Origin of the sequence: Methylovorus menthalis (genome assembly GCF_020523625.1) — a bacterium.
Lineage (GTDB): Bacteria > Pseudomonadota > Gammaproteobacteria > Burkholderiales > Methylophilaceae > Methylovorus > Methylovorus menthalis.
Map to the genome: position 1 here is coordinate 226075 of NZ_JAJAQH010000003.1, position 112470 is coordinate 338544.

113 protein-coding genes (2 of these 113 cut by a window edge) are annotated in these 112470 nt (G+C 56.0%); 54 read left to right on the plus strand and 59 right to left on the minus strand.

Annotation, left to right across the window (positions count from 1 at the left end):
- Nucleotides 1-230: the 3' portion of a peptide-methionine (R)-S-oxide reductase MsrB gene (gene msrB / locus LG204_RS03680; RefSeq protein WP_230335991.1), read on the plus strand. 256 nt of this gene lie to the left of the window's left edge; the window shows 230 of its 486 coding nt (coding positions 257-486); the start codon falls outside the window, past its left edge; it ends in the stop codon at nucleotides 228-230.
- Nucleotides 231-278: 48 nt separating this feature from the next.
- On the opposite strand, the gene LG204_RS03685 is transcribed toward msrB, so the two are convergent.
- Entirely contained in the window at nucleotides 279-1214 is a 936-nt protein-coding gene (locus tag LG204_RS03685; RefSeq protein WP_230335992.1) for a DUF808 domain-containing protein, read from the minus strand.
- 110 nt (nucleotides 1215-1324) lie between these two features.
- On the minus strand, nucleotides 1325-2383 hold the full coding sequence (locus LG204_RS03690; protein ID WP_230335993.1) for an NAD(P)-dependent alcohol dehydrogenase: 1059 nt from the start codon (nucleotides 2381-2383) through the stop codon (nucleotides 1325-1327).
- 173 nt (nucleotides 2384-2556) lie between these two features.
- Here LG204_RS03690 and LG204_RS03695 point away from each other — a divergent pair, with 173 nt between their 5' ends.
- Entirely contained in the window at nucleotides 2557-2850 is a 294-nt protein-coding gene (locus LG204_RS03695) for a hypothetical protein (RefSeq protein WP_230335994.1), read from the plus strand.
- 20 nt (nucleotides 2851-2870) lie between these two features.
- Entirely contained in the window at nucleotides 2871-3509 is a 639-nt protein-coding gene (locus tag LG204_RS03700) for a hypothetical protein (RefSeq protein ID WP_230335995.1), read from the plus strand.
- 91 nt (nucleotides 3510-3600) lie between these two features.
- Here the strand turns inward: LG204_RS03700 and LG204_RS03705 are convergent, their stop codons facing one another.
- The 7 genes from LG204_RS03705 to LG204_RS03735 all read right to left on the minus strand — a co-directional run bounded on the left by LG204_RS03705 (nucleotide 3601) and on the right by LG204_RS03735 (nucleotide 10524).
- Nucleotides 3601-5067, minus strand: a complete 1467-nt coding sequence (locus tag LG204_RS03705; protein ID WP_230335996.1) for a catalase — start codon at nucleotides 5065-5067, stop codon at nucleotides 3601-3603.
- 232 nt (nucleotides 5068-5299) lie between these two features.
- The gene (cydX, locus tag LG204_RS03710; protein WP_015829420.1) at nucleotides 5300-5410 is read right to left on the minus strand and encodes a cytochrome bd-I oxidase subunit CydX; all 111 of its coding nucleotides are present in this window, start codon (nucleotides 5408-5410) and stop codon (nucleotides 5300-5302) included.
- An 11-nt stretch (nucleotides 5411-5421) separates the two neighbouring features.
- Nucleotides 5422-6570: a cytochrome d ubiquinol oxidase subunit II gene (gene cydB, locus LG204_RS03715; RefSeq protein WP_230335997.1), complete on the minus strand. Its 1149-nt coding sequence runs from the start codon at nucleotides 6568-6570 to the stop codon at nucleotides 5422-5424.
- Nucleotides 6571-6579: 9 nt separating this feature from the next.
- Nucleotides 6580-8148, minus strand: coding sequence for a cytochrome ubiquinol oxidase subunit I (locus LG204_RS03720; RefSeq protein ID WP_230335998.1), 1569 nt, complete (start codon nucleotides 8146-8148; stop codon nucleotides 6580-6582).
- Nucleotides 8149-8158: 10 nt separating this feature from the next.
- On the minus strand, nucleotides 8159-8362 hold the full coding sequence (gene cydP / locus LG204_RS03725) for a cytochrome oxidase putative small subunit CydP (RefSeq protein ID WP_230335999.1): 204 nt from the start codon (nucleotides 8360-8362) through the stop codon (nucleotides 8159-8161).
- 138 nt (nucleotides 8363-8500) lie between these two features.
- Nucleotides 8501-9046 carry a response regulator transcription factor gene (locus tag LG204_RS03730; RefSeq protein WP_230336000.1) on the minus strand — a complete coding sequence of 182 codons (546 nt, stop codon included), beginning with the start codon at nucleotides 9044-9046 and terminating at the stop codon, nucleotides 8501-8503.
- Nucleotides 9043-10524: an ATP-binding protein gene (locus tag LG204_RS03735; RefSeq protein ID WP_230336001.1), complete on the minus strand. Its 1482-nt coding sequence runs from the start codon at nucleotides 10522-10524 to the stop codon at nucleotides 9043-9045. Before LG204_RS03735 ends, LG204_RS03730 begins: the two co-directional genes overlap by 4 nt.
- Before the next feature lie 35 nt (nucleotides 10525-10559).
- Here LG204_RS03735 and LG204_RS03740 point away from each other — a divergent pair, with 35 nt between their 5' ends.
- The 6 genes from LG204_RS03740 (at nucleotide 10560) to LG204_RS03765 (ending at nucleotide 17729) form a co-directional block, all read left to right on the plus strand.
- Nucleotides 10560-12842, plus strand: a complete 2283-nt coding sequence (locus LG204_RS03740; RefSeq protein WP_230336002.1) for a TonB-dependent receptor — start codon at nucleotides 10560-10562, stop codon at nucleotides 12840-12842.
- A gap of 12 nt (nucleotides 12843-12854) precedes the next feature.
- Nucleotides 12855-14117, plus strand: coding sequence for an exo-alpha-sialidase (locus LG204_RS03745; protein ID WP_407664163.1), 1263 nt, complete (start codon nucleotides 12855-12857; stop codon nucleotides 14115-14117).
- A gap of 2 nt (nucleotides 14118-14119) precedes the next feature.
- Nucleotides 14120-14644 (plus strand): thioredoxin domain-containing protein, encoded by a 525-nt coding sequence (locus LG204_RS03750; protein WP_230336112.1) that lies wholly within the window; start codon nucleotides 14120-14122, stop codon nucleotides 14642-14644.
- A 195-nt stretch (nucleotides 14645-14839) separates the two neighbouring features.
- A complete protein-coding gene (locus tag LG204_RS03755) occupies nucleotides 14840-15235 on the plus strand; it encodes a hypothetical protein (RefSeq protein ID WP_230336004.1) in 396 nt (131 codons plus the stop codon).
- Nucleotides 15236-15251: 16 nt separating this feature from the next.
- The gene (locus LG204_RS03760) at nucleotides 15252-15578 is read left to right on the plus strand and encodes a c-type cytochrome (protein ID WP_407664164.1); all 327 of its coding nucleotides are present in this window, start codon (nucleotides 15252-15254) and stop codon (nucleotides 15576-15578) included.
- 33 nt (nucleotides 15579-15611) lie between these two features.
- A complete protein-coding gene (locus LG204_RS03765) occupies nucleotides 15612-17729 on the plus strand; it encodes a TonB-dependent receptor (protein ID WP_230336005.1) in 2118 nt (705 codons plus the stop codon).
- A gap of 106 nt (nucleotides 17730-17835) precedes the next feature.
- On the opposite strand, the gene LG204_RS03770 is transcribed toward LG204_RS03765, so the two are convergent.
- Nucleotides 17836-19122, minus strand: coding sequence for an HD-GYP domain-containing protein (locus LG204_RS03770; protein ID WP_230336006.1), 1287 nt, complete (start codon nucleotides 19120-19122; stop codon nucleotides 17836-17838).
- On the minus strand, nucleotides 19119-22019 hold the full coding sequence (locus tag LG204_RS03775) for an EAL domain-containing protein (protein WP_230336007.1): 2901 nt from the start codon (nucleotides 22017-22019) through the stop codon (nucleotides 19119-19121). The genes LG204_RS03770 and LG204_RS03775 overlap by 4 nt, the downstream gene beginning before the upstream one ends.
- 353 nt (nucleotides 22020-22372) lie before the next feature.
- On the opposite strand from LG204_RS03775, the gene clpB reads away from it, so the two are divergent.
- Nucleotides 22373-24958, plus strand: coding sequence for an ATP-dependent chaperone ClpB (clpB, locus tag LG204_RS03780; RefSeq protein ID WP_230336008.1), 2586 nt, complete (start codon nucleotides 22373-22375; stop codon nucleotides 24956-24958).
- Nucleotides 24959-25084: 126 nt separating this feature from the next.
- Here the strand turns inward: clpB and LG204_RS03785 are convergent, their stop codons facing one another.
- A complete protein-coding gene (locus tag LG204_RS03785; RefSeq protein WP_230336009.1) occupies nucleotides 25085-25933 on the minus strand; it encodes an SDR family oxidoreductase in 849 nt (282 codons plus the stop codon).
- Nucleotides 25934-26025: 92 nt separating this feature from the next.
- On the opposite strand from LG204_RS03785, the gene LG204_RS03790 reads away from it, so the two are divergent.
- The 6 genes from LG204_RS03790 (at nucleotide 26026) to LG204_RS03815 (ending at nucleotide 31131) form a co-directional block, all read left to right on the plus strand.
- Nucleotides 26026-26421 (plus strand): winged helix-turn-helix transcriptional regulator, encoded by a 396-nt coding sequence (locus LG204_RS03790; protein WP_230336010.1) that lies wholly within the window; start codon nucleotides 26026-26028, stop codon nucleotides 26419-26421.
- Nucleotides 26422-26578: 157 nt separating this feature from the next.
- Nucleotides 26579-27541: a transglycosylase SLT domain-containing protein gene (locus LG204_RS03795; RefSeq protein ID WP_230336011.1), complete on the plus strand. Its 963-nt coding sequence runs from the start codon at nucleotides 26579-26581 to the stop codon at nucleotides 27539-27541.
- A gap of 95 nt (nucleotides 27542-27636) precedes the next feature.
- Nucleotides 27637-28155 (plus strand): hypothetical protein, encoded by a 519-nt coding sequence (locus tag LG204_RS03800; RefSeq protein WP_230336012.1) that lies wholly within the window; start codon nucleotides 27637-27639, stop codon nucleotides 28153-28155.
- Nucleotides 28156-28253: 98 nt separating this feature from the next.
- Nucleotides 28254-28673 (plus strand): secondary thiamine-phosphate synthase enzyme YjbQ, encoded by a 420-nt coding sequence (locus tag LG204_RS03805; RefSeq protein WP_230336013.1) that lies wholly within the window; start codon nucleotides 28254-28256, stop codon nucleotides 28671-28673.
- Nucleotides 28673-29863: an iron-containing alcohol dehydrogenase gene (locus LG204_RS03810; RefSeq protein WP_230336014.1), complete on the plus strand. Its 1191-nt coding sequence runs from the start codon at nucleotides 28673-28675 to the stop codon at nucleotides 29861-29863. The genes LG204_RS03805 and LG204_RS03810 overlap by 1 nt, the downstream gene beginning before the upstream one ends.
- 56 nt (nucleotides 29864-29919) lie before the next feature.
- Nucleotides 29920-31131: a glycosyltransferase family 4 protein gene (locus LG204_RS03815; protein ID WP_230336015.1), complete on the plus strand. Its 1212-nt coding sequence runs from the start codon at nucleotides 29920-29922 to the stop codon at nucleotides 31129-31131.
- A 90-nt stretch (nucleotides 31132-31221) separates the two neighbouring features.
- Here the strand turns inward: LG204_RS03815 and LG204_RS03820 are convergent, their stop codons facing one another.
- Entirely contained in the window at nucleotides 31222-32484 is a 1263-nt protein-coding gene (locus tag LG204_RS03820; RefSeq protein ID WP_230336016.1) for a murein hydrolase activator EnvC family protein, read from the minus strand.
- Nucleotides 32477-34033 carry a 2,3-bisphosphoglycerate-independent phosphoglycerate mutase gene (gene gpmI, locus LG204_RS03825; protein ID WP_230336017.1) on the minus strand — a complete coding sequence of 519 codons (1557 nt, stop codon included), beginning with the start codon at nucleotides 34031-34033 and terminating at the stop codon, nucleotides 32477-32479. Before gpmI ends, LG204_RS03820 begins: the two co-directional genes overlap by 8 nt.
- A 218-nt stretch (nucleotides 34034-34251) precedes the next feature.
- On the opposite strand from gpmI, the gene LG204_RS03830 reads away from it, so the two are divergent.
- From LG204_RS03830 to LG204_RS03850, 5 genes are all read left to right on the plus strand, one after another.
- The gene (locus LG204_RS03830) at nucleotides 34252-34656 is read left to right on the plus strand and encodes a rhodanese-like domain-containing protein (RefSeq protein ID WP_230336018.1); all 405 of its coding nucleotides are present in this window, start codon (nucleotides 34252-34254) and stop codon (nucleotides 34654-34656) included.
- 3 nt (nucleotides 34657-34659) lie between these two features.
- Nucleotides 34660-34923, plus strand: a complete 264-nt coding sequence (gene grxC, locus LG204_RS03835; protein ID WP_230336019.1) for a glutaredoxin 3 — start codon at nucleotides 34660-34662, stop codon at nucleotides 34921-34923.
- Nucleotides 34924-35022: 99 nt separating this feature from the next.
- Nucleotides 35023-35505, plus strand: a complete 483-nt coding sequence (gene secB, locus LG204_RS03840) for a protein-export chaperone SecB (protein WP_230336020.1) — start codon at nucleotides 35023-35025, stop codon at nucleotides 35503-35505.
- Complete coding sequence (locus LG204_RS03845; protein WP_230336021.1) at nucleotides 35486-35941, plus strand: SH3 domain-containing protein; 456 nt, start codon at nucleotides 35486-35488, stop codon at nucleotides 35939-35941. Before secB ends, LG204_RS03845 begins: the two co-directional genes overlap by 20 nt.
- Nucleotides 35941-36930, plus strand: a complete 990-nt coding sequence (locus LG204_RS03850; protein WP_230336022.1) for an NAD(P)H-dependent glycerol-3-phosphate dehydrogenase — start codon at nucleotides 35941-35943, stop codon at nucleotides 36928-36930. The genes LG204_RS03845 and LG204_RS03850 overlap by 1 nt, the downstream gene beginning before the upstream one ends.
- Before the next feature lie 95 nt (nucleotides 36931-37025).
- On the opposite strand, the gene trmL is transcribed toward LG204_RS03850, so the two are convergent.
- The 4 genes from trmL to LG204_RS03870 form a co-directional block, all read right to left on the minus strand.
- Nucleotides 37026-37490 carry a tRNA (uridine(34)/cytosine(34)/5-carboxymethylaminomethyluridine(34)-2'-O)-methyltransferase TrmL gene (trmL, locus tag LG204_RS03855; RefSeq protein ID WP_230336023.1) on the minus strand — a complete coding sequence of 155 codons (465 nt, stop codon included), beginning with the start codon at nucleotides 37488-37490 and terminating at the stop codon, nucleotides 37026-37028.
- 458 nt (nucleotides 37491-37948) lie between these two features.
- Nucleotides 37949-38344 (minus strand): nuclear transport factor 2 family protein, encoded by a 396-nt coding sequence (locus LG204_RS03860; protein ID WP_230336024.1) that lies wholly within the window; start codon nucleotides 38342-38344, stop codon nucleotides 37949-37951.
- A gap of 4 nt (nucleotides 38345-38348) precedes the next feature.
- The gene (locus tag LG204_RS03865) at nucleotides 38349-39248 is read right to left on the minus strand and encodes an MBL fold metallo-hydrolase (RefSeq protein WP_230336025.1); all 900 of its coding nucleotides are present in this window, start codon (nucleotides 39246-39248) and stop codon (nucleotides 38349-38351) included.
- An 87-nt stretch (nucleotides 39249-39335) separates the two neighbouring features.
- Complete coding sequence (locus LG204_RS03870; protein WP_230336026.1) at nucleotides 39336-39959, minus strand: DsbA family protein; 624 nt, start codon at nucleotides 39957-39959, stop codon at nucleotides 39336-39338.
- A gap of 76 nt (nucleotides 39960-40035) precedes the next feature.
- On the opposite strand from LG204_RS03870, the gene LG204_RS03875 reads away from it, so the two are divergent.
- Both LG204_RS03875 and LG204_RS03880 read left to right on the plus strand, forming a co-directional pair.
- A complete protein-coding gene (locus LG204_RS03875) occupies nucleotides 40036-40971 on the plus strand; it encodes a LysR family transcriptional regulator (RefSeq protein WP_230336027.1) in 936 nt (311 codons plus the stop codon).
- 469 nt (nucleotides 40972-41440) lie between these two features.
- On the plus strand, nucleotides 41441-41626 hold the full coding sequence (locus LG204_RS03880; protein WP_230336028.1) for a hypothetical protein: 186 nt from the start codon (nucleotides 41441-41443) through the stop codon (nucleotides 41624-41626).
- A gap of 71 nt (nucleotides 41627-41697) precedes the next feature.
- Here the strand turns inward: LG204_RS03880 and LG204_RS03885 are convergent, their stop codons facing one another.
- The gene (locus tag LG204_RS03885; protein ID WP_268867989.1) at nucleotides 41698-42381 is read right to left on the minus strand and encodes a ComF family protein; all 684 of its coding nucleotides are present in this window, start codon (nucleotides 42379-42381) and stop codon (nucleotides 41698-41700) included.
- Between the two features lie 66 nt (nucleotides 42382-42447).
- On the opposite strand from LG204_RS03885, the gene LG204_RS03890 reads away from it, so the two are divergent.
- The 6 genes from LG204_RS03890 to bioD are packed head-to-tail and all read left to right on the plus strand — an operon-like array spanning nucleotide 42448 to nucleotide 47466.
- Nucleotides 42448-42849 carry a hypothetical protein gene (locus tag LG204_RS03890; RefSeq protein ID WP_230336030.1) on the plus strand — a complete coding sequence of 134 codons (402 nt, stop codon included), beginning with the start codon at nucleotides 42448-42450 and terminating at the stop codon, nucleotides 42847-42849.
- The gene (bioB, locus tag LG204_RS03895; RefSeq protein ID WP_230336031.1) at nucleotides 42842-43834 is read left to right on the plus strand and encodes a biotin synthase BioB; all 993 of its coding nucleotides are present in this window, start codon (nucleotides 42842-42844) and stop codon (nucleotides 43832-43834) included. Before LG204_RS03890 ends, bioB begins: the two co-directional genes overlap by 8 nt.
- 2 nt (nucleotides 43835-43836) lie before the next feature.
- Nucleotides 43837-45009: an 8-amino-7-oxononanoate synthase gene (bioF, locus tag LG204_RS03900; protein WP_230336032.1), complete on the plus strand. Its 1173-nt coding sequence runs from the start codon at nucleotides 43837-43839 to the stop codon at nucleotides 45007-45009.
- Nucleotides 45006-45821, plus strand: coding sequence for a pimeloyl-ACP methyl ester esterase BioH (gene bioH, locus LG204_RS03905; RefSeq protein ID WP_230336033.1), 816 nt, complete (start codon nucleotides 45006-45008; stop codon nucleotides 45819-45821). Before bioF ends, bioH begins: the two co-directional genes overlap by 4 nt.
- The gene (gene bioC / locus LG204_RS03910) at nucleotides 45818-46708 is read left to right on the plus strand and encodes a malonyl-ACP O-methyltransferase BioC (RefSeq protein ID WP_230336034.1); all 891 of its coding nucleotides are present in this window, start codon (nucleotides 45818-45820) and stop codon (nucleotides 46706-46708) included. The genes bioH and bioC overlap by 4 nt, the downstream gene beginning before the upstream one ends.
- A gap of 17 nt (nucleotides 46709-46725) precedes the next feature.
- Nucleotides 46726-47466 carry a dethiobiotin synthase gene (bioD, locus tag LG204_RS03915; RefSeq protein WP_230336035.1) on the plus strand — a complete coding sequence of 247 codons (741 nt, stop codon included), beginning with the start codon at nucleotides 46726-46728 and terminating at the stop codon, nucleotides 47464-47466.
- Nucleotides 47467-47515: 49 nt separating this feature from the next.
- On the opposite strand, the gene nadD is transcribed toward bioD, so the two are convergent.
- The 10 genes from nadD to LG204_RS03965 form a co-directional block, all read right to left on the minus strand.
- Nucleotides 47516-48178, minus strand: coding sequence for a nicotinate-nucleotide adenylyltransferase (gene nadD, locus LG204_RS03920; RefSeq protein ID WP_230336036.1), 663 nt, complete (start codon nucleotides 48176-48178; stop codon nucleotides 47516-47518).
- A 27-nt stretch (nucleotides 48179-48205) separates the two neighbouring features.
- Nucleotides 48206-49462 carry a glutamate-5-semialdehyde dehydrogenase gene (locus LG204_RS03925; protein WP_230336037.1) on the minus strand — a complete coding sequence of 419 codons (1257 nt, stop codon included), beginning with the start codon at nucleotides 49460-49462 and terminating at the stop codon, nucleotides 48206-48208.
- A gap of 33 nt (nucleotides 49463-49495) precedes the next feature.
- On the minus strand, nucleotides 49496-50524 hold the full coding sequence (holA, locus tag LG204_RS03930; RefSeq protein WP_230336038.1) for a DNA polymerase III subunit delta: 1029 nt from the start codon (nucleotides 50522-50524) through the stop codon (nucleotides 49496-49498).
- Nucleotides 50524-51072 carry an LPS-assembly lipoprotein LptE gene (locus LG204_RS03935; protein ID WP_328441060.1) on the minus strand — a complete coding sequence of 183 codons (549 nt, stop codon included), beginning with the start codon at nucleotides 51070-51072 and terminating at the stop codon, nucleotides 50524-50526. Before LG204_RS03935 ends, holA begins: the two co-directional genes overlap by 1 nt.
- Before the next feature lie 3 nt (nucleotides 51073-51075).
- Entirely contained in the window at nucleotides 51076-53556 is a 2481-nt protein-coding gene (leuS, locus tag LG204_RS03940; protein ID WP_230336039.1) for a leucine--tRNA ligase, read from the minus strand.
- A gap of 157 nt (nucleotides 53557-53713) precedes the next feature.
- Nucleotides 53714-54367 (minus strand): adenylate kinase, encoded by a 654-nt coding sequence (gene adk / locus LG204_RS03945; protein WP_230336040.1) that lies wholly within the window; start codon nucleotides 54365-54367, stop codon nucleotides 53714-53716.
- 48 nt (nucleotides 54368-54415) lie between these two features.
- Entirely contained in the window at nucleotides 54416-55180 is a 765-nt protein-coding gene (rsmA, locus tag LG204_RS03950) for a 16S rRNA (adenine(1518)-N(6)/adenine(1519)-N(6))-dimethyltransferase RsmA (RefSeq protein ID WP_230336041.1), read from the minus strand.
- A complete protein-coding gene (gene pdxA / locus LG204_RS03955) occupies nucleotides 55177-56175 on the minus strand; it encodes a 4-hydroxythreonine-4-phosphate dehydrogenase PdxA (protein WP_230336042.1) in 999 nt (332 codons plus the stop codon). The genes rsmA and pdxA overlap by 4 nt, the downstream gene beginning before the upstream one ends.
- A gap of 3 nt (nucleotides 56176-56178) precedes the next feature.
- Entirely contained in the window at nucleotides 56179-57495 is a 1317-nt protein-coding gene (locus LG204_RS03960; protein WP_230336043.1) for a peptidylprolyl isomerase, read from the minus strand.
- Nucleotide 57496: 1 nt separating this feature from the next.
- Nucleotides 57497-59869 (minus strand): LPS-assembly protein LptD, encoded by a 2373-nt coding sequence (locus LG204_RS03965; RefSeq protein ID WP_230336044.1) that lies wholly within the window; start codon nucleotides 59867-59869, stop codon nucleotides 57497-57499.
- 264 nt (nucleotides 59870-60133) lie between these two features.
- Here LG204_RS03965 and LG204_RS03970 point away from each other — a divergent pair, with 264 nt between their 5' ends.
- Genes LG204_RS03970 through LG204_RS03995 form a run of 6 tightly spaced genes read left to right on the plus strand, consistent with a single transcriptional unit; the run spans nucleotide 60134 to nucleotide 66194 of the window.
- Entirely contained in the window at nucleotides 60134-61123 is a 990-nt protein-coding gene (locus LG204_RS03970) for an aminoglycoside phosphotransferase family protein (protein WP_230336045.1), read from the plus strand.
- Nucleotides 61123-61809, plus strand: coding sequence for an N-acetylmuramate alpha-1-phosphate uridylyltransferase MurU (murU, locus tag LG204_RS03975; protein WP_230336046.1), 687 nt, complete (start codon nucleotides 61123-61125; stop codon nucleotides 61807-61809). Before LG204_RS03970 ends, murU begins: the two co-directional genes overlap by 1 nt.
- Before the next feature lie 9 nt (nucleotides 61810-61818).
- Nucleotides 61819-63123, plus strand: coding sequence for a Xaa-Pro aminopeptidase (gene pepP / locus LG204_RS03980; RefSeq protein ID WP_230336047.1), 1305 nt, complete (start codon nucleotides 61819-61821; stop codon nucleotides 63121-63123).
- Nucleotides 63120-64292, plus strand: coding sequence for an FAD-dependent oxidoreductase (locus tag LG204_RS03985; RefSeq protein ID WP_230336048.1), 1173 nt, complete (start codon nucleotides 63120-63122; stop codon nucleotides 64290-64292). The genes pepP and LG204_RS03985 overlap by 4 nt, the downstream gene beginning before the upstream one ends.
- Entirely contained in the window at nucleotides 64289-65449 is a 1161-nt protein-coding gene (locus LG204_RS03990) for an FAD-dependent monooxygenase (protein WP_230336049.1), read from the plus strand. Before LG204_RS03985 ends, LG204_RS03990 begins: the two co-directional genes overlap by 4 nt.
- A gap of 22 nt (nucleotides 65450-65471) precedes the next feature.
- Nucleotides 65472-66194, plus strand: coding sequence for a DsbC family protein (locus LG204_RS03995; protein WP_230336050.1), 723 nt, complete (start codon nucleotides 65472-65474; stop codon nucleotides 66192-66194).
- Between the two features lie 105 nt (nucleotides 66195-66299).
- On the opposite strand, the gene LG204_RS04000 is transcribed toward LG204_RS03995, so the two are convergent.
- Together LG204_RS04000 and pilB are read right to left on the minus strand one after the other, a co-directional pair.
- Nucleotides 66300-67511, minus strand: coding sequence for a type II secretion system F family protein (locus LG204_RS04000; RefSeq protein WP_230336051.1), 1212 nt, complete (start codon nucleotides 67509-67511; stop codon nucleotides 66300-66302).
- Between the two features lie 32 nt (nucleotides 67512-67543).
- Nucleotides 67544-69265: a type IV-A pilus assembly ATPase PilB gene (gene pilB, locus LG204_RS04005; protein WP_328441069.1), complete on the minus strand. Its 1722-nt coding sequence runs from the start codon at nucleotides 69263-69265 to the stop codon at nucleotides 67544-67546.
- Between the two features lie 417 nt (nucleotides 69266-69682).
- On the opposite strand from pilB, the gene LG204_RS04010 reads away from it, so the two are divergent.
- Nucleotides 69683-69886, plus strand: coding sequence for a cold-shock protein (locus tag LG204_RS04010; RefSeq protein ID WP_013441419.1), 204 nt, complete (start codon nucleotides 69683-69685; stop codon nucleotides 69884-69886).
- A gap of 117 nt (nucleotides 69887-70003) precedes the next feature.
- Here the strand turns inward: LG204_RS04010 and icd are convergent, their stop codons facing one another.
- Nucleotides 70004-71242 (minus strand): NADP-dependent isocitrate dehydrogenase, encoded by a 1239-nt coding sequence (icd, locus tag LG204_RS04015; RefSeq protein ID WP_230336052.1) that lies wholly within the window; start codon nucleotides 71240-71242, stop codon nucleotides 70004-70006.
- 23 nt (nucleotides 71243-71265) lie between these two features.
- On the opposite strand from icd, the gene LG204_RS04020 reads away from it, so the two are divergent.
- From LG204_RS04020 to LG204_RS04040, 5 genes are all read left to right on the plus strand, one after another.
- On the plus strand, nucleotides 71266-71802 hold the full coding sequence (locus LG204_RS04020; RefSeq protein ID WP_230336053.1) for a pseudouridine synthase: 537 nt from the start codon (nucleotides 71266-71268) through the stop codon (nucleotides 71800-71802).
- Between the two features lie 99 nt (nucleotides 71803-71901).
- Nucleotides 71902-72609, plus strand: a complete 708-nt coding sequence (locus LG204_RS04025) for a type 1 glutamine amidotransferase (protein WP_230336054.1) — start codon at nucleotides 71902-71904, stop codon at nucleotides 72607-72609.
- Nucleotides 72610-72678: 69 nt separating this feature from the next.
- On the plus strand, nucleotides 72679-73764 hold the full coding sequence (aroC, locus tag LG204_RS04030; RefSeq protein ID WP_230336055.1) for a chorismate synthase: 1086 nt from the start codon (nucleotides 72679-72681) through the stop codon (nucleotides 73762-73764).
- A gap of 30 nt (nucleotides 73765-73794) precedes the next feature.
- A complete protein-coding gene (locus LG204_RS04035; protein WP_230336056.1) occupies nucleotides 73795-74940 on the plus strand; it encodes an MFS transporter in 1146 nt (381 codons plus the stop codon).
- Nucleotides 74941-74962: 22 nt separating this feature from the next.
- Nucleotides 74963-75607 (plus strand): retropepsin-like aspartic protease family protein, encoded by a 645-nt coding sequence (locus tag LG204_RS04040; RefSeq protein ID WP_230336057.1) that lies wholly within the window; start codon nucleotides 74963-74965, stop codon nucleotides 75605-75607.
- A gap of 90 nt (nucleotides 75608-75697) precedes the next feature.
- Here LG204_RS04040 and folE2 read toward each other — a convergent pair whose 3' ends face one another.
- From folE2 to LG204_RS04060, 4 genes are read right to left on the minus strand one after another with little or no spacing between them, the layout of a single operon-like run.
- A complete protein-coding gene (gene folE2 / locus LG204_RS04045) occupies nucleotides 75698-76504 on the minus strand; it encodes a GTP cyclohydrolase FolE2 (protein ID WP_013441426.1) in 807 nt (268 codons plus the stop codon).
- A 51-nt stretch (nucleotides 76505-76555) separates the two neighbouring features.
- A complete protein-coding gene (gene dxs, locus LG204_RS04050) occupies nucleotides 76556-78397 on the minus strand; it encodes a 1-deoxy-D-xylulose-5-phosphate synthase (protein WP_230336058.1) in 1842 nt (613 codons plus the stop codon).
- 1 nt (nucleotide 78398) lies between these two features.
- Nucleotides 78399-79286, minus strand: a complete 888-nt coding sequence (locus LG204_RS04055) for a polyprenyl synthetase family protein (protein ID WP_230336059.1) — start codon at nucleotides 79284-79286, stop codon at nucleotides 78399-78401.
- Entirely contained in the window at nucleotides 79286-79519 is a 234-nt protein-coding gene (locus tag LG204_RS04060) for an exodeoxyribonuclease VII small subunit (RefSeq protein ID WP_013441429.1), read from the minus strand. Before LG204_RS04060 ends, LG204_RS04055 begins: the two co-directional genes overlap by 1 nt.
- A gap of 166 nt (nucleotides 79520-79685) precedes the next feature.
- On the opposite strand from LG204_RS04060, the gene LG204_RS04065 reads away from it, so the two are divergent.
- Complete coding sequence (locus LG204_RS04065; protein WP_230336060.1) at nucleotides 79686-81089, plus strand: hypothetical protein; 1404 nt, start codon at nucleotides 79686-79688, stop codon at nucleotides 81087-81089.
- A gap of 66 nt (nucleotides 81090-81155) precedes the next feature.
- On the opposite strand, the gene LG204_RS04070 is transcribed toward LG204_RS04065, so the two are convergent.
- On the minus strand, nucleotides 81156-81806 hold the full coding sequence (locus tag LG204_RS04070; RefSeq protein WP_230336061.1) for an alpha/beta hydrolase: 651 nt from the start codon (nucleotides 81804-81806) through the stop codon (nucleotides 81156-81158).
- 148 nt (nucleotides 81807-81954) lie between these two features.
- On the opposite strand from LG204_RS04070, the gene LG204_RS04075 reads away from it, so the two are divergent.
- Complete coding sequence (locus LG204_RS04075; protein ID WP_230336062.1) at nucleotides 81955-82719, plus strand: 3',5'-cyclic-nucleotide phosphodiesterase; 765 nt, start codon at nucleotides 81955-81957, stop codon at nucleotides 82717-82719.
- 53 nt (nucleotides 82720-82772) lie between these two features.
- Here the strand turns inward: LG204_RS04075 and LG204_RS04080 are convergent, their stop codons facing one another.
- The 3 genes from LG204_RS04080 to LG204_RS04095 form a co-directional block, all read right to left on the minus strand.
- Nucleotides 82773-83192 (minus strand): pilin, encoded by a 420-nt coding sequence (locus tag LG204_RS04080; RefSeq protein ID WP_328441089.1) that lies wholly within the window; start codon nucleotides 83190-83192, stop codon nucleotides 82773-82775.
- A 196-nt stretch (nucleotides 83193-83388) separates the two neighbouring features.
- The gene (locus LG204_RS04090; RefSeq protein WP_230336063.1) at nucleotides 83389-83910 is read right to left on the minus strand and encodes an SRPBCC family protein; all 522 of its coding nucleotides are present in this window, start codon (nucleotides 83908-83910) and stop codon (nucleotides 83389-83391) included.
- Nucleotides 83911-83972: 62 nt separating this feature from the next.
- Nucleotides 83973-84929 carry a YVTN family beta-propeller repeat protein gene (locus LG204_RS04095; RefSeq protein WP_230336064.1) on the minus strand — a complete coding sequence of 319 codons (957 nt, stop codon included), beginning with the start codon at nucleotides 84927-84929 and terminating at the stop codon, nucleotides 83973-83975.
- Nucleotides 84930-85170: 241 nt separating this feature from the next.
- On the opposite strand from LG204_RS04095, the gene LG204_RS04100 reads away from it, so the two are divergent.
- Entirely contained in the window at nucleotides 85171-85692 is a 522-nt protein-coding gene (locus LG204_RS04100) for an RNA pyrophosphohydrolase (RefSeq protein WP_230336065.1), read from the plus strand.
- Nucleotides 85693-85719: 27 nt separating this feature from the next.
- Here LG204_RS04100 and asd read toward each other — a convergent pair whose 3' ends face one another.
- The 6 genes from asd to nadC form a co-directional block, all read right to left on the minus strand.
- Nucleotides 85720-86565: an archaetidylserine decarboxylase gene (asd, locus tag LG204_RS04105; protein ID WP_230336066.1), complete on the minus strand. Its 846-nt coding sequence runs from the start codon at nucleotides 86563-86565 to the stop codon at nucleotides 85720-85722.
- A 157-nt stretch (nucleotides 86566-86722) separates the two neighbouring features.
- Nucleotides 86723-87739, minus strand: coding sequence for a ketol-acid reductoisomerase (ilvC, locus tag LG204_RS04110; RefSeq protein ID WP_230336067.1), 1017 nt, complete (start codon nucleotides 87737-87739; stop codon nucleotides 86723-86725).
- Between the two features lie 107 nt (nucleotides 87740-87846).
- Nucleotides 87847-88338, minus strand: coding sequence for an acetolactate synthase small subunit (gene ilvN / locus LG204_RS04115; RefSeq protein WP_230336068.1), 492 nt, complete (start codon nucleotides 88336-88338; stop codon nucleotides 87847-87849).
- A 13-nt stretch (nucleotides 88339-88351) separates the two neighbouring features.
- Entirely contained in the window at nucleotides 88352-90151 is a 1800-nt protein-coding gene (locus LG204_RS04120; protein ID WP_268868001.1) for an acetolactate synthase 3 catalytic subunit, read from the minus strand.
- Nucleotides 90152-90247: 96 nt separating this feature from the next.
- Entirely contained in the window at nucleotides 90248-92029 is a 1782-nt protein-coding gene (locus LG204_RS04125; RefSeq protein WP_230336070.1) for a GspE/PulE family protein, read from the minus strand.
- 103 nt (nucleotides 92030-92132) lie between these two features.
- Nucleotides 92133-92996: a carboxylating nicotinate-nucleotide diphosphorylase gene (nadC, locus tag LG204_RS04130; protein WP_230336071.1), complete on the minus strand. Its 864-nt coding sequence runs from the start codon at nucleotides 92994-92996 to the stop codon at nucleotides 92133-92135.
- 53 nt (nucleotides 92997-93049) lie between these two features.
- Between nadC and LG204_RS04135 the strand changes: the two genes are divergently transcribed.
- Nucleotides 93050-93661 carry a glutathione S-transferase family protein gene (locus tag LG204_RS04135; RefSeq protein WP_230336072.1) on the plus strand — a complete coding sequence of 204 codons (612 nt, stop codon included), beginning with the start codon at nucleotides 93050-93052 and terminating at the stop codon, nucleotides 93659-93661.
- Between the two features lie 127 nt (nucleotides 93662-93788).
- Here LG204_RS04135 and mnmA read toward each other — a convergent pair whose 3' ends face one another.
- The 3 genes from mnmA to LG204_RS04150 are packed head-to-tail and all read right to left on the minus strand — an operon-like array spanning nucleotide 93789 to nucleotide 96009.
- Complete coding sequence (mnmA, locus tag LG204_RS04140; RefSeq protein ID WP_230336073.1) at nucleotides 93789-94874, minus strand: tRNA 2-thiouridine(34) synthase MnmA; 1086 nt, start codon at nucleotides 94872-94874, stop codon at nucleotides 93789-93791.
- Nucleotides 94871-95329 (minus strand): NUDIX hydrolase, encoded by a 459-nt coding sequence (locus LG204_RS04145; protein WP_230336074.1) that lies wholly within the window; start codon nucleotides 95327-95329, stop codon nucleotides 94871-94873. Before LG204_RS04145 ends, mnmA begins: the two co-directional genes overlap by 4 nt.
- A 44-nt stretch (nucleotides 95330-95373) precedes the next feature.
- Entirely contained in the window at nucleotides 95374-96009 is a 636-nt protein-coding gene (locus LG204_RS04150; RefSeq protein ID WP_013441447.1) for a YchE family NAAT transporter, read from the minus strand.
- 96 nt (nucleotides 96010-96105) lie between these two features.
- Here LG204_RS04150 and LG204_RS04155 point away from each other — a divergent pair, with 96 nt between their 5' ends.
- Genes LG204_RS04155 through rng form a run of 3 tightly spaced genes read left to right on the plus strand, consistent with a single transcriptional unit; the run spans nucleotide 96106 to nucleotide 98730 of the window.
- On the plus strand, nucleotides 96106-96654 hold the full coding sequence (locus tag LG204_RS04155) for a DJ-1 family glyoxalase III (RefSeq protein WP_230336075.1): 549 nt from the start codon (nucleotides 96106-96108) through the stop codon (nucleotides 96652-96654).
- Nucleotides 96651-97241: a Maf family protein gene (locus LG204_RS04160; RefSeq protein ID WP_230336076.1), complete on the plus strand. Its 591-nt coding sequence runs from the start codon at nucleotides 96651-96653 to the stop codon at nucleotides 97239-97241. Before LG204_RS04155 ends, LG204_RS04160 begins: the two co-directional genes overlap by 4 nt.
- Before the next feature lie 31 nt (nucleotides 97242-97272).
- Nucleotides 97273-98730, plus strand: a complete 1458-nt coding sequence (gene rng, locus LG204_RS04165) for a ribonuclease G (protein WP_230336077.1) — start codon at nucleotides 97273-97275, stop codon at nucleotides 98728-98730.
- An 82-nt stretch (nucleotides 98731-98812) separates the two neighbouring features.
- On the opposite strand, the gene LG204_RS04170 is transcribed toward rng, so the two are convergent.
- The 3 genes from LG204_RS04170 to LG204_RS04180 form a co-directional block, all read right to left on the minus strand.
- A complete protein-coding gene (locus LG204_RS04170; RefSeq protein ID WP_230336078.1) occupies nucleotides 98813-99388 on the minus strand; it encodes a YggT family protein in 576 nt (191 codons plus the stop codon).
- A gap of 1 nt (nucleotide 99389) precedes the next feature.
- A complete protein-coding gene (gene proC / locus LG204_RS04175) occupies nucleotides 99390-100202 on the minus strand; it encodes a pyrroline-5-carboxylate reductase (RefSeq protein WP_230336079.1) in 813 nt (270 codons plus the stop codon).
- Nucleotides 100203-100313: 111 nt separating this feature from the next.
- Entirely contained in the window at nucleotides 100314-101018 is a 705-nt protein-coding gene (locus LG204_RS04180; protein ID WP_230336080.1) for a YggS family pyridoxal phosphate-dependent enzyme, read from the minus strand.
- 42 nt (nucleotides 101019-101060) lie between these two features.
- Between LG204_RS04180 and LG204_RS04185 the strand changes: the two genes are divergently transcribed.
- The 3 genes from LG204_RS04185 (at nucleotide 101061) to LG204_RS04195 (ending at nucleotide 104331) form a co-directional block, all read left to right on the plus strand.
- Nucleotides 101061-102104 (plus strand): type IV pilus twitching motility protein PilT, encoded by a 1044-nt coding sequence (locus tag LG204_RS04185; RefSeq protein ID WP_230336081.1) that lies wholly within the window; start codon nucleotides 101061-101063, stop codon nucleotides 102102-102104.
- A 47-nt stretch (nucleotides 102105-102151) separates the two neighbouring features.
- Nucleotides 102152-103288 (plus strand): PilT/PilU family type 4a pilus ATPase, encoded by a 1137-nt coding sequence (locus LG204_RS04190; RefSeq protein WP_230336082.1) that lies wholly within the window; start codon nucleotides 102152-102154, stop codon nucleotides 103286-103288.
- A gap of 74 nt (nucleotides 103289-103362) precedes the next feature.
- A complete protein-coding gene (locus LG204_RS04195; protein ID WP_230336083.1) occupies nucleotides 103363-104331 on the plus strand; it encodes a DUF72 domain-containing protein in 969 nt (322 codons plus the stop codon).
- A gap of 66 nt (nucleotides 104332-104397) precedes the next feature.
- Here the strand turns inward: LG204_RS04195 and LG204_RS04200 are convergent, their stop codons facing one another.
- The 7 genes from LG204_RS04200 to LG204_RS04230 are packed head-to-tail and all read right to left on the minus strand — an operon-like array spanning nucleotide 104398 to nucleotide 109973.
- Nucleotides 104398-105675: a dihydroorotase gene (locus LG204_RS04200; protein ID WP_230336084.1), complete on the minus strand. Its 1278-nt coding sequence runs from the start codon at nucleotides 105673-105675 to the stop codon at nucleotides 104398-104400.
- Nucleotides 105672-106625, minus strand: a complete 954-nt coding sequence (locus LG204_RS04205; RefSeq protein WP_230336085.1) for an aspartate carbamoyltransferase catalytic subunit — start codon at nucleotides 106623-106625, stop codon at nucleotides 105672-105674. Before LG204_RS04205 ends, LG204_RS04200 begins: the two co-directional genes overlap by 4 nt.
- Complete coding sequence (gene pyrR, locus LG204_RS04210; protein WP_230336086.1) at nucleotides 106625-107122, minus strand: bifunctional pyr operon transcriptional regulator/uracil phosphoribosyltransferase PyrR; 498 nt, start codon at nucleotides 107120-107122, stop codon at nucleotides 106625-106627. Before pyrR ends, LG204_RS04205 begins: the two co-directional genes overlap by 1 nt.
- A 23-nt stretch (nucleotides 107123-107145) precedes the next feature.
- Nucleotides 107146-107664, minus strand: coding sequence for a Holliday junction resolvase RuvX (gene ruvX, locus LG204_RS04215; protein WP_230336087.1), 519 nt, complete (start codon nucleotides 107662-107664; stop codon nucleotides 107146-107148).
- A gap of 32 nt (nucleotides 107665-107696) precedes the next feature.
- Nucleotides 107697-108257 carry a YqgE/AlgH family protein gene (locus tag LG204_RS04220; RefSeq protein WP_230336088.1) on the minus strand — a complete coding sequence of 187 codons (561 nt, stop codon included), beginning with the start codon at nucleotides 108255-108257 and terminating at the stop codon, nucleotides 107697-107699.
- Nucleotides 108258-108279: 22 nt separating this feature from the next.
- Entirely contained in the window at nucleotides 108280-109371 is a 1092-nt protein-coding gene (gene ribBA, locus LG204_RS04225) for a bifunctional 3,4-dihydroxy-2-butanone-4-phosphate synthase/GTP cyclohydrolase II (protein WP_230336089.1), read from the minus strand.
- Complete coding sequence (locus LG204_RS04230) at nucleotides 109368-109973, minus strand: riboflavin synthase (protein ID WP_230336090.1); 606 nt, start codon at nucleotides 109971-109973, stop codon at nucleotides 109368-109370. Before LG204_RS04230 ends, ribBA begins: the two co-directional genes overlap by 4 nt.
- 144 nt (nucleotides 109974-110117) lie before the next feature.
- Here LG204_RS04230 and LG204_RS04235 point away from each other — a divergent pair, with 144 nt between their 5' ends.
- The 3 genes in view from LG204_RS04235 to LG204_RS04245 are tightly spaced (at most 11 nt apart) and all read left to right on the plus strand, a layout consistent with a single transcriptional unit that may run on beyond the window.
- Nucleotides 110118-111386, plus strand: a complete 1269-nt coding sequence (locus tag LG204_RS04235; protein ID WP_230336091.1) for a lipoprotein-releasing ABC transporter permease subunit — start codon at nucleotides 110118-110120, stop codon at nucleotides 111384-111386.
- Complete coding sequence (lolD, locus tag LG204_RS04240) at nucleotides 111379-112083, plus strand: lipoprotein-releasing ABC transporter ATP-binding protein LolD (RefSeq protein WP_230336092.1); 705 nt, start codon at nucleotides 111379-111381, stop codon at nucleotides 112081-112083. The genes LG204_RS04235 and lolD overlap by 8 nt, the downstream gene beginning before the upstream one ends.
- Nucleotides 112084-112094: 11 nt before the next feature.
- A protein-coding gene (locus LG204_RS04245) for a DNA internalization-related competence protein ComEC/Rec2 (RefSeq protein WP_230336093.1) crosses the window boundary here: on the plus strand, nucleotides 112095-112470 show its 5' end (the start). 2006 nt of this gene lie beyond the right edge of the window; only the first 376 of its 2382 coding nucleotides appear in the window; the start codon lies at nucleotides 112095-112097; its stop codon lies off the right edge, out of view.

The window sequence follows — 112470 nt, forward strand, 5'->3', positions numbered from 1 at the left end:
AGTTTGATGCAGGCTGTGGCTGGCCCAGCTATTTTGAGCCACTGGACCCGGCCAATGTGCGTGAGAAGCGCGACATCAGCCATGGCATGATACGCACCGAGGTGATTTGCAATGTTTGTGATGCGCATCTCGGGCATGTGTTTCCCGATGGCCCCAAGCCTACCGGGCTGCGGTATTGCATCAACTCTGCTTCGCTAAGCTTCGAGCCTTTGCAACCCGTTCAGGGCTAGGTGTAATTCAAGTCCATCTTTCTTGAGTCGCCTCAAGTGCGGCTGTAGTTACTTGCGGCGGATCAGCCGCTGAATAATGGTGACTGCCAGCACGATCAATCCACCTGCCACGATACCGATCAGGGCATCCAGGGCAATGGTCGCCAGCAAGGCAACCGCGCTGCCTGCACTGGCACTCACCGTGCTTTGCACGTCCGCTGCGAGATGATGCAGCCAGGGCAAGCCATGCGCCAATATGCCGCCGCCCACCATGAACATTGCCGCGGTACCCACCACGGAAAGCGTACGCATCAGCCAGGGTGCGCCTGCCAGTAGCAAGCGGCCCAAGCCACGGCTTAACGCGGCTAATAATGTTTTTCCGCGACGCTTTGCCAGATAGAGGCCACCGTCATCCAGTTTGACGATGCCCGCCACCAGGCCATATACCCCGACCGTCATGATGATGGCGATGCCCGTCAGTACCGAGATTTGCTTGGCAAGCGTGGCGCCCGCCACCGTGCCCAGGGTGATGACAATAATTTCTGCGGACAGGATAAAGTCGGTACGCACGGCGCCTTTGATCTTGTCGCGCTCAAAACTCACCATGTCCACCGCCGGGTCACTCAGCGCCTGTACTTGCGCGGCGTGTCTTGTGTCTTCTTCAGCGCCATGCAGGTATTTGTGCGCGATTTTTTCAAAGCCTTCAAAACACAAAAATGCCCCACCCAGCATCAGCAAGGGCGTGATCGCCCAAGGCAAAAAAGCGCTGATCAACAGCGCGGTAGGCACCAGTATCAGCTTGTTGATAAAAGAGCCCTTGGCCACGGCCCACACCACCGGCAGTTCGCGGTCGGCTTTTACTCCCGCCACTTGCTGGGCATTAAGTGCCAGATCATCGCCCAGTACTCCGGCGGTTTTCTTGGCGGCCACCTTGGTCATGACGGAAACGTCATCCAGTATGGTGGCAATGTCGTCGATCAGGGTGAGCAAGCTGCTACCGGCCATGGTGTTGTCCTGTGTATCAAATGATCCGCCAGTGTACCTGAATGTGTTGCGGATAATAAAAGGCCCCCGGCACACATGGCGGCGGGGGCGGGTAACGCATGGATCTTTTATCAGGCTGCCTGTTTCAGGCTGGCAAGATCAATCACAAAGCGGTATTTCACGTCACTCTTCAACATTCGTTCAAACGCATTGTTGATGTCCTGCATATTGATCAGCTCAATGTCCGAGGTGATGTTGTGCTCGGCGCAAAAGTCCAGCATCTCCTGGGTTTCGCGCAAACCGCCGATCAAGGAGCCCGCCAGTGAGCGGCGCTTGAAGATCAGGTTGCCAATATTCGGCGTCGGGTGAGGGCTGTCCGGCACGCCGACCAGGCAATGCGTGCCATCACGCTTGAGCAGGGAGGTGTACTGATCCAGATCATGAGGTGCGGCGACGGTATTCAGGATGAAATCAAAACTCTGTGCGTGCTTGGCCATTTCTTCCGGGTTTTTGGAGATCACGACTTCATCCGCGCCCAGGCGCTTGGCATCTTCTACCTTGCTGGCTGAGGTAGTGAACAGCACGGTGTGAGCGCCGAAGGCATGCGCAAACTTCACGGCCATGTGACCAAGACCGCCGAGGCCAACCACGCCGACCTTTTGACCAGGGCCCACCTTCCAGTTGCGCAGCGGAGAATAAGTTGTAATGCCAGCGCATAGCAATGGCGCGACTGCGGCCAGGTCCAGTTTCTCTGATACCTTCAGCACAAAGCGCTGTTCCACCACGATCAGGTTGGAATAACCGCCATAGGTAGATTGCCCGGGCATTTGCTTGTCCGGCGAGTTGTAGGTAAACACCGCGTGGTTACAGTATTGCTCCAGGCTGTCTTCGCAATCCGGGCAGCTGCGGCATGAATCCACCAGGCAACCAACACCTGCCAGATCGCCCGCCTTGAACTTGGTAACGGCGCTACCGACCTTGGTCACGCGGCCAACAATCTCATGCCCTGGCACCATGGGGAAAGTCGAGTTACCCCATTCATCGCGTACCTGGTGCAGGTCCGAGTGGCAAACGCCGCAAAAAAGAATCTCGATTTCGACGTCATTGGCACCTACTTCGCGACGCTCAAAGCTGAAAGGGGCCAATGGTTTCTTGGGATCATACGCGGCATAACCAATTGCTTTTGCCATGGGGGAACCTCCGCAGAATTATTAGAAAACAGAAGAGACTGTGCCGAACGGCACAACGTCATATAGGACAGTATGCAATAGTCTGGTGTTCCAATAAATGATGCAGTCTTGAAATCAGAATTCCGAAAAATGAAACAATCTTTTATGGCTTGGAGTGGAACTTGATATCTCCTGTGAAGCCCGGACTTGGATTTTATTTTTATATCGCCATGCTTTTTTTGCAAACCTCTTGTGGTATCGCGCCTTACATAAACTGTACTGAGGGTAAAAAAGTGCATGTGGGAATGACACAGGCCGAAGTGATAAAGCTGATGGGCGATCCTTACTTTGTCAGCCTTAGCAAAGGCTCCTTCGTCTTTGGTTGGCAGGATAAAGAGGATGTGAGGCAAGTGAAAAATAACCTTCAGGTCACCATTAACCCGCAAACCAGGCTTATCAACAAGGTGGAAGGAACTTGCTTTCAATGACCAGGATAGTTGTTCTCTTGATGTTGGTTTTTCTCATCAATCTTCCGATGGCCGTACCTGCTCTCGCGGATACCGTGGTTGGCATGCCATTTAATGTAAAAGGCGAGCGCCTGGATGTGACAATGCCTCCAGGCTGGAAGATCGTCTGGATGGAAGGTGACCCCAGGGGGGAATACTTTGTGGAGTATGCGCCGCCAGGGGAGGATGTGGAGACATGGAAAACGGGGCATCTTTCCATCATCAGAAAACCGTATCCCTCTGCCCAAACCATGAAGGAAATTAGCGATGCCAAGCTCAAGGTTGCGGATGTCGCGTTGATTGGTATGGTCAAGCGCTTGTCTTCCGCGTGTGCCGCATATGAGGAAATCACCATGCGCACGACGACGGCCAACGGGCTTTATTTAGCACTTGGTGGAGGATTTTGTGGCAAGCCATCCGAAAATGCCCCTTTGGGCGAAGGTGCGTTCGTCGCTTTTTATGAAAGCAAGAATTTTATATACAAGGTGCAGTACAGCTGGCGCCCACAATCCGAAGCCGAAAAACAAAGTTCGCCATGGGGTATCGATGCTGCTCACGCCAAGCTTTATCGCGAATCCATCAAGTCAGCCACGCTTTGCGATGAAAGCAAGAAAACCTGTAAAACGCGTTATCTGCCTTGAGTAAGCTTTTTGCCTCGGCATGTATCCATTGTCGAGGCAAAAAAAAGCCCCTCATTCCAAAAGGATGAGGGGCTTTTTTCATGGCGGAAAATTACGAAATAGCAGCAATTGCCTTTTTCACGCCAGCAGCATAAGCCGGGTCGGCCTTTTCAAACTGGGCCAGCACGCGTGCCTGGATGTCTGCATTGGCTTGCGACAAACCACCGGCGATGTTGTTGAACAGCTGTTGCTTCTGGTCATCATTCATCAAGCGGAAGAGATCACCGGCCTGCGTGAAATAGTCTTCCTCGCTTTGGTCGTGGTAGCCAATCCAGGCTTGTTCCAATACTGGCATTGGCGGTGGTGCAAATTCCGCTGCGGGTACTGGCGCACCTTCTGCTGCCCGATCATTCGGGTAGAAGTTCGGCGAGCCGAGGAAGGCATTTTCATGACCATGTGCCGGGCAACCCATGCCTGCCATGGCGCCATCGCGCTGGTAATGGTTCACCGGGCAGCGCGGGGCGTTGACAGGCAACTGGTTGGCGTTAACACCCACGCGATAGCGATGCGCATCCTGATAAGCCAGCAAGCGGGCTTGTAACATCTTGTCCGGTGAAGCGCCTACACCAGGCACCAGATTGCTGGGCGCAAAGGCGGCTTGCTCGGTTTCGGCAAAGTAGTTGCGCACATTGCGGTTCAACTCCAATTGGCCAACTTCGATCAAGGGGAAATCCTTGTGCGGCCAGATCTTGGTCAAGTCGAACGGATTGATGTGATAACCCTTTGCTTCAGCTTCCGACATGATCTGCAACTTCACCGTCCAGCTGGGGAAATCACCGCGATCAATCGCATCTACCAGATCCTGCTGGGCACCAAACGCTGGCATCTTGGCGGCTTCTTCATTGGTCAGGGTTTTAATGCCCTGATTGGTCTTGAAGTGCCATTTGATCCAGTAACGCTGGCCATCCTTTTTCCAGAAGCTCAGCGTGTGCGAGCTGAAGCCGTGCACGTGGCGATACGAGGCTGGGATACCGCGGTCCGACATCAGGATCGTCATCTGGTGTAAGGATTGCGGGTGGTTGGCCCAGAACTCGAACGCATTGGCCGGATTGGGCAAGTTGGTACGCGGGTCTTTTTTCTGACTGTGAATAAAGTCCGGAAACTTGATCGGGTCATTCAAAAAGAACACGGGTGTATTGTTACCCACAATATCCAGGTTGCCTTGCGGTGTGTAGAACTTGACGGCAAAGCCACGTGGATCGCGCGCATAGTCGCTGGAGTCCTGGCCGCCACCTACGGTAGAGAAGCGCAAGAACACGTCGGTCTTTTGCCCCACATCCTGCAAGAAGCTGGCGATGGTGTAATCCTTGAGGCTCTTGCTCAAGGTGAAGGTGCCGTAAGCACCGGTGCCGCGAGCATGCACCACACGCTCGGGAATGCGTTCGCGATTGAAGTGGGCCAGCTTTTCAAAAAGGTAGTGATTGTCAAAGGTCAGTGGGCCACGTGCTCCAACACTAATGCTGTTATTGTCATCGGGCACGGGGGCGCCGGCAGAAGTGGTTAAGATGTCTTTGCTCATTACGATTCTCCTTATCTCGGTTGATAACCTGGCGGTGGCGCCGTGGTATGGGTGCCATAGTAATGAAAGTTTATTGATATCTGAAGTTGATTGTTTTGATGTTATCAATAAGTAAAACTGATCAAAAAATTCCTACCCTGCTGACTATAAAAAAAGAAGGCGGTTTCTACTAGAGAAACCGCCCACAGCGGAGATGAAACCAGTGATGAATTGAAACGGCAGACCTGATTAACTATTCAGTGTCCTGCTCTTCAAATGGCAGCTCGGATTCGAGCCACATGACATTGATGATGCCAAATGCCAGCGCCAGTCCGACGCCCAGTATCCAGGTGAAATACCACATGTGCGTGCTCCTTAGTAGGCTGTATGCGAGTTGTCGCGGATATGCTGTACCGTGATCTTGCCGCGCAGCACGCGGAATACCCAGGAGGTATAGATCAGGATCAGCGGCAGGAAGATCAGGGTCACGATGAACATGATGCCCAGCGTTTTCTTGCTGGAGACCGCATCCCACAAGGTCAGGCTGCTCACCGGGTCGGTGCTGGAAGGCATGATGAACGGAAACATGGAAAACCCGGCCGTGAGGATGATCCCAGCCAGCGCCAGGCTGCTGAAGACAAAGGCACAGCGCTCCCATTTTTTTGCCGCACTCAGCAAGGCCAAGGCAATGCCGGCAAAGCCGAAGGCGGGTGCCAGCATCATCCAGGGGTAGGTGCTGTAATTGCTGAGCCAGGCTCCAGCCACTTTTTCCACGGTTTTATGGAGTGGGTTGATGGCGCTATTCACGTCTGGAATCTGCAGCAGTCTGTAACCCTCAATGCCGGCTGCCAGCCACAGGCCTGCCAGCGCAAACAGGATGGCGCAGGCAATGCCACTGATGCGGGCCGCGCGGGCAGCGCGCTTTTGCACGGCACCCTCGGTGCGCAATTGCAGGTAGATGGCACCGTGCATCAGCAGCATGGTCAGGCTGACCAGGCCACAGAGCAGGGCAAACGGATTGAGCAAGGCCCAGAAGCTGCCAGTGTAAAACGAGCGCAGCGTGTCGTCGTAATGGAAGGGCAGGCCCAGCAGTAAATTGCCAAAGGCCACGCCAAATACCAGCGATGGCACAAAGCCGCCGACAAACAGCGCCCAGTCCCAGCCATTGCGCCAGGCCGGACTTTCCATCTTGCTACGGTAATCAAAGCCCACTGGGCGGAAAAACAGGGCAAACAGCACCAGCAGCAAGGCCACATACAGGCCGGAGAAGGCTGCCGCATACACCAGCGGCCACGCCGCAAAAATGGCGCCACCTGCGGTAATCAGCCATGTCTGGTTACCCTCCCATACCGGGCCCACCGAGTTGATGATGACACGACGCTCGTCGTCGGTTTTGCCCAAAAAAGGCAGCAAGGTGGTCACGCCCATGTCAAAGCCATCCATGATGGCAAAGCCAATCAGCAGTACCCCTACAAATAGCCACCAGATAAGCTTGAGGGTTTGATAGTCGATGATCTCGCTCATGATTTTTCCTTAAGCAGTAGCACGCGATGAAACTTCAAAGTGATAGCGACCGGTATGCAGGCTGGAAGGCCCGAGGCGCGCGTACTTGAACATCAGGAACAACTCGATCAGCAGCAGCAGGGTGTAGAAGCCGAGAAAGCCGGCAATGCTGAAATAGAGTTCACCGGTGTTGAGCGATGAGGTGGACAGATGCGTCGGCAGGATGCCGGAAATGGTCCATGGCTGGCGTCCCATCTCGGCGACCACCCAGCCCATTTCGGCGGCAATCCATGGCACAGGGATCGCGACCACGGCCAGGCGCAGCAGCCAGGTTTGGCTGGCAATAGTGCGTTGAGCAGAGTAGTAAAACGCGGCGCCCAGCATGAACAGCATCAGCACGCCCAAGCCGACCATGACACGGAAACTCCAGAACAGCACGAATACATTGGGGATGGTATCGGCGGCCGCGAGTTTCACTTGCTCATCCGTCGCATCCACCACATTCGGCGTGTATTTTTTCAGCAGCAGGCCATGGCCCAGATCATCCTTGACCGCATTGAAGGCCGCTACGGCTTCGGCGCTGGTGTCGCCACTTTTTAGCTTCTGCAGGGCAGCATAGGCCACCATGCCATTGCGGATGCGGTCTTCGTTTTCTCGCTTGATGTCTACCAGGCCTGTTACCGGCTCGTCCAGCGAACGGGTAGCGATGATGCCCATCACGTAGGGAATCTTGACGGCATAATCGGTGCGTTCTTCTTTCTGGTTGGGCAGGCCAAACAGGGTAAAGGCGGCCGGTGGCGGCTCAGTATGCCACTCGGCTTCCACGGCGGCCAGTTTTACCTTTTGCACTTCGCCCGTGGCATAGCCTGACTCATCGCCCAGAATAATTACCGACAGGATGGAGGCGAGGCCAAAGCCGGAAGCAACCGCAATCGAGCGCAAGGCAAATGCCGTATCGCGCTTTTTCAGCAGATACCACGACGAGATGCCGAGGACGAACATGGCGGCGGTGGTGTAGCCAGCTGCCACGGTATGCACGAACTTGACCTGGGCGACAGGGTTGAACAGCAGATGAGCGAAGTTCGTCATTTCCATGCGCATGGTTTCAAAGTTGAATTCAGCGCCCACCGGATTCTGCATCCAGCCATTGGCAATCAGGATCCACAGGGCCGAGAGATTGGAACCCAGCGCCACCAGGAAAGTAACGCCCAGATGCTGTTTCTTGCTCAGGCGATCCCAGCCAAAGAAAAACAGGCCGACAAAAGTAGACTCCAGGAAGAAGGCCATCAGGCCTTCAATGGCGAGCGGCGCGCCGAAAATATCACCGACGTAATGCGAGTAGTACGCCCAGTTGGTGCCAAATTGGAATTCCATGGTGATGCCGGTGGTGACCCCCATGGCAAAGTTGATGCCGAACAGCTTGCCCCAGAATTTCGTCATGTCGCGGTAGACCTGCTTGCCGGTCATGACATATACGGATTCCATGATGACCAGCATCCACGACAGGCCGAGCGTGAGAGGGACAAACAGGAAATGGTAGAGTGCGGTTGCGCCAAACTGCAGCCTGGAAAGGTCGACGACTTCAGCCGAGGGTAGCATCACATGACTCCTATTGTGAGGTATTCATTATTATGCGGGTGACGGCCGCCTGCCTGTCCTGCTTAGCGATGGGGTGGGAAAAGCAGGCCCACCACAGCAGATACAGCAGGAAGACTTTGGCGACCAGGATCACCGTAATTTCTATGGCCAGACGACTATATTGGCGATTAACCTTGAGTGACGACAGATGCGATATCCAGCGATTTTTCATCATTCAGCATAGTAGTTTGGCTGGCCTCATTATAATAGGCCTTTTTTAAATATGGTTATTAATCTGGGCTTATTTTGCGATGTATAAATTAAATATATCAATGATTTATTATTGATATATTTACTAGTGATGTGAGTCGGCTTATTGCCTGGTCGGGTGCTTGTTCAACTTGCGCTGCAAGGTGCGCCTGTGCATGTTGAGGCTGCGGGCCGTGGCCGAGATATTGCCGTCATGTTCTTTCAACACGCGCTGTATGTGCTCCCACTCCATGCGGTCTACCGATAATGGATTGGTCGCTAGCGGGATATGTTCGTCTGCTTCCTTGCGTTCCAGCGCCTGCATGATTTCATCGGCATCGGCAGGTTTCGCCAGATAGTAGGTCGCGCCCAGCTTCACCGCTTCAACCGCTGTCGCAATGCTGGCGTACCCTGTCAGCACGACGATACGGGTTTCTTCATCTAGCGCTTTCAGGTGGCGTATCAGCGTCAGGCCAGAATCACCCGGCATCTTGAGGTCCAGCACGGCATATTCAGGAGGGTTTTCGGCTGCCATGGCAATGGCCTGCGCGGCATCGTGCGCCACGCTCACGGCAAAGCCGCGCCGCGTCATGGCGCGCGCCAGCACATGGGTAAAGGTCTCGTCATCATCCACCAGCAGCAGGCTGGGGAGTTCGTCCATCTCACTCATGCGAAGAGTCTCTTCAATGGCAGGCTGACGCTTGTGAGCGTGCCGCCTTGTTCACGATTGCTGAATTGCAGGTTGCCGCCCAGGCGCTCAATCACGGATTTAGCCAGAAACACGCCCAGCCCTAGACCGCCAACGCTGTCCTTGTCTGTGGGGGGGGGCAGGGTGGATTCCAGATTCACTGAGGCCTTGGTGGTGAATCCCGGCTCCCCCAGTCGTGCCTGTGTCAGGCTATTGAGGCCGGGGCCATTATCTACAATCTGCAGTTCCAGCCAGTCAGCCCGCCAGCTGGCGTGCACGCTGATGCCATTGGGGGAAGCATCCCCGGCATTATCCAGCAGGTTGCAGATGGCCTGGCCCAAGGCCCGATCAGCCACAATCTGCGGCGCGGGGCTGCTGCCTTGCTGATCCAGCGCCAGAGGAATGGCGGGGCGCATATCCTGCCAGCGGCTGAAGGTATCCTGTAAAAATGCATCCAGCGGGCGACTAAGCCCCGCCTCGGCGCGCAACTCACCAGCGGAACCCGAGAGCGAGGACAGGATGCCTTTGCAGCGGGTGATCTCCTTGCGCAGCAGGTTGAGCGAGTCCGTCAAATCGCGATTGTCCGTGTGGATTTGTCTGAGCTCTTCGGTGACAACTGCCATGGTGGCAAGTGGTGTCCCGAGCTCGTGCGCAGCCCCAGCGGCCAAGGCACCAAGTGCGAGCATGCGCTCACTTTCCAGCGCCTGTTCGCGGGCTTCTGCCATCAGCCGGTCATACTCGCGCAGGCTGCGCCCCATGCGCTCAACAAAAATGGCGATCACACCGGCTGACACTACAAAGCCTGCCCACATGCCCAAGAGATGCACGCTGAAACCGCTCTGATTGGCGTGCATATGCATCATGTGCATGTCCATATTCTGCATGTCCATGCCACCGTCCATCATGTGGGGCATGGCCGTGGGTAGCGGCTGATACCAGAACATCAGGCCGCTGTAGCAGGCAATCGCCAGAGTGGCGACCAGCCAGACAAAGCGCGAGGGCAGGGCGACAGCCGCGACAGTGAGCGGCAACAGATACATCCAGACAAAAGGGTTGGTGTAGCCGCCCGCCTTGTAAAACAGCACGCTGAGCACGCCCATATCCAATAGCAGTTGCACTAAAAGTTCGATATCGGAGACTGGCATGGGATGGCGCAACCGCCACCAGGTCATGCCATTCAGTAACAGCATCAGCAGCATGGCCCCCACCACCGTATGCATGGGCAGGGCCACATCGTAATACAGCATGGCAATGGCGGCTGCCGCACCCAGAACCACGGTCATGACCAGCCGCAGCCTGAGCAGGCGCCTTAGATTAGTCAGCGTGGCAAGCGGGGAGGAGGTGGATGAGAACATGCCGGGAATTCTAACCCAAGTTGCCAGCGCATCGCTGCGGCAAATTGCCACAGCGGTCTTGCTACACAAAGGCCGTACGGGCAAGGGTGCGACAACATGTCGCATGGTGGCGCCATGGGGTAGCCCCTACAATTTCGAGCATGAAAACTTATGCTCCTGTCCTCCCCTCGCTGGCTTACGGGGCCATCATTGCTGCGGTGGCGCTGCCTGCGCATGCCGACCATAACGAAACCGTGGTGCTTGATCCGCTGGAGGTGACTGCAACGCGCAGTGCGACTGACAGCAACCAGCGCGCGCCCGCGGTCATCGAAAGCGTGACGGCACAACAGATTGCCGAGACCATCAACGCCGCCACTGCGGCCGAAACCATCAAATACCTGCCCAGCCTGCAGGTGCGTGAGCGCTATATTGGTGACCGCAACGGCATTATTGCCAGCCGCACTGCCGGTACCTTGTCCAGTGCGCAGACGCTGCTGTATGCCGATGGCATTCTACTGTCCAATCTTCTCGGCAACTCCTTTGCCTATCCGCCGCGCTGGGGCATGGTATCGCCGGAAGAAATTCAGCAGGTGGATGTCATGTACGGGCCTTATTCCTCGCTCTATGCGGGCAATTCCATGGGCGGCGTGGTGAATATCCAGACGCGCATGCCGCAGAAATTTGAAGCGCATGCCAATATGCAATGGTTCATGCAGCGCTTTGATCTCTATGGCACCCAGCAAAACAACGAGGGCAAGCATGCTAGCGCTTCCGTTGGTAATCGCATCAATGATCTCTCTTTTTGGCTGGGCGTGGATCATCTGGATACCTGGGGCCAGCCCATGCAGTTTGCCGTCGCGACCGCCACCACAGGTGGTGCGGGTACGGCAGTGACCGGAGCGTATCGCGATGTCAGTGAAAAAGGTGCATCCCGACTGGTGTTTGGCGCCTATGGCATAGACCACTCGGTGCAGGACAATCTGAAGCTGAAGCTGGCCTATGACATCAGCCCCAGCCTGCAGGCACGTTATACGGTGGGTCTGTGGCAGCTGGATTCCGATACCCGGGTGGACAGTTATCTGCGCACCGCCAGCGGCGCAGCGTTTTACAACGGTAACGTCAGTATTGGTGGCAATACCTACAGTGTACGTGGCCTCAATCCTGCGGCTGCCAACAGTATGCATCTGATGCAGGCGCTACAGCTGCAATCAAAGGCGGATGGCGGGTGGCAATGGCAACTCGGATTGTCGGATTACCGCTACAACCGCGATGAAAGCCGTACCTCGACCGCTGCCAACCCCACCTTGAGCAGCGTGGGGACAGTACAGGATATGCAGGGGACTGGCTGGACAGCCGCTGATGCCCAGGGCACGTTGAGCAAAGGCGCCCATCAGCTGGATGTGGGGTATCACATTGATCACTATGCCCTGCGTAGCGTGACCGATAATGCCAGCGACTGGAGCAGCGCCACCACCACGACGCGCAACAGTGCTTCACGCGGCGATACCATGACCCAGGCGCTGTATGTGCAGGATGCCTGGCGGTTTAATCCGGGCTGGAAGCTCACTACTGGTGGGCGCTATGAATACTGGCGGGCATGGAATGGGCAGAATCAGGCAACCGTGGGCGGCAGCCTTCAAACCAGCGATTATGCAGATATGCAGGAGCACGCGTTTTCGCCCAAGATTGCATTGAGCTTTGAGCCAACGCCCGCCTGGGGATTCAACGCCGCGCTTGGGCGAGCCTATCGCTTTCCTACCGTGAGCGAGCTGTTCCAGAGCATTACCAGTGGCAGCAATCTGGTGCAGGGCAATCCCGACTTGCAGCCGGAGCGGGTGCTGTCCGCCGAGCTTTCTGCCGAGCGGCGTTTTGCCAAGGGCTATCTGCGTGCCACCCTGTTTCAGGAAAACAAGCACGATGCCTTGATCTCGCAAACCGTCACCAATGGCGTCAGCGCCTGTGGCAGCGCCACCTGCAGCTTTATCCAGAATGTGGACCTGGTGCGTACCCGCGGCATTGAGCTCGCAACGCAATGGCAGGATGTGTTTGTGCACGGGCTGGACCTGGGGGGCAGCCTGACCCTGACCGAGGCTGAAATCCTGCGCAATAGCGCCAACCCCGCCACCGAAGGCAATCGTCCTCCGCGCATCCCCAATGCCGTGGCAAAAGCAGTGGCGACCTATCACCAGGGGCAGGCGCTCACTTACAGCTTGGCTTTGCGTTACAGCGGGCGCCAGTATACCTACCTGGATAACAGCGACAGCAACCCGGATACCTATGGCGGCGCCAGTCATTTCTTTTTTGTGGATGTACGCGTGGCCTACAAATTGGCTGACCGCTGGACAGCGGCGCTGGGCATCGATAATCTCAACAACGACAAAGCCTATGTGTTTCATCCCTACCCGCAACGCACGGCCTTTGCTCAACTCAAGTTTGATTACTGATAACGGATTTGCATGCGCATGCTGATGGCTTTACCGGCAATCTGCCGGGCGATAGTGTTGTTCTTGCTGGGCTTGCCAGCACTGCTGGGGGCTAGTCTTGCCCTCGCCCATGAGGGGCATGATCACGGCGCTGCGGCATCGCCCCTTGCCATCTCCCTGGTCTTCGATGCGCAAGGGACGTTGTGGCGTGCCTCGGTAAAAGATGGCCATGTGCTGGTGGATAGTTCCCGCGACAACGGCCGTCATTTTGACGCGCCGCGCGTGGTGAATCCTGACGTGCAGAAAATCGGCGTGGATGGCGATGCCAAACCCAAGCTCGCCATCGGTAGCGCCGGCCAGCTCTATGTCACCTGGACGCAGGCCCTGCAAAAACCTTACACCGGTTATATCTGGTTTGCCCGCTCGGTGGATGGCGGCAAGCACTTCGAGCCGCCGTTTATCGTGCATCAGGACCGTGCCGAGATTACCCATCGTTTTGATGCGCTGGCCGTCACCCGTGTGCCGGGACAAACGCAGGATCGCCTCTACGTCGCCTGGGTGGACAAGCGTGATCTGCTGGCGGCGCAAGCCGCAGGTCAACCCTATGCGGGCGCCGCGATCTATTACGCGGTATCTGACGATGGCGGCGCCAGTTTTGCTGCCGAGCACAAGCTGGCCGATAGCAGTTGCGAGTGTTGCCGTATTGCGCTGGTGACCCCGGATGACGGTTCGGGCGATGCCGTGGCGCTATGGCGGCATGTGTTCGAGGGCGGCGTGCGCGACCATGCCATAGCGCGGTTCTACACCAAGCCCGTCGCTCTCGATGCCATCAAACGCGCCAGCTTTGGCAACTGGCAGATAGATGCCTGCCCACACCATGGCCCGGCGCTGGCCCAAGGCGGCGACTGGGGCTGGCACATGGCCTGGTTTGATGGTGGCACGCATAATCGCGAAAAAATGCCCGGCCTGTTTTACGCCCGCATGGACGGCGAAGCCTGGGTGTCTTCTCCCGCCAAACGCATAGGGGATGGCAGCAAGCAGGCGGGGCATCCTGCGCTCATTAGCCGTGGTGATGCAGTATGGCTGGCCTGGCGCGAGATGGAAGCCGAAGGCAGCCGCCTTTATCTGATGCGCTCGGACGATGGTGGCCGCAGCTGGGGTCAGGCCGAGCCTATGCTGAGCACCGCAGGCAGCGCCGATTACCCCATGCTGCTCATGCACGGCAATCAGGTGTATCTGGCGTGGAATACGGCACGTGATGGTTTGCTGCTGAAGTCGCTGGAGACGGCGCCGTGAGCATGCGTGACCTGGCCGCTATCTGTGGCCGTGCTGCTGCTGGCATGGCGCGGGAGATTGCCCTGGTTGGCTTGCTGATGTTGGTATCCGTGGTCGGCAGCCGCTGGGCCATGGCCGCCGACCTCCAGCCCTGGCAAGGGGACAGTCGTCGCGCACTCGAACAGCAATACGCCCGCAAACCTTTCATCCTGGCGTTGTGGTCACTTGATTGCACCTATTGTGCCGAGGACTTGCGCACGCTGGGCGCCTGGGTGAAGCAGCATCCGCAAGTCACCCTGGTTACGGTGAATACCGATATCGGGCAGGCGACAGAAGCTGCAACATTCATGGATGCGCTGGCTTTGCCAGCCCATGCCCGCTGGCAATTTGCCGGGAATGATGCCGATCGCCTGCGCTACCAACTTGACCCGGCCTGGTATGGCGAGCTGCCACGCACCTATTTTTATGATGCCCGGCACAGCGTGCAGGCCATCAGCGGCAGACCCGCCAAAGACTGGCTGGATAACTGGGGCCGCAGTCTGCCTTAGCGTATCCATGGCTACCCGGATATTCATGCGTGGCGCACTTCTTATCCTGAGTTTCCTGATTTCCCCTTTGTCTCCCATCTGAATCACTGGCGTGTCTGACAGGCCCGCCCCGTCTGCGCCTGCGACATCATGTCGCATTTTCAATTTCCCCCGCTTCGCTAGAATGCCTGCGCAACAGCCACCCCGGGAGCATGCATGACAAGTCAGGTATTGAGTCCGCAGTCACAGCGGCGCGCAGCCCGACTGTTTACCCGGCTATGCATTGTGTCGGTGCTGTTGCTGCCAGCGTTCCCCCTGTTTTTTCTTGGGATCGCCGGTTCCATTTTTATCTATGCCGCTGCTGTGGGGCACCCCAACCCACGGGTAGGTGAGTATGTACGCCATAGCGGTTATCGCCTTTATGGCTTGATCGGCGTGCTGGCAATTGTGCTCAATGTTGGCCATGAAGCCGCTGACCTGCTGGGCGGTGGCTGGACTTTGTTCCTGGCGGTCTGGCTTCTGGCCGTGGTTGTTGTGGTGCCTCTGGGTGTGCGTGATATTGCACGTGCAGGCCGCGAAGCATGGTTGCCGTTTCGGCATGACATGAAATAGAAAAGGAAATAAGTGCATGAAAGCCGCGTTGCAGATCGTTGGATTCTCCGTGTTGTTGATGGCAGGTACTCAGGCTCAGGCAGTCGATGCCAAGGCGGCTGAGGCGCTTGCCCAGAAGAGCAATTGCCTGGCTTGCCATGGCATTGCCAACAAGATCATCGGCCCGGCCTACAAGGATGTTGCCAGCAAGTACAAAGGCGACAAGACCGCCGAGGCAAAGCTGATTCAGAAGGTGAAAGCAGGCGGCAGTGGCGTTTGGGGCACCATGCCCATGCCACCCAATAGCCCGCAGGTAAAGGATGAGGATATTCAGACACTGGTGAAGTGGATACTCAGTCTGTAAGAAGTGGAAGAAAAAGCAAGGAATAGGGAGCATATGAAACAATCGGTCCGGATGAAACATCTGCCATACGCGGTGGCCGTCGCCCTAGGCGCGATGAGCTGTAACAGCCTGCACGCGGAAGAGGCGACGGTGAAACTGCCCGAAGTGGTCGTGGATGCCAAAAAGGACAGCGAGCCGGTGCGTGCCCGGCCGCTCAACAGCGCGGATATGGCCGAAGTGCTGGCGGCTGAAGGCAGCCTGCAGTTTTACCAGTCGGGCGGAGTGTCAGCTCTGCCGGTGATACGCGGACTCAATGATGACCGCATCAAAATTCTGGTGGATGGCGCCGAGGTGACTGCTGCCTGTGGCAATCACATGAACTCCCCCTTGTCGTATGTTTCTTCCGCTACCGTGGCAAACGCCAGCGTGCTGGCGGGTATCACCCCCGTCAGCCAGGGTGGCGACAGCATCGCCGGGACCATCTTGCTGACGTCGCCCGCTCCAGTGTTTGCCGAGAATGGCGAGACGCTGGTGACCCAGAGCCGTTTCTCCAGCCTCTATCGCAGCAATAACAATGCCTTCAGCACCGCCCTCAGCGCCTCTGTTGCCAATGACAGTATGAGCCTGGGCTTTACCGGTACCATAGACCGCGCGGGCAGTTACGAAGATGGCCGCGGCAATAAGGTACGTTCCACCCAGTTTGACCGGCGTACGCAAACGGTTAACTTTGCGGCGCGCGGCGAAGACCAGCTGCTGACCGTCAAGCTCACCCATCAGGATGTGCCGTTCCAGGGCTATGTGAATCAATACATGGACCTGATCAATAACCAGTCTGACGCCATCAATATCGGCTACAGCCGCCAGTTTGCCTGGGGCGATCTGGATACCCGGATCTACTGGCAGAATGTGAATCACGAGATGGGCTTCTTCTCGACCGAGAAGACCGGCACAATGCCCATGAAAACCAAAGGCGAGGACATGGGCTATAGCGTCAAGGCCACCGTGCCGCTGGATGCCATTCATACCCTGCGCATTGGCAACGAAGCTCACCGCCAGAAGCTGGATGATTTCTGGCCTGCCGTGCCTGGCAGCATGATGATGGGCCCGCAGACGTATGTGAATATCAACAACGGACGCCGCGATCGCGTGGCCGTGTATGCCGAGGTGGCCTCCAACTGGAGCAAGCAGTGGAGCACGCTCTTGGGCTTGCGTGAGGATGTGGTACACACCAGTACGGGCGAGGTGCAATCCTACGGCGGCATGATGAATGCCACCGACAATGCGGCTGCCCAGGCTTTCAATGCGGGTGACCGTTCGCGTACCGACCAGAATATTGACGTCACGGCCATGGCGACCTATATCGCCAGCAACACCACCAGTGTGGATTTCGGCTATGCCCGCAAAAACCGCGCGCCCAGCCTGTATGAACGCTACTCTTGGGGCCGTGGCACCATGGCCATGACCATGATAGGCTGGTTTGGTGATGCCAATGGCTATGTGGGAGACCCCGACCTCAAACCGGAAACGGCCAATACCATCAGTGCCACGCTGAATCTGCACGATGCTGCCCAGGCGCAATGGGAAGTCAAGCTCACGCCGTATTACACCTACGTGCAGGATTACATCGGCGTGAATCGCATAGGCACCTTCAACCTGGCCAGCGGCGTGCCGCGTGCATTGCTGCAATTCCAGAATCAGGATGCCCAGTTTTATGGAGTGGAGGCCGCCTTCAAGCGCAGCCTGTGGGATAACGCACGCTTTGGCCAAGGCCGTGTCAGCGGTTCCCTGGGATGGACCCGCGGCGAGCGCGTCAGCAATGGCGACGATCTCTATCACATCATGCCGCTGCAGTTCAAAGCGTCGCTGGAGCAGCGCTCCGGTGCCTGGAGCAATGCCATTGATCTGCAACTGGTGGACAGCAAAACTGAGGTGGATAGCGTGCGTTTTGAATCCAGGACAGCAGGCTACACGCTGGTGAGCCTGCGTACTGGCTATCAATGGAAAAAGGCGCGGCTGGATCTGGGTGTCACCAATCTGTTTGACAGGTTCTACTACCTGCCATTGGGCGGGGCAGATTATGCCAACTGGAATGCCAAAGGCGGGCAGGGTGCGATTGGCCCTGTGGCCGGGATGGGGCGCTCCATCAATGTGGGTTTGAGCGTGGATTTCTAGCCAGACCTTGGCGGCTGAGAGGTCTCAAGCCTGACGAAAAAACGGCGGCCGGTGCACATGCACTCGCCGCCGTTTTTTACACCTGCAGACCTGCCTTGAGCGCGGCTTATCCCGCGATCTGGTTATCCTTGCTGATGAAATAGCTCAGGCGCTTGCGCGGCTTGAGAAACTCCATCGCATCGTCTGGCAACTGCGATGGTTTGAGGCAGAGGCTGATATTGAGGCTGGGGTCATCGCGCAGGTCGATCAGCTGGCTTTCCTCGGTTTGCGATGCCGGGTCATGCACCATGACAAAGGGGCGCAAAGGCTTGTCCATATTGACCGAGACCACGATGCCATGCAGGCCCGTGGAAAGCTGCACCACGCTGCCCGGCGGATAAACGCCCAGGCATTTGATCAGCCGCTTCAGCAGGCTTTCATCGAACTTGCTGCGCTGGTGGGCAAACATGTAAGCCAGCGCTTCATAGGGCGTCAGTGCCTTGACGGTGAGGGCCGGGTTGCACAGGTTGTCGTAGACATTGACTATAGCGAGCAGGCGCGCCAGCAGCGAAGTGTCGTTCTGCTTGAGGCGCTTTGGGTAGCCCGTGCCATCGGCACATTCATGGTGGTGCAGTATCAGCTCGACCACTTCCGCAGACATGCCGCACTGTTTGGCAATGCGGGCGCCGATTTCACTGTGCTGCTCCATGAAGGATTGCTCGGCCTTGGTTAGCGGCTCGGTTTTCATGAGCAGGCGGTTGGGAATCTCGATTTTGCCGATGTCATGAAACAGCGCCGCCAGGCCGAGAATACGTGCTTGCTCTTCGGTCATGTCCATGGATTTGGACAGCATCAGCGCCAGCGTCGTCACATTCAGCGGGTGATTGAAGTGTTCGTCCCCGGAGCGATTGCCGCTCATGGCGTAAATGGCGACATCGCTTTCGCCCAGCACCGAGTCCACCATCCCTTCAATCAGCGTATTTGCCTGCTGCATGGAGGTTTGGGTCTGGGTGAGGATATTGCGCGTCACCTGTTTGGCCACATTGGCAGCGGCTAGAAATTTCTTTTCGCTTTCATCCAGAGCGTGCTGTAACTGTTGCAGTCGCTGAGCCGGGTCTGGCTGGTGCCTGTCATGATGGGCTGTTTCAGCGATGGGCTCCACCGGCGGCTCCACCAAGGGGCCGCGGGGTGACCTGATGGGTTCAGGCAAAGGCAAGGGATCGCAATCGCTGCGGTGGGGGTCGTAGCGCAAGCGCTTGAGGCCGACTTTTTTGATGGTGGCGATCTGCTCTTCATCCTTGAGCTTGAAATTGCTGAAGGTAAATGGATGATCCATCCAGCCGAGATCCAGGTGGACATAGAGCCCGACTCTCAGCTGGTTAACATCGATGAAATGGTTTTGTTGCGGGTTCATTTTTTATTGTTGAGTTGTTCTGCTCGCAAGAGCGCAGTGAATTCGCTGGCAGTGACCGGGCGGCTGTACAGATAGCCCTGGCCCTGCTGGCACCCTATTTTCTGTAAAAAACTGGCTTGTTGCCGTGTTTCTACCCCCTCGGCAATCACGGTAAAGCCTAGGCTCTGTGCCATGGCATTGATGGCGGTGGCAATCGCGGCGTCATCGCTGTTGTTGGGCAGGTCACGCACAAACGACTGGTCAATCTTGATCTTGTCCAGCGGCAGGCGCTTCAGGTGGGAGAGGGACGAATACCCCGTGCCAAAGTCATCAATCGCCAGCCTTACCCCCAGGTGCTTGATGCGATCAAACACATCAATCACATACTCCGTGTTGTGCATGACGGTGCTCTCGGTAATCTCCAGTTCCAGCAGATGCGATTCGCAATCGGTTTCCACCAGTATGCCGTATACCGTATCAGCAAAATTGCTGCGCTGTATCTGCACGCCGGAGACATTCACCGACACCCAGTCGATATCAAATCCCTGATCGTGCCACTCCTTTACCTGGATGGCGGATTGCCGCAATACCCATTCGCCGATAGGGATGATCAGCCCGGTTTCCTCTGCCAGCGGGATGAACTTGGCGGGGGATACCACGCCTAGCTCCGGGTGTATCCAGCGAATCAGCGATTCGGCGCCGATGATGCGGCCGGTTTCCAGCGACACCTGCGCCTGGTAATACACTTCAAACTGATCCCGTGCCAACGCGCGCCGCAGCTGGTTTTCCAGGGTAAAGCGTTCCACTGCATTCTGGCTCAGGTCAGCGGAGTAGAAGCAATGGTTATTCTTGCCTTTGTTTTTCACCTGATACATGGCGATGTCGGCAGCCTTGATCAGGCCATCCACATCAAGGCTGTCGTCCGGGTAAACCGAGATGCCGACACTGGCGCTGATAAATAGCTCGCGCCCATCAATCAGGAATTCATTCTGCAGGCTGCTGATGATTTTCTTGGCGACCTTGGCCGCATCTTCGCGTTCGCGCAGCACATCCATCATCACAATAAACTCGTCGCCACCCAGCCGGGCGACCGCGTCACTATCCCGAACAGCGGCGCGTATGCGCTGCGACACCTCAAAAAGCAGCTTGTCGCCCATCTGATGGCCCAAGGTATCGTTGATCGCCTTGAAGCGGTCCAGATCGACAAACAGCAGGGCAATTTCATTCTGCTCGCGTTCGGCATATTTGATCGCATGGTCCAGCAGCTCATGCATCAGGCGCCGGTTGGGCAGACCAGTGAGCGGGTCGCGATTCACCAGCTCATTCAGGCGGCTTTGTGAATGCTTGATTTCGCTGATATCGGCAAACACGCCGACATAGTTGATCACTTTGCCTTCTTCGTTATTGACGGCGGTGAGCGTCACCCATTCGGCATATTGTTCGTTGTTCTTGCGCTGGTTCCAGAATTCGCCACGCCAGCGGCCATCGCGCGTCAGGGCTTTCCATATTTCGCGGTGCGGCTCGGGCTTTTTCAGGTCAGCTTCCAGCACGTTGGGAATATTCCCCAACACCTCATCTTCGGTATAGCCAGTGATGTCGGTAAAGCCCTGGTTGATGGCGATGGTGCGCAGCTGGTCATCAGTGATGAAAATGCCTTCTGCCGTGCTTTCAAAGGCGATCTTGGCCTGATGCAGCCGGTGGTCGGAGGACTCGCGTTGAATCGCCACGCCGAATGAGCGGCCGATGGACATCAGTGCGCCCAGCTCCTGCGAGGTGACGGTGGACGCCGCGTGATCACGTTCTATCATGATTACGCCCCACCAGTGGCCATGCACGAAAATCGGGATAATCACGAAGGACTGGCTATCGTGATTTAGCAGGAAACGGCGTTCGTCCGCCGGGAAGTCGTCGGCATTGCCAAAAATCGGGCTGCCTTGTTGCAGGATATTGAGCCAGCGACTGCAACCATCGCGCAAGTAATCGATGCAATGGTAGCCATCGCTCAACGGCTTGAAGCCGGGGGCATTCCAGTGATGCAGTAATTCGGATACTGGCGCCTCGGCTTCGAGGTCATTGCTGTTTTTCATCAGCGCGGCGCGGCTGGCATGGGCGGCCAGCCCCAGTAGTTCCAGCACCCCCACGGCGACCTTTTGCCAGGACTCTGACGAGTGCAGCAGCCAGTCGCACGAGATCAAGGCATCCAGGATTGCGCTGCGCTGGCGTAACTGGCTTTCCACCTGCTTGCGGTCGGTAATATCCCGTCCCAAGGTAACAATGCCGTGCCGGCTGCCATCATCATGAAACAACGGTACCTTGATCACATCCAGCACACGATCCCCGTGTGGCAGTGGAATGGTTTCTTCCTCGCGCAAGAGTTGGCCGGTTTCCCAGACATATTCATCCGCGGCCTGCCAGTGCTGCATGAAGTCACGCAACCTGGGGTGGGTGAGCTCGGCAAGCTCGCGGTCAGTTTTGCCCAGCGTTGGCACATCGTTCAGGTGCAACATGGCAAGCCCGCTGGTATTGGCATGCAGCCAGCGGCCTGCGCCATCCTTCAGGCAGATGTAGTCGGGACTGGCATCGATCAGCTTGCGCAGCAGGTTGAGCATGCTGCGTAACTCGTATTCGCTGGCAAAGCGTTCGGTGACATCCTGCATGTAAAGCACATAGTCCGCCCCGGCGGTGGCGGGCTCTAGTGCGGCAATCTGCGCGCAAAAACTTTTAAGGGCATTGCCGACGGCATGTTGCAGGGTGAATTTGGGATTGTTTTTTTGTAATTCGGCCAATACCCGCTGGCCTATGCTGGCGGGCAGTTTGGCGCGGGAAAGGGATTTGAGGCTGAGAATCTGGAGGGCATACGGGCTGGCATAACGAATATGCAGCTTGGCATCAAAAGCAATAACAGCGACTCCATCCATGGCGTGGAGTAGCTGATGAATCAGATCGGATTCTGTAGGCGCAGTCAGTGCCATACCAGAGATAAGTAAATCTTGATCATGATAGGCTGGCCTGCTGCACGGCCGTGCGTAAAACAGACATGTTGCTTCCCCCGGATTGGTCTAATTTTGCTGCATGACATTCATTTTTAATCAAGCCGTTAAGGCATTAAATGTCGAATTCTCATGAAGCTTATGGCGCTAAGTTAACACGAGGTCTGTCAGATGGAAACCTTTTATGCTTAAGGATATATCGGCTAATGACAGCTAAAACTTGAAATATGGAAAAACCCTCCCATCTATAGGGTATTCAAAATAATGACGAGGAGCAGGAAATGCGTATAGACAAGCTGACGACCAAGTTTCAGCAAGCCCTGAGCGATGCCCAAAGTCTGGCCGTAGGTAACGATAATCCCAGCATAGAAGCTCAGCACTTGCTGGCAGCACTCATGAACCAGGACGATGGCGGCACGGTGTCGCTGCTGTCGCGCGCTGGCGTGAATGTCGGCAGTCTGAAAACCAGTTTGCAGCAGGCCATGGAAAGCCTGCCCAAAATGGAAGAGAGCACAGGCGAAGTAACCGTATCGCGTGAGCTCAATAATCTCTTGAACCTGACCGACAAGCACGCGCAGAAACGTGGCGATGCCTATATTGCCAGTGAGATGTTTTTGCTGGCGCTGGCCGAGGACAAGGGTGACACCGGCAAGCTGCTGAAACAGGCTGGGCTCAACAAGACGGCGCTAGAGGCCGCGATTAATGCCGTGCGCGGTGGCGATCAGGTCAATAGCCAGGAGTCGGAAGGCAATCGCGAGGCCCTGAAGAAATACACCATGGACCTGACCGAGCGCGCTCGCGCTGGCAAGCTGGACCCGGTGATTGGTCGGGATGATGAAATTCGTCGCGCGATTCAGGTGCTGCAACGCCGCACCAAAAACAATCCAGTGCTGATCGGCGAGCCTGGCGTGGGTAAAACCGCCATTGTGGAAGGCCTGGCGCAGCGGATTGTGAATGGCGAGGTGCCGGAATCGCTGAAGAACAAGCGCGTGCTGTCGCTGGATATGGCGGCATTGTTGGCAGGGGCCAAATACCGCGGTGATTTTGAAGAGCGCCTGAAATCTGTGCTGAAAGAGCTGGCACAGGACGAAGGGCAGACCATCGTCTTTATTGACGAGATTCATACCATGGTCGGCGCGGGCAAGGCCGATGGCGCCATGGACGCGGGCAATATGCTGAAGCCTGCACTGGCACGCGGTGAGCTGCACTGCGTGGGTGCCACCACGCTGGATGAATATCGCAAGTACATAGAAAAAGATGCCGCGCTGGAACGTCGTTTCCAGAAAGTGCTGGTGGATGAGCCAAGTGTCGAAGCGACCATTGCCATCCTGCGCGGCTTGCAGGAGAAGTACGAGCTGCACCACGGCGTGGAGATTACCGATCCGGCGATTGTGGCAGCGGCTGAACTCTCGCAGCGTTACATCACCGACCGCTTTTTGCCAGACAAGGCGATCGACCTGATCGACGAGGCCGCGTCGCGTATCAAGATGGAAATCGACTCCAAGCCGGAGGTGATGGACAAACTGGACCGTCGCCTGATCCAGCTGAAGATCGAGCGCGAAGCCGTGCGCAAGGAAAAGGACGAAGCTTCGCAAAAACGCTTTGACCTGATAGAAGACGAGATCAAGCGTCTGGAGCGGGAATATGCTGATCTGGACGATATCTGGAAATCGGAAAAAGCCCAGGTGCAGGGGTCGGCCCATATCAAGGAAGCGATTGAAAAGCTGAAGCAGCAGATGGAAGAAGCCAAGCGCGAGGGCGACTGGCAGCGGGTTTCAGAGATGCAGTATGGCAAGTTGCCGCAGCTGGAAGCCCAGCTCAACAAGGCCGCATCGGAAGAGCTGAACGGCGTGCCGGTGAAAAACCGCTTGCTGCGCACGCAGGTGGGTGCCGAGGAAATTGCCGAGGTGGTGAGCCGCGCGACCGGGATTCCCGTGTCCAAGATGCTGCAGGGCGAACGCGATAAATTGCTGACCATGGAAGACAAGCTGCACGAACGCGTGGTCGGCCAGGATGAGGCCGTGCGACTCGTGGCCGATGCCATCCGCCGTTCGCGCTCTGGTTTGTCGGACCCGAATCGGCCTTATGGCTCATTCCTGTTCCTGGGGCCTACCGGGGTCGGCAAGACCGAGCTGTGCAAGGCGCTTGCCAACTTCCTGTTTGATTCGGAAGAGCATCTGGTGCGTATCGACATGAGCGAGTTCATGGAGAAGCATTCGGTTTCGCGCCTGATTGGCGCGCCTCCCGGCTATGTGGGCTACGAAGAAGGTGGCACGCTGACCGAGGCCGTGCGACGCAAACCCTACAGCGTGATCCTGCTGGATGAGGTTGAAAAGGCGCATCCGGATGTATTCAACGTGCTGCTGCAGGTGCTGGACGATGGTCGCCTGACCGATGGCCAGGGCCGTACGGTGGACTTCAAGAATACCGTCATCATCATGACCTCCAATCTGGGCAGCCAGATGATACAGAGCATGAGCGGCGACGATTATCAGGTGGTGAAGCTGGCGGTGATGGGCGAAGTCAAAACCCATTTCCGTCCCGAGTTCATCAACCGGATCGATGAAGTGGTGGTGTTCCACTCCTTGGGTGAAGCGCATGTGAAGTCGATTGCTGGCATCCAGTTGCAAAGCCTGGCCAAACGCCTGAATGCGATGGACATGCTGCTGGAGGTTGCGCCGTCTGCCTTGGCGGAGATTGCCGCTGCCGGGTTCGATCCGGTATATGGCGCACGTCCGCTCAAGCGGGCTATCCAGTCCGAGATCGAGAATCCGCTGGCACGTGAAATCCTCAGTGGCCATTTCGCCGCCAAGGATACGATCAAGGTCGAGTACAAGGGTGGCAAGATGCTGTTCAGCAAGGCCTGAGTTTGATAGATGGTCAGTTTGATAGGCCGCTAGTTTGATAGATGATGAGTTGTATAAAGCTCAGGTAGTAAACGAAAAAAGCCGACTTCATGTCGGCTTTTTTCTTGCGCCTTATCTCCAGGCGAATTACAGCGCAGCGGCGATAGCTGTCGCCAGAGGTGTCGTCGGCCGGCCGATCAGCTGGCTTAATTGATGGCTGTCATCAAACAGGCCACCCTTGGAGGCACCAGTGTCCGAATCCGCCAGCAGATCAGCGAGAAAATCAGGCAGCCCGGCATCCAGCAAGGCTTTGGCATAGTCGGCCTGGGGCAGGTTCTGATATGCAACAGTCTTGCCTGCGAGGCGCGAAAGCTCTGCGGCAAATTCCGTCAGGGTATATGTGGTATCGCCTGCAAGTTCGTAAACCTTGCCAGCCTGGTTGGGGGTGCGTAATACAGTGGCGGCCGCCACGGCGTAATCATGGCGGGTAGCCGAGGCGATTTTGCCCTCTCCCGCGCTGCCCAGCAGTACACCGTATTGCAGTGCTGGTGGGATGCTGGCGGTGTAGTTTTCGGTATACCAGCCATTGCGCAGGATGGCATATGGCACGCCGGAGGCCTGGAGTGCCTGTTCGGTGGCCACGTGCTCGGCGGCCAGGCCCAGCGGCGAAGTGTCGGCGTGCAGCAGACTGGTGTAGGCCAGCAGGCTGACATTGGCGCGCTTGGCAGCGGCAATGACGTTCTGATGTTGCGGCAGGCGTTGACCTACTTCGCTCGATGAAATCAGCAAAATCTGGCTGGCACCGGCAAAGGCAGCATCCAGGGTCGCCGGTTGTGAATAATCCGCCTGACGCACAACGACGCCTCGGGCGGCGAGGTCGGCCACCTTGGCGGGGGTGCGGACGGCGGCAATAATCTGGTTGGCAGGCACCGAGGTTAACAGCTCCTCAATAACCAGTCGGCCGAGTTGGCCGGAAGCTCCGGTAATCACGATCATGGTAAAACTCCTGTTGGCTTGAAATGAAAGAAAAGGCACAATAACAAACAAGCTAACTTTTAGTAAGTACTTACAGAAAGGTAAGTGTAAACATGGCGAATCAGGAAACAAGACAAGACGAATCGCTCTCCACATTGATGGAGCGTGGCAACGTCTTTGCCGCGCAATGTCCTTCCCGTGAGGTGTTGAAGCATGTCACCAGCCGCTGGGGCGTGCTGGTGCTGGTGGCCTTGCTGGGCGGTACCCATCGCTTCAGCGATTTGCGCCGAAAAATAGGGGGCGTGAGTGAACGCATGCTGGCGCAAACCCTGCAATGGCTGGAGCAGGATGGCTTCGTGCTGCGCATCTCTTACCCGGTGGTGCCGCCACATGTGGAATACAGTCTGACGCCGCTGGGGCAGGAGGTGGGCTTGCGAGTAGAAGCACTGGCGGACTGGATACAGGAAAAATTGCCAAACATTCTGGCCGCGCAACAAGCCGATGCATGATGCGACGCGGGCCTTTATGCATGGCAATGGCGTAGAATGCAGCAAGTCTTCAGGCGCACTCAAGACTTGCGCTGGCAAGCCGTTTAAATAGAGCGTGCGGCGCAATGACGCGGGTGAATGTACTGTTCAAATCATGATGGAATAACGTAAATCAGGCATGGGTAAATTCCCGATTATCTTGGTGTGGATGCTGGGCTTTGTCAGCTTGCCCAGTGGCATGGCCTTGGCCGCCGAAAGTGCGTTGCCTGCTAGCCAGACCCAGCAAGCGCCTGCCATGGGCGACATTCTGGATAATGAGCCGCCCGTCATCCGTCAGCTTTTGCAGGAAGCCAGCCGCCTTGAAACCAGCATGGACGAAGTGGAGGGCGAATGGCAGGCTGCACGGCTGTATTGTCAGGCCTCACGCATGGGCAGTGCCGAGGCGCAGTACCGGCTCGGCATGCTGTATGCCTTTGGCAAGGGTGTGCCGCAAAGCCAGGCGCTGGGAGCATCGCTTTTTACCCTGGCATCCAGCCAGGGCCATCTGCAGGCGCAGCGTATGCTGGATACCATTGCGCTCACCTCCACCGACTTGCCACCCTGTGTGCTGGCGGATGTCGCCCCGGACAAAGCGCCGTTGGACAGTTATGCCGGCAGTGACGCCGCCCGGATAGAACAGCACATTGCCAGCCTGCCTGCCAACAAGCGCTGGCTGGTCGGCCTGGTGGATACCCTGGCGCGCTGGCACCAGGTGGATCCTAAACTGATATTGTCGATTATTGCCGTCGAGTCCAATTTCAAACTTTCCGCCCGCTCTTCCAAGGAAGCCATGGGGCTGATGCAGCTGATCCCCGATACCGCCGAGCGCTTCAATGTGCGCAATGCCTACGATGCCAGCCAGAACATACGTGGCGGCATCGCCTACATGCGCTGGCTGCTGGCGTATTTCAAGGGCGATGTGCGCCTGGCGGTGGCCGGCTACAATGCGGGCGAACGTGCGGTGGAGCGCTATCGTGGCGTTCCGCCTTATGCCGAAACCCGCGCTTACGTAAAACGTGTGATGGAGTTATATCCGCGCCTGCATCATCCCTATGATGACCGCGTGGTGGACCCGACGCGGGTGATCATGAAGCAGGGCTAATATCTGCCCCGGCGCATTTCGCCAGCATCGTGCGGTTGGCGATGAATTTTTAAGCAGCAGTACAGTCGAAACAACACTCATTATTTGTTCTGGAGATGAACGTGCAAACAATCAAACAGCTCTGGCTGGCCGGTATGTTGATGCTGCTGGCGGCGTGCGCTACCACAGGCCAGCAGGAGCCGCAGGTCAAGCGGATTTCCCCGGAGGAGCTGGAGCGCCTGATGCCGAAGCCGGTGCCCAATCTCAGCCTGGAAGAGCTGGTGCAGCTTTCCAAAACCACGCCGCCGGAAGAGCTGATCGCCAAAATCAAGGCCAGTAATTCGCAGTATGACCTCACGCCCTCGCAATCGGTGGAACTGAGTAAGCAGGGCGTCAGCCCCAAGGTGCTGGATTATATTTACCAGACCCGTGAAGCTGCCTTGCGCGAAGGCTTTGCCGATGAAATCAACAAGCGCGAAAAAGCCAAGCGCGAAGAGCAGGAGCGTTTGCGCCGCGAATACCAGCTGCGCTATCAACCTTACTATGACCCTTGGTGGGGCTATAGCTATGGCCCCGGTCCCTATTGGCGGCGTCCTTTCTACGGCCCGAGTTTCCGTTACGGTTACGGCTGGTAATCTTTCCGATGCCGGACAGGACGAGTACAGCGCGGCTGCGTTGCCCTGTGCTTGCCTTGTCCGGCATATAATTCTGCTTGATCTCATGGGAGAAGCAGATGCAACAATCATCCACGCACATTACCGTGCGCACGCAGGGCAAGCGCCTGTATGACATCACGCCGCAAGTCACGGACTGGGTAGCCGATACCGGCTTACAGGCCGGCTTGCTCACGCTTTATATTCAGCACACCTCGGCCAGTATTCTTGTGAATGAAAATTACGACAGCGACGTGCTGGTGGACATGGAAGCCTTTTTCGCGAGGCTGGTGCCTGAAGGTGATCCCTTGTTCATCCATACTGCCGAAGGGCCGGATGACATGCCTGCCCACATCCGCAGTGCGCTGACACAGACCAGCATCTCCATCCCCATCCTCAACGGTGCGGTGGCGCTCGGTACCTGGCAAGGCATCTTCCTCTATGAGCATCGCCGCATGTCGCATACGCGCAAAGTGCTGTTGCACGCGATAGGCGAGTAATGCAGATTCCCGCGTTCAGTTTTGGCCAGATGCCGCGCATCGTGTTTGGTGCGGGCGCTCGTCAACAATTGCCTGCCCTGGCGAGTGAGTTTGGCTCGCGCATCCTCATCATCACCGGTGCGCGCTCGTTTACCGCGAGCGAGGATTGGCCTGCGCTGCAAACGGCGTTGCGCCATGCCGGTTTGTCGTTTGAGCACGCCGTGGTCGATGGCGAGCCATCGCCGCAGCTGGCCGACGCGCTGGCCAGTCAATACCGTGCTGCAGGCATTGAGGTCGTTATTGGCATAGGCGGAGGCAGCGTGCTGGATGCCGCCAAGGCAGTGGCGGGGTTGTTGCGGATACCGAATAGCGTGATGGATTTTCTGGAAGGCGTCGGGCCGGAATTGCCATATCCCGGGCCAGAAGTGCCATTTATTGCCGTCCCTACGACGGCAGGCACTGGCTCGGAAGCCACTCGTAACGCCGTGCTCTCGCAACATGGCGAAGCTGGCTTTAAAAAATCATTCAGGCACGAACGGCTGGTGGCGAACTATGCAGTGATAGACCCCGATCTATTGGCATCCTGCCCACCTTCCCTGATCGCGGCGAACGGCATGGATGCGTTGACGCAGTTGCTGGAGTCGTATGTCTCTACTCGCGCCAATCCGCTTACTGATGCGCTGGCCATGTCTGGCCTGCGGGCGGTACGCGACAGCTTGTTGCCATGGTTTCGCGGCGAGGGTGATCTGGCAAACCATCGTGGCAATATGGTCTATGCCGCCTTGTTATCCGGCATTACTCTGGCGCAGGTGGGCTTAGGCTCGGTGCATGGGTTAGCGGCACCGCTGGGGGCATTTTTCCCGATGCCGCATGGTGTGGTTTGCGGCACGCTGGTGGCAGAGTGCACGCGCGTCAATATTGCCTGTTTGCAAGAGCGCGCCGCGGGCAGCGATTTCCTCTGGCGTTATGCGCATGTCGGTAAAGTGCTGGCCAATGATATGCGGCTTGGTGAGGCCGATGGCCTCCATGCTTTGGTCGAGCGGCTGGAATTCCTGACCCGCGAGATGGCATTGCCGCGGCTATCCAGCATGGGCATGCAGGCCTCGGATATTCCCCGTGTGGTGGCTAACTGTCGGGGTAGCAGCATGAAAACCAACCCGGTCGTGCTGAGCGATGAAGAGGTGGCGGGCATTTTGCAGGCCCGGTTGTAATATTCACTTCATCTCAACGTCATGCGTTTGCCATATGCCCCGGCAAACATGGCAGCATGGATGATCAAACAACAATAGTGCGTCCCGCCATCGGGCAAGCCCGGCGCCTGGTACTGGTCACGGAAACCTGGCCGCCGGAAATCAATGGCGTTGCCATGACCTTGTCGCGGCTGGTACAAGGAATTTCAGACCTTGGTTGGCAGGTGCGGCTGGTGCGCCCGCGCCAGAAGTCGGATGGCGAGGATTCTGCCGGCCACATGCTGGTGCCCGGCTTGCCTATCCCTGGCTATAGCGGATTGCGCTTTGGCATGCCCATGGTGGAAAAACTGCGCCAGGCCTGGAAAAAAGAGCGGCCAGATGTCGTGCATATTGCCACCGAAGGTCCGCTGGGATGGGCCGCCCTCAAGGTGGCACGCAATATGGATATCCCCGTCACCTCCAGTTTTCATACCAACTTTCATCGCTACTGCAAGCACTACGGCATGAGCTGGCTGCGGGGCGTGGTGACCCGTCATCTGCGCCAGTTTCATAATCAGTCGGCGCTGACCATGGTGCCGAACGATACCCTGCGCCAGATGCTGCTGCAGGAAAATTACCGCAATGTGGCCGTGCTGGGGCGCGGCGTGGATAGCAGCCTGTTTTCCCCCGCACGGCGTAGCCCGGCATTGCGAGCCGAGTGGGGGCTGGCGCCGGATGATCTGGCGGTGATCTATGTGGGTCGGCTGGCGGCGGAGAAGAACCTGGCGCTGGTGATCAAGGCATTTGACGCCATACAAAAAGTGAATCCGACAGCCCGCATGGTCTGGGTGGGCAGTGGACCGGAAGCGCGCAAGCTGATGCGCCGCTATCCACAGCATATTTTTTGCGGGGCGAAATCGGGCGAGGAGCTTGCTGAGCACTATGCGTCCGGGGATATGTTTTTGTTCCCCAGCATGACTGAAACCTTTGGCAATGTATTAACGGAAGCCATGGCCAGTGGTTTGGCGGTGGTAGCGTATGACTATGCGGCGGCTGAAATTTTCATACAGCCGGGTGTGAATGGCGTCAGGGTGCCGTTTGGCGATAGCGCGGCGTTTATTCAGGCCTCCACGGCACTGGTGGCTGCCCCTGCGCTACTGCGGCAATATGGCCTCGCTGCCGCCAGCGCGGTGGCGCAGTGCTCATGGCAAAGTGTGTGCCGTTTGTTTGATGGCTATTTGCAGGCGCAGATTCCTGCAAATGCTGCTGAAGATGAAGTTTCCGGCGCCAGTTTGACGCCGCACCTTTAAGCAGTTGGGATGCACAGCCTGGCAGTGAAGGTTGGCTGCTTTAAGCGATAGTCTGCCGGACCAAGAGCCGATTGCTCGGCCCTTCCCGCATTAACGCACTACGCTCCAGCTTAAGGGGTCAAACGGTTTGCTCTGGTAACGCAGTTCAAAGTAAAGCCCTGAGGCCTCGTTGCCGCCACTGTTGCCCACGGCGGCAATGGTGTCTCCGCCCTTGACCGTATCTCCTACCCCTTTCAGCAGCGCCTGGTTGTTGCCATACAGGCTCATGTAGCTATTGCCGTGGTCGACGATAATAAGGTTGCCGAAGCCGCGCAGCCAATCCGCAAACACCACCCGTCCGCTGGCCACTGACTTGACCTCGCTCCCCTCGCTCGACTTGATGAACAAGCCTTTCCACGAGACGCCGGTATCTTCACGCGAGCTACCGAAGCGGTTCAGGATATCGCCGCGCACCGGCAGATTGAGCTTGCCTTTGAGCGCCGCAAAATTGCCTCCCTCAAACGTATTGCTGGGCAGTGCTTCGTTGCGGGCAATCACTTGCGGTGATGACGGGGTGGCCTTGTCTGTTGCGGCGGGTTTCTGCGGTTTGCGTTTCGGTGGCATGGCCGCCAGACGCGCCAGTTTTTCCACCAGTTGCGACAGCCGCTGTTCATCGCGCTTCATCTTGTCAATCTGGCCACGCTGACTGTTGATCTTGGCAGCCAGACTCTGGAGTACCTTGTTGCGCTGATTTTTTTGCGCTTGCAGCGCTGCCCGCTCCGACTCTTGGGCGGCTTTCAGTTCTGTCAGCTTTTGAAGGGTGGCCGAGGTTTCGTCATTCAGCCGATTAAGCTTGTCCAGATTGCCCTGCATGGCGGTGATCAGTTCAGCCCGTGCCCGGGCCACATAGCCATAGTATTGCCATTGCCGCGCCACCTCAGCCGGGTTTTCCTGCTGCAAAAAAAGCTGGGTGTAGCCGGGCTGCCCGTGCAAGTATTGCCGGTAAATTTGCGAAGACAGCAGGCGTTGTTGCGCTTGCAGCTGGTTGTCCACGCCGTTTTGCTGCTGCTCCAGCGTTTGCAGTTGGCTGCGTGTTTCCAGCTGCTGCTGTTGCAGGTCGTAAAGCTTGCGATTAGTGGTGCTGATGGCCTTTTCGCTCTCTTTCAGCGCGTCGCTGGCATCGGCATGGGCTTCCTTGGTGTCGTCGAGTTCCTTTTTCAGGGACTCGATTTTGTCATGCAGTTCGCTGAGCTCCGCCTTGGACTTTTCCACCTTGGGCGCTGCCAGGCTGGTGCCTGGGCCCAGAGCGAGTGCGCATAGCAAGGCTAGCCCGAGTGCACGTGCATCGGGTCGCAAACGCAGGTAATCAAGCATTCGTCGGGGCGGTGAAATGGACGAGAGGGTGTCCGGTCATTTCAGCAGGTTGCGTCAGGCCCATCATCTTGAGCAGAGTGGGGGCGATATCGGACAGCGCACCCGTGGCCGACATGGTGGCGTCACGGCCCACATACAGCAGTGGCACCAGATTGGTAGTGTGCTGCGTGTGTGGCTGGTGATTCGCGTAGTCCTGCATCTGCTCGACATTGCCATGGTCGGCGGTGACGATGACTTCTCCACCGATGGATTGCATGGCCTTGATCACGCGGGCAACGCAGGTATCCAGCGTTTCCACGGCCTTGATGGCGGCATCCAGCTTGCCGCTGTGGCCTACCATGTCGCAATTGGCAAAGTTGCAGATAATCGCGCTGTACTGGCGGCTCAAGATAGCGGCTTCCAGTTTTTCCGTCACTTCAAATGCGCTCATTTCCGGTTGCAGATCATAGGTGGCGACCTTGGGCGAGGGCACCAGAATGCGGTCTTCGCCGGGGAACACCAGTTCTTCGCCGCCATTGAAGAAGAAGGTGACGTGCGGATATTTCTCTGTTTCGGCGATGCGCAGCTGGGTCAGGCCCTGGCTTGCCAGGTATTCGCCAAATGTGTTGCGCACTTCCATGGGCGGAAAGATGGGCACCGCGCGCACTTCATTTTTGTCATACATGGTCAGCGTGAAGTAGGCGCTGAATTGCGGAATGTGGTGACGCTCAAAACCATCGAACTCGGGGGAGAGCAGGGCGTGAGTCAGCTGACGCGCACGGTCTGAACGGAAGTTCATGAAGACCACCATGTCGCCATCTTCCATGCGCAAAGGTGCGCTGCTGGGGGCGGTGATGGCGGTTGCTTTTACGAACTCGTCATTCTCGCCGCGGGCATATGCGGCAATTAGCGCTTCTTGAGGGGTGCTGGCGGTGAACTCGCCTATGCCTTCTGTTACCAGGCGGTAAGCCGGGGCCACGCGCTCCCAGCGCTTGTCGCGGTCCATGGCGTAATAGCGGCCACATACCGAAGCGACTTTGCCCGCGCCGATCTCGGTCAGTGCGGTTTCCAGCTTTTGCAGGTAGGGGCCAGCGCTGATGGGGGGCGTGTCGCGGCCATCAAGGAAGGCATGCACGTAAATGCGCTCCAACCCTTGCTGGGCAGCCATGCGCACCATGGCATAGATATGGTCCTGATGGCTGTGTACGCCGCCATCGGACAGCAGGCCAAAGATATGCAGTGCTTTGCCTTGCTGCTTGACGTGTTGCACGGCATTGACCAGGGCGGGCATGGTGTAAAACTCGCCGCTGGCAATGGCGTTGTTGATGCGTTCAAATTCCTGGAACACCACACGGCCAGCGCCGATGTTGAGGTGGCCGACTTCCGAGTTGCCCATCTGGCCGTCTGGCAGGCCGACATAGTGCTCGGAGGCATTGATCAGCGTGTGCGGATATTGGCTCCACAGTGCATCCCAGTTTGGAGTGTTAGCCTGGGCGATGGCGTTGTCCTTGATTTCTTCGCGATAACCAAAACCATCAAGAATGAGCAGTATGACCGGGGTGACCTTCATGGGAGATTGTTTTCCAGCTGATTGAACACGAGCCTTGTATTTTAGAGATTTTTTGCCAATAAATCTGCAAGTAAATGTCAGGCGCCGTCAGCCCTTGTCGCTGACGATGGTGTGGTGCTCTTGAAATTCCGCTGATTGGCAGCATAGTCATTCAATGTCATTGGGAATTCGGTACAATCGGCAGGCATTTTTCGGGGTATTTTTTCGAGGGTTTAACAGTGAAATTTCTGATCAATAACGCAATTTATATCGGCCTGGCCGTCGGCTCCGGCCTCATGCTGTTGTGGCCCATGCTGCGACGCGGTGCGAAGAGCGTCAGCCCCAGCGAGGCGGTGCTGCTGATTAACCGTAACCAGGGTGTGGTGCTGGATGTACGCGACGATGCCGAGTTTGCTGCCGGGCATATCAACGACGCCCGCCATATACCGCTGGCCAAGCTGGATGAGCGGCTGGCGGAGCTACAAAAGTTTCGCGAAAAACCGGTGATCGTGCATTGCCAGAGTGGGGTGCGTTCCAGCAAGGCGGCCGCCACGCTGCGTAAACATGAATTCACCCAGGTGTATGAACTGGATGGCGGCGTGAATGCCTGGACACAGGCCAAGCTGCCCTTGGTAAAGGGATAAGTCATGGCCAAAATCACCATGTATACCACGGCCTATTGCCCTTATTGCATGCGTGCCGAGCAACTACTGGACGCCAAGGGCGTTACCGTGGAAAAGATTCGGGTGGACCTTGACCCGGCCGAACGCGAGACCATGATGACACGCACTGGACGCCGTACGGTGCCGCAGATTTATATCGACGATTTTCATGTCGGTGGCTTTGACGATTTGCGTGCCTTGGACCTCAAGGGCGGGCTCGATCCGTTGTTATTCAAAAACACGCCATAAGCAGTTAGAATGGCATGAGAGATGCGGGGCCTGCCCCGCTTTTTATTATTCATTAACGATAGGGATAAGGGAGCGCCTTTGCTCCCATTAGGAAACATCATGGCCGAAGAACAAGCAGTAGCCCAGGATCAAGACAATCAACCTGGTTTCAGCATTGAAAAAATCTACGTGAAGGATATCTCCCTCGAGATCCCTAACGCCCCTCAAGTGTTCATTCAGCGTGAAGCTCCACAAGTGGGCATTGAGCTCAGCAACAGTGCCAGCGCCGTGGAAGATGGCATCTATCAGGTGCTGACCACCGTGACGGTGACCTCCAAGGTGGAAGACAAGACCGTATTCCTGATCGAAGTGGCACAAGCCGGTATTTTCCAGATTCGCAATGTCCCACAAGAAAACCTGGAAATCATTCTGAGCGTGACTTGCCCGAACATTCTGTTCCCTTACCTGCGCGAAGCGGTTTCCGATATTTCAACCCGCGCTGGTTTCCCACCTGTACTGCTGAATCCGATTAACTTCGAAGCCCTGTACGCACAACAAAAGCAGGAACAGGCTACGCAAGCGAATGGTTCAACTACCCACTAAGTTTTTACTTTCCATTGCCGTTATTCTGGCGCTGACGCCCTCGCTGGCTTCAGCGCTGGAATACCGTTCTGTCGCGGTTCCGCGCGCCATTCTCTACGACGCCCCTTCCGGGCAGGGCAAAAAGCTCTATGTCATCTGGCAAGGCTATCCGCTGGAAGTCATTGTCAATCTGGGCGACTGGATCAAGGTGCGCGATAACCGTGGCGGCCTTAACTGGATAGACGCCAAGCAGCTGGCGACCAAGCGCACGGTCATCGTGATTGCCGCGCAGGCGTCATTGCAGCAGTCGGCCGACCCTGCATCGAGTGTGGTGGGGACAGTGGAAAAGGATGTAGTGCTGGATATGCTCGAAATGACCGGCAACGGCTGGATCAAGGTGCGACATCGTGACGGGCTGGTGGGGTATCTGCCCACGACCGCCGTCTGGGGATATTAATGAAAGTTACCGTATTGGGGGCTGGCGCCTGGGGAACGGCGCTCGCCATGCAAATCAGCATACAGCACCCGGTGGTGCTGTGGGCGCATAATCCGGAGCATGTCTCCGGCATGAAACGGGCGCGTGCCAATCCGCGCTATCTCGGCGATTTCAAGTTTAATGACAATCTGAATGTAGAAGGCGATCTTGGCCGTGCGGTAGCCCATTCTGATCTCGTGCTGTCTGTCGTGCCTACCTCAGCATTTCGAGCCACGCTGCAAGCCCTGAAAGCGCTTGATTGCAAGTTGCCCGTAGTCTGGGCCAACAAAGGCCTGGAGCCGGAAACCGCCAAGCTGCCGCATGAGGTTGCAATGGACGAACTGGGGCCGCAACATCCATGGGGTGCGCTTTCCGGCCCCAGCTTTGCTGCAGAGCTGGTGCGTGGCTTGCCCACTGCCGTGACACTGGCCGCGAACGATGCCGATTTTGCCCGCGAAGCAGCAAGCGTCATGCATGGCGGCAGTTTCCGGGTTTACTCCAGCGATGATGTGGTCGGCGCATCGGTAGGCGGCGCCCTGAAAAACGTGATGGCGATTGCCGCCGGTATCAGCGATGGCATGGACTTTGGTAATAACGCCCGTGCTGCTCTGATTACCCGCGGTCTTGCCGAGATGACGCGTTTTGGCGTGAGCCTGGGCGCCAAAAAAGAAACCTTTATGGGCCTGGCTGGTGCTGGCGACCTGATACTGACGTGTACCGGCCAATATTCGCGTAACCGTGAAGTTGGCCTGCAACTGGCTTCTGGTCGCAAGTTGCCCGAGATTCTGCAAAGCCTGGGGCATGTGGCTGAAGGCGTGAATACCACGCGCGAAGTGGTGCGACGTGCCAAGCTGATGGGGGTGGATATGCCGCTTACTGCAGAAGTTGACCAGGTGCTATCGCATGGCAAATCACCACGCGTTGCCGTGGAAAGCCTTCTGAGTCGGGAACAGAAGTCGGAATCTGTTTGAGTCCGGGTTACTCGCGATAGATTTTTTGACTTAAGAAAACAGGCTGGCATTTCCCCAGCCTGTTTTTTTATGAAGATTGAAGATCGCACGCTCGCTTAAACGGCGCCTGCAAAATCATGTTGCCGCCAGGCTTCATACAGCAGCACCGCGGCGGAGTTGGATAGATTCAGGCTGCGGTTATTCGGCATCATGGGCAGTCTGACGCGATGCTCCGGGGCGAACTGATCCCTGATCTCTTCCGGCAGCCCACGGGTTTCCGGCCCGAAGACAAAGACATCGCCCTCTTTGAAGGCGATGGTGCTGTGGCGCGTACTGCCCTTGGTGGTCAGGGCAAACATGCGGCGATCCGCGAGTGCGGTGCGGCATGCTTCCCAATCTTCATGCACCTGCAGACTGGCATATTCGTGATAGTCCAGGCCTGCCCGTTTCAATTGCTTGTCTTCCAGGCTGAAGCCCAGTGGTTTTACCAGATGCAGGCGCGTGCCCGTATTGGCGCACAGGCGAATGATGTTGCCGGTATTGGGCGGGATTTCCGGTTGATAGAGCACGATGTCGAACATGATGGGGGCCGCTGAGCAGATGTCATGCATTCTACATGAGCATGTAAGCGGCAAGCGGCGTAGTTCTGAGTAGATTAACTGCAAAATCAGGCGGGGGATACGCCCTGAACAGAAGCAGGCAGATGCCCGTCATTCGTGGAATACCCATATTTGAGTACATCGAGATGTTTTATTACCTTAAGCATCGGCATAGTTTCAATAATGGCCTGCCGCCAATACAGTATGAAAAGTATTATTTGGAGACAGCTTTCGACTGTCTAAAGATAACACCACGGGTGGAATATACACTGACAGATCGTGGCAGAGATTTTCTTCTTCCTGTAGAAGCACTAGTCAATTGGATGGTTAGTGAATGGCCAAATATAGAAGTCTCTCGGCATGAATATGATAGTAAAAATCAAAAATCAGAATCTACGGATTGATTCTGATTTTTGACCGTACTAATTTTTGTGCCTTATCTAAGGTTCAACGAGCGCCTTCTGAACCGTTGCACTATCGACAAACTGTTCCATTTTAATGATCTTTCCATCCTTGAGCTGGTAGAGATGGGCAAATGTAGCTCTCATGCTTTTGCTGGTTTTTCGGTAGGTCCCTGAGTACACACCAAAGGCGGCGACTTGATCGCCGTCAGCCAAGTACGTATGAACCTGAGCCCGATAATCTATCCATTCCGTAGCCAATCTTCTGAATACGTTGGAAAGAATCTCCTCTGCCCCAATATAGGTGCCCGCGTATGGAAAGCCTGCCGCCTCCGTCCATCTTGCATCAGGAGCCAAGGCTGCGAGCAGGTTCTTACCATTCTCTTCTGACGAGCCTTCATAGGTTGCACGAATAATGTCGAGATTAGCCGTCATTGCCTTAACCCCACTTCATTTCGCCGAGGGCAACTTTAGCGCCTATTTGTAGCGCAATGCCCATGCCCGCATCTGGATAACGTTTGGTCATTGCCGCGATGAGATCAGCACTATTAGTTGCCTTGGCCAGTTCTTCTTCGAATGCCAAGAGATAGTTGCGTGTATATGTGATGGCAGAGAGGTCTATCGCTGCTCCCGGCGCTAAATGGCCAGGAATCACAGCCACTGGTTTGCGTGCTGCCATGGCATCCAAAGTTTTTACCCAGGCTGCACGCGCCTCGACACCTGCAGTATCTGCGGTCCATACATGAACGCCAGAGAAGACCATGACACCACCGAAGATTGCATGGAGCGAAGGCGCCCAAATGTAACGGCGGTTAGCAAGGCCATCAGCATTAATGATCTCAATCGTGTGCCCTTCTAATTTCAAGGCAGGACCATCAAACACTTCGGGCATGACTACTTCAGCCAGAGTTTGAGGGCCATTCTCTTTAAGCTGAGGTCCCCAGACGCCTAGCTTCTTTTCAACACTAGCTTTAATCGCATCTACTGTCGCGGTTGCAGCAATAACCCGAACAGATGGGAAAGCGGCTTTGATTGGAGCAAGCCCAAAGTAGTAATCTGGATCGCTTTGGGTGATGTAAATCGTCGTCAGCTTTTTGCCTGTGGCTTGGATTGCTTCTGCCAGCGCAGTACCATCGGGAAAAGTGAAGCCAGCATCAATCAGAATGGTTTCGTGAGCGCCAGACAGCAATACAGGAGCACGAAAGAAGCCATGTTCACCTGCTGGGAAGTGTTTCCAGCTAATGTTGGAACTGGCAGCAAAGACATTCTCGTTACCAACAATGGCCATTGCAACACCAGTTGCGGCAAGGGTCTTAAGTACATCGCGTCTTGTTGTCATGGTTTTCTCGCTTTAAATTGAATGAAGTTGAACTTTTGGTTATTAATTTGTTTAATTACCGTCGGATGCTAATCCGTTAGCTTGCGGTCAGCGTGCCGCAATCTGCGGGTTGGAAAAAATTGCACTCGCATGCATCACCCAGCGCTTGTCCCCAGAGTCTGCGATGAAAGTAGGCACACCCCTTGCGTCAAATTCCCGCATCAGAGCCTGGGCTAGGTTTACCCGCGCACGATTGGCTGCAAGGAGATCCGCATCGGGATGCTTAATCATCAATGCTGCATCTTCCAACTCGAGCGATTTCAAGATAGAAGCCAGTGTTTTTAATTCGGCGATATCTTGACCATTAATGAAACGCGCCTGCTGCATGGCCTTCAATGCATCCAACTCTCGGGAAGGGGTTGTCAATGACACTGCGGTCAGCGCTACTGTTGCTGGACCACTGTCGAAGTATTGCTGGCGGTTGCCAAGTACCGATTCTCGATAGCGTTCAGTAAAACCCTGCCCAGTGAGGCGCGCAATACGTTGATCATTGTTCCAGGCGTATGCAGCAAAATCATCATCCATCTGCCTTGCGCCTTCGCCAGAAAAAAGGCCAGTCGGCAATAACTCAATCTTCACATCAGTTGCTTCAGCGATGCTGGAAAGATATGGTGAAGCGCCATAGCACCACCCGCACAATGGGTCAAATAAATAAGTAAGCTTGTTGTACATAGTAATTCCTTCTTGATGTCACAAATTATAGGCATGGCATATTGATATTTAAATGCATACGTGATAAACATTAAGTATGTTAAAAACATACAATAAGAATGAAGTTGGTATCGGGGATATGGCAAACCTGAGACGCCTTGTCTACTTTGTTGCAGTCGTCGAAACTGGATCCTTCACCGCAGCTGCAGACCGACTGGGCATCACGAAGGCGGTGGTGAGCCAGCAGGTTTCTCGTCTTGAACAGGAGTTCCAGACTTCACTCTTGGTGCGTACTACACGCAAAGTACAGCCTACCGAGGCTGGACTGGCTTTTTACCAGCGTTGCAGTATGATTTTGCGCGACGCTGAAGATGCGTTCGGTCAACTATCCGAGGTAGCGGGAGAGCCTTCTGGCACATTGCGGCTGACTGCGCCTTTTGACTATGGCATGAGTGTGGTTGTACCTGCCATCGCCGCTTTTACTCAGCGATATCCAAATTGTAAAGTCGATGCAGTGTTAAGCGATCAGACACTCGACATCATGTCGGGAAATATCGAATTAGCCATTCGCGTTGGTTGGCTTGCTGAGTCTCCTTTGCAAGCCCGTAAAATTGGAACATTTCGACAGTTGCTGGTTGCATCGCCAAGCATGCAACATAAGATCGAACGGATCACTAGCCCAGATGAGATTGCACAACTGCCGTTTGTTGCCAATACCGCATTGCGGGATCCATTACATTGGAATTTCTCATTAAATGAGATTGAACGTCGAAGTGTAAATGTGCAAGCCTCGATTTATTTAGATGCGACGCTTGCTGTTCGCGAAGCTGTGAAAGAAGGCGTAGGAATATCAGTACTGCCGGATTATTCAATTGCCAATGACCTCGCTGAGGGGCGCTTAATCCAAGTGCTCCCGCAATGGTCGCTACCTTCAGGTGGAATCTATACGGTCTTTCCATCGGCACGCTTTCGACCAGCTAAGGTACGGGCTTTTGTTGATCTCTTGGTAGAGAGAGAAACAGCGATACTCTGATCAAGAGTCAAATCTATAAACGTTAATCATCGATTTTTTATATTTCACTCTTTCTCGCAATGCATTGATTCGATGTGCTGATTAACGAAAGCAATATCAAAAATACAGGCATCACCGCCGGCGATGATGCCTGCTTTTGCTTCATTACATCTTGATGAAGTTGGACATTGATAGTGTGCCGAAGGGGAGTTCTATCAATGGACCGCCAACATCAAGTAAACCAAGATCAACAGGAAAGTAACCGGTAGTTTCCAGTAATTTTCTAACTTCAGCTCTTGCGTCAGCATCGTCTCCTGAATAGAACAAGGTACGCAGCCCCCCCCCGCAACTTCTGGTTGGGATAACACATTAGCATCTAAATGATTAAACGCCTTAACAACGCGCGCCCCTGGAACTAAATCACGGAATACTACACTCGAATGCTTGGCAAGACGAATTGCCTTGATGCCATAGGCTGCGAGTGGAGTGCTTGGATGACGGGCGTGAGGTCATTATTGAGTTCGATGATCTGGAGTACATGAATCACGCTTGCATCGAGCTGATTGATGATTGGCAAAAGCAGTATCTGGGGACGGGTGGTCGCGTGCAAATCGACTGGGACACACTCATCAGCAAATACCACGACAAGTTCAATCGGCGGGCCTTGCCTGCCTGAATTTGCTGGTTTGTTTTGCGCTGCGTTTTGTTACAAGCTGCCGGGCTTGTGGCAGGACGCAGCTTTTTTACTTATCGCGGCAATGTCCGGGCAATCACCCAGCACTCCACTTCAGCGGCGCCCGCTTTTTTGATGGCTTTTGCCAGTGCCTGCAGGCTGGCGCCAGTGGTCATCACATCATCCAGTAGCACGACACGCTCACCTGTCATGGCGGCGTGACAGGCAAATGCGCCTTTCATATTGCTGGCGCGCGCTTTCAGTGGCAGGCTGGCTTGGGGTGGCGTGAACTTGATGCGCTCGCAGCTGGTGTAATCCAGCGGGATAGCCAAGGCCTTGCTGATAATGCGGGCCACTTCGAGAGACTGGTTATAGCCGCGTTCGCGCAGGCGCAGCGGATGCAATGGCATGGGGATCAGGCGGTCAGGGCGCGGTCGCGCGCTCACTGATTCCGCCAGCAGATGGCCGAATACGCGGGCCATGTGCAGCATGTCTCGGTATTTATAGCCTTGCAACATGGCATCGAGCGGAAAGTCGTAGCGGAGCAGGGCATGGGTATGGTCAAAAGCCGGTGGCGAGGTTAGGCAATGCCCACAGAGCAATCCCTGGCTGGAGGGGAGGGCGCATTGCGGGCAGCTCGGTACTTTGTGCCAGGGTAGGTCTTGCTGGCACGGCGCGCACAGGCCAAGGTCACCGCCGTCGTCGGAGGTGCACAAGAGACATTCCTGCGTCAAAGCCTGATTAAAAAATGAGCACATGTTTTAAAGGTGACTGGCATTTAATCGACAAGTATAATGGCGGACACGACATAGCGAGGTGTATACATGGCTACTCAAGTGATTACCGTCAAGCAGCAGATTCGTGCTGCGCAGATGTTTACCTTCTTCTCCATCATCGCGGTGCTGCTGTTGCCCGCGATTATCCCGATGCTGTTGTGGCTGGCAGCCTCGATCTTTGTATACGCGGCGGCTGCCAATCATCCCAATCCCAAGATCTGTGATTACATCCGTTTCTCCGGGTACCGCTTTTATGGCGTGGTGGGCTCGCTGGTCGTGATTCTGAATTTTAGTCCCCAACTGGCGAAAATGGCAGGCGGCTGGCCACATTTGATGGGTTATATCTGGTTGGGATGTTTTCTGGTGGTAGTGCCTTTGGGCGTGCGGGATTTACTGCGCGCGAAGAATGATTCCTGGCAAGAAATGAATGTAGAGGTAGACAATGCTTGAAGTTGCAGTGGATGTGAACAGCATCAAGAAAAACACACCTGTCGTCGAGGCTGAAAAACGCTGGACGGTGGCCCAGATTGTTGAACTGTTTGAAATGCCGTTCAGTGATCTGATTCACCGTGCACAGACGGTGCATCGCCAGAATTTTGACCCGAATGCCGTGCAGGTAAGCACCCTGCTGTCGATCAAGACCGGCGGCTGTTCGGAGGATTGCGGCTACTGTCCGCAAGCGGCCCGCTACCATACTGATGTTGAAAATGAGCCTTTGATGGCGCTGGATGCCGTGCTGGAAGCCGCCAAGGCCGCCAAGGAAAATGGCGCCAGCCGTTTCTGCATGGGCGCTGCCTGGCGCAGCCCCAAGCAGCGTGACCTTGAGCCTGTGCTCAAGATGATCGCCGAAGTGAAGGCCATGGGGCTGGAAACCTGCGCTACGCTGGGCATGCTGAAGGACGGCCAGGCTGAACAATTGAAAGATGCAGGTCTGGATTATTACAATCACAATCTGGATACCGCGCCGGAGTTCTATGGCGATGTGATCACCACTCGTACCTACCAGGACAGATTGGACACGCTGGATCGCGTGCGCGATGCGGATATCAATGTCTGCTGTGGCGGCATTATCGGCATGGGCGAAAGCCGCGTTCAACGCGCCGGTCTGCTGGCGCAACTTGCCAATATGGAACGCCCGCCGGAAAGTGTGCCCATCAACCTGCTGACCCAAGTGGAAGGCACCCCGCTGCATGGGACTGATGAACTCGATTCTTTCGAGTTCGTGCGCACTATTGCCGCTGCCCGTATCACCATGCCTGGCAGTTACGTCCGCCTGTCTGCAGGCCGTCAAAGCATGCATGAAGGCATACAGGCCCTGTGCTTTATTGCCGGCGCCAATTCCATTTTCTACGGCGAAAAGCTGCTGACGACCGGAAATCCTGAAGCCGAGGCTGACCGTGCGCTGTTCGCCAAGCTGGGGCTGCATCCCGCCTGATCATGACCTTGCTGGACGAGTTAGCTGCTGAACTGGCAGAGCGCACCTCTGCCGGATTGCTGCGTAAACGGCGCATTGTCGAGGGGCCGCAACAAGCGGAAGTGATGGTAAACGGTAAGTGCTTGCTCTCGTTCGCAAGCAATGATTACCTGGGGTTGGCCAATCACCCGAGCCTGATCTCAGCCATGCAGCAGGCAACGCAAACCGTGGGGGTTGGCAGTGGTGCCTCGCACCTCATTACCGGCCATCATGCCTTGCATGAAGAGCTGGAGCATGCCTTGGCCGACTTTGTCGGCTTGCCTGCTGCGCTGCTTTTCTCCACCGGCTACATGGCCAATATGGGTGTCGTGGCCGCGCTGCTGGGGCGAGATGACGCCGTATTTGCCGACAAGCTCAACCATGCTTCGCTGAATGATGCCGTGGTATTGTCGCGCGCCGAATTCAAGCGTTACCCGCATCAGGATCTGGCCGCACTCGAATCGATGCTCGCCAGCAGTCGCGCGCGACGCAAGCTGGTGCTGGTCGATGCTGTTTTCAGCATGGATGGTGATATTGCCCCGGTGCCGGAAATCCTGGCCCTGTGCGAACGCTACGATGCCTGGCTCATGCTGGACGATGCACATGGCTTTGGCGTGCTGGGCGAGCATGGTGCTGGGGTACTTGAGCACTTCAATATTACTTCGCCCCGCATTATCTACATGGCCACTTTGGGCAAGGCGGCGGGCGTGGCAGGTGCATTCGTTGCCGGCGAGCCCGTGCTGATTGATTACTTGCTCCAGCAGGCACGGACTTATATTTACACCACGGCCAGCCCTGCGCCATTGGCCGCAGCGCTGCTGGCAGCGTTGAAGGTCATCCACGACGAGCCGCAACGCCGCGCGCACTTGCGGCATCTGATGTTTATCCTTAACACCCATACTCCTCGTCGCTGGCAATGGATGCCCTCTGAAACAGCGATACAGCCTTTGCTGGTCGGTAGTAATGATGAGGTATTGCGCCTCAGTGAGTATTTGCTCACGCGTGGCCTGCTGGTACCCGCCATTCGCCCACCCACCGTTCCCAAAGGCACTGCCCGCTTAAGAATTTCGCTCTCTGCAGCACATAGCGAGCAGGATGTGCATGCCCTTATTCACGCTTTGCGCGAGGCAGAAGTCGCGCTGGAGTCTGCGGCATGAGCCTGCATATTGAAATCAAAGGCAGTGGTCATCCGCTAGTGCTGATCCATGGTTGGGGCATGCATGGTGGCGTCTGGCAGCCGCTTATTAAAAAACTCAGCCAGTATTACCAGCTTCATATCGTGGATCTGCCTGGCATGGGTCACAGCCGTCCGCTAGAGCCTGCGCATCTGCATGCCATTGCCGAGGCATTGGCGGCGCAGTTGCCGCCCAATGCCGATATATGTGGCTGGTCCATGGGGGGGCTGGTGGCCATGCGCTTGGCACTGGCGCATCCTGAGGTGGTGCGGCGCATGATACTGATTGGCAGTTCGCCGCGCTTTGTTAATGCGGAATCCGATACCGCCACGGATTCTTGGCAATATGGCATTGCGGCGGATGTTTTTCATCAGTTCGCGGGCCAGGTGAATGCGGATTACCATGCGACGCTAATCAAGTTTCTGACGCTGCAATGCATGGGTTCCAGTGACGCCCGTGCCACGGTCAAACAACTGCGCTCGACGTTTTCCGAGCGCCCGGTGCCGACGGCGGGCTCATTGCAGAAAGCGCTGCATATCTTGCTGGAAAACGACCTGCGTCACGAGATTCCCCATCTACACAAACCTGTGCTGCTGATTCACGGGGATCGTGACACGCTGGCGCCGGTGCAGGCGGCGCACTGGCTGTCGCAACATTTACCATTTGGTCGCCTGCGCGTCATTGCCGGTGCAGGGCATGCGCCGTTTCTTTCGCACCCTGATCAATTTATGCGGGCGATTGACGAATTTCTTGAGCCTGGCAATGCAGTCCACCCGCTGGAGCGTCAGCCATGACCACGGACGCTTACCTGATAGATAAAGCCCGCGTACGGCGTTCGTTTGACCGGGCGGCGGGCACGTATGATGCGGCGGCCTTGCTGCAACGCGAAGTCCGCGAGCGCATGCTGGAGCGGCTTGATCTGGTCAAACTGACTCCCCGGGCGGTACTGGATGCTGGCTGTGGCACGGGACACGCCAGTGCGGCTTTATCCGTCCGGTACCGCCAGAGTCAGGTGATCTCGCTGGATATTGCCATGGGCATGCTTAAAAAAACCATGGCGGCGCGCTCGCTAGTGCAACGGCTGTTTGGCTTTGACCGGCGTCATGCCGTGTGTGCGGATATTGAGCGTTTGCCGCTAGCAGCCGCCAGCATGGATCTGGTTTGGTCGAATATGGCGATTCAATGGTGCAATGATCTGGACCTAGCCTTTACGGAAATGCAGCGCGTGTTGAAGCCGGAAGGGCTGCTGATGTTCAGCACGCTGGGCCCCGATACCCTCAAAGAGCTGCGTGCAGCGACGCGTCAGGATGATGCCCATGTCACCGTCAGCCGTTTTATCGATATGCATGATATTGGCGATGCCTTGGTGCGGGCGGGCTTTAATGCGCCGGTGCTGGATGTCGAGTATTTCGAGCTGACCTATGACGACGTGCTGGGCGTGATGCGTGACCTCAAAGCCATAGGCGCTCACAACGCGGCTGAAGGACGCCATCGCGGCTTGCAGGGGCGGGGCTTCCTGCAGCATGTGCAGGCACGCTATGAATCTTTCCGGCGCGATGGCAAGTTGCCTGCCACGTACGAGGTGATCTACGGCCATGCATGGAAACCACAGGCGCGACAGGAGCTGCCCGATGGTTTGTCGCCCGTTCAGTTTCGTCCACGCGCCTCCTCCTCGACATAACGGCCCTGATTAACCAGATGCAAACTACCGTCAATAACAGCAAGGCCTGGTTTGTGACCGGCACGGATACCGGCGTTGGCAAAACCTTGATCTCCAGTGCGCTGGTGCATGCCTTTGCAGCGCAAGGCATGCGTTCGGTAGGCATGAAGCCAGTGGCCGCTGGCTGTGAATGGCGGGATGGCGAGTTGCACAATGACGATGTGGCGATGCTGCGGGCCGCCAGCAATCTGCCGATGGCGCGCGAGCGCATCAATCCATATGCCTTTATTCCCCCGGTTGCGCCACATATTGCGGCGCAGCAGGCCAATACCGCGATATCGCTAGATATATTGCTGCAGAGTTTTCATGGCTTGCAGGCTGAAGCGGAGCGCGTGATTGTGGAGGGGGTAGGTGGCTTTTGCGTGCCGCTGGGCGATACACTGGATACGGCCGATCTTGCCGTGGCGCTGGGTTTGCCCGTCATCCTGGTAGTAGGCTTGCGACTGGGGTGCCTGAACCATGCCTTGCTGACACAGGAGGTCATCCTGTCGCGTGGCTTGCGCCTGCAGGGCTGGGTGGGCAATCACATTGATCCCGACATGGCGATGCCACAAGAGAATATAGCTGCCTTGCAGCAACGATTACAGGCGCCTTGTCTGGGGATTGTGCCGTGGCAAGCTGGGGTCAGCGCTGACCTATCAACTTCCCATCAGCCGAATTTTCGGCAGGTGAGTTCGCTACTTAATCTCGCATTGCTGACAGACTCATCAGTTGCTTAGGCGTGCCGCGCCAAGCATACTTAAGCTGCCCCAACAATAGCGGGAGTATTCAGGCGTTATCCCTATAAAGCTTGTGCTGGTTGATGTATGTCAGCACGTTGTCCGGCAGCAGATATCGCACGCTCAAACCTTGCTCCAGCGTGGCGCGTATATGGGTTGCTGAAATATCCAGCGCGGTGATGTCCTGCAGGTAAATATGCCCGGCGGGTTTCTGGTGCAGGCGGGCGGTATCGTGGGTCTGGCGTTTGCCGAGCAGGCCGCGCAGCTCAGGGCTGAGGTCGGCATGTATTTCGGCCGGGCCTGGGCGATACGCCACTATCAGGTGGCAATACTCCAGCAGCTCTTGCCAGCGATGCCAGTTGGATAAGCCCATGAAAGCATCACTGCCCAGCAGCCAGCATAGCGAAACACGCTCGCCCAGTTCAGCTCTCAGCGATATCAGGGAATCAATGGTGTAAGAGTGCCCGGGGCGTTCCAGCTCGCGGGTATCCACTAAAAAATGTGGATTGTCCGCGATGCCCAGCTTGACCATGGCAACGCGGTGCGTCGAGCTGACCTCGGGCTCTGCGCGGTGCGGTGGGTGAGCAGCTGGCATAAAGCGCACCTGCTCCAGGCCAATGGCATCGGCCAGCTCCTCCGCCATGCGTAAATGTCCCAGATGCAGCGGGTTGAAGGTGCCGCCCAGGATACCGATGACTGCGGGGGACTTCATGGGCGGGGTTTCATGCTGGATGGAGGATCAGGCCCGGACCTGGCCGTCGCCGAATACCACGTACTTGAGCGAGGTCAGCCCCTCAAGACCCACCGGACCCCGGGCATGCAGCTTGTCGGTCGAGATGCCGATTTCGGCCCCCAGGCCATATTCAAAGCCATCGGCAAAGCGTGGCGATGCATTGACCATGACGCTGCTGGAATCCACCTCACGCAGGAACTGCCGCGCACGTGTGTAGTTTTCCGTGACAATGGCTTCGGTATGCTGCGAGGAGTACTGGTTGATATGGGCAATGGCCTCATCCACATCCGCGACTACCTTGCATGAAATGATCGCGGCCAGATACTCCGTGTAGTAATCCTCTTCGGTCGCAGCCTTGGCTTCTGGTACCAGGGCGCGCGTTTCATCGCAGCCACGGATTTCCACGCCTTTGGCTGTCAGCATGGCGGCCAGCCGTGGCAGTGCCTCAGCAGCAATGCCACGCGCAACCAGCAGCGATTCCGCCGTGTTGCATGTGCCCAGGCGCTGGGTCTTGGCGTTCTCCAGTATGCGTACGGCCTTGTCGAGGTCGGCGCTGTCATCCACATAAACATGGCAATTGCCATCCAGATGCTTGATGACGGGAATGCGCGCTTCGTTGGAGATGCGCTCAATCAGCCCCTTGCCGCCACGTGGCACAATCACATCCACATATTCTTTCATGGTGATCAACTCGCCTACGGCGGCACGGTCAGTGGTTTCCACCACTTGCACGGCCGAGGTTGGCAGGCCTGCGGCATGCAAGCCCTCGTGCACCAGCTTGGCCAGGGCGCGATTGCACTCAATGGCTTCGGAGCCGCCGCGCAAAATGGCAGCATTGCCGGACTTGATGCACAGTCCGGCCGCATCGACCGTCACATTCGGACGAGCTTCGTAAATGATGCCGATAACGCCCAGCGGCACGCGCATGCGCCCAATCTGGATACCAGAAGGCCGGTATTTGAAATCGGACATTTCACCGATAGGGTCGGGCAGGGAGGCGATCTGTTCCAACCCCTCCGCCATAGTGGCGATGGATTTTTCGCTCAAGGCCAGGCGATCCAGCATGGCGGCTTCCATGCCATTGGCTTTGGCGCGATCCAGGTCAGCCTGATTGGCAGCCAGTAGGGCGGCCTGATGGCGGCGTATGGCCTGGGCGATGGTGACTAGCGCCAGATTTTTGGTATTGGTGTCGGCGCGGGCCATGGCACGCGATGCCTGCCGCGCCTGCTGCCCTACCTGCTGCATGTAATGTTTGATATCCATGGTGTCCTCTATGCTGCCTGATGCAGCATGTTCTTATGTCCGCCGTGCTGCGCGGCTGCTTACTTTTGCCAGGCCGAAGCACAGGCGGGATATTTCAAGCCAGGCATCCTGACGGATCAGGCCCTTGGCGGTTTTGTCGATCTCGGCCAGCTTGTGCAGGGCGGCTTGCAGTTGCCGCAGGCTAAGCCTACCTAGGGCGCGTTTGGTCAGTGCCTGTCTGTCCCCATAAATGCGGGCTTGCTGCATGGCCTGGTTCAGATTCTCGCCACGCGTCTCGGCTTCTTTCACACGCACCAGTGGGCGCAACACCCATAGCAACGGATTCATCACCGCGATAGGCTGCACACCTTCATCCCGCAGGCCCTGTAGTATCCGTACCGTGCGTTCGGTGTCACCCGCCAGTACGGCTTCGCCAAGTTGAAACGCATCGTAGCGCGCCACATTTAATACGGCATCGCGCACGGCTTCAGCAGCAAGTGGTCCCGGTGGATACAAGAGCCCCAGTTTCTGGATTTCCTGATGGGCGGCCAGCAGATTGCCTTCCACCTGATGCGCCAGAAACTCTAGCGTCGCCTGATCCGTCTCTTGCTGCTGCATGGCCAGCCTACGCGCAATCCATTGTGGCAGCTGAGCGGCCTCCACTTCTTGCAAGGTCAGGGTGACTGCTGCATTTTCAAGTGCGCCAAACCAGGCGCTGTTTTTACCGTCGCGATCCAACTTGGGCAGGATGATGATGGTCACCGCATCGGGCAGTGGTTTTGATGCTATTGCTTGTAGCGCTTTGCCACCATCGGTACCCGGCTTGCCGGAGGGTATGTGTAGCTCCAGTATGCGCTGGCTGGCAAACAGCGAAATCGACTGGCCAAATGCGGCAATCTGCTGCCAGTTGAAATTGCGCTCCACGGTCAGGCTGGTGCGTTCATCAAAGCCCAGCGCACGTGCCTTGGCACGTATGGCATCCAGACACTCGCGCTGCGCCAAAGGTTCGTCACCGGTCAGCACATAGATAGGCTCCAGGCCCTTTTCAAGATGCTTGGCGAGTTGCTCTGCCGGTAAACGCATCAGAGTTTGGGCGCTTGCAGATTGCCTGGTTTTTGTACGATGAGGCGCCGTAGCAGTTCTCGAGCTGCCTCGGCGCGCATGTCATCGTACAGCCGGGCTTCTTCGCCCTGCTTGGCCAGCAATTCGGCATCGCTGTAGGAGTAGTCGCGGCGCTGTTCAATCATTTGCTCCTTGCCCCATAGCTCACTGTCTGGGTCTTTCAGGCGGAAATAGACGCGATAGTAGAGATCAAACTCTCGCACAAGACCGGTACCGCTCAGGGACAGAATGCGTTTTTCCGTTTTCTCGCCCACCATCTCCAGCATCAGCTCAGCTTTTTCCTTATCCGGCACGATGACCACGCCATTGACAGCCAGAGACTTTTTCAGGGGCTTGTCTATGCTGGTACTGACGCCTGTCATGTAAAGATTCTTGAATGCCAGGTCAGCAGTGCCACGCATCTGAAAGCCGCAGCCGGCCAGCACCAGACTGATCAGCAAGAGCAGTACGGAGAGGCCGGAAAATCCGGAGCCAATAAAAGGGTTAACGCCGTTACGCATTCTGTGCATGGACTATCCCACTACAATGTTGACGAGTTTGTTTGGTACCACAATGATCTTGCGTACAGTGCCTTCGGCCAGATGTTTTTGCAAGCTTTCGTGTTGCAGGGCCAGTTGCTCTATGCTCGCTTTGTCCATCGTTTTTGGCACGGTCATATTGCCGCGCAGCTTGCCATTCACCTGCAAGACCAATGTGATGTCATCCTGTACCAAGGCGGCCTGATCTGCCAATGGCCATGCGGCATCGACAATCTCGCTGCCAGGGCGAAGCTCTGTCCACAAGGCCTGGCTGATGTGCGGCACAATTGGCGACAGCAACAGGACCGCATGCTCCAGGACTTCCTGGCGCACACTGCGTGTCACAGCATCTTGCCCTTCCAGTTTGGCATAAGCATTCATGAGCTCCATCACGGCAGCAATCGCAGTGTTGAAGGCATGGCGGCGACCATAGTCATCGCTGATTTTTTCAATGGTCAGGTGCAACTGGCGGCGCAGGGTTTTCAGCTCGGCATTCAGTTCGCCAGCGGATGTGGCGGCGCTATATGCCGACACTACGCCTTGTTCCACATGGGCGGCTACGGCAGCCCATACGCGCTTCAGGAAGCGGTGCGCGCCTTCTACGCCAGCGTCTGACCACTCCAGGCTTTGCTCGGGAGGGGCTGCAAACATCATGAACAGGCGCGCGGTATCGGCGCCGTATTGCTCAATCAGGGCTTGCGGATCCACCGTGTTGCCTTTGGATTTCGACATCTTGCTGCCATCTTTTAGCACCATGCCTTGCGTCAGCAGCTTGTTGAATGGCTCGTCGTTCTTGAGCAGGCCGACATCGCGCATCAGCTTGTTGAAGAAGCGGGCGTACAGCAAATGCAGAATCGCATGTTCAATCCCACCAATGTATTGATCTACCGGCAGCCAGTAGTTGGCGCGCTCATCCACCATCGCCTTGTCGGCATCAAAGCTCGCATAGCGGGCGTAATACCACGATGACTCGAAGAAGGTATCCAGCGTGTCCGTTTCGCGCGTGGCCTTGCCACCACAAGTGGGGCAGGTGGTCTCGTAAAAGCTTGGGTCTTTCTTGATTGGCGAGCCCACGCCATCCATCACCACATCTTCCGGCAATACCACAGGCAGCTGGTCGGCGGGCACAGGTACTTCGCCACAGCTGTCGCAATGGATGATGGGGACAGGGCAGCCCCAGTAGCGCTGACGTGAGATACCCCAGTCACGCAGGCGATATTGCGTGCGGCGCTTGCCGAGGTTTTTGGCGCTGAGGGTGGCGGCAATGGCCGCAGAGGCGCCATCGAAATCCAGCCCGTCAAATTCACCAGAAGCAAACAATACGCCGTGTTCGGTAAATGCGGCGGTCAATGGCAGGTTGAGTTCACCATCGGCAGGGCGAATCACCGCCTTGACCGGCAACTGGTATTTGCCCGCAAACTCAAAGTCGCGTTCATCATGCGCAGGCACGGCCATCACAGCACCTTCGCCGTAGCTGATCAGCACGTAATTGGCGATCCACACCGGCAGCTTTTCGCCGGTGAGCGGATGCGCAACAAAGAGGCCAGTCGCCATGCCTTTTTTCTCGGCGGTGGCGAGGTCAGCTTCGGCCACGCTGCCCATCTTGCATTCGGCGATGAAAGTCTGCAGCGCAGGATTGTTGTCTGCTGCCTGAGTGGCCAGTGCGTGCTCGGCGGCGACGGCTACGTAAGTGGCGCCCATCAGCGTATCCGGCCGGGTGGTATACACCTTGAGCGTTTCGGCGGTGGCATTGCCTGCCGCATCCAGAATCGGGAACTCGACTTCACAGCCGTAGCTCTTGCCTATCCAGTTGCGCTGCATGGTCTTGACCTGCTCGGGCCAGCCTTCCAGCTTGTCGAGGTCTGCCAGCAGCTCATCGGCATAGGCGGTGATCTTCATGAAGTACTGGGGGATGTCGCGCTTTTCAACAATCGCGCCCGAACGCCACCCACGACCATCAATCACCTGCTCATTGGCAAGCACGGTCTGGTCCACCGGATCCCAGTTCACCGTGGCGGTCTTTTTGTAGATCAGGCCTTTCTTGAACAGCTCGGTGAACAGCCATTGTTCCCAGCGGTAGTATTCCGGTTTGCAGGTGGCGATCTCGCGCTGCCAGTCTATACCCAGTCCCAGCGATTTCAGCTGGGTTTTCATGTGCTCGATATTGCTATAAGTCCAGCCAGCAGGTGCCACGTTGTTCTTGATCGCGGCGTTTTCCGCAGGCAGGCCGAACGCATCCCAGCCCATGGGCTGCATGACATTGAAGCCTTTCATGCGGTGAAAACGGCTTAATACATCACCAATCGTGTAGTTGCGCACATGGCCCATGTGCAGGCGACCACTCGGGTAAGGGAACATCGACAGGCAATAGTATTTTGGCTTGTCGCTTTGCTCGCTGGCGGCAAATGTCTGATGGGTTTCCCAGTATTGCTGGGCCTGTTGTTCAATTTCGCGGAAAGGATACTGCTGCTGCATGAGGACGTGGGCTTTTGTAATGATTTATAAAGGTAAAATTATACCTTGAAGCCGTATGCCATGTCAGACTGCGGCGTAAAAACATGTGCCTGGATGGGCCATGAAAAAAAGCCCGCGAATGCGGGCTTTTTGATGAAATGCAAGATCGTAAAGTGGCTTACTTCAACGCATCAAAAATGCTGTCGCGTATCTTGTTCATGTCGCCCAGGCCATTCACCTTGACGTACTGCGGTGCGCCGCCAGTGCCAGACTTGGCCCAATCGGAGTAGTAGCCGATCAGTTGTTCGGTTTGCTCGTGGTAGACCTGCAAACGCTTTTGCACGGTTTCTTCCTTGTCATCTTCACGCTGCACCAGGTCTTCGCCGGTGATGTCGTCCTTGCCTTCGACCTTGGGCGGGTTGAATTTGACGTGGTAGGTACGGCCTGAAGCAGGGTGAGAGCGGCGGCCGCTCATGCGTTCCACGATGGCTTCATCCGGTACGTCGATTTCCACCACATAATCAATGCCGACACCGGCCTGCTTCATGGCTTCGGCCTGGGGAATGGTGCGAGGGAAGCCATCAAATAGGAAGCCGGCCTTGCAGTCGTCGTCCTTGATGCGCTCCTTGACCAGGCCGATGATCACTTCATCGGGAACCAGGCCGCCCGAATCCATGAATCTCTTGGCTTCCAGACCTAGTTGTGTGCCTGCCTTGACTGCTGCGCGCAGCATGTCGCCGGTGGAAATTTGCGGAATATTGAATTTTTCCTTGATGAAGTTGGCCTGGGTGCCTTTACCGGCGCCGGGAGCGCCAAGAAGAATCAGTCTCACGTGAGGTTCCTTTTTTGTACTGAGTGCGGAATCGAAACCGCGATTATATCAAACGAGGTAATTGGCGATGCTCACAAATGCGGAGAGCGGCAGATTTTCTGCGCGCCACTGCGAATCGATGCCCAGCGCTTCGAAGCCAGCATCGTCCAGCATGCCTTTGAGCGTGTTGCGCAGGGTCTTGCGGCGCTGACCAAATGCGGTGGCCACCACGCGCGCGAACAGGGCGTAATCCTTGGCCGGAAATGGCAGCTCGGTGTGCGGCACGCAGCGCACAAAGGCCGACTCCACCTTGGGCGCAGGGTCGAAGGCTTCCGGCGGCACGGTGAACAGGTATTCCATGTGCAGATGATATTGCAGCATGACCGATAGCCGTCCGTAGGCTGCACTGGAGGGCTCGGCCACCATGCGCTCGACCACTTCCTTTTGCAGCATGAAGTGCATGTCGATGATGTGGGCTACATTGTCCAGCAGATGAAACAGGATGGGCGTGGAAATGTTGTACGGCAGATTGCCGACCACACGCAGCCGCGGCGCGATGCTGGCGAAATCAAACTTCAGCGCGTCCCTGTTATGGATGATGACTTTGCCTGGGGCGTAGTGTTTTTCCATCCAGGCGATGATGTCACGGTCGATTTCCACCACATGCAACTTTTCCAGCCGCTGCACCAAGGGCTGGGTAAGGGCGCCGAGGCCAGGGCCGATTTCGACCATGATGTCCTGCGGCTGTGGAGTAATGGCATTCACCAGGCTGGCGATAATGGCCTGATCTGTCAGGAAGTTCTGGCCGAAGCGTTTTTTTGCTACATGTTTCATGTGGAAGCAGATGTTTTCTGAGAGAGTTCAATGGCAAGCTGGATAGCGGCCATGAGGCTGCCTGGATTGGCTTTTCCGCTGCCAGCGAGATCAAGCGCGGTGCCATGATCTACCGAAGTGCGAATGATGGGCAAGCCCAGCGTGACATTGACGCCGCCGCCAAAGCTGGCGTGCTTCAGCACAGGCAGGCCCTGGTCGTGATACATCGCCAGTACGGCATCGCCATGCTGCAGATGATGCGGCGCAAACAGCGTATCCGCAGGCAATGGACCTTGTAGCTGCATGCCCTCGCTACTCAGTTGTTTCAGCACCGGTGTGATGGTGGTGATTTCTTCATCGCCCAGATAGCCGCCTTCGCCTGCGTGCGGGTTGAGTCCGGCCACCAGTATGCGCGGATGGGCGATGCCGAATTTATGGACGAGATCGTGATGCAGTATGCGCAGGGTAGTTTCCAGGCTGCTGCGGGTAATGGCAGCGCTGACGGCAGTCAGCGGCAAATGGGTGGTGGCAAGCGCTACCCGCATGCCGCCGCCCACCAGCATCATGACCACTTGTGCGGTGCCGGTTTTTTCTGCCAGAAACTCAGTGTGGCCGGTAAAGGCGATGCCCGCATCATTGATGATGCCCTTGTGCACTGGAGCGGTCACCATGGCATTGAAACGGCCGCTGGCGCAGCCTTGCAGCGCGATTTCCAGCGTGCGCAGCACATAAGCGCTATTGCGGGCGTCCAGTGTGCCTGGCTTGGTAGGCGTGGCGAGCGGGGTATGTAACACCCGCAGCTGGCCATTGCCGGTGTGTGGAGATAAAGGCGAATCTGCACTGATGATGGTGAGGGGCAGGCCCAGCTGTCGGGCGCGTGCTTCGAGCAATGGCTGGTCCGCAATGATGGTCAGGCAGGCCGCGAGGGGCGTGCCTGCCAGCATGACGCATACATCCGGACCTATGCCAGCAGGTTCGCCAGCGGTAATGGCAATATGGGGTAAGGGCCTGTCCACCGCTTAATATTTGTCTTCCAGGCGTAGCTCGACATAAGCACGGTCACGCAGTTCGCGTACCCAGTCCTGATAGGCTTCATCGGCTTTGCGCTGACGGATTTCCTGGCGCGCTTTCATGCGCTCTGCTTCACGCGTCATGTCCTGGTTGCGGCGTTCCAGCACCTGGATCAAATGCCAGCCAAACGGCGAACGCACGGCATCGCTGATCTGCCCTGGCTGCAAGGCATTCATGGCTTTTTCAAATTGCGGAACGGTGTCGCCCGGGTTAACCCAGCCGAGATCGCCGCCAGTGGCCGCCGAGCCGTCATTGGAGTAACGTTTTGCTGCCTCACCAAAATCCTCACCGTTATCGATGAGCTGCTTGATGCCATCAATCTTGCGCTTGGCTTCTGCTTCCGACAGCACTTCGCTGGTCTTGATCAGGATGTGGCGGGTGTGCGTTTGTTGCACCATGGTGGAGGTATTGCCGCCACGACGATCGGTGAGTTTAAGAATGTGGAAACCATTGGGGCTGCGCAGAATGCCTGATAACTGGCCGACCTGCATGGGTTTCAGTGCTTCCAGAAATAATGCCGGTACCTGCGCTGCAGTCTTCCATCCCAGTTTGCCGCCTTCGAGTGCATTCGGTGCATCTGAGACGCGGGCAGATACCTGACCGAAGTCCTCGCCTGCCTGCAGTTTCTTCAGGGCGTCCTCGGCTTTTTCTCGCAGGCGCTTCAGGTCTTCAGGAGAGCCATCTTCCGGCGCGCGGATAAGGATGTGGGAGATTTCATATTCGTCCGACGAATCCTGACGAGAGGATTGCGTAGTCAGGAAATTGTCCACTTCGGATTCGGTAACGTTGACGCGGTTGTCGACTTCACGCTCGCGCAAGCGTGCCAGCAGGATTTCGTTGCGGATGTCTTCGCGGAATTTCTTGTAGACAATGCCTTCGGACGCCAGGGCTTCCTTGAATTCAGGCACGCTCATCTTGTTCTGCTCGGCGATACGCATGATGGTCTTGTCGAGCTGGTCATCATCCACACGCAGGCCGGTCTGCGCTGCATATTGAAGCTGCAGCCTGTCATTGATCAGGCGCTCCAGGATCTGTTTTTCCAGGACATTGCGTGGGGGTAACTGGTTGCCTTGCTTTTCCAGTTGCGCGCTGACGATTTCAATGCGGTCGTTTAATTCTTTCTCGGTGACGACGCCTTGGTCGACGACGGCCACGATACGGTCAATCTTATTGACAGAGCCTTCCTGTGCGGCGCTAGCCACATGCGGTAGCAGGGCGCCAGCCCACAGGAACAAGCCTGCCATCAGGCAGTTTTTAATGGTCATATTACTCATAGGAGGATGGTTGTTGCTGAACGGTATCGGGTAGCAAGCCAGTGCTGGTGTAGCCTGGAATGCCCCGGTTTAACAGAGTTAAAGGATTGGAACCGATGGAGGCGAGGCCGCCCAGTTCCAGTTGGATAAAAAATGCATAGTTGGCACTAGCAGTCGCGGTGGATACGCGTTGCAGTACAGTACGTGCCTGCCAGCAGCCCGCGTTGTATTCAATTCCCGCCAGGCCTTCAATCGGACGGGTTTCACGCAGGGAGTAGTTCCAGCGTCCCAGGCCATACCAGCCATTGCCCAGGGGCCATTGGCTGGAAAGGTTGATCTGCTCCAGACGATCTTCGGTATAACGGTAGCCGATATTCAGTACCTTGCCGGGCTCGGGGTTGTAGCGTGCGCCGATGTTGGCCTTGGTGGTGCGGCTGCGATCCGTGTTGAACTGCCACGCTGTATCCAGGCTCCACTTGTTGAGCAGTTTGGCGGTGAGTGCAGTCACGATATCCGAGGAATCACCCGTACGAAGGTTGGCTCCAGGGACGCCGACCTTCTGGTCCGCAAAGTAAAAGCGCTGACCAATTGTCGCGGCCAGACGTTGTTCACCCGTGCGGCTGTCGATCATGCGGGAGGTAACCGCCAGGGTAATCTGGTTGGCATTGTTGATACGGTCATTGCCGTTGAACTGGTTTTCCAGGAACAGGGTGCTCATGCTCAAGTCCGATTCCGAGCTATCAAACACTGGCAGCATCGACTGGTCGCGATAAGGAATGTAGACATAGTAAAGGCGCGGCTCCAATGTCTGTGTGTACATGTTTTTTACTACCCGTACCTGGCGATCATAAAACAGGCCGCTATCCAAACTGACAATGGGAAGTGACCGGTTCGTGGATTCATAATTGCCGCTGACCGACCCCAGGGTATATTCGGTGTTCTGCAGTCCATAGCTGGTGTAATGTAGGCCGATCTTGGGCGTGATATAGCCATACGGCCTGGCCATCGGCAGGCTGACCGAAGGGTAGGCGGTAAAGCGATTGCCGGTGACCGAGGTTGTCAGCACTTGGCCGCTAGCCGTGGTCGAGGTCAATGGGCTGCTGGGATTGCGGTCGAAACTGACCCATTGCGTATAAAGATTGGTGTTGAACGCGCCCACATCCTTGTTGCCGGTCAATGTCAGCTGGGGCAGGCGCTCATAAGGATAGGAAATGCCGTCAAGAGTCTGATATTTTTGCACCAGACCATTGAAGTTCCATGTGTCGTCCGAGTAATTCAAATATGCCTGTTGTGGCAGGTTCACCCGGCTGGTCACCGTAATGCGGGTAGACAGTTCAGAGAAGTATTTGTCATCCGACACTTTCTCGAACTGGTAACCCGTCGACCAACCATTGGGCAATATCTGGTCATGCTTGAAGCGCATGTAGTAACGCGTATCGCCCGTGCTGGAGTCGCTAGGCAGATACTCCACATTATCGATACCGGAATACGTTTCACCCAGATAGCGGAATTCTCCCTGGTACTGCATGCCGCGCGTACCCAGATAGCGGGTGGCGACGGTGGCGTCCATATTGGGGGCAATATTCCAGTAAAACGGCGTCAGCAACTCGAAACCACTACGCGATGTGGTGCCGAAGGTCGGCGACAATAAACCGGTTTTGCGCTGGTTCAGGAAAGAGAAGCTGATCCATGGTGTATAGAGAATCGGCGTATTCATAAACTCCACGCGTGCATTTCGGGCCGTGGCCGTCTTGGTGTAGTCATCGAGCTCAAGATCACTTGCCTTGATATACCAGTCATCGCGGCCCACTTCGCATGTGGTGTAACGTGCGCTCTTCAGGCGTTTTTTATCCTGACCTTCAAAGAAAATGGCGGAAGCATCCCCGCGTGATGCACCTATCTTTTTTTGAAAGCCTGGGGAGTTGCTGGATCTGTCATCCAGATTCTGCGAGCTGATCTGTGAAGTGCCGGCGGATGCCCCTCCAGCATAGTTAGTGTCAGCAATGACCTCATTAGGGTCGGCGAAGGTTTTGGTCGTGCCCAGGCTGCCTGCGCCAGCCAGCGGTATGCCGCTGAATTGGTTATTTAGCTTGAATGACGCATCGCGCATCTCACCGATATTTTCATGCAGTTGCATGCGCAGTTCCGGGCCAGTGACGACACCGCCGCCCGACTCGATCCGTGCATTGCCCAAGACATGCAATGCTTCATTTTGCTCATCGTAGTCAATCACATCACCATAGACATCCTGACTTTGCTGATGCAGCGAGGCATTGCCGGTGGCTTTCATTTTGCGGCCCAGATTCATCTGCAGCTTGTCGCCTTCAATCACCACTTCGCCTGGCTGGCTGGTGACGCCCACGGTTTGCAACGGAGCGCTGCCCATTTGCTCGAGTTCGGATGGCTCTGCGGCTTGGACTGAACTGTAGTTGAGGCAAATGAGGGCTACGGCAAATGGTAGTCGGCGGATTTTCACTGTGGTTGGGCTACGCAAAAAGTGTGGGTGGGACTTTGTTATAGGGTGATAAAATCGCATAAATTCAATTTTTAGGCAATGCATATCTTTGCCGCCGATAGCGTGAAAACCGCGTCGCGCAAGCATTCGCAGGCGTTGCCACAAGTGTTAATTTTGTCAGGAAATCTTTATCCCATGCGATTGACTCAATTGCAGGCATGGCTGGACCAAGTCCTTGACCATGCCTCTTATCAGCTGACCACCGCTTCGGCGGATGCCAGTTTTCGGCGTTATTTTCGAGTGCATCTAACTGACCGTACCCTGATTGCGATGGATGCGCCCCCGCCCCAGGAGGATTGTCGACCATTCGTCCATGTTGCCAAGCTCTTGCTGGATGCCGGCCTGAATGTGCCGCAGGTGTTGGCGCAAGATCTGGAGCAGGGATTTTTGTTATTGAGTGATCTGGGCGACACCACCTACCTGCAAGTGCTCACGGCGGACAGCGCGGGTGCCCTCTATCGTGACGCCTGTCAGGCGCTGGTATCTTTGCAGCGCGTCAGTCGTCCCGGCGTTCTGCCTTCCTATGACGAAGCCTTGCTGCTGCGAGAGATGCAGCTGTTCCCGGATTGGTATGTCAAGCGCCACCTGAATATTGAGCTGGATGCAAAACAGCAGGCAGTGCTCGAACGCACCTTTGCCGTCCTCACCCAAAATGCCTTGTCTCAGGGGCAAGTGTATGTGCATCGTGATTATCATGCCCGCAATCTGATGCTATGCGAGCCTAACCCCGGCGTGCTGGATTTTCAGGATGCTGTGTATGGTCCGATCACCTATGATCTGGTTTCCCTGTTCAAGGATGCTTACATTGCCTGGGAAGAAGAGCAGGTGCTGGACTGGACCGTGCGTTACTGGCAATCGGCGCGCGATGCCGGTTTGCCAGTAACGCAGGATTTTTCCGAGTTTTATCGCGATTTTGAGTTCATGGGCGCGCAGCGTCATATCAAGGTTCTGGGGATTTTTGCCCGCCTGAATTACCGCGATGGCAAGGATGGCTATCTCAAGGATATGCCACTGGTGCTGGAGTATCTGCGCCGGGTCTGCGCCCGCTATACCGAGTTGCGTCCCATGTGGCGCTTGCTGGATCAATTGCATGATGTTGCGCCTCAGCAGGGTTTGACCTTTTGATGCGAGCCATGATCCTGGCGGCTGGGCGCGGCTCACGCATGCGCCCGCTCACTGACCATACGCCCAAGCCCTTATTGAAAGCGGGGGGCAAGCCGCTTATCGTGCATCACCTCGAGCATCTGGCTGCTGCTGGCTTTTCCGAGGTTGTCATTAACTATGCCTATCTCGGCATGCAAATTGAGCAGACGCTAGGGAACGGCAGCGCCTGGGGCCTGTCGATAGAATACTCCCGTGAAGCCGAGGCGCTTGAAACCGCAGGCGGTGTCGCAGCGGCGTTGCCTTTGCTGGGCGATGCGCCTTTTCTGGTGATCAGTGGCGATATTTATGTCGAAGCGGATTACCGGCAGTTGAGCGAGGGCGTGTTGGCAGAAAACGATGCTGCATTGGCCTGCCTGTGGATGGTGGACAATCCATCCTGGCATGCTGCTGGAGATTTTGGCCTGGTCGATGGGTTTATTCAGCTGGAAGGTCATCCCAAGCTGACCTATGCCAATATTGGTGTCTTCCTGCCCGCTTTTTTTGCCAGCGTCCCCGCCGGGGCAAGTATGCCAATGCTGCCGCTGTTCAAACAGGCGATTGCCAAGCGACAATTGGGCGGTCGGCATTTTTCGGGTGTTTGGGACAATATAGGCACTCCTGCCCAGCTGGCGCAGCTGGATGCCTATCTGAATGAGTCACATGCTTAAGGTCATGCCATGTTAGATATACCGCATTTGCAATCTCGACGTGCCGCCCTCGCCAGTCGCATGCAGCACGGCGTCGCCATCATTCCTACCGCGGCCGAGGCCTTGCGCAATCGGGATACCCATTATCCCTATCGCTATGACAGCTACTTTTACTACCTGACGGGCTTTACCGAGCCCGAAGCCGTGATCGTGGTGATTGCCGGGGATACCCCAAAAAGCATCCTGTTCTGCCGCGACAAGGATATGGAGCGCGAGATATGGGATGGCTTTCGCCATGGCCCCGCCGGTGCGCTGGCCGAGTTCGGCGTGGACGAAGCCTATTCCATCAGCGAACTGGATAGCCGCATACCGGCCTTGCTAGCCAGCCAGTCAGAACTGTATTTCAGCCTGGGCGCCGATGCGGCCTGGGATCAGCGTGTAACAGGGTGGATCAATCAATTGCGCAGTCAGGGCCGGGCTGGTGTCGCTGCGCCTGCCGCGCTACGCGATGTGAGAGTGTTGCTGGACGAGATGCGGCTTATCAAGTCGCCGCAGGAGATTGCCACCATGCGCCGCGCGGCCGTTATTTCGGCAGAAGCGCATGCGCGTGCCATGCAGATCACCAAGCCCGGCAAGCATGAATACGAAATTGAAGCCGAGTTACTGCATACCTTTTATCGCCATGGCAGCCAATATCCGGCGTATACCTCCATTGTGGCGGGCGGCGCGAATGCCTGCGTGCTGCATTACATCGCCAATAATGCGCCGCTCAACGATGGCGATCTGTTATTGATCGATGCGGGCTGCGAACTGGATGGTTATGCCTCCGACATTACGCGGACTTTTCCGGTCAATGGCCGTTTCAGTGGGGCGCAGAAGGATGTTTACGAGCTGGTGCTGGCGGCGCAATACGCCGCCATTGCCCAGGTCAACCCGCAATCACATTGGAACGCGCCGCATGAGGCGGCGCTCAAGGTGCTGGCACAAGGCTTTATTGATCTTGGGCTATGCCGGGGGACGGTGGATGCGGTGCTGGAGTCGGGCGATTACCGCCAGTTTTACATGCATCGCACTGGTCACTGGCTGGGTCTGGATGTGCATGATGCCGGTGAATACAAGCTGGACGGCGAATGGCGCACATTGCAGCCCGGCATGGTGCTGACGGTGGAGCCGGGCTGCTACATCCGTCCAGCCGAGGGGGTGCCGGAAGCCTTCTGGAATATTGGCATCCGCATTGAAGATGACGCGCTGGTGACCGCCGAGGGATGCGACATCCTTACCGAAGCAGCACCCAAGACAGTCGCCGCCATTGAAGATCTGATGAGGGCAGCATGATTAATCAGGCCGATATCATTATCGTAGGTGGCGGTCCGGTCGGCGCTACTCTGGCACTCACGCTGCGGCAGCAGGGGCTGCGCGCTACGCTGCTGGAGGCCCGCGCGCCCGGTGCCGCACATGCGGATCAACGCGCGCTTGCCTTGTCTTATGGTACGCGGGTCATTCTGGAAAAACTTGGGCTGTGGGCTCAGCTGGCGGATCAGGCGACCGCCATCAACACAATTCATATTTCACAACGGGGCAGCTTGGGCCGCTCGCGCTTGCGGGCAGAAGAGCATGGACAGTCCGCGCTGGGCTATGTGCTTTCCTATGGCAATCTGACCCGGGTGCTCGATCACGCCTTGCAGCAGGACAACGAGACCGATATCCGCCATGAAGCCGAAGTGCTGACGATTACGCCTTCAGCCGAGCATGGCGAAGTGAGCTACCGGCAGGATGGCATCACGCATACCTTGACCGGCAAGCTGGTGGTGCTGGCTGATGGGGGGCGTAGTCTGGGCGATATACCTGGGCTGAAGCGCGAAACCAAGCACTATGGGCATGATGCGCTGGTTACTAAAGTGCGCGCCGAGCTGGCCCATGACAATATTGCCTATGAGCGATTCACCCCGGATGGCCCGGTAGCGCTGCTGCCCAACGGGCCACGCGATTTTTCACTGGTTTGGACCGGGCAGGCGGCTGCCATCCACAGTTTGCTGGAGCTGCCGGATGATGTTTTCCTGCAACAGCTGCATCAGCATTTTGGTGATCGCGTCGGGCGCTTTTTGCAGGTAGAAAAGCGCATGAGCTTTCCGCTCAAACTATCCTATCTTGATCCGGTTACCGCACCACATCTGGTGGTGATCGGCAATGCCGCCCAGACCATGCATCCGGTGGCCGGGCAAGGTTTCAATGTGGGCCTGCGCGATGCCTGGGAGCTGGCCAGGAAAATTGCCGAAACTCCTGCCGCCGCATGGGGTAGCCCGGATATGTTCAAGGCTTATAGCGCCAGCCGCAAAACCGATACCAAGCGTGGTTTGCTGTTTACTGATTTTCTGGTCAACCTGTTTTCCAATGATATTGTCGGGCTCAATCGCATGCGCGGCATAGGCTTGGGCTTGCTGGATGTAATCCCTTTTGTAAAACACAGGCTGGTGCGCAAGATGAGTTTTGGGAGTCGTGGATGAATAAACACGCTGAGTTGGTGGTGATTGGCGGGGGCCTGGTTGGTTTGGTAACGGCATTGGCTGCCACGTCCCAGGGCGTGCATGCCATTCTGCTTGATCGTGCTGCACGGCCGAAAGCAGGTCCGGCAGAGGGCTGGGATAGCCGTATTTATGCGATTACCCCGGGCAATGCTGAGTGGCTCGATAAACTCGGCGTGTGGTCGCGCATTCCCTCATCCCGTATTTGCCCCATTGATCGCATGGCGGTCTGGGGCGATAGTGCTGAGGATCAGTTGCAATTCAATGCGGAAGACATCAGCGCCGCCCAGCTAGGCTTTATTGTTGAAAACGCTGCGTTGCAACAGGCGTTATTGGAAGCGCTGGACGATGCTGCCGTGGATATGCGTTTTGAGGCTACCTGTGCGAACGTCAGATTGAGTGACGAAGCGGCTACGCTGACCTTGGAAAACGGTGAGAAAATCAATGCCGATTTGCTAGTGGCTGCAGATGGCGGTGCTTCGTGGGTGCGGCAACAGGCAGGCATCGGCAGCGAGAAATATGTATATGCCCAGCAAGGGCTGGTGGCGAATTTTGAGACGACGTTGCCGCATGGAAATATTGCGCGGCAATGGCTGAACAAGGATGGAATTCTGGCCTGGCTGCCTTTGCCAGGGAACCGCATTTCAATTGTCTGGTCCACGGAAGGGGCAAAGGAATTACTTGCCCTTGATGCGGCAGACCTTGCGGCTCGCGTGGCAGAAGCCGGCCAGCATGTGTTGGGGACGTTGCGGCTCATCACCCCTGCCGCTGTTTTCCCGCTGGTAAAACAGGCAGCGCATGCGCTGGTAGCGCCACATCTGGCCTTGGTGGGCGATGCTGCGCATCAGGTACATCCTCTGGCCGGGCAAGGCGTAAATCTAGGCTTTCGCGATGTGATTTCGCTAATGCAGAGTCTGACCAGGAGGCATGCTTTGCAAGGTTGGGGTGATATTCACCTTTTGCGTCACTACGAGCGGTCTCGCAAGACGGATATGGTATCGTTGCAGGGATTGACGCATGGTTTGCAGCTGTTATTTGCCAGTGAACACCCCTTGCTAAAGCGCCTGCGCAACCAGGGTATGCGGCTGGTAGATAGTTCCACACTGAAAAAGCCGCTGATACAGCACGCTATTATTTAAGCAGTTTGATTAAGGATATTTCATGATTAAGAAGTTGATGGGAATGATGCTGGTCGCGGCGTTCAGTCTTAATGTCCACGCCGATGAAGCCAGTCTCCGCAAGGCGATTGAGGCGACGTATCCCAAAGTGCGGGTTGAAAGCATCACCAAAACCACCTATGCCGGACTGTATGAAGTGTTTCTGGATGGTCAGATTATTTACACCGACGATAAATTCAGCTTTCTGATTGCCGATGGCCGCCTTATTGAACCCAAAACCAAGCGCGACGTGACCGGTGAACGTCTGGATGAGCTGACCAAGGTAGACTTCTCTTCATTGCCGCTGGATCAGGCGATCAAGGTGGTCAAGGGTAATGGCAGCCGCAAACTGGTCGTGTTTTCTGATCCTGACTGCCCTTATTGCAAGCGTCTTGAGCAGAAAGAGCTGGTAAATATCAACGACGTGACCATCTACACCTTCCTATATCCGCTGGAGCAATTACATCCGGATGCTGTGAACAAATCCAAGGCCATCTGGTGCGCGAGTGACCGTGCCAAGGCCTGGCAGGATTGGGTACTGAATGGTCAATTGGCCAAGGCTGGTAATTGCGATACCACAGCAATTGATAAATCAGCCGAGCTTGGTCGCAAACTGGGTGTGGTGAGCACGCCAACCCTGATTTTTGCTGATGGCAAACGCATGCTGGGCGCCTACCCTGCCAAAGATATTGAAAAAGCCATGAGCAGCACGCCAGCTAAGAAATAACAGTTCTCCTTATTCGGGCTGCACAAAAAAGAGGCGCTAATCCGCCTCTTTTTTTGTGCGCGCGACTAGCTGAAAAGCCAGCGCCGGAATCTGAGCCAATGTGCCTTAAACCACTTGTCCCATCTTGAAGATAGGCAGGTACATGGCGATGACCAGCCCGCCGATCAAGGTGCCAAGTACCACCATGATGATGGGCTCCATCAAGCTGGACAAAGCTTCTACCGCATCGTCGACTTCGGCTTCGTAAAAGTCTGCGACCTTGGACAGCATAGAGTCCAGCGCGCCAGATTCTTCCCCAATCGCAACCATCTGCAAGACCATGTTGGGAAATACTTCTACGTTCTGCATGGCCACGGTGAGGCTGGTACCCGTGCTGATCTCGCTTTGAATCTGTTTGGTCGCTTCATAGTAAACGCGGTTGCCTGACGCACCAGCAACGGAATCCAGAGCCTCAACCAGCGGTACACCGGCGGCGAACATGGTCGATAGTGTACGGGCGAAGCGGGCGATGGTCGCCTTGCGGATCAGCTCACCAAATACGGGAATTTTGAGAACAAGCCTATCCATGGTGGCCTGCATCTTAATCGAGCGTTTCCAAGAGTAGAAGAAAAACCAGACGCCGCCGCCAACGGCGCCAAAAATAGCCCACCAGTACGCTACAAAGAAATCGGAGATGGCCATCACCACCAAGGTCGGCGCTGGCAAGTCTGCCCCGAAGCTGCTGAATAGCTCCTTGAACGCCGGAATCACGAAAATCATGATGACAGCGGTGATGATGAATGCCACGACAATAATGGAGACGGGGTAAAACAGGGCCGACTTGATCTTGCTTTTAATCGCGAGGATTTTTTCTTTGTAGGTCGCCAACCGGTCGAGCAGCGAATCCAGAATGCCGGCTTGCTCGCCTGCGCCTACCAAATTGCAGTACAAGGCATCAAAGTATAGCGGGTATTTGCGGAATGCCTGACTTAAGCTGCTGCCGGTTTCCACATCCGATTTGATATCGCCTAGCAGCTTCGAAACGGCGGGGTTGTTATGGCCTTTGCCGACAATTTCAAAGGCTTGCAGCAGAGGTACCCCCGCTTTCATCATGGTGGCCAGTTGGCGTGTAAACAGGGTGACATCCTTTTCCTTCACCTTGCCGCCGGATTTGAGACCGCTCTGTTTTTTGATTTTGGTGACCGTGATGCCTTGGCGGCGCAAGGTGGCATTGACAAACGCTTCACCGCTGGCCTTGATTTCACCTTTGATTTTTTTGCCTTTTTTGTCCGTGCCTTCCCAGGCGTAGGTCACTTCCTTGCTAGCTTGTGCGGCCATAATTACCCCTGAGTGATGCAATGGTTGGCGGATTATTCATTGGTCACCGCTTCTACCTCTGCGATGGAGGTGAGACCTTGTTTAATTTTTATGAGACCAGACTGGCGGAGATCGCGAACGCCTTCGCGTTTGGCTTGGTCGGCAATGTCATGGGCGGTACCGTTTTTCATGATGATGCGGCTCATTTCATCCGAGACGGGCATCACCTGATAAATACCCACCCGGCCTTTGTAGCCGCCATTGCACATTTCGCAGCCACCTTCGCGCGGCCCATAAAGTTGCCAGCTGCCATCCAGGTCGGCCTCCGTAAATCCTACGCTGAGCATAGCCTCCCGCGGCAGTTCCAATGGCTGTTTGCAGTGTGGACATAAGCGTCGCGCCAGGCGTTGTGCCGTAATGAGGGATACGGCTGAGGCAATATTGAACGGCGCCACGCCCATATTCATCAGGCGGGTTAGGGTCGATGGCGCATCGTTGGTATGCAATGTCGAGAGCACCATGTGGCCGGTTGAGGCGGCCTTGATCGCCATGTCGGCAGTTTCAAGGTCACGAATTTCACCGATCATGATGATATCGGGATCTTGCCGCAAAAACGCTTTCAGTGCGGCGGCAAATGTCAGGCCCTGCTTGTCATTCACATTGACCTGATTGATGCCGGGCAGCGGGATTTCGGCAGGGTCTTCTGCCGTTGAAATATTCACGCCGGGGCTATTGAGAATGTTGAGGCACGTATAAAGCGAAACGGTTTTACCTGAACCGGTAGGCCCGGTCACCAGCACCAGCCCATAAGGACGACTGACGGCATTAAGTAATGCTGCTTTCTGATCCGCTTCATAGCCGAGCGCTTCAATGCCCAAAGTGGCACTGCTCGGGTCCAGAATCCGCATGACGATTTTCTCGCCATTGATCATGGGCAGGGTGCTGACGCGGAAATCGATAGACCGGGTTTTTGACAGCACCAGCTTCATGCGCCCATCCTGCGGGACACGCTTTTCCGAGATATCCAGATTAGAGATCACCTTGATGCGCGAGGCCATCTTTTCTTTGATGGCCAGCGGGGGCTGGGCAATTTCCTGCAGTACGCCATCCACACGGTAACGTATGCGGTAATACTTTTCATATGGCTCAAAATGGAGGTCGGATGCGCCCATGTTGATCGCATCCAGCAGAATTTTCTGGATATATTTCACTACTGGCGCATCGTCAATTTCTGCGCTGCTGACTTCCGGCTCCAGTGGTTCGTTGCCAGACTCCATGTCCAGGCTGAACTCATCGCTCATATTGAGCGATTGCATGCTGGTATCGCTAGCTTCAATCAGTCTGGCAATCCACTTGCTCAGTTTGTCCTCTTCAACCACCACTGGCGATAACGCCATGCCTACCTGGAATTGCACATCATCCAGGGCATGCAGGTTGGTGGGGTCTGACAAGGCCACAAACAGGGAATTGCCACGGCTTTGCAATGCCATGACGCGGCTACTCGCCATGAGCTTGGCATCTATGGTTTTGGCGGGGACGTAGTCAGGATTGAGTGCATCAAGATCAAACAAGGGAAAGCCAAATGCATTGGCCGCGGTCTCGGCAATTTTAAGCGCTGGTAGTTTCTTGCTTTGCACTAGTTGGCTGACAAACGGGATGCGCTGTGCTGTCGCACTGGCTTGTACACTGGCCGCATCTTCTTCCGATAGCAGTTGCTCTTGCACCAGCATGCGTGCAAGCCCGCCTAGCTTACTGGGAAGGGTGGTGGCTGCCATTCAGATAACCGACCTTGCTCTGCTTGTATTGGGAGTTTTCACGACATTTAATAATGCACGGTCAGCTTTTTTTTGTAAAGTAAGTGACATGTGCAGGTGACAATTTTTGCATTTCAATACATATAAATAGCAATTGCACTTAATGAAACAAGTGAATACCAAGGGTATGTGAGGTGAATATGGGAAAATAGCGTTGTTGAATTAGATACTTAACCCTCTTGTATTGAAGGTGTTTAAAAAAGTTCAAATAAAATGCAAAAAACGCTAAAAAAACCTTGACTTCTTGATTCAACACACGTAAAAACGCGTTCAGGCGTTTGGATTCGAGGTCATAGTAGCCGGCACTACCGACTTAAAGTCTTGAAGTACAAACTTTTGAGGACGCCTCCTCTTAATGTTTTAGCAAGGAAGTATGAAATGGCAACAGGTACCGTAAAGTGGTTTAATGACTCCAAAGGTTTTGGTTTCATTACCCCGGACGATGGTGGCGACGATTTGTTCGCACACTTCTCCGCAATTGTAGAGTCTGGCTACAAAAGTCTTAAGGAAGGTCAGCGCGTAAGCTTTGACGTTACCGAAGGCCCTAAAGGCAAACAGGCTTCCAACATCCAGAAGGCCTAAGCTTTTTAAGCTAACCAGTCTTCATGAAAACGGCCCGTCACGCGGGCCGTTTTCATTTGTAGTGAGTTTGGCGCATGTTAGCCACGACAAGTAGCGTGGCTAACATGGCTTGGCTGATTACATGCTGTTGATGATTTCGTCGCCAAATTGAGCGCTGCCAACCTGCGTAGCGCCTTCCATTTGCGAGGAGAAGTCATGGGTCACGCGTTTGGCGCTAATGGCTTGGCCAACACCTTTCAGTACCAGGTCGGCAGCTTCTGTCCAGCCCAGGTGCCGCAGCATCATCTCGGCAGAGAGGATGAGTGAGCTCGGGTTGGCGATATCTTTGCCCGCAATCTTGGGAGCGGTGCCGTGGGTTGCCTCAAACATGGCCACGGTATCTGACAAATTGGCGCCTGGCGCAATGCCAATGCCACCCACTTGCGCGGCCAGCGCGTCAGACATGTAGTCGCCATTCAGATTCAGGGTAGCAACCACGTCATAGTCTTGTGGGTGCAGCAGGATTTCCTGCAGGAAGGCATCGGCGATGCAATCCTTGATAATCATGCCATTCGGCAGCGTGCACCATGGTCCACCGTCGATCTCCACCGCGCCAAATTCTTCCTTGGCTACTTCATAGCCCCAGGTCTTGAAACCACCTTCGGTGAATTTCATGATGTTGCCTTTGTGGGCAATGGTCAGGGACTTGCGGTTGTTGTCGATCGCATATTGAATAGCCTTGCGCACCAGACGCTTGCTGCCATCCACCGATACCGGCTTGATGCCGATGGAAGAGGTCTCGGGGAAGCGGATTTTCTTGCGCACGCCCATATCGGAAAGAAAGTCGATGACCTTCTTGACCTCATCGGTACCCGCGGCCCATTCAATACCAGCATAAATATCTTCGGTATTTTCACGGAAGATCACCATATCGGTTTTCTCCGGGTGTTTGACCGGGCTGGGCACGCCAGTGAAATACTGTACCGGGCGCAGACAGACATAAAGATCCAGTTCCTGGCGCAGAGTCACATTCAGTGAGCGGATGCCGCCACCCACAGGGGTCGTCAGCGGACCCTTGATTGAGATCACATAGTCACGCACGGCTTTCATGGTTTCTTCGGGCAACCAGGTGTTTTCCCCATACACCTTGGTCGCTTTTTCACCGGCGTAGACTTCCATCCAGGCAATCTGGCGTTTGCCAGCATAGGCCTTGTTCACGGCCGCATCGACTACCTTGATCATGGGGGGCGTAATATCGATGCCAATGCCATCGCCCTCAATAAATGGGATAATCGGCTGATCGGGAACGTTGAGTGAGTTATCTGCGTTTACGGTGATTTTTTCGCCAAAGCCAGGCACAACGATTTTTGTAGACATTAGAGTAGATCCCTAGAAATTAAATGCTTATTCTGTTCAACAAGCCTTTTGGCGTAGTTTGCCAGTTCAGCGCGCATGAAAATCATCCCACGCTCAAGGATTACATCGCGATGCCGGATGTATATGCAGCAGGGAGACTTGATACGGACAGCGAAGGTTTGCTCATTTTAACCGATGACGGCCGCTTGCAACACAGGATTGCGCATCCCAAGCATAAAGAAATCAAGATATATTGGGCTCAGGTGGAGGGCGCGCCGGATGATGAAGCGCTCTCCCCATTGCGTCGGGGAGTGGATCTGGGTGATTTTGTCACGCAGCCAGCGCAGGTTAGAGTGATTTCCGAGCCGGCCAATTTGTGGCCACGTGTTCCCCCTATCCGAGAGCGCAAGGCAATCCCGACCACCTGGCTGGAAATCCGCATCAGCGAGGGTAAAAATCGCCAGGTGCGCCGCATGACGGCCAAAATCGGCTTCCCCACATTAAGATTGATACGCTATGCGATAGGCTCACATACCTTGTCCGGATTACAACCAGGCGAGTTTAAGATATTGGCTGGTTAGTAGATTACCGCCGCCAGTTGGCTAAACCCGTGTGTAGCGGTGTGAGATGGTTGCCATTCTTTTTTAGTTTAACCATATTGTTGAATATGAGGATTACGCATGAAGCCGGTCATTATTTTTCGTCACGCTGCTGTTGAAGGCCCAGGTTTTCTGGCGCAGTTTCTGGATGCGCATCAGATTCCCTGGCGATTGCTGAAAATTGATCAGGGGGAAAGCGCCCCGACATCTATTGCCGACTACAGCGGTATGGTGCTGATGGGTGGGCCGATGAGCGTGCATGATGATCTGCCATGGATTGCCCCTGTGCTTGGCCTTATCCGCGAAGCGCATGCGCTGGATATCCCTTTACTTGGGCACTGTCTCGGTGGGCAATTGATCAGTCAGGCGCTTGGCGGACAGGTGACACTGAACCCGATCAAGGAAATCGGCTGGGGAATGGTGTCAGCAACGTCGGTGCCGGAAGCAAAAGCCTGGTTTGGTGACCAGGCCGATTTTCTGGCATTCCATTGGCATGGTGAAACATTTACCCCGCCACCGGCGGCCACCTCCTTGCTGGTTAGCCCCTATTGTGAAAATCAGGCCTATGCCATCGGCAAGCACCTGGCATTGCAATGCCATATTGAAATGACCGAGCAAATGGTGCTGGACTGGTGCCGTGTCGGGGCGGATGAAATCCAGGCCGCTGCGGCCAGCCCGGGTGTGCAGCAGGTTACGGATATCACAGCGGCGCTAAGTGCAAATGTGGCAGAACTGCAGCAAACGGCAGAGCGCGTCTACACGCAGTGGATTCGCGGCCTCAAGGCTTGAGGCGCGGCATGCCAGTCTGGCGCTTATGGTAAACTTCAGCCTTTTCAGGCTTATAGGCAAGAGAATCTCATGTCCGGCAATACACTAGGCACACTTTTTACGCTCACCTCCTTTGGTGAGTCCCACGGTCCTGCCATTGGCGGTGTGGTGGATGGGTGTCCGCCGGGCATGGCGCTCAGCGAGGCTGATCTGCAAGTGGAGCTGGACCGGCGCAAGCCCGGCACCTCGCGCCATGTGACGCAGCGCAAGGAGCCGGATACGGTTGAAATCCTGTCTGGCGTATTTGAAGGTAAAACCACCGGCGCGCCTATCGGTTTCATTATTCGCAATCAGGATCAACGCAGCCAGGATTACGGCAAGATCGCCGAGACATTCCGCCCCGGTCATGCGGATTACACCTACTGGCAAAAATACGGCATCCGCGATTACCGCGGTGGTGGCCGCTCCAGCGCCCGCGAAACGGCGGTGCGTGTGGCGGCAGGCGCCATTGCCAAGAAATGGTTGAAAGAGCGTTACGGCGTCACCATTCAGGGTTATATGAGCCAGCTGGGTGAGCTGACCATTCCCTTTGAGACCTTTGATGCCGTCGCAGAAAACCCCTTCTTTGCGCCCAACCGTACCATCTTGCCAGAGCTTGAAGCCTATCTGGACAAGATTCGCGCCGAGCGCGACTCCGTCGGTGCGCGCATTTCCGTGGTGGCACGCGGTGTGCCAGTCGGCTGGGGTGAGCCGGTGTATGATCGTCTGGATGCCGAGTTGGCCTATGCCATGATGAGCATCAATGCAGTCAAAGGCGTCGAAGTCGGCGCAGGTTTTGCCAGCGTGGCACAGCGTGGCTCTGAACATAGTGATGAGTTGACGGCTCATGGCTTTGTCACCAATCATGCGGGCGGCATACTCGGCGGTATTTCGAGCGGGCAGGATATTGAAGTGCACCTCGCACTCAAGCCTACCTCCAGCATTCCACAAGAGCGCCGTTCCATCGACAAGCAGGGCGACGAACTCACCATGCAGACGACGGGACGCCATGACCCCTGTGTTGGCGTGCGTGCGACGCCCATTGCCGAGGCCATGATGGCACTGGTGCTCATTGATCACGCCTTGCGTCACCGTGCGCAGTGCGGGGATGTTGTGACCTCTACACCGCATATCTGATCTCTCTGAATAAAACCGCAGGCGCCCGGTATGCATAAGTCCCTCTACTGGCGTCTGTCTGGTTTCTATCTTGCCTATTTTGGCTTCGTCGGTGCATTTACGCCGTTCTGGAGTCTCTACCTGAAATCCCTCGCGTTCAGCGCCTTCCAGATTGCGATTCTCATGTCGCTGTTTCAGGTGGCGCGCATATTTTCGCCCAGTTTGTGGGGCTGGCTGGCCGATCATCTGGGGCATCGCGTCCGTATCATTCAATGGTTGGCAGGCTTGAGCCTGCTGGCGTATGCCGGTGTTTTCTTCGGGACTTCATTTGCTTGGTTGTTTGCCGTGATGCTGGCTCTGAGTTTTTTCTGGAGCGCATCTTTGCCCCTGATCGAGGCGTTAACGCTGGGGCATTTGGGGGATAAGTTTGATCGGTATGGCCGCATCCGTTTGTGGGGGTCGATCGGATTTATTGCTGCCGTCATTGGTCTTGGCTACCTGTTGGATTTTAGCGATATTCGGGCCCTGTTATGGGTTGTATTGGGCTTGCTGGTCGGCGTGTTTCTGTTTTCGCTCAAGCTGAATGATCCTGCTGTACTTCGACACCATGATGATGCCGGATCACTATGGGCGATTATTCGCCGGCGCGAAGTGGTCGCGCTGATGGTCGCCTGTTTTACCATGTCGGCGGCCCATGGCGTGTATTACACCTTTTACTCGATCTATCTCGTGGCCCACGGTTACAGCGCCACCCATGTCGGCTGGTTATGGGGGCTGGGTGTGGTGTGCGAGATCCTGATTTTTCTCGGCATGCCGCGGCTGACCGCCATGTTCGGCTTGCGTCGCATCATGATGGGCAGTCTTATTCTAGCCTTTGTACGATTCAGTGTGATTGGCTGGGCGGTGGATAACTGGGTGCTGATTTTGCTGGCGCAGATGCTGCATGCGGCGACCTTTGGCTCTTATCACGCTGCCGCCGTGGCGCTTACCCATCAATACTTCAAGGGACGTCACCAGTCCAAAGGGCAGGGGCTGTATACCAGCGTCTCCTACGGCATGGGCGGCACGGCCGGAGCCATTGCCAGTGGCTATGCCTGGGATACGCTGGGTCCCAGCTGGACATTTACCCTCTCGGCTAGTTGCGCTATGCTGGGCTGCCTGTTATTTGCCTGGCTAATGCCCAAGAAAAATACCTGAGTCCTCTCTGAAGGAGACCTGCATGCCGCGGCTGTTCATTCTCGCTTTGCTTTGCCTGTGGCCGTTTGCCGTGCATGCGGATACCGATATCAATGTGGTGGCCCTGTTTAACAACAAGGCCATGCTCATTATTAACAAGGGTAAACCGCAAACCCTCTCTGTGGGCCAGGTATCGCGTGAAGGCGTCAAATTGGTGGCGGCAGATACCAGTCGGGCGGTGCTGGAGGTCGAAGGCAAGCGGCGCGAACTCGGGATGGGGCAGGCCGCCACTGTGGCTGGAAGTCAGGCCACTGGCCCGGCCAGTGTCACTCTTTATGCCAATGGTGCCGGACACTTTGTCACAGATGGCTTGGTAAATGGTCGTGAACTCAGGTTCCTGGTCGATACCGGAGCTACCTTGATCGCCATGAACAGTGGCGATGCTGTCTATGCCGGCATTGATTACAAAAAGGGAATTCGCATTCCTATCCATACTGCGTCGGGTGAAGAGGTGGGGTACCGCGTGGTGATCAATACGCTGAAACTGGGAAACGTTATCCTGAACCAGGTCGATTGCGTGGTGCTGGAGGGTGGTTCGCCCGCGATGGTTTTGCTGGGCATGAGTGCGCTGAACCGGATGGAAATGCGGCGCGACGGTATCACCATGACACTGACCAAAAAGTATTGATTCGATATTTTCGTCTGGCGAGGGCAACAAAAAAGCGCATCCGGTGAGATGCGCTTTTTTTATTTTAGCTGCCTGCAGGCTTTGCTAGAGTTAAGCCTGGATGCGTTTATCCCGCTCAATCAAGGCATAAGCTGAGTGATTGTGAATGGACTCGAAATTCTCGGATTCCACCACGTATTTCACGATGCGTTTTTCCACATTCAATTGGGCAGCCACATCACGCACCATGTCTTCCACAAATTTCGGATTGTCATAGGCGTGCTCGGTGACGTATTTTTCATCTGGACGCTTCAGCAGACCAAACAGCTCGGAAGAGGCTTGTGTTTCCACGATGCGGATCAGGTCCTCCACCCAGATGAAGTCATTGATCAGCGCGGTGATGGTGACATGCGAACGCTGATTGTGCGCGCCATAGTTTGAAATCTTCTTGGAGCATGGGCACAGGCTGGTGACCGGCACCATGACTTTGACCGTGATATCAAATTTGCCCTTGTTGATTTCACCAATGAACGTGACTTCATAATCCAGCAGGCTTTGCACGCCGGAAATCGGCGCAGCCTTGTTGATGAAGTATGGGAACGTCATCTCGACGTAGCCGGACTCCGCTTCCAGACGCTCCACCATCGCACGCAGAATGGTCTCGAAGGATTCCACCGAAATCTCACGCTCATTCATGTTGAGTATCTCAACAAAGCGCGACATATGGGTGCCCTTGAAGTTGTGCGGCAGATGCACATACATGTCAAACATGGCGACCGTATGCTGCACACCACCAGTTTTATCCTTGACCTTCACCGGATGGCGTATGGATTTGATCCCCACCTTGTCGATGGCGAGATGTCGCGTATCCGGCGTATTCTGGACATCTTCAATGGCTGGTGTAACTGGCTGGTTCATGGGGCGTTCCAATATCGTAAAGAGGGTGCGGTGTAATACTTGAGTATACTACTAGGTTAATTTTTTCTCAATTGAGGCAATGATGCCTTCCGCATTGAGACCGCATTCCGCCAGCATGGTTTCATGTACGCCATGATCGATAAAAGTATCCGGCAGCCCCAGGCTTAAGGTAGCGATGTGTGGGTTGATATCTTGCAATGCTTCCATCACCGCGGCGCCTGCGCCACCGAGCAATGTATTTTCCTCTACCGTAACCAGCAGGCTATGGCTGGCGGCGAGTTCTGCAATCAGGGCCACATCCAGCGGCTTGACGAAGCGCATGTTGACGACGGTGGCATCCAGCTTTTCCCCGGCTTGTAGCGAGGGTGTCAACATGCTGCCAAATGCCAATATGGCAACGCTCTTGCCATGGCGGCGGACTTCGCCCTTGCCAATAGGCAGGGCTTTCATGGCCTTCTCGATCACGGCACCCGGACCGCCGCCACGTGGGTAGCGCACGGCGCTTGGGCCATCATGCTGATAGGCGGTATACAGCATCTGGCGGCATTCGTTTTCATCCGATGGGGCCAGGATAAGCATATTGGGAATGCAGCGCACAAAGCTCAAATCAAAGCTGCCGGCATGGGTCGGGCCATCGGCACCTACCAGGCCAGCGCGATCAATCGCAAACACGACCGGCAGGTTTTGCAATGCAATGTCGTGAATAAGTTGATCGTAGGCGCGCTGTAAAAATGTCGAGTAAATGGCGACCACTGGCTTCATGCCATCGCAGGCCATACCCGCGGCAAAGGTGAGGGCGTGTTGCTCGGCAATGCCCACATCAAAAAAGCGCTTGGGGAATTTCTCGGCAAAGGCATTGAGGCCGGAGCCATCGCACATGGCTGGGGTGATGCCGATCAGGCGCTCGTCCTGTTCAGCCATGTCGACCAGCCAGTCACTGAATACCTGGGTGTAGGTTTTTTTGCTGCTGGTGGCAACAGAGCAGCCATTGCTTGGATCGAATTTTCCCACACCATGGTATTTGCCGGGATTATCCTCGGCAGGCGCATAGCCATGGCCTTTTTGCGTCACGATGTGGAGGAATTGCGGCCCCTTGAGCTTGCGGATGTTTTTCAGCGTGGTGATCAGGGTTTCAATATCGTGGCCGTCAATCGGGCCGATATAGTTAAAGCCGAATTCTTCGAACAGCGTGCCTGGCGTGACCATGCCTTTGACGTGCTCTTCTGCACGCTTGGCAAATTCCAGCATGGGCGGTACCACGCCCAGCACTTTCTCGCCCGAGCGGCGCATGGACGCGTAAAAGCGGCCGGAAAGCAGCTTGGCCAGATAGTTGTGCAGTGCGCCTACATTCGGCGAAATCGACATGTCATTGTCGTTGAGGATCACCAGCAGGTTGGCATCCATGGCCCCTGCGTTGTTGAGCGCCTCAAAGGCCATGCCTGCGGTCATGGCCCCGTCGCCTATGATGGCGACCGCGCGGCGCTCTGAACCCTGCTGCTGGGCGGCGATCGCCATGCCCAGTGCGGCGGAGATCGAGGTGCTGGAATGTCCAGTGCCAAAGGTATCGTAAGGGCTTTCATTGCGACGCGGAAAACCAGCGATGCCATTTGGCATGCGCAGATCGGCCATGCCATCGCGGCGTCCGGTCAGAATCTTGTGCGGATACGTCTGGTGGCCGACATCCCATACCAGCCGGTCTTCCGGCGTATTGAATACATAGTGCAGGGCGATGGTCAGCTCAACTACGCCCAGGTTGGATGAGAGGTGGCCGCCCGTGCGCGCCACGCTATCAATCACAAACGTGCGCAGTTCCTGGGCCAGCTCGGGCAGCTGCTTGCGATCAAGTAATCGTAGCTGTTCAGGCGATTGGATAGTGTCGAGTAATGGATACATATCAGAAGCTGCGTTGCGTAATGAATTTAGCCAGTTGCTGCAGGCGTATGGCGGAGTCCCCGTAAGAGGCCAATGGAGCCAGGGCTTCGTCGTAAAGCTCTTGCGCCAGCTGCTTTGCCCGCTCCAGCCCGAGGATGGTGACATAGGTCGGCTTGTTGCTGTCTGCGTCTTTGCCCGCAGTTTTGCCTAGCGTGGTGGTGTCGGCTTCGCTATCGAGAATATCGTCCACCACCTGGAAGGCGAGACCCATCGCCTGGGCGTAGTGGTCGACGGCTTTAATGCGGGCTGCATCAACCGTTTCAGCGCTCTCGGCGCCCAGCAGGGCGGCAGCGCGGATCAGCGCCCCGGTTTTGTGGATGTGCATCTGTTCCAGTTCGGTCTGCGTCAGGTCCAGGCCCACGCTGGCGAGATCAATCGCCTGCCCACCGGCCATGCCGCGCGAACCGCTCGCCACTGCCAGAATGTGCACCATATGCAATTGGCGTGCTGCATCACGAAGCAGGCCCGGCTCGGTCAGCACTTTGAAGGCCAGTGTTTGCAGGGCATCGCCGACCAGCAGTGCAGTGGCATCGTCGTATTGTTTATGACAGGATGGTTTGCCGCGGCGCAGGTCGTCGTCGTCCATGCAAGGCATGTCGTCATGCACCAGGGAGTAAGCGTGTATCAGCTCTACCGCGGCGGCTGCCTGTTCGACGGCCGTGATCGGTGCCTGGCAAAATTCCCCCGCTGCGTGGGCGAGCAGGGCGCGAACTCGCTTGCCGCCGCCCAGCACTGCATAGCGCATCGCCCCATGCAGGCGCGATGGTATGATATTTGCAGCAGGTAATATGTCGTCCAGCACCCGCTCCATGCGGGTCTGGATATCCAGCGACCATGCGTTGAAATCCATTATTGTTGATCGCTAAAAGATTTAAGTTGGTGGGTATCGTTCAATATCTGCACTTGTTGATCGACATCGGCCAAGGTCTGCTGGCAGAATTTAAGTAACTCGGCCCCGCGTTTGTAGGCGGCCAGCGAGAGCTCCAGCGGTAGCTGGTTGGTCTCCATCTGCTGTACGAGGGCTTCGAGTTCGCTCACGGCACTTTCGTAAGTGAGTGGCGCATCGGCAATTTTTTTGCTCATGACATTGATTGTTCTGGGGCGTGCGTCTGTAAAATGAAGGCCGCGAGGCGATAACGAGTATGCATTTCTAGCCTGAATTATATAGTTTACGCTATATCTTTGTCAGGGCTAAATGCAGGGTCGGGAATAACAATACAACAGGGAGCAGCGCAGGCTGCATATAACGATGATGAAGAATGCTACCTCGCTGGACGAAGAGTGGCTGGTGCGCCTGGAGTCAGCCAATCTGGCATTGTCCAAGGCCATGCCGCTGGGCGATCTTGAAGCGGTGATTTACCTGCAGCAATCCTGCCGGCCGGATTTGCTGTCACTGACACGCTATTTCGCCATGACGCCCAAGCTCGATGTGGTGCTGGAAAACCGGATTGTCCGTACCGTTGGCGATCATCTGCAACAGTCGCGCGTGGCATGCACCCACCATATCAAGGCCTTGATGGCACGCCAGAGCAAGCAGCAGCTCATGCAGCTGCTGCTGGAAAAGCTGCAGATCATGGCGTTGATCGCCAAATGGTGCTACCTGCGTTATCAGCCTATCCCTGAGCGATACTGGCTGGAGCTGCATGCGGATTATCTGTTGGCCGAACGCTTGCGGCTGGATATCCCGGCGTTCCAGTCGGGCTATGTGCATATTCTGATGCTGGACAGCATCAATCTCAGCAGCATGCAGAAAGCGGAAATCGAAGCGCTGGACCGCTGGGTGTCGCAGTGGAGCGTACAAGTGGCGGTAACAGCGCATTGCGACGACCGGCCGCATGCCATGTTTGTGGACCTCGGGCAGGATGTCGGTGCCCGGCGTTTGCGCAATTTTACGCCCACCGATAACTTCCGCTGCTGGGTGATCGAGATGATCTTGCGGGATCTGGAGCAGATGCGCGAGCAGCTCTCCGCTGGCGCCACCAGCATGCCTGTGTTGCCAGGGGTTACGCCTGCCCGTGCTGCGCAGATCATCGATCTTCTTATCATGGCCTGGTCTGATCTGCGCGAACAGCGCAGGCGTGTGGAGCGTGCCGCCGTCTCCAAGCTGGCGCAAGCCGTAAACGGCCTGTTTGCCGTATGCCAGCAAATCCGGAACGAAGCCTACCGCCCGACTTTTCTTCATCCGGATGATGTGCAGCCCCTGCCCAATTCGTGGGAGGTGCAGAACGAGAGCGTCTTTGGCTTGGGTGCCGTCGTGAATGCGGACCTGAATCTGTGGGTCAAGCCTGGAGCTTTGCTCTCCCTGCAGTTTGCGCTGAATCCGGATATGGAAGTGCTGGCCGTGGTGCGTAGCCTGCAACAGCGGCCGGGCAGGGAGCTTTATGTAGGCCTGGAAGTGATTTCCTATACGCCAGCCTATGTGCAGTTGACGACGGAAGACCCGCCAGCCGAAGAGGAAGCCACCCCCGGCCTTTATCTGGGGCGCGATGATGACAGAAACTGGCCGCCGAGTTTGCTATTGCCTCTGCAGCCGCCAGCCGATGTTGGCGAGCTGGTGATGCATCTGGAACATTCTGATTACCGGGCTACGCTGGGCGATGTGCTGGAACAGCAGGCCGACTGGGTGCGGATAGCGGTCATGGTGCGCGATTAAATACGCTGCGCCCGGGCATGCTGTTGATTTTTAACGTGTATGCATCGGGCCGGAAAGCGATGAGCCCTAATTGAGCACGCGCTGCAAAAACTGGCGAACGTCATCAATTTCTTCGCCACATACGCTATGCGGCATGTCATACGTGTGCCATTCCAGCGCATAGCCATTGTCTCGCAATACATCGCGCGACGTGGCCGCAGTGGAGGGCAGAATCACGCTATCGTCCGTGCCATGGGCCATGAAAATGGGCGTAGCCTGGTTAGCGGCATGTCTTTCAGTAGCCAATGCTTGCTTTATCGGTAAATAAGTCGATAGCGCGAGTACACCAGCCAATCGCTCTGGGTAGCGCAATGCTGTTTGCAGCACCATGGCGCCCCCCTGCGAAAAGCCCGCCAACACAATGCGGTCAGTCGGAATGCCACGCGTGATTTCATCCTGAATAAGCGCTTCGATCTCGGTTTGCATGGCACGTATGCCCAATTCATCCTGCTGGCTATCCAGCCCCAAGCCAAAAATATCGTACCAGCCGCGCATGGGGTAGCCGTTATTGAGGCTGATAGGCCGCACCGGCGCATGCGGAAAAATATAGCGCACCTGCGGCAAGCCCAGTTCCTCGGCAATCGGCACAAAATCGTGGCCATCTGCGCCCAGGCCATGCAGCCAGATAATGCTGGCCGTCGCCAGCCCTTGAGGTTCCAGGGTGATTTTTTCGAGCATGTATAGAGTTCCAGAGGATGTTGATAAAGGCCGGGCGCTAGGCTGGGTGGATAATACGCGCTACCATCTTGCCATGCCCGTCCGTCCGGCAGCGGGCATGCACCTATCATAACAAAAGACGGAAGCGGGGCTATATGGAGCGAGTGCCATGCAGGTAAAAGTATTGGGATGTAGCGGTGGCATAGGCGGCAATCTGCGCACTACCTCATTGCTGGTGGACGACGATATCCTGATCGACGCTGGTACCGGCGTGGGCGATCTCAGTATTGAGCAAATGGCTCGAATTGATCATGTCTTCCTCACCCATTCGCATCTGGATCATATTGCCTGTTTGCCGCTGATGCTCGATACCGTCGCTGGCCTGCGCCAAGCGCCCGTGACTATTTATGGACTGCCCGACACCTTGCATGCGCTTAAGACGCATATCTTCAATTGGACCATCTGGCCTGATTTCAGCGCTCTACCCAGCGAAGCCAAGCCCTTGATGTGCTATGCCGAAATTGAGATGGGTGAAACCATCGCACTGGGTCAGCGGAGCATAACCCCGCTTGCTGCCCATCATACTGTGCCTGCTGTTGGCTACTGGCTGGATAGTGGCGTTCACAGCATGGTATTCACGGGCGATACCACCACTTGCGATGCTTTGTGGGAACAGGTTAACCGAATTGAAAACCTGAAATACCTGCTGATTGAAACGGCGTTTGGCAATGATGAGAAGGCATTGGCAGAGGCATCAAGACACCTGTGCCCATCGTTATTGTTTGAAGAGTTGAGTAAACTGCAGCGATCAGCCCATATCTACATCACCCATCTGAAGCCGGGCGAGGGGGGCGAGATCATGTATCAGGTTGAGCAAAGCTCGAAACATGCGGCCTTGCGTGGGTTGCAGAATATGCAGTTGTTCAAGCTGTAAATTGACAAAATAAAAGCCCTTATAAAGGGCTTTTATTTATATACGACTAGGTATTATGGTGCTTGACGGCATTCGGCGGGGACAAAGTTATAGCTTGTGTCAGCTGTCCCGCATCTCCAAGCGACTGGAGAGTTTACATTGGCAACTGAAGGGGTCAGTGTCAGAGCCACATTGCGGGCCTTGTCGGTCATTGTGACGACCAACACGCCTGCATCGCAGGTGAGGGATGAAACATTCCCTGCCACATTTGTATTGACGCCTCGGCATGCCGTAGCATCAACAACGCCACCAGCATTGGCAACATTTTCACCGACGGTGAGCTTTTGCGCGGCTGCCAGGCCCAAGCCTTCTGTTACACGTGCGCGAATGGTGTAATCCTGATAAGCAGGCAATGCCACCGCTGCCAAAATGCCGATAATCGCGACCACGATCATCAGTTCGATTAAGGTAAAACCTTGCTGTACGTTTTTCATGTCATCACCTTTTCAGTCAATTTAGGAGAGTCTCTAGCAGTTTGCTGCCAGGGGTATTGCGTCGATAAACGGGGTGTTTGTTGATCACTTCGTTTATCAGATGAATCAAGCATAACGCAGGCAAAAAAAAAGCGGATGGTGACATCCGCTTTTTTGATTTTCAGTGACAAAAAATGTCACCGATTGCTGAGGGCAATTAGTTGCCTTCGGCCACTTTCTTCAGGTTGGCCAAGCCGGCATCGTACACGCCGGTCACAGCGTTGATGGCGGATTCGTCATCCTGGCCTGGGGGGATAGGTGGGTTCAGCTTGTATACGCGGTAAAAGCGGCCTACCCAGGTCACCGTGCTTTCGCCAGCGCCAGGGCCTGCCTTGACGGTGATGAAGGAGTTGTAGTCGGCAACGGGCAATACGCCTTCCACGATTTCATATTTCAGCTTCATGTCGGCATCGTCAGCGCTACGCAGTTTTTCGTAGATGGTGCCGCCGCCCTTGAGAGTCAGCAGGCGATAGGTGTCACCATCCTTGGTTTCAAGCTTGGTGCTGGCAACGGCGGGGTGCCATTTTTGCATGTTGCCGAAGTCCTTGATCAGCGCCCAGACCTTGGCTGGGTCAGCCTTGATGGTGACTGTTTTTTCAACTTTTTGTGGCGATGGGCCGTGAGCAGCGGCAGTCAGGGGCATGACGGCCAGAGCGATAAGGGCGAGTAGTTTTTTCATGCGATTTTTCTCCGTTGATAAAAGTCTTTTTGCTAAATCCGAATCCGGGGCTGGATTCATTCTCAGTGCGCCGTCTCCTGAATAAACTGGCCGAATGCCCGACTTTGCTTGTCAGTGGCAATGGTAGCAATCAGTTTATTGTTGCTGGCGTCGATCACTGAAACCGTGTTGTCGAACCAGTTGGCGACGTAAACCCGCTGGTTCGCATGATCAAAACTGATGCCTTCGGGGTAACCTCCCACCGGCACGATGCTGATGACTTTTTGCTGGCTGGCATCAATCACCGAGACATTGTCGCTTTGCGTATTGGTGACGTAGATGCGGCTACCATCCGTGCTGACCGTGACGCAGTAGGGATGTTCCCCTACCTTGATGGTGCTGACCTTGAGCGTTTGCGTATCAATCATGGAGACGCTGTTGCTGTATACATTGACGGCGTAAAGCTGTTTGCCATCCCGGCTAAGTCCCAGGCCAAAAGGATGTTCACCCACGGCAATGCGACTGACGATCTGCATGCTTGCGGTATCAATGATGGCGACATCGTTGCTATCGCGATTGGCCACATAAAGCTGCTTGCCGTCAGGGCTGACGATAATGCCTGCTGGGGCCTTGCCCACGCTGACCACACGCTGCTGCGTTAGGTCGGCGGTATCCAGAGCGAGCACCTTGTCTTCAAACCAGTCGGCAACGTACAGCGTTTTGCTGTCTGGCGAGAGAGCAATGCCGACCGGGGATCCATGCAAAGGCAGCTCTTGCAGTACTTGATAATGCTGGCTGTCGATCACGGTAATGGATTGGCCATCAACATTGCTGATGTATGTGCGGCCCAAGGCTGCAGAGGTGGCAACACCTACAGGGGCTTTGCCAACTTCTATGCTGGCAATGACCTGATTCGACGCAAGATCAATCACCGAAACCGTGTTATTGCCTTGATTGCTGATATAGGCAAAGCTGCCAGCCTGGCATGACCATGCGATGCAGGTGGAGAGTGCGGCAATGATGATAAGCAGCGATTTCAATGGGAAGCGGATCTGCGGATGGTTGTGATGTGAATCAAACGCTTGAAAAGCCGATATGGTTGACTACGCAGTATACGGGCCGCTTGCAAAGAGCGTCAAGCCGCGCTTGGCGGGTGATATTCCCGAATTTGGCCGGCATGCAGACGCAATCCTGTTGCCTCTGGTGAGGCAAGTTGGCATGCAGCTTTCAATCGGGGCTGAAGTGTGAAAAAATTACACTAAATTATTAAGGTAGTACGTCATGATAGATCGCGATGGATATCGCCCGAATGTCGGCATCATATTATGCAATGCCCGCAATGAGGTTTTCTGGGGCAAGCGTATTCGCGAACACTCCTGGCAGTTCCCGCAGGGTGGCATCAAGCACGGCGAAACGCCAGAGCAGGCCATGTACCGTGAACTTATGGAAGAGGTTGGCCTGCGCCCTGAGCATGTCAAAATTCTTGGCCGCACTCGTGACTGGTTGCGGTATGAAGTCCCCACCAACTGGATCAAGCGGGAATGGCGCGGCAGCTATCGCGGCCAGAAGCAGATATGGTTTTTGCTGCGTATGGTAGGCCGCGATTCGGATGTTTCGCTGCGTGCCAGCACGCATCCTGAGTTTGATGCTTGGCGCTGGAGCGAGTACTGGGTGCCCATGGATAGCGTGATTGAGTTCAAGCGTGAGGTTTATCGCCTGGCGCTCAATGAGCTTGCTGCGCATCTTAGTGGAGATCCCCGCAAAAAGCCGCGTAGCCACGGCAGCTCGATTATTGCTTCTTGAGTAAAGCCTGCCGGGGGCTGGCGCCTGCTAGCCCCTGTTTGCCATGGCTTCGCCCAGTCTGATTGGGCGCTCTTCCTGCCATAGCGGATTAAACTCTAAAGGCTGCTTTGGAAAAAGCAGGACGACAGTAGAACCCAATAAAAACCGACCCATTTCCTCGTTCTGCTTGAGGTGAATCTGGTGCTCGGCATATTCCCATACAGAGATATTGCCCGGACGTGGCGGATTAACCACGCCATGCCAGGTGGTGGCCATGCTGCCGACGATGGTGGCGCCCACCAGTACCAGCACGAACTTGCCGTGGGCTGAGTCAAACTCGCACACTACGCGCTCGTTGCGCGCAAACAGGCCAGGCACGCCCTGGGCGGTTACCGGGTTTACCGAAAACAGATCGCCGGGTACATAGGTCATGCGCAGCAGATGCCCATCGCAGGGCATGTGGATGCGGTGATAGTCTCTGGGGCTGAGGTAGAGGGTGGCAAAGTGGCCATCCTGAAATTCATCTGCCAGTGCCTGATTGCCTGCCAGCAATGCCGTGGTGGAGTAGTGGTGGCCTTTGGCCTGAAAAATCTGGTCGCCAACAATAAGGCCAATCTGGCTGATAGCGCCATCAACCGGGCATAGCCAGGTGGCCTCCGCGGTGGGGCGGGCATCTGTGCGCAGTGGGCGGGTAAAGAATTCATTAAAACTGACGTAGCGCCGGATATCGGGCTCAACGGCTTCCTGCATGTTGACGGCATAGCGAGCTACGAACCAGCGAATAATCGCCGTTGTGATCCAGCCCATGCGGGCATTGGCGACCCATCCGGCAAAAACGGTGATGGCCTGTTTGGGCAAGAGGTATTGCAGGGAGACGGCGAGACGATTCAACACACAAGATTCCGGATGGGCAATGAGCGGACTATTATAATGATAGCGGCAACAAGTCCCAAGGAATGCGCCGGGTGGAGGGAATAAAAAAGGCGATGCATCAGCACCGCCTTTTTTATGTTGTCATGCGCTGACTGCGCGCATGACGGAATTGCGCTTCTTAGTTCTTGCTTTGGTCAACCAGCTTGTTCTTGGTGATCCAAGGCATCATGGCGCGTAACTGGCCACCGACTTGCTCGATGGGGTGAGCAGCGTTCAGGCGACGACGTGCCGTCATGGATGGGTAGTTGGTACGGCCTTCTGCAATGAACTGCTTGGCGTATTCGCCGGTCTGGATGTTCTTCAGGCATTCCTTCATGGCAGCACGTGCCTGATCAGCAATCACGCGTGGACCGGTCACATACTCACCGTATTCTGCGTTGTTGGAGATCGAGTAGTTCATGTTGGCGATGCCGCCTTCGTACATCAGATCCACAATCAGCTTCAGCTCGTGCAGGCATTCGAAGTAGGCCATTTCCGGAGCGTAACCAGCTTCGGTCAGGGTTTCAAAGCCAGCCTTTACCAGCTCAACCGCGCCACCGCACAGCACAGCTTGTTCGCCGAACAGATCGGTTTCGGTTTCTTCGCGGAAGTTGGTTTCGATCACGCCGCCTTTGGTGCCGCCGTTGGCGCAAGCATAGGACAGTGCTACATCCTTTGCCTTGCCGGATTGGTCCTGGTAAACAGCGATCAGGGTAGGTACGCCGCCGCCCTTCAGGTACTCGGAGCGCACGGTGTGGCCTGGGCCCTTAGGCGCAATCATGATCACATCCAGATCAGCACGTGGGATGATCTGGTTGTAATGGATGTTGAAGCCGTGAGCGAAGGCAACGGTTGCGCCCTGCTTGAGGTTGGCAGCGATGTCAGCGTGGTAGATTTGCGGCATGGTTTCATCTGGCAGCAGAATCATGACCAGATCGGCCTGCTTCACTGCATCAGCGATTTCAGCAACCTGGTGACCTGCATTCACAGCCTTGCTCCAGGAGCTGCCGTCTTTGCGCAGGGCCACGGTGACATTGACACCGGAGTCCTTCAGGTTTTGTGCATGGGCATGGCCTTGAGAGCCATAACCGACGATCGTAACTTTCAGATTCTTGATCAGTGAAAGGTCGGCGTCTTTATCGTAATAAACTTTCATTTCAACTCCTAAATTTATAGTGTTTGGCGTGAGTCCGGATGGTTGAAATCGGGCCTGGGCTGTTCAGCGTCAGGCTACGGGCATTCAATTGCCCGAACTCACCATGATTAAATCTTGAGAATTCGGTCGCCGCGTCCAATGCCAGAGGCGCCGGTACGCACTGTTTCCAGTATGGCTGTCTTGTCCAGCGCTTCCAGAAACGCATCCAGCTTGCTGCCAGTGCCGGTAAGCTCGATGGTGTAACTGCCGTCTGCCACATCAATGATGCGACCACGGAAGATATCGCACATACGTTTCATTTCTTCGCGGAAAGGGCCGGTGGCTTTCACCTTGACCAGCATCAGTTCGCGTTCGATATAACGACCATCGTTAAGGTCGAGTACCTTGACCACATCCACCAGCTTGTTGAGCTGCTTGATGATCTGCTCGATCACTTCATCGGATCCGGAAGTGACGATGGTCATGCGTGACAATGTGGGATCTTCGGTAGGAGCCACAGTCAGGGATTCAATGTTGTAGGCACGCGCTGAGAACAGGCCGGCCACGCGGGACAATGCGCCCGCTTCGTTTTCCATGAGTAAGGAAATAATGTGTTTCATCTAACAGCTCGCTCTACAGTTCTTCGGCCAGAATCATCTCGGACAACCCCTTGCCATTCGGCACCATCGGGAATACGTTTTCCTTCTGGTCAGTGAGGAAGTCCATGAATACCATGCGCTCTTTCAGCTTGGGGCCAAAAGCTTCTTTCAGTGCTGGCTCTACATCGGATGGCTTCTCGATGCGCATGCCAACGTGGCCATAAGCCTCCGCCAGTTTGACGAAGTCAGGCAGCGCGTCCATGTAGGATTCGGAGTAACGGTTGCCGTAGAAGAACTCCTGCCACTGGCGCACCATGCCCATGTAGCGGTTGTTCAGCGTGACCACCTTGACCGGCAGGTGGAACTGCTTGCAGGTAGACAGCTCCTGAATACACATCTGGATCGAAGCTTCGCCAGTCACACAGGCGACTTGTGCATCGGGGTAAGCCAGCTGCACGCCCATGGCGTAAGGCAGGCCCACACCCATGGTGCCCAGGCCGCCAGAGTTGATCCAGCGACGTGGCTTGTCGAATTTGTAATATTGCGCCGCCCACATCTGGTGCTGGCCCACGTCGGAGGTGATAAAGGCATCGCCCTTGGTCACTTCCCACAATTTTTCCAGCACATACTGCGGCTTGATGATGTCGCTGTTGCGGTCATAGCTCAGGCACTTCTTGCTGCGCCATGCCTCGATCTGGGTCCACCATGCCTGAATGGCAGCCTCTTCCGGCTTCTTGTCGGCAGCGGCCTTGAACTCGCCATCCAGCAGGTCATTCATCTCGCCGAGCACGGACTGTACGTGGCCGACAATCGGCACGTCCACTTTCACGCGCTTGGAGATGGAAGAAGGGTCGACATCAATATGAATGATGGTGCGACTCTTGCTGAAGAAATGATCCGGGTTACCAATTACGCGGTCATCAAAACGCGCGCCGATGGCAATCAGCACATCACAGTCCTGCATCGCCATATTGGCTTCCAGCGTGCCGTGCATGCCCAGCATGCCAACAAACTGACGATCGGTAGCGGGGTAGCCGCCCAGGCCCATCAGTGTGTTGGTAATAGGGAAGCCAAGGCGGCGTGTCAGCTTGACCAGCTGTTCGGACGCATCGCCCAGAATAATGCCGCCGCCCGTGTATAACATGGGGCGCTTGGCATCCAGCATCAGACGCAACGCTTTCTTGATCTGTCCGGAGTGACCCTTGAGTATCGGGTTGTACGAGCGCATTTCCACGGTTTCAGGGTAGCTGAAGGCATGGAACTGCGCCGTGATGTCCTTGGGGATATCCACCACCACCGGGCCTGGACGACCCGTGCCAGCGATATAGAAGGCTTTTTTGATGGTGGCAGCAAGATCCTTGATGTCTTTTACCAGGAAGTTGTGTTTTACACAGGGGCGGGTAATGCCGACCATGTCGACTTCCTGGAAAGCGTCCATGCCAATGGAGGGCGCAGGTACCTGGCCACTCAGCACAACAAGTGGAATGGAGTCCATGTAGGCGGTGGCAATGCCGGTCACGGCATTGGTTGCACCTGGACCTGAAGTCACCAGTGCAACGCCGACCTCGCCTGTGGCACGCGCGTAAGCATCCGCCGCATGCACGGCAGCCTGCTCATGACGAACCAGCACGTGCTTGAAGTGGGTTTGATTGAAAATCGCGTCGTAAATATTCAGGACAGCGCCGCCAGGATAGCCGAAAACGAATTTGACGTTTTCCTCCTGCAAGCAGCGAATAACGATTTCTGCGCCCGTGCATTGATTGCCCGTGGTCGGATTGCTAGGGTCTTCCATAAATCTTGCTGTTTTTACTGAGAATTGGGGAACCCTGAACAGTAACTGTTTGAATGTATTTGGTCAAGAATCAAAATGCGAAATTGACGGATGTACAAACATATTCGGCACAGATAATGAAATTTGCGACGTTGAGGCTTATTCCAGAGGTGGGGCGACCTTGCTCAATTCTTCCATGGTGGTGAGCCCGGCTGCGATTTTTTCGGCACCGTTGATGAGTAATGGCTGCATGCCTTGCTTGTAGGCCATGGCGCGGATTTTTGCCAGGTCGGCATCCGGAGTGATGAGTTTTTTGATCTCGGGCGTGATGGTCAGCATTTCATAAATGCCACTGCGGCCGCGATAGCCCGTCATGCGGCATTCCAGACAGCCGATAATACCGTGTGCATGCGCAGGCGGCGGCAGCTTCCAGGGGGCGGTGTATTGCTGCCACTGCTCGCTATCTATGTTGATGGGTTGCTTGCATGCGGGGCACAGGGTGCGTACCAGACGTTGTGCCATGATGCCGAGCACTGTGGACTGAATGAGGTAGGACGGCACGCCAAGATCCAGCAAGCGAGTGATGGCAGATGGCGCATCGTTGGTATGCAATGTCGACAGCACAAGGTGACCGGTCAGCGCGGCCTGTATTGCCATTTCGGCGGTTTCCACATCGCGGATTTCGCCGACCATGATGATGTCCGGGTCCTGCCGCAGCAGCGTGCGTATGCCATCGGCAAAACTGAGGTCAATATTCTGCTGCACTTGCATCTGGTTGAACGCAGGCTCCACCATTTCAATAGGTTCTTCCACCGTACATACATTGACTTCCGGTGTGGCCAGTTGCTTGAGGGTGGAATACAGCGTGGTGGTTTTGCCAGACCCCGTAGGACCGGTCACCAGAATGATGCCATTCGGATTGCGGGTCCACGCACGCCATTGGGTATCTTGCTCAGGCGAAAAGCCCAGTTCGATGAAGTCCTTGACGATGACATCCGGCGTAAATACCCGCATCACCAGTTTTTCGCCAAACGCCGTTGGCATGGTGGAAAGGCGTAGCTCGACTTCATTGCCTTCGGTGGTCAGCGTTTTGATACGGCCATCCTGCGGGCGGCGTTTTTCCACCATGTCCATGCGGCCCAGCAGTTTGATGCGGCTGGTAATGGCATTCATGATGGTGGAAGGCAGCTGGTAAACCTGATGCAGCACACCGTCAATGCGGAAACGCATGATGCCGAGGTTGCGGCGCGGCTCCAGGTGAATATCGCTGGCGCGCTGCTCGAATGCGTATTTGAACAGCCAGTCAACGATGTTGACGATATGTTGCTCGTTGGCGTCCAGGTTCTTGTTCTTGCCCAGTTCCACCAGTTGTTCGAAGTTCTGCACCCCGATGATCTGCCCGGCCTTGGCTGTGTTGGCCAGATTGATCGAATTGGCGAGGTTGTAGACTTCGGGCAGGTAGCGGTTGATCTCCAGCGGATTGGCAACTACCAGACGTATCTTGAGATTCATGATGCGCTCAAGATCGGGGATCCAGTCGGTCAGGAAGGGTTCTGCGGTGGCAATGGTAGCTTCGTTGGCGCCTACCTTGACCGGCATGATTTTCAGGCGTTCGGCATAGGCTTTGGAGACCACCTGAGCCACCGACCCAAAATCCAGATTGAGCGGGTCGATATGAAAGTAATCGAGGCCCACACGCTTGGCCAGCCACTCGGTCAGGTTTTCAACGGACAAAGGCTTGTGTGGACTCTGCAGGCTTTTCCACTTTTGTTCGCCGATGACCACCAATGGATGCAAGTTGGATTTGTCGAGCTTGCGATCTTTATATAACTGCTCGGCATCCTTTTTTTCCACCATGCCGTCATTCACCAGCATGCGCAATACATCGCCTATCGTTAGGCGGCCTTGCAAAGGTTTGGCGGTGGCGGCGACTTTGCTCATGTGGGGTCCTTCGGTATGTCCTGTTGTCATATTTCAGTCATTCAGGATAGTGGCAAACGCGCTCACGGGTCTAGCGTTTTTACGATTGTAAGTCTTGCAACACTCAGCCTTGAAATCTCAGGGATAAATCTATCGCATGCACATGTTTGGTCAGGCCGCCAATTGAAATGCGGTCGACTCCAGTCTCCGCGATAGCGCGCACGGTTTCCAACTCCACACCGCCGGAGGCTTCCAGGGTTGCGCGGCCTGCCGTCAATGCCACGGCCTTGCGCATGCCATCCAGATCAAAATTGTCCAGCAGAATCAGCTTGGCTCCCGCTTGCAAGGCTTCTTCCAGTTGTTCCAGTGACTCTACCTCAATCTGCAGGCTGGCATGCGAGCTCAATTTGATGGCGGCTTGCATCACCGCCGCAATGCTGCCTGCAGCGGCAATATGATTTTCCTTGATCAAAATACCGTCGTACAAGCCCATGCGCTGGTTCATGCCGCCGCCGATGGTGACGGCATATTTTTGTGCCATGCGCAGGCCAGGCAAGGTTTTACGGGTATCCAGAATTCGCGCTTTGGTGCCTTGCACTGCTTGCACATAGCGCGCAGTGACCGTGGCGGTCGCCGACAAGGTCTGCAGAAAATTCAGCGCGCAGCGTTCAGCGGTCAGGATTTGCCGCGCATTGCCCGTGATGGTACACAGAGTTTGCCCGGCGGTGACTTCAGCACCTTCGCTGATCTGCCACTCCAGTTTGGCATCTGGTGCCAATCGGGTAAAACATGCCTCCACCCAAGGAATACCGCAAATGATGGCCTGCTCGCGACTGATCAACGTGGCATGTGCGTGCTGATCGGCGGGTACCAGGCTAGCCGTGAGGTCGCCGCCTGCAATATCTTCGGCAATGGCTGCCTCGATATTGCGTTGAATAGCTCTCTGTAATTCGCTGGTGAGGAGGGGGGCGGATAGGGTGGTATTCATAAATTACATTATAATGCCGACTACGCTTATCTTCGTCGAATACCTCCATCCCTATGAAGCTCTATTACTCACTTACCAGCCCCTATGCCCGCAAGGTACGCGTCGTGGCCGCCGAAAAACGGATTGATATCGAGATGGTGCAGGTCGTGCTTGCCGATCCTGATTGCCCGGTGCCGGACCACAATCCCTTGGGCAAGATTCCCGTGCTCGTGCTGGATGATGGTGAGAGCATTTTTGATTCGCGCGTCATCGTGGAGTTTCTTGACCACCGTACCCCGGTGGCCCATCTGATTCCGCAAGATCATGGTCAGAAAATTCGCGTTCGCCGCTGGGAAGCGTTGGCCGATGGCGTGTGCGATGCCGCCGTGGCGGTGATCATGGAAGGTCGCCGTGCACCTGAAAAGCAGGATGCGGCAGTGCTGGAAAAACAATTGGGTAAAGTCACGCGTGGCCTTGCCGCCATGAATGATGAACTGGGCGCGGCCAAGTGGTGTGTCAACGGCAACTTCAGTCTTGCGGATATTGCGTTGGGCTGTGTGCTGGGCTACATGGACCTGCGCTATGCCCATCTTGGCTGGCAGGAAACCTACCCCAATCTGGCCCGGCATTATGCCGCCATGCTGCAGCGTCCATCGTTCAAGGATACTATGCCACCCGCTCAGTAATAGCAGAGCCGGTTAAGCAGTTGTGAGGCCAAGCGTAACCCAGAGTGTCGATGTTTTAGCGCTGAAGCTTCAAAGCACCCGATTCAACTCGCGTGCAATCTCCGTCCCCCCAGTTTTACCGCTAGCGTCAAACCGCGCGCGTAATGATGCCGCCACCCAAGCACACCTGGCTTTCATAGACGACCGCGGATTGTCCCGGCGTAATCGCCCATTGCGGCTGACCGAAGCGGATTTCGGTTTCGTTTTCTTCCAGGCGATCAATCTCGCAGGGCGCATCCGGCTGGCGATAGCGGGTCTTGGCAGCATATACCCAATGCGTTTCCGGCGCTTCACCGGCAATCCAGTGCAGCTGGCTGGCAACCAGGCCGTCGTTGGACAGTAGCGGATGGTCATGCCCTTGCACCACAACCAGCACATTGCGCTGCATATCCTTGCCCGCCACAAACCATGGCTCGCCATTACTTTCGCGCGAGCCGCCAATCTTCAGGCCCTGGCGCTGACCCAGCGTGTAATACATCAGGCCTTCGTGTTCGCCCACCACCTTGCCTTCCGGCGTTTGCATTTCGCCGGGTTCGCGTGGCAGGTAGCGATTGAGGAACTCGCGGAATGGCCGCTCGCCGATAAAGCAGATGCCGGTGGAGTCTTTTTTTCCGGCCGTCACCAAGCCTTCGCGATGGGCGATTTCACGCACCTCACGCTTTAACAGGCCGCCCAGCGGAAACAGTGTTTTGCTGAGTTGGCGCTGGTTAAGGCGATAGAGGAAATAGCTTTGGTCCTTGCTGCCGTCTTCCGCTTTTAATAGCTGGAACAAGCCGTTTTTCTCGCGTACTTGCGCGTAATGGCCGGTGGCAATCAGGTCTGCGCCCAGGCCCATGGCATGATCCAGAAAGGCCTTGAACTTGATTTCCGAGTTGCAGAAGATGTCCGGGTTGGGTGTACGGCCTGCCTGATACTCTTCCAGGAAGTTCTGGAAAACACGCTCTTTGTATTCCTTGCTGAAGTTGACCGCTTCCAGCTCAATGCCGATCTTGTCGGCGACGGCAGCGGCGTCTATCAAGTCCTGCTTGGCGGGGCAGTATTCATCGGTGTCGTCGTCTTCCCAGTTTTTCATGAAAAGACCCACGACGTCATAGCCTTGCTCTTTCAATAGCAAGGCCGTTACAGAAGAGTCGACGCCGCCGGACAGGCCGACGACTACACGCTTTTTACTCATGGTTCACCGCGTTCCAGATGGGTAATGATGTTGAGCGGGAAACGTTGCCCCGCCAGATAATGTTCGATGCAGGTAAGCACCTGCGGGCTGCGATGCAGCGCGCGACAGGACTGGATTTCCTCCAGGCTCATCCACAAGGCGCGCCGTATGCCGCTATCCAGTGGTTGCTGCGGATCGTGGTCGGACACTGCGCCAATAAAGGCATACCGCATATAGGTAATGTCTTTTTGCGGATGATGCCATTGGTAAATGCCAAGCAGGGCTTGCGGCTCAAAGCGGTAGGCTGATTCTTCGCGGGTTTCGCGGATCACGGCTTCCAGCAGGGATTCACCGCGTTCCAGATGGCCAGCCGGCTGGTTGAAGCGCACGCCGTCCGCGGTGTCTTCTTCTACCAGCAGGAATTTGCCGTCCTGCTCAACGATGGCGGCGACAGTGGTGTTGGGTTTCCAGACCATGCAATTGCTTGAAAAATTGCATATTTTACCGCGCTTGCTACGGCTTAGCCATTCAAACCGGGAAAAAGTCCGCTAATACCCTGCGCAATGAACTCTACCGCCATCGCCGCCAGAATCAGACCCATCAGGCGTGTGACGATGTTAATCCCCAATGTCCCCAGCTTGTGGGCAATCGCAGAAGACAGTCGCAAGGTCAGCCAGATCAGCAGGCATACCGCGGCTACCGGCACAATCAATGACACATGCCCCCAGAAGCCGGAATGCTTTTGCGCCGTGATGATCATGCTACTGATGGCGCCTGGCCCCGCCAGCAGCGGGATGCTGAGCGGCACGATGGCGATGACCTCGCGTTCGGCCACTGCCTGGGCTTCTTCCGGCGTCTGCCGTGCATGGCTTTGCTTGCCGTGCATCATGGAGATCGCGATCAGCATGACCAGTATGCCGCCGCCGACCTGAAACGAGGGAATGCTGATGCTGAAGAAATCCAGAATGCCATTGCCGAGAAACGCCGACGTCATCAGCACAACAAATACCGTCAGCCCAACGGTTTTGGCGGTGCGGGCGCGATCTTTGGGGCTCCAGCCATCGGTGGCGCTGATGAATATAGGCACACTGCCCACCGGGTTGACGATGGCAAACAGGGCAATGCCGGTTTTGAACAGGTAGGCCCATTCGCTCATAGCTTCAGATTCTCCGTGACAGGCTTCGGTTGGTGGTTTTTGTAGACATCAGTTAGTATTTGTCACCATTTGATTATAACTGCCGCACAAGGTTTTATGCCCTCTGTATTGATTCCACTGGCCCATGGCTGTGAAGAGATGGAAGCCGTCATCGTGATGGATATTTTGCGCCGCGCTGGCGTGGATGTTGTGGCGGCCAGTTTGACGCCAGGACCGGTGAACTGTAGCCGTGGAACGCGCCTGCTGGCAGATGCCTTGCTGGATGAGGTGCATCAGCAGCCATTCGATATGCTGGTATTGCCTGGTGGCATGCCGGGTTCCGAGCATTTGAAAAACGATGTGCGCATTCAGGCACTGCTGACGCAATATGCAGCGGAAGGCCGCTATATTGCCGCCATCTGCGCGGCGCCCATGGCATTGCATGCGGCCGGATTGCTGGAAGGCAAGCGCGCGACCAGCTTCCCCGGTGTGCTGGATCAGCTGCCGGGGAGCCATCATTATGTGGAAGATGCCGTGGTGGTGGATGGCCGCATTGTCACCTCACGCGGACCTGGTACGGCCATGGCATTTGCGCTGACGCTGGTGGGCTTGCTGTGTGGCGAGGCCAAGCGCCAGGCGGTAGAAGAACCTTTGCAAAGAGCATGATGAAAAAACGTATATATCTGGCATCGCGTTCACCGCGCCGTGCCGAGCTGCTGCAGCAATTGGGCCTGGAGACGATATTCATGGCCGCCGATGTGGATGAGTCGCCGTTGCCCGATGAAGCCCCCCACGATTATGTGCTGCGCCTGGCGCAAGCCAAGGCGGAAACCGGCCTCGCCGCATTGCAGGCGCAAGGTTGTGAAGCCCTGCCACTGCTCGCGGCGGATACCACGGTAGCGATTGATGGCCTGATACTTGGCAAGCCGGAAGACGATGCGGATGCCCGCGCGATGCTGTTGCGCATGTCCGGGCGCTGGCATGAGGTGCATACTGGCGTGGCAGTCGCCTCGGCATCGGGCGTACATGTACGCTTGTCTACCACCCGTGTGGAGATGGCCACGCTGGACGAGGCCACTATTCAGGCTTACATTGCCAGCGGCGAGCCGCGTGACAAAGCCGGCGCTTATGGCATACAGGGCTTGGCCAGTACTTTTATTCGCCGCATTGAGGGCAGCTATTCCGGGGTGATGGGCTTACCGGTATTTGAGACGTCCGAACTATTGAAGCAGGCAGGAATTTCCGTGTTGTGAGCGTCATGCATGCATGGCAGAGAGCTGGTAAATGAGTGAAGACATTCTGATCAACGTCACCCCGCAAGAAACGCGGGTGGCCATTATCGAGCAGTGCATCGTGCAGGAGCTGCATATCGAGCGCAATACCTCGCTGGGCCTGGTGGGCAATATCTACCGTGGCCGCGTCTGCCGTGTATTGCCGGGCATGCAGTCTGCGTTTGTTGAGATCGGCCTGCAGCGCGCGGCATTTCTGCATGTGGCCGATGTGCTGGAGTGCGCCAATAGCGACAAGGACAAGGAAAAAACCATTCAGGAAGTGCTGCACGAAGGCCAGCCCATCATGGTGCAGGTGATCAAAGAGCCGATAGGAACCAAAGGTGCGCGCCTGACGACCCAGGTCAGCATCGCCGGGCGCTTTCTGGTGTATCTGCCACAGCAGCAGCATATCGGCGTGTCGCAGCGGATTGAAGACGAAGCCGAGCGCGAATTTCTGAAAGAGCGGCTGCTCAAGCTGTTGCCAGAAAACCGGCAGGGCGGCTACATCATACGCACCATGTCCGAGACCGCCACCGATGATGAGTTGCTGGCGGATGTGGATTATCTCAACAAGGTCTGGAGCAATATTCAGGCGGCCAGCCATGGCGCGGCAGACCGTTCGCTGGTGTTTCAGGATCTCAGCCTGCCCATGCGCGTATTGCGCGATGTGGTGAATGAAGACACCGACCGCGTGCTGGTCGATTCGCGCGAGACTTATCAGAAGCTATTGGAGTTTGGTCAACACTACGCCATCGGCGCCGTGAAAAAGCTGGAACATTACCAGGGCGAGCGCCCACTGTTTGATATGTACCATGTCGAGCAGGAAATCGAGCGTGCCATGTCGCGCAAGGTGGAGATGAAGTCTGGCGGCTATCTCATTTTTGACCAGACCGAAGCGCTGACCACGGTGGACGTGAATACCGGTGGCTTCGTCAATGGCCGCAGCCTGGCCGATACCATCTTCAAAACCAATCTTGAGGCATCGCAATGTATTGCCCGGCAGCTGCGACTGCGCAATCTGGGCGGCATCATCATCATCGACTTCATTGATATGGATGAGGATGAACATCGCGTGGCGGTACTGGATGAGTTGAAGCGCGCGCTGGCCAAGGATCGCGCCCGTACCGGCATCAGTGGGTTCTCCGCGCTGGGGCTGGTGGAAATGACGCGCAAGCGCACGCGCGAAAGTCTCGCGCATATTCTGTGTGAGCCTTGCCCCGCCTGTCAGGGCCGCGGCGAGATCAAAACCGCGCAAACCATCTGCTATGAAATCCTGCGCGAGCTGTTGCGGCATGCCCGCCAATTCACGGCGCGCGAGTTGCGCGTGCTGGCCTCGCCCAAGGTCATTGATCTGTTGCTGGATGAAGAGTCGCAGAGTCTGGCCAATCTGTCGGACTTTATCGGCAAGCCGGTATCGCTGCAGGCTGAAACCCAATATCCGCAAGAAAACTTTGACATCATCCTGATGTAAGGCGGCATGCTTGATAAATAAAAAAACGGCGCGACCATCTGATCGCGCCGTTTTTATTGAGTCTATGCGATGAGGCTGTGGATTAGAACAGCTTCAGGAATTGCAGCTCCAGTGGTGCCACGACCAGCATCAATAGTAATTGCGCGAGGATGAAGACCAGAATCGGTGTCAGATCAAAGCCGCCTACCAGCGGCACACGGTTGCGCAGTGGCGCGAGGATGGGGCGGGTCAGCGCATCCAGCACCGGGGTAATCACCGTGTAGGGATTTACCCAACTCAGGATCGCTTGCAGGATCACGGCATACAGGAAGATATAAATGCTGAGCTTGATCAACCCGACCACGGCGAGGCCCACCAGGGCAATCCATACACCGCCGCCCGCAACGAGCAGCGGGAAGTCACTCAACCACAAGGAAGCCAGCTTCAATATCAGCTGGGCGATAAAAGCCACGATCAGCGTGGAGATATCCAGCCCGCCCCAGCCGGGAATCACCCGACGCAGCGGCTTGACTGCAAAGTTGGTAATGGCCACGACGAATTGCGATGCCGGATTTTTGAAAGGCGCGCCAGTCAGCTGCAGGTAAAAACGCAGCAGCGCGGCCAAGGTAAACATGCCGAGGATGGTTTCCAGCAGAAATTGCAAAGCGTTGGCGATCATGTCATTCCTTACCTAATTGGTCGCCCAGCTCGGCTGAGCGGGCAGCAGCAGCGTGGGCTGCCTGAATAATGGCGGTTTTAACCCCGGCGCTTTCCATGGATAACAGCGCTCGTTCGGTAGTGCCGGCCTTGGAGGTGACCTGCGCGCGCAACGTGGCGGGCGTCTCGCTGCTCTGGGCGGCGAGGGCGGTTGCTCCGGCAAAGGTCTGCAGGCTGAGCAAGCGGGCGTCTTCTGCACTCAGGCCCAGCTCCAGCGCGGCTTGCTGCATGGCCTCAATGAAATAAAACACATAGGCCGGACCACTGCCGGAGATGGCGGTGACCGCATCCATCTTCTGCTCGGCATCCAGCCACACGGTTTTTCCGGCCGCCTGCATGATGGTATCGGCGATTTCCTTCTGCGCGGCACTGACGGCAGGCAGGGCGTACAAGGCCGAAATCCCGGCCTGTATCTGGGCCGGTGTATTCGGCATGACGCGTACGATGGCCTGGTAACCGCCGAGCCAGCGTGCCAGATCCGGGCTGCGGATGCCAGCGGCAATCGAGATCACCAGCTGCTCATGCAGCAGGCTGCCCAGGAAGATCGCCAGGTCGCGCAGTTGCTGCGGCTTCACAGCCAGCACGATGACATCGGCACTGCTCACGCTGGGCAGTTGCTCGGTCACATGTACCCCGTATTCCGCATGCAGTTGCTTGCGCTTGTCCGTATCTGGCTCGATGACGCTGATGGCATCCATGGCGTAACCATTGCTTTGCAGGCCGCCAATGAGGGCGCGCGCCATATTGCCGCCGCCGATGAAACTGATTTTTGTCATGGTATTTTCAATGGGTTAAGTGTTCAGTGCTTTAAGGTATTCATTTGCCCGCATGGCGCTATGCCATATGCGGGGTTTATGACGCCTAAACTTGGTTTGATGCATGTCGGCTTATTCTGCTGCTGCCACTTTGGCAGGCCGTGGGCCAAAAATCGCCGAGCCAACCCGCACGATAGTGGCGCCTTCGGCAATGGCAACCGGAAAATCTTCCGACATGCCTATCGACAACGTATCCAGCGCGATGCCTTGCTGCCTCAGCGCATCATACAGGGCGCGTACTATTCTAAACTGCGCGCGTTGCAATTCCATATCCGGCGTCGGGGCCGGTATCGCCATCAATCCACGCAACTGCAGGCGGGGCAATTGGGCAACTGCCGTGGCCAGCGCATAAGCCTCATCGGCCGAGATGCCACTTTTGCTTTCCTCGTGGCTGACATTCACTTGCAGGCATATCTGCAGGGGTGGCAGCTCCGCTGGCCTGGCCGCGCTCAGGCGCTCGGCAATCTTGAGCCGGTCTACGCCATGCACCCAGCTGAAATGCTGGGCGATAGGCTGGGTCTTGTTACTCTGGATAGGGCCGATGAAATGCCACTCAATCGGCAGGTCTTGCAGCAGAGCCTGTTTATTCAGGGCTTCCTGCAGGTAATTCTCGCCAAACTGTCGCTGACCAGCGGCCCAGGCATCGCGGATGGCGTCGGCATTTTGTGCCTTGCTCACGGCCAGCAGGGTAATCTCCTGCGGGTCGCGTCCGGCGGCCGTGGCCGACTGACAAATACGGGCTTGCACGGCTTGCAAGCGTTCTGTGATTGCGCTCATAATCCATTCATCATTTTTATAAAATTATAGCAGGAGCCTAGGGTGGATATTTCGGATTTGCTGGCGTTCTCGGTTAAAAACAAGGCTTCTGATTTGCATCTTTCCGCCGGTATGCCACCCATGATCCGGGTGCATGGCGATGTGCGCAAAATCAACCTGCCCTCCATGGATCACAGCCAGGTGCACGACATGGTGTACGACATCATGAACGATGGCCAGCGCAAGATTTACGAAGAAACTCTGGAGTGCGATTTCTCCTTCGAGATTCCCAATCTTGCGCGTTTCCGGGTCAATGCCTTCAACCAGAATCGTGGGGCCGGCGCGGTATTCCGTACCATTCCTTCCAAGATTCTCACCATGGAAGAGCTGAACTGTCCGCCCATCTTCCGTGAAATCGCGCAAAACCCGCGCGGCATCGTGCTGGTAACTGGTCCAACCGGTTCCGGCAAATCCACCACGCTGGCGGCCATGGTCGATTTCATCAATGAAAACGAGTACGGCCATATCCTGACGGTGGAAGACCCGATTGAGTTCGTCCACACCTCGAAAAAGTGTTTGATCAATCAGCGCGAAGTGGGTCCGCATACCCTGTCATTCTCCAATGCCTTGCGCTCGGCGCTACGTGAAGACCCGGACGTGATTCTGGTCGGCGAAATGCGCGATCTGGAAACCATACGCCTGGCCCTGTCTGCCGCTGAAACCGGCCACCTGGTGTTCGGCACCCTGCATACCAGCTCGGCGGCCAAGACCATAGACCGTATCGTCGATGTATTCCCCGCGGCCGAAAAGGAAATGGTGCGCTCCATGCTCTCTGAATCCCTGCGTGCCGTGATCTCGCAAACCCTGTGCAAAACCAAGGATGAACAGGGTCGTGTGGCCGCGCATGAGATCATGATCGGTACCCCGGCCATCCGTAACCTGATCCGCGAAAACAAGATTGCGCAAATGTATTCCGCCATCCAGACCGGGCAGAATGTGGGCATGCAGACGCTGGATCAGAACCTGCAGGAGCTGGTGAAGCGCAATATCATTTCGGTGGGTGAGGCCAGGGGCAAGGCAGCCAACAAGGAAACCTTCGGCGGTTAAGCGCGCCTTTGTTCGATTATTAACCCGTTTACTTAAGGTAGTCTTCCATGGAAGAAGGTCAGGCAGAGAAGTTTGTTTTTGATTTATTGCGCATGATGATTGGCAAGAAGGCTTCTGATCTGTTCATCACGGCGGCCTTTCCTCCGGCAATGAAGATCGATGGCAAGATGACGCCCATGAGCAGCCAGGCACTTACGCCGCAGCATGTGCGCGAGATTGCCCGCGCCATCATGAACGACAAGCAGGCCGCCGAATTCGAGGCCACCCGCGAATGTAATTTCGCCATCAGCATGCCGCGCGTGGCCCGGTTCCGGGTCAATGCCTTTGTGCAGCGTGGCTCGGTCGGCCTGGTGTTCCGTACCATTACCTCGGCCATTCCCAAATTTGATGATCTGCATCTGCCTGAGGTGTTGAAGGAAGTCTCCATGACCAAGCGAGGTCTGGTGATTCTGGTTGGCGGTACCGGCTCTGGTAAATCTACCACGCTGGCGGCGATGATGGGGTATCGCAACGAAAACAGTTACGGTCATATCATCACCATTGAAGACCCGATTGAATTCATACACGACCACAAAAACTGCATCGTGACTCAGCGCGAAGTGGGGGTGGATACCGATAACTGGTTTGCCGCGCTGAAAAACACGCTGCGGCAGGCGCCGGATGTGATCATGATCGGCGAAATCCGCGATCGCGAAACCATGGATTACGCCATTGCCTTTGCCGAAACCGGCCATCTGTGCATGGCGACGCTGCATGCCAACAGCACCAACCAGGCGCTGGACCGTATCATCAACTTCTTCCCTGAAGAGCGTCGTCAGCAATTGCTGATGGATCTGTCGCTGAACATGCGGGCCTTTGTCTCGCAACGCCTGATCCCCAAGCGTGATGGTCAGGGCCGTGCAGCCGCGATCGAGATCATGCTGAATTCACCGTTGATCTCCGATCTGGTGCTGAAGGGTGAAGTGCATGGCATCAAGGAAATCATGGCGAAATCACGCGAGCTCGGCATGCAGACGTTCGACCAGGCCTTGTTTGATCTGTATGAGCGCGACGAAATTACCTACGAAGATGCGCTGCGCAATGCAGACTCCATCAACGATATCCGCCTCAAGATCAAGCTTGAAGGCAAGGACGCTCAGGACCGGGATATGTCTGCCGGGCTGGATAAGCTAGGGATCGTTTAGTCTTCAGCGCAGTGGCTGGCCAGTCCAGCGCTTGGCTGAGCGAACTTTTGCCATGACTTCGCTTACCAAAGGGTATGGCGGCTGATATACGCATTGGTATTTCTGGTTGGCGATACCCTCCCTGGCGCAAGGTCTTTTATCCGGATGACCTGACGCAGGCCCGGGAGCTTGAGTTCGCCTCGCGTGCCTTGTCCAGTATTGAGCTTAACGGTTCGTTTTATGGGTTGCAGCGCCCCTCCAGTTACCAACGCTGGTATGAACAAACGCCTCCCGGCTTTATCTTCAGCATTAAAGCCACCCGCTACGTCACCCATATTTTGCGCTTGCGCGATATTGAAATCGCCATGGCCAATTTTTTTGCCTCTGGTTTGCTGGCTTTAAAGGAAAAGCTGGGGCCTGTACTTTGGCAGTTTCCGCCCAGTTTCAAGTTTGACGTTGATCTGTTCGAGTCTTTTTTGCAGCAACTACCCCATGATACCGATGCGGTAGCAAGGCTTGCCCAGCAGCATGGCCCTGAGTTGGATGGGCGTACTTTTTTTGCGGTGGATGAATGCAGGCCTCTGCGCCATGCCTTGGAAATCAGGCATGCCAGCTTTGCCCAGTCCGATTTTATAGCGCTATTGCGTCGTTACAAGGTGGCCCTGGTCGTGGCTGATACTGCTGGAAAATGGCCTTATCTGGAAGATGTGACGGCTGATTTCATGTACCTGCGGCTGCATGGGGATGCAGAACTTTATGCCAGTGGCTATAGCGATCAGGCGTTGGCGCGCTGGGCTGAGCGCATACGGTGCTGGAGCCTTGGGCGTGTGCCTGAGGATGCGCAGCTTGCTGCGGAGGGGCATCCTGCATCACATGGCAAAGCACGCGATATCTATTGTTATTTTGATAATGACATCAAGGTGCGTGCCCCATTTGATGCACGCAAGCTGATTCATCTTCTGGGAAGGGAGGAGGGGCTTGCCCCATTGGATGAATCAGCCCTGAATAAGCTCGTGAAGCCCGCCAGAAATGCGGTATCTGGCAGGCGCCAAGTAGAAAAATGAACATCCAGGGGCGATCTGGCAGCGGCTTGCAGCCAGACCGCCCTGTCGCTCATGGGGTGGACTGGCTTATTTTGCCTGGTACACAATCTGGCCGTTGACCAAGGTGTAACGTACCTTGCCTTGCAGGTTCAGCCCGGTGAAAGGCGTGTTTTTGCCCTGACTAATCAAGGCGGCCGCTTCCACTTTCCACTCTTCTGCGGGATCAAACAGGCAGAGGTCCGCATCGGCGTGCAAGGCCAAATCACCGGCAGCCACAGCCAGAATGGCGGCGGATTTGCTAGTGACCGAGGCCAGCGCCTGGGTGAGCGGAATGTCTTGTTCATCTGCCCATTTGCAGACCAGTGGCAGCAATAGCTCCAGTCCGGTGGCGCCAGCTTCTGCTTCACCAAATGGTTGCAGTTTGGCATCGTCATCCACGGGCGTGTGATCCGAACAAATGGCATCAATGGTGCCGTCGATGACGCCCTGGCTCAGGGCATCGCGGTCGCGCTGGCCACGCAATGGCGGACGCAGGTGGCAGTTAGGGTCAAAGAATCCGATATCGTGTTCTGTCAGGTGCAGGTGGTTGATGCTGACATCACAGGTCACAGGCAGCCCTTGCCGCTTGGCTGCGCGCACCATTTCCACGCCTTCGGCGGTGGAGAGGCGGCACAGGTGTATGCTGGCACCCGTTTCGCGGGCAATGGTCAATATGCTGGCAATCGCCAGGGTTTCAGCTGCCGCCGGGATGCCTTTCAGCCCTAGGCGACTGGCGACTTCGCCGTCGTGTGCCGTGCCGCCGCTGGCGAGGTAGGGTTCTTCCGGACGCAGCCAGATGGTATAGCCAAAGGTGGCTGCGTATTGCATGGCACGCCACAATACCTGGGTATCGGTAATCGCGACATCGGCCTGCGAAAATCCCACGCAGCCCGCTTCCGTCAGTTCGGACATTTCGGTCAGCTGTTTGCCCTGCAGCTGGCGGGTAATGGCACCGAGCGGGTAAACATGCGCCAGGTGCAATTGCTTGGCCTTGTGCTTGAGCATCTCCACCAGGCCTGGTTCATCCAGCACTGGATCAGTATCCGGCGGGCAAGCCAGGCTGGTGACACCGCCTGCGACGGCAGCCTGCATTTCACTTTCCAGCGTGGCTTTGTGCTCAAAGCCGGGCTCGCGCAGGCGGGCGGATAAATCCACCAGCCCCGGTACGATCAGCAAGCCGCTGGCGTCCAGGGTTTGCGTGGCTTCGTAGCCAGCTGGGCCGCTACCTATGCCGACGATTTTGCCGGCGGCGATATAAATATCCTGCGTCGTATCTATATTGTTCTTTGGGTCGATCAGGCGCCCGTTTTTAATCAGTATTTTCATGCACTGTTTCCTGCAAGCATGGACATGACCGCCATACGAACGGCAATGCCGTAAGTCACCTGGGGCAATATCACGGATTGTTTGCCGTCAGCGACGGCGGAGTCGATTTCCACGCCACGGTTCATGGGGCCGGGGTGCATGACAATGGCATCCGGCTTGGCGAGGGCCAGCTTTTCCGGTGTCAGGCCATAACACTTGAAATATTCCTGTGCGCTGGGCAGCAGCGCGCCATTCATGCGTTCGTTCTGCAGGCGCAGCATCATGATCACGTCTACATCCTTCAGGCCCTCACGCATGTCGTGATACACCTGTACCCCCAGTTTTTCTACATGCTGGGGCAGCAGGGTCTTGGGGGCAATGACGCGCACTTCGGGAACGCCCAGCGTGGTCAGTGCGTGAATCTCGGAGCGGGCCACGCGCGAATGCAGCACATCCCCCACCAGTGCCACGCGCAGGTTGTGCATGTCTGGCTTGTAGCGGCGGATGGTAAATACATCCAGCAAGCCCTGGGTCGGGTGCGCATGGCGACCATCGCCCGCATTGATGACGTGGATATGCGGCGCAACATGCTGCGCGATCAGGTGTGCAGCACCGGATTGCGCGTGGCGGATGACGAACATGTCGGCATGCATGGCCGTCAGGTTGTCTATGGTGTCCAGGATGGTCTCGCCCTTGGATTGCGACGAGGTGTTAACGTTAAGGTTGATCACGTCAGCAGACAGGCGCTTGGCGGCAATCTCGAACGTCGTGCGGGTGCGGGTGCTGTTTTCGAAGAAGATGTTGCACACGGTTTTTCCCCGCAGCAGCGGCACTTTTTTAACTTCGCGCTCGGCCACGCCGACAAAGGATTCTGCGGTATCCAGAATCTGGTTGAGGATGGCGCGCGGCAGGCCTTCGGTAGACAACAGGTGTCGCAGCTTGCCATCCGGCGTAAGTTGGGGGTTAAGCATCAGATGCTGTCTTTCAGTTCAAAATGGAAACGGCCGTCTTCCGATTGCAGCAGTTGCAGGTTCTGGCTTACGGGCAGTGGAATATCGGCCGCGACGATCTGCGGCACGATGGGCAACTCGCGGCCGCCCCTGTCCACCAGCACGGCAAGGCTGATGCTGGCCGGGCGGCCGTAATCAAACAGTTCGTTCATGGCGGCGCGTATGGTGCGGCCGGTATGAAACACATCATCGATCAGGATGATGTGCTGATCCTGTACATCAAAGGGAATCTGCGATGGCTTGTTTTCTGCACGCAGCCCGCGTTGGTCAAAGTCATCCCGATAAAACGAGATATCCAGCGTTCCACGTGCTACAGGGCGGCCAAGCAGTGGCAGCAGGCGGTCTACCAGCCAGACGCCACCGCTGTGAATGCCAACCAGGGCAGTGTTGTCGGTGATGAGCGGTTTCAGCTTTTGCAGCAGCACCTCAAAGGTGGCTTCGGCGTCAGGCAGGATCATGTTGATGTACTCTATTCATGATGTCATTGGCTCCCCGCATGCGGTTGTGAGACGGAGAGGGATGACAAGGTATCAAAGTAGGATTGCAAGATATGCTGGGCGGCCACTTGATCCAGCATGACTTTCTGCTTGCGGCCGTATACGCCACTTTCATTCAGCGAGCTGCTGGCTTCTGCCGAGCTCAGGCGCTCGTCTATCATGACCACCGGCAAACCAAAGCGGCCATCAAGCCGTCGGGCAAATTTGCGGCAGAGCAGGCTGGTGGCATGTTCTTCGCCTTCAAGCGACAGCGGCAGGCCGACAATCAGCACGGTAGGGCGCCACTCGTTGATCAGGGCGGTAATGGCTGCAAATCGCACATCATTGGCTTCACTCTCAATGGTGGTGAGCGGGTGGGCAATGCCCAGCAGGTGTTCCCCTACGGCCACGCCTATGCGTTTTTCGCCAAAGTCAAAAGCCAGAGCCGTTCCCTCTGAGGTGAGCAGCAATTGCTTGGCGGGATCGTTGTTGATGGTGTTGAGGCGAGGGGCGGCGGTCTGCATGCGCTCAGGCAGGAAGGAGTGTGTGGGACATATCAGGCATGCCCGGCCTCTTCCGAAAGCTTGGCAAAATCGAGCCCCAGCAGCTGCATGGCGGCTGTCAGCTTGTTTTCACTTGGCAGGTCAAACAATACGGTGTCGTCAGCGGGTACGGATAACCAGGCGTTCTGCGCCATTTCCTGTTCCAGTTGCCCGGCAGCCCAGCCTGAATAGCCAAGTGAGATGAAGATTTTCTCTGGCCCTGTGCCATTGGCGACGGCTTCCAGCACATCTTTTGAGGTGGTGAGCGTGGTTTTGCCATTGATGGAGATGCTGGACTGCCACTCACCTGGCGGCTGGTGCAGCACAAATCCGCGATCTATCTGTACCGGGCCGCCGAAGTGCACGGCGCTGGCCGCCATTGCAGCATCGTCCAGCGACAGGTTGATCTGGCTAAAGAGCTCCTGCAGCGTCATCTCTGTTGGACGGTTGATCACGATACCCAGCGCACCATCTGCATTGTGCTCGCAAATATACGTGACCGACTTGGCAAAATTCGGGTCGGCCATGGCAGGCATGGCGATCAGAAAGTGATTGGTAAGATTGACGTTTTCCACGGTTCCAATTATCGCATAAATATTAGGTCGGGGAAGCTTCCAGATAGCCGACGACTTCCAGCCCGAACCCGGTCATGCTCGGCATTTTGCGCGGGGCTGCCATCAGCCGCATTTTGCGCACGCCAAGGTCGAGCAGGATTTGCGAACCTATGCCGTAATTCCGCAGATCCTGCTTGTGCCGGATGGATTGATCCGCACGCTGGATGCGATCCACCAGATCGCTGCCTTGTTCGTTACCGCGCAGCAGAATCATCACGCCACACTCCGCCTGGCTGATGGTCTCCATGGCTTTGAGCGTATTCCAGGAGTGGGAGCAACTTGAACTGTCCAGCAGATCGAATACTGACAGCGGCTCGTGGACGCGCACCAGCACTTCCTTCGACTCATCCGGAGTGCCTTTGGTTAGCGCCAGATGGGTCTGGTCGTTGATACGGTCAGTGTAGGCAATCAGTTGCATGGGGCCGTATGGCGTTTGTACGGTGCGTTCAGCACTGCGCTGTACCAAGCTTTCGGTCTGGCTGCGGTAGTGAATCAGGTCGGCGATGGTGCCGATCTTAAGCTTGTGCTCGCGCGCGAACTCAATCAGGTCAGGCAAGCGGGCCATGCTGCCGTCATCCTTGAGGATTTCGCAGATGACGCCTGCTGGCTCCAGGCCTGCCAGAGCGGCAAGGTCACAACCCGCTTCGGTGTGCCCGGCGCGGACCAGTACGCCCCCGTTTTCTGCCGTGAGCGGGAAGATATGGCCGGGGCTGACAATGTCGGCCGGGCTGGCATTGCGGGCAACGGCAGCCTGCACTGTGCGTGCGCGGTCTGCAGCCGAAATGCCTGTGGTGACGCCTTCGGCGGCTTCAATCGAAACTGTAAATGCCGTGCCAAGGGGCGCGCCATTTTTCTGCACCATGGGCGGCAGGGCCAGTTGCTGGCAGCGGTCTTCGGTCAGCGTCAGGCAGATCAGGCCGCGACCATGCTTGGCCATGAAGTTGATATGCTCTGGCGTGGTGAATTGCGCCGCGAGTACCAGGTCCCCTTCATTTTCCCGGTCCTCTTCGTCCACCAGGATGACCATGTGGCCCTGGCGGATTTCCTCAATAATGTCTTTGGTCGGGCTGATCACGCACTTTCTCCTTCGGTTTTCCATTGCGCCATGCGCTCTACATAACGGGCGATCATGTCGACCTCCAGGTTTACCCGGCTGCCCACGCCCAAACTCTTGAGCGCCGTGACTTCTATCGTATGGGGAATCAGGTTCACACTGAACACATCACCATCCACATGGTTGACGGTGAGGCTGACGCCATCAATGGTGATGGAACCCTTGATGGCGATATAGCGCGAAATGGCATGTGGCGTGCGCACGGCCAGCAGCATGCAATCTCCCGCAGGCTCAAATCGCACGACTTGGCCTACGCCATCCACATGGCCACTGACGATATGGCCGCCCAGACGGTCGGAAAAGCGCAAGGCTTTTTCCAGATTAACCGCGCGTACATTGTCGAGACCAACGGTGCAGTTAAGGGTTTCGCGCGAAACGTGCGCCTGAAAGTGGCTGGGGCTCAGGCTGACGGCGGTGAGACACACGCCATTGACGCAAATGCTGTCGCCGATGGCGACATCGCCAAGATTCAGCGCGGCTGCATCTATCGTCAGCTTGACGTCGGTGCCGAGGGTGTCGACTTTTTCGATACGGCCTACCGCTTGGATGATTCCGGTAAACATGAGGGTATATACGCTCCAGGATGTAATGGTGTGCTGTGCTCGCGAGTGTGCTTGAGCCTGCTGGCCGAGCCACGCTTCGGTGCTTGTCACAGCCTTGCATAATTTTAGCAGAATGGCGCCTGTTCCCTGCTAGAATTCGGCGCTATGGCTATTAAATTCACTACATTGCCGTACGAAATTTTCGTCGGATTACGTTATACACGCGCCAAGCGTCGCAATCATTTCATCTCCTTCATTTCCATGACCAGCATGATAGGTATCGGCCTCGGTGTGGCTGCGCTGATTATCGTGCTGTCTGTCATGAATGGTTTTCAGGAGGAGTTGCGCACTCGCATTCTGGGGGTGGCTTCGCACATGCAGATCAGCGGCGTCGATAACAAGCTGGCCGACTGGCCCATCCTTGCCAAAGAGGTGGAGCATGGGCCACATGTGCAGGCCGTGGCACCTTATATCATGGCGCAGGGCATGCTTTCTTATGGGCAGTCGGTGCAGGGGGCGATTGTGCGTGGCGTGCTGCCGGTGGATGAAGACCGCGTGGCGGACCTGGGGCGCCATATGCGCGCCGGCAAGCTCACAGACCTCAAGGAGGGCGAATTCGGTATTGTGCTCGGTGCCGAGTTGGCGCAGTCGCTAGGGGTGATACTTGGCGACAAGGTGGTGGTGCTGGCGCCGCAGGGGCAATTTACGCCCACGGGTATCGTGCCGCGTATCAAACAGTTTCGCGTGGTGGGCATTTTTCAGATCGGCATGTACGAATACGATGCTGGCCTCGCCTTGATCCATATGGCGGATGCCGCCAAGCTTTATCGCATGGGCACGGATGTATCCGGTGTCAGGCTGAAACTGGATGACCTGTTCGCTGCCCCGCGCGTTACCACGGCACTGGTGGCGCAGTTGCAAGGCAAGGGTAACTATTACATCAGCGACTGGACCGAGCAGCATGCCAATTTCTTCCGCGCCGTACAGATGGAAAAACGCGTCATGTTCATTATCCTGGCGCTGATTGTCGCGGTGGCGGCCTTTAATATCGTTTCCACGTTGGTGATGGCCGTGACCGACAAGCGGGCGGATATTGCCATCATGCGCACCTTTGGCGCCAGCCCCTCCAGCATCATGCAGATATTCATCGTGCAGGGCGCGCTGATTGGCGTGATCGGCACAGTCTTTGGGGCGATTTTTGGTGTGGTGATTGCGCTGAATATTGAAACCATTGTGCCGTTTATCGAACGCAGTCTGGGTATCCAGTTTTTGGCCAAGGACGTGTATTACATCAGTGAGCTGCCATCACATCTGCTGTGGGGCGATGTCGCGGTGATTACCGTCATGTCTTTTGTATTAAGCCTGCTGGCCACGCTTTATCCAAGCTGGCGCGCGGCGCGCATTAACCCGGCGGAGGCCCTGCGCTATGAGTAATGAAGTGATTGCATGTAGCGCCTTGCGCAAAACCTACGCTGGACTGGATGTGGCAGTGCTGAACGGTATTGACCTGCATGTGGCGCAAGGCGAGCAGGTGGCGATTGTCGGCACATCTGGCTCGGGCAAGAGCACGCTGTTGCATTTGCTCGGTGGTCTGGACGCTGCAAGTGCTGGCGAAGTGCGGGTGATGGGCGAAAAACTGGCGGACCTTAGCGAAGCGCGCCGGGGTGAGTTGCGTAATCATGCTTTGGGCTTTGTTTACCAGTTTCACCATTTGCTGCCGGAATTTACTGCGCTGGAAAACGTCGCCATGCCTTTGTTTATACGCCGCATGCCACGGGCAGAAGCCCTGGACGCGGCTGCCGAAACGCTTACTCAAGTGGGGCTGGCACATCGTCTGGAGCATATGCCGGGCGAACTGTCCGGCGGCGAACGGCAACGCGCCGCGGTAGCACGGGCGCTGGTGACCAATCCGCGTTGCATACTGGCGGATGAGCCGACGGGCAATCTAGACCGACACACGGCCAATGCGGTGTTTGATCTGTTGCTGGAGCTGAATGCGCGGCAGGGCGTCAGCCTGGTAGTGGTGACGCACGATCTGGAGCTGGCCGCCAAGATGCAGCGCCAATATCGCTTGCAGGATGGTCAGCTGATCAGCACGGGTGCTGATCATTCCTCGTCTGTTAGCGCTTGATCTGACCTGACGTGATTACCCTGGCGCTCGCGTTCACTGCTGGCGCCTGGGTACTGCAACAACTCCCTTCTCTCCCTGTACTTTGGCCGGTCGGCCTTTTACTTATATTTCTGATGGGTGCTTGCTGGTTTTTGCCAGCCCATATTCGGCGGTTGTTCCTGTGCTTGCTAGCCGCCGTGTGCGGCTTTGTCTGGGCAGCATGGTTGGCGCAGGCGCGGCTGGCCGATGCCTTGTCTCCGGAATGGGAGGGCCGTGATATTACGGTGGTGGGGGTGGTGGCTGGCTTGCCCGAGCAGCGCGAACGTGGCTTGAGCTTCGCGTTTGATGTTGAGAAGGTATTGACGCCAACAGCCAGGGTGCCACATCGCATCTCCCTTAATCTTTATC

Excerpts from the sequence above, each read along its gene's own strand:
- LG204_RS03810 (WP_230336014.1), top strand. The coding sequence starts at position 28,673 with ATGCAGATTCCCGCGTTCAGTTTTGGCCAGATGCCGCGCATCGTGTTT.
- LG204_RS03965 (WP_230336044.1), bottom strand. The coding sequence starts at position 59,869 with ATGGGCAGCGCTCCGTTGCAAACCGTGGGCGTCACCAGCCAGCCAGGC.
- LG204_RS04135 (WP_230336072.1), top strand. The coding sequence starts at position 93,050 with ATGAAGCTCTATTACTCACTTACCAGCCCCTATGCCCGCAAGGTACGC.
- LG204_RS04100 (WP_230336065.1), top strand. The coding sequence starts at position 85,171 with ATGATAGATCGCGATGGATATCGCCCGAATGTCGGCATCATATTATGC.
- LG204_RS03690 (WP_230335993.1), bottom strand. The coding sequence starts at position 2,383 with ATGGCAAAAGCAATTGGTTATGCCGCGTATGATCCCAAGAAACCATTG.
- LG204_RS04200 (WP_230336084.1), bottom strand. The coding sequence starts at position 105,675 with ATGAAAATACTGATTAAAAACGGGCGCCTGATCGACCCAAAGAACAAT.
- murU (WP_230336046.1), top strand. The coding sequence starts at position 61,123 with ATGCGAGCCATGATCCTGGCGGCTGGGCGCGGCTCACGCATGCGCCCG.
- LG204_RS04075 (WP_230336062.1), top strand. The coding sequence starts at position 81,955 with ATGCAGGTAAAAGTATTGGGATGTAGCGGTGGCATAGGCGGCAATCTG.
- proC (WP_230336079.1), bottom strand. The coding sequence starts at position 100,202 with ATGACAAAAATCAGTTTCATCGGCGGCGGCAATATGGCGCGCGCCCTC.
- LG204_RS03805 (WP_230336013.1), top strand. The coding sequence starts at position 28,254 with ATGCAACAATCATCCACGCACATTACCGTGCGCACGCAGGGCAAGCGC.
- ilvC (WP_230336067.1), bottom strand. The coding sequence starts at position 87,739 with ATGAAAGTTTATTACGATAAAGACGCCGACCTTTCACTGATCAAGAAT.
- LG204_RS04040 (WP_230336057.1), top strand. The coding sequence starts at position 74,963 with ATGCCGCGGCTGTTCATTCTCGCTTTGCTTTGCCTGTGGCCGTTTGCC.
- LG204_RS03700 (WP_230335995.1), top strand. The coding sequence starts at position 2,871 with ATGTTGGTTTTTCTCATCAATCTTCCGATGGCCGTACCTGCTCTCGCG.
- bioF (WP_230336032.1), top strand. The coding sequence starts at position 43,837 with ATGACCTTGCTGGACGAGTTAGCTGCTGAACTGGCAGAGCGCACCTCT.
- LG204_RS04160 (WP_230336076.1), top strand. The coding sequence starts at position 96,651 with ATGATGAAAAAACGTATATATCTGGCATCGCGTTCACCGCGCCGTGCC.
- LG204_RS03785 (WP_230336009.1), bottom strand. The coding sequence starts at position 25,933 with ATGATCGTGATTACCGGAGCTTCCGGCCAACTCGGCCGACTGGTTATT.
- LG204_RS04000 (WP_230336051.1), bottom strand. The coding sequence starts at position 67,511 with ATGGCCGCACAAGCTAGCAAGGAAGTGACCTACGCCTGGGAAGGCACG.
- LG204_RS03795 (WP_230336011.1), top strand. The coding sequence starts at position 26,579 with ATGGGTAAATTCCCGATTATCTTGGTGTGGATGCTGGGCTTTGTCAGC.
- secB (WP_230336020.1), top strand. The coding sequence starts at position 35,023 with ATGGCCGAAGAACAAGCAGTAGCCCAGGATCAAGACAATCAACCTGGT.
- bioH (WP_230336033.1), top strand. The coding sequence starts at position 45,006 with ATGAGCCTGCATATTGAAATCAAAGGCAGTGGTCATCCGCTAGTGCTG.
- LG204_RS03760 (WP_407664164.1), top strand. The coding sequence starts at position 15,252 with ATGAAAGCCGCGTTGCAGATCGTTGGATTCTCCGTGTTGTTGATGGCA.
- mnmA (WP_230336073.1), bottom strand. The coding sequence starts at position 94,874 with ATGAGTAAAAAGCGTGTAGTCGTCGGCCTGTCCGGCGGCGTCGACTCT.
- LG204_RS03750 (WP_230336112.1), top strand. The coding sequence starts at position 14,120 with ATGCGTGACCTGGCCGCTATCTGTGGCCGTGCTGCTGCTGGCATGGCG.
- rng (WP_230336077.1), top strand. The coding sequence starts at position 97,273 with ATGAGTGAAGACATTCTGATCAACGTCACCCCGCAAGAAACGCGGGTG.
- LG204_RS04035 (WP_230336056.1), top strand. The coding sequence starts at position 73,795 with ATGCATAAGTCCCTCTACTGGCGTCTGTCTGGTTTCTATCTTGCCTAT.
- LG204_RS03935 (WP_328441060.1), bottom strand. The coding sequence starts at position 51,072 with ATGCACAGAATGCGTAACGGCGTTAACCCTTTTATTGGCTCCGGATTT.
- LG204_RS03990 (WP_230336049.1), top strand. The coding sequence starts at position 64,289 with ATGAATAAACACGCTGAGTTGGTGGTGATTGGCGGGGGCCTGGTTGGT.
- LG204_RS04020 (WP_230336053.1), top strand. The coding sequence starts at position 71,266 with ATGCTTATTCTGTTCAACAAGCCTTTTGGCGTAGTTTGCCAGTTCAGC.
- LG204_RS04145 (WP_230336074.1), bottom strand. The coding sequence starts at position 95,329 with ATGGTCTGGAAACCCAACACCACTGTCGCCGCCATCGTTGAGCAGGAC.
- LG204_RS03755 (WP_230336004.1), top strand. The coding sequence starts at position 14,840 with ATGACAAGTCAGGTATTGAGTCCGCAGTCACAGCGGCGCGCAGCCCGA.
- LG204_RS04155 (WP_230336075.1), top strand. The coding sequence starts at position 96,106 with ATGCCCTCTGTATTGATTCCACTGGCCCATGGCTGTGAAGAGATGGAA.
- LG204_RS04190 (WP_230336082.1), top strand. The coding sequence starts at position 102,152 with ATGGAAGAAGGTCAGGCAGAGAAGTTTGTTTTTGATTTATTGCGCATG.
- LG204_RS03730 (WP_230336000.1), bottom strand. The coding sequence starts at position 9,046 with ATGAGTGAGATGGACGAACTCCCCAGCCTGCTGCTGGTGGATGATGAC.
- LG204_RS04090 (WP_230336063.1), bottom strand. The coding sequence starts at position 83,910 with ATGAAAAAACTACTCGCCCTTATCGCTCTGGCCGTCATGCCCCTGACT.
- lolD (WP_230336092.1), top strand. The coding sequence starts at position 111,379 with ATGAGTAATGAAGTGATTGCATGTAGCGCCTTGCGCAAAACCTACGCT.
- aroC (WP_230336055.1), top strand. The coding sequence starts at position 72,679 with ATGTCCGGCAATACACTAGGCACACTTTTTACGCTCACCTCCTTTGGT.
- nadD (WP_230336036.1), bottom strand. The coding sequence starts at position 48,178 with ATGAAGTCCCCCGCAGTCATCGGTATCCTGGGCGGCACCTTCAACCCG.
- LG204_RS03875 (WP_230336027.1), top strand. The coding sequence starts at position 40,036 with ATGTTAAAAACATACAATAAGAATGAAGTTGGTATCGGGGATATGGCA.
- LG204_RS04230 (WP_230336090.1), bottom strand. The coding sequence starts at position 109,973 with ATGTTTACCGGAATCATCCAAGCGGTAGGCCGTATCGAAAAAGTCGAC.
- LG204_RS03970 (WP_230336045.1), top strand. The coding sequence starts at position 60,134 with ATGCGATTGACTCAATTGCAGGCATGGCTGGACCAAGTCCTTGACCAT.
- pilB (WP_328441069.1), bottom strand. The coding sequence starts at position 69,265 with ATGGCAGCCACCACCCTTCCCAGTAAGCTAGGCGGGCTTGCACGCATG.
- cydP (WP_230335999.1), bottom strand. The coding sequence starts at position 8,362 with ATGATGAAAAATCGCTGGATATCGCATCTGTCGTCACTCAAGGTTAAT.
- LG204_RS03770 (WP_230336006.1), bottom strand. The coding sequence starts at position 19,122 with ATGAACCCGCAACAAAACCATTTCATCGATGTTAACCAGCTGAGAGTC.
- LG204_RS03740 (WP_230336002.1), top strand. The coding sequence starts at position 10,560 with ATGAAAACTTATGCTCCTGTCCTCCCCTCGCTGGCTTACGGGGCCATC.
- LG204_RS04195 (WP_230336083.1), top strand. The coding sequence starts at position 103,363 with ATGGCGGCTGATATACGCATTGGTATTTCTGGTTGGCGATACCCTCCC.
- LG204_RS03720 (WP_230335998.1), bottom strand. The coding sequence starts at position 8,148 with ATGCTACCCTCGGCTGAAGTCGTCGACCTTTCCAGGCTGCAGTTTGGC.
- LG204_RS03870 (WP_230336026.1), bottom strand. The coding sequence starts at position 39,959 with ATGTACAACAAGCTTACTTATTTATTTGACCCATTGTGCGGGTGGTGC.
- LG204_RS03790 (WP_230336010.1), top strand. The coding sequence starts at position 26,026 with ATGGCGAATCAGGAAACAAGACAAGACGAATCGCTCTCCACATTGATG.
- LG204_RS03865 (WP_230336025.1), bottom strand. The coding sequence starts at position 39,248 with ATGACAACAAGACGCGATGTACTTAAGACCCTTGCCGCAACTGGTGTT.
- LG204_RS03815 (WP_230336015.1), top strand. The coding sequence starts at position 29,920 with ATGGATGATCAAACAACAATAGTGCGTCCCGCCATCGGGCAAGCCCGG.
- trmL (WP_230336023.1), bottom strand. The coding sequence starts at position 37,490 with ATGTTCGACATCGTGCTCTATCAACCGGAAATCCCGCCCAATACCGGC.
- folE2 (WP_013441426.1), bottom strand. The coding sequence starts at position 76,504 with ATGAACCAGCCAGTTACACCAGCCATTGAAGATGTCCAGAATACGCCG.
- dxs (WP_230336058.1), bottom strand. The coding sequence starts at position 78,397 with ATGTATCCATTACTCGACACTATCCAATCGCCTGAACAGCTACGATTA.
- LG204_RS03765 (WP_230336005.1), top strand. The coding sequence starts at position 15,612 with ATGAAACAATCGGTCCGGATGAAACATCTGCCATACGCGGTGGCCGTC.
- pepP (WP_230336047.1), top strand. The coding sequence starts at position 61,819 with ATGTTAGATATACCGCATTTGCAATCTCGACGTGCCGCCCTCGCCAGT.
- LG204_RS03850 (WP_230336022.1), top strand. The coding sequence starts at position 35,941 with ATGAAAGTTACCGTATTGGGGGCTGGCGCCTGGGGAACGGCGCTCGCC.
- bioD (WP_230336035.1), top strand. The coding sequence starts at position 46,726 with ATGCAAACTACCGTCAATAACAGCAAGGCCTGGTTTGTGACCGGCACG.
- LG204_RS04025 (WP_230336054.1), top strand. The coding sequence starts at position 71,902 with ATGAAGCCGGTCATTATTTTTCGTCACGCTGCTGTTGAAGGCCCAGGT.
- ilvN (WP_230336068.1), bottom strand. The coding sequence starts at position 88,338 with ATGAAACACATTATTTCCTTACTCATGGAAAACGAAGCGGGCGCATTG.
- pyrR (WP_230336086.1), bottom strand. The coding sequence starts at position 107,122 with ATGATCCTGCCTGACGCCGAAGCCACCTTTGAGGTGCTGCTGCAAAAG.
- LG204_RS03925 (WP_230336037.1), bottom strand. The coding sequence starts at position 49,462 with ATGGATATCAAACATTACATGCAGCAGGTAGGGCAGCAGGCGCGGCAG.
- LG204_RS04055 (WP_230336059.1), bottom strand. The coding sequence starts at position 79,286 with ATGGATTTCAACGCATGGTCGCTGGATATCCAGACCCGCATGGAGCGG.
- LG204_RS04070 (WP_230336061.1), bottom strand. The coding sequence starts at position 81,806 with ATGCTCGAAAAAATCACCCTGGAACCTCAAGGGCTGGCGACGGCCAGC.
- LG204_RS04205 (WP_230336085.1), bottom strand. The coding sequence starts at position 106,625 with ATGCTTAACCCCCAACTTACGCCGGATGGCAAGCTGCGACACCTGTTG.
- LG204_RS03845 (WP_230336021.1), top strand. The coding sequence starts at position 35,486 with ATGGTTCAACTACCCACTAAGTTTTTACTTTCCATTGCCGTTATTCTG.
- cydB (WP_230335997.1), bottom strand. The coding sequence starts at position 6,570 with ATGAGCGAGATCATCGACTATCAAACCCTCAAGCTTATCTGGTGGCTA.
- LG204_RS04180 (WP_230336080.1), bottom strand. The coding sequence starts at position 101,018 with ATGAGCGCAATCACAGAACGCTTGCAAGCCGTGCAAGCCCGTATTTGT.
- LG204_RS03885 (WP_268867989.1), bottom strand. The coding sequence starts at position 42,381 with ATGTGCTCATTTTTTAATCAGGCTTTGACGCAGGAATGTCTCTTGTGC.
- bioB (WP_230336031.1), top strand. The coding sequence starts at position 42,842 with ATGCTTGAAGTTGCAGTGGATGTGAACAGCATCAAGAAAAACACACCT.
- ruvX (WP_230336087.1), bottom strand. The coding sequence starts at position 107,664 with ATGCAGACCGCCGCCCCTCGCCTCAACACCATCAACAACGATCCCGCC.
- LG204_RS04170 (WP_230336078.1), bottom strand. The coding sequence starts at position 99,388 with ATGATCGCCAACGCTTTGCAATTTCTGCTGGAAACCATCCTCGGCATG.
- LG204_RS03960 (WP_230336043.1), bottom strand. The coding sequence starts at position 57,495 with ATGACCATTAAAAACTGCCTGATGGCAGGCTTGTTCCTGTGGGCTGGC.
- nadC (WP_230336071.1), bottom strand. The coding sequence starts at position 92,996 with ATGAATACCACCCTATCCGCCCCCCTCCTCACCAGCGAATTACAGAGA.
- LG204_RS03705 (WP_230335996.1), bottom strand. The coding sequence starts at position 5,067 with ATGAGCAAAGACATCTTAACCACTTCTGCCGGCGCCCCCGTGCCCGAT.
- cydX (WP_015829420.1), bottom strand. The coding sequence starts at position 5,410 with ATGTGGTATTTCACCTGGATACTGGGCGTCGGACTGGCGCTGGCATTT.
- LG204_RS04125 (WP_230336070.1), bottom strand. The coding sequence starts at position 92,029 with ATGAGCAAAGTCGCCGCCACCGCCAAACCTTTGCAAGGCCGCCTAACG.
- LG204_RS03685 (WP_230335992.1), bottom strand. The coding sequence starts at position 1,214 with ATGGCCGGTAGCAGCTTGCTCACCCTGATCGACGACATTGCCACCATA.
- LG204_RS04150 (WP_013441447.1), bottom strand. The coding sequence starts at position 96,009 with ATGAGCGAATGGGCCTACCTGTTCAAAACCGGCATTGCCCTGTTTGCC.
- holA (WP_230336038.1), bottom strand. The coding sequence starts at position 50,524 with ATGCGTTTACCGGCAGAGCAACTCGCCAAGCATCTTGAAAAGGGCCTG.
- LG204_RS03775 (WP_230336007.1), bottom strand. The coding sequence starts at position 22,019 with ATGGATGGAGTCGCTGTTATTGCTTTTGATGCCAAGCTGCATATTCGT.
- rsmA (WP_230336041.1), bottom strand. The coding sequence starts at position 55,180 with ATGAAACATGTAGCAAAAAAACGCTTCGGCCAGAACTTCCTGACAGAT.
- LG204_RS04065 (WP_230336060.1), top strand. The coding sequence starts at position 79,686 with ATGATGAAGAATGCTACCTCGCTGGACGAAGAGTGGCTGGTGCGCCTG.
- bioC (WP_230336034.1), top strand. The coding sequence starts at position 45,818 with ATGACCACGGACGCTTACCTGATAGATAAAGCCCGCGTACGGCGTTCG.
- LG204_RS03735 (WP_230336001.1), bottom strand. The coding sequence starts at position 10,524 with ATGCGACATGTTGTCGCACCCTTGCCCGTACGGCCTTTGTGTAGCAAG.
- LG204_RS03800 (WP_230336012.1), top strand. The coding sequence starts at position 27,637 with ATGAACGTGCAAACAATCAAACAGCTCTGGCTGGCCGGTATGTTGATG.
- LG204_RS04235 (WP_230336091.1), top strand. The coding sequence starts at position 110,118 with ATGGCTATTAAATTCACTACATTGCCGTACGAAATTTTCGTCGGATTA.
- LG204_RS03985 (WP_230336048.1), top strand. The coding sequence starts at position 63,120 with ATGATTAATCAGGCCGATATCATTATCGTAGGTGGCGGTCCGGTCGGC.
- grxC (WP_230336019.1), top strand. The coding sequence starts at position 34,660 with ATGGCCAAAATCACCATGTATACCACGGCCTATTGCCCTTATTGCATG.
- clpB (WP_230336008.1), top strand. The coding sequence starts at position 22,373 with ATGCGTATAGACAAGCTGACGACCAAGTTTCAGCAAGCCCTGAGCGAT.
- LG204_RS04060 (WP_013441429.1), bottom strand. The coding sequence starts at position 79,519 with ATGAGCAAAAAAATTGCCGATGCGCCACTCACTTACGAAAGTGCCGTG.
- gpmI (WP_230336017.1), bottom strand. The coding sequence starts at position 34,033 with ATGAAGGTCACCCCGGTCATACTGCTCATTCTTGATGGTTTTGGTTAT.
- LG204_RS03995 (WP_230336050.1), top strand. The coding sequence starts at position 65,472 with ATGATTAAGAAGTTGATGGGAATGATGCTGGTCGCGGCGTTCAGTCTT.
- LG204_RS03745 (WP_407664163.1), top strand. The coding sequence starts at position 12,855 with ATGCGCATGCTGATGGCTTTACCGGCAATCTGCCGGGCGATAGTGTTG.
- leuS (WP_230336039.1), bottom strand. The coding sequence starts at position 53,556 with ATGCAGCAGCAGTATCCTTTCCGCGAAATTGAACAACAGGCCCAGCAA.
- LG204_RS03820 (WP_230336016.1), bottom strand. The coding sequence starts at position 32,484 with ATGCTTGATTACCTGCGTTTGCGACCCGATGCACGTGCACTCGGGCTA.
- icd (WP_230336052.1), bottom strand. The coding sequence starts at position 71,242 with ATGTCTACAAAAATCGTTGTGCCTGGCTTTGGCGAAAAAATCACCGTA.
- LG204_RS04080 (WP_328441089.1), bottom strand. The coding sequence starts at position 83,192 with ATGAAAAACGTACAGCAAGGTTTTACCTTAATCGAACTGATGATCGTG.
- LG204_RS03890 (WP_230336030.1), top strand. The coding sequence starts at position 42,448 with ATGGCTACTCAAGTGATTACCGTCAAGCAGCAGATTCGTGCTGCGCAG.
- LG204_RS03860 (WP_230336024.1), bottom strand. The coding sequence starts at position 38,344 with ATGACGGCTAATCTCGACATTATTCGTGCAACCTATGAAGGCTCGTCA.
- LG204_RS04010 (WP_013441419.1), top strand. The coding sequence starts at position 69,683 with ATGGCAACAGGTACCGTAAAGTGGTTTAATGACTCCAAAGGTTTTGGT.